This window comes from Hyphomicrobium sulfonivorans (assembly GCF_013306565.1).
Taxonomy (GTDB): Bacteria; Pseudomonadota; Alphaproteobacteria; order Rhizobiales; family Hyphomicrobiaceae; genus Hyphomicrobium_A; species Hyphomicrobium_A sulfonivorans.
The window spans coordinates 852,788-968,130 of sequence record NZ_PZPO01000001.1 but is presented as its reverse complement, the minus strand read 5'-3'; the positions used below and the strand labels follow the sequence as shown (position 1 = coordinate 968,130).

At 61.3% G+C, this 115,343-nt stretch carries 106 protein-coding genes, 1 tRNA gene and 1 pseudogene (1 of these 108 cut by a window edge); 43 read left to right on the top strand and 65 right to left on the bottom strand.

The annotated features are described in order from the left end of the window. The 7 genes from C6Y62_RS04500 to C6Y62_RS04470 form a co-directional block, all read left to right on the top strand. Window positions 1-1,083: the 3' portion of a glycoside hydrolase family 15 protein gene (locus C6Y62_RS04500; protein ID WP_173952916.1), read on the top strand. It extends 732 nt beyond the left edge of the window; the window shows 1,083 of its 1,815 coding nt (coding positions 733-1,815); its start codon lies off the left edge, out of view; it ends in the stop codon at window positions 1,081-1,083. A 96-nt stretch (window positions 1,084-1,179) separates the two neighbouring features. After that, window positions 1,180-2,658 carry an alpha,alpha-trehalose-phosphate synthase (UDP-forming) gene (locus tag C6Y62_RS04495; protein ID WP_173952915.1) on the top strand — a complete coding sequence of 493 codons (1,479 nt, stop codon included), beginning with the start codon at window positions 1,180-1,182 and terminating at the stop codon, window positions 2,656-2,658. Window positions 2,659-2,692: 34 nt separating this feature from the next. Beyond that, window positions 2,693-3,799, top strand: a complete 1,107-nt coding sequence (locus C6Y62_RS04490) for a carbohydrate kinase family protein (protein ID WP_246274279.1) — start codon at window positions 2,693-2,695, stop codon at window positions 3,797-3,799. After that, entirely contained in the window at window positions 3,774-4,634 is an 861-nt protein-coding gene (gene otsB, locus C6Y62_RS04485; RefSeq protein ID WP_173952913.1) for a trehalose-phosphatase, read from the top strand. Before C6Y62_RS04490 ends, otsB begins: the two co-directional genes overlap by 26 nt. A gap of 129 nt (window positions 4,635-4,763) precedes the next feature. Then, window positions 4,764-5,831: an ROK family protein gene (locus C6Y62_RS04480; protein WP_173952912.1), complete on the top strand. Its 1,068-nt coding sequence runs from the start codon at window positions 4,764-4,766 to the stop codon at window positions 5,829-5,831. A 345-nt stretch (window positions 5,832-6,176) separates the two neighbouring features. Continuing rightward, a complete protein-coding gene (locus C6Y62_RS04475) occupies window positions 6,177-7,325 on the top strand; it encodes an efflux RND transporter periplasmic adaptor subunit (RefSeq protein ID WP_173952911.1) in 1,149 nt (382 codons plus the stop codon). Window positions 7,326-7,334: 9 nt separating this feature from the next. Then, window positions 7,335-10,415, top strand: a complete 3,081-nt coding sequence (locus tag C6Y62_RS04470; RefSeq protein ID WP_173952910.1) for a MexW/MexI family multidrug efflux RND transporter permease subunit — start codon at window positions 7,335-7,337, stop codon at window positions 10,413-10,415. Between the two features lie 62 nt (window positions 10,416-10,477). On the opposite strand, the gene C6Y62_RS04465 is transcribed toward C6Y62_RS04470, so the two are convergent. The 5 genes from C6Y62_RS04465 to C6Y62_RS04445 form a co-directional block, all read right to left on the bottom strand. After that, entirely contained in the window at window positions 10,478-11,335 is an 858-nt protein-coding gene (locus C6Y62_RS04465) for a metal ABC transporter permease (protein WP_173952909.1), read from the bottom strand. Then, window positions 11,332-12,195 (bottom strand): metal ABC transporter permease, encoded by an 864-nt coding sequence (locus C6Y62_RS04460; protein ID WP_173952908.1) that lies wholly within the window; start codon window positions 12,193-12,195, stop codon window positions 11,332-11,334. Before C6Y62_RS04460 ends, C6Y62_RS04465 begins: the two co-directional genes overlap by 4 nt. Continuing rightward, window positions 12,195-13,112, bottom strand: coding sequence for a manganese/iron ABC transporter ATP-binding protein (locus C6Y62_RS04455; protein WP_173952907.1), 918 nt, complete (start codon window positions 13,110-13,112; stop codon window positions 12,195-12,197). Before C6Y62_RS04455 ends, C6Y62_RS04460 begins: the two co-directional genes overlap by 1 nt. Continuing rightward, window positions 13,109-14,005, bottom strand: a complete 897-nt coding sequence (locus C6Y62_RS04450) for a metal ABC transporter substrate-binding protein (protein WP_173952906.1) — start codon at window positions 14,003-14,005, stop codon at window positions 13,109-13,111. Before C6Y62_RS04450 ends, C6Y62_RS04455 begins: the two co-directional genes overlap by 4 nt. Window positions 14,006-14,292: 287 nt before the next feature. Beyond that, window positions 14,293-15,096 carry a GGDEF domain-containing protein gene (locus tag C6Y62_RS04445; RefSeq protein WP_173952905.1) on the bottom strand — a complete coding sequence of 268 codons (804 nt, stop codon included), beginning with the start codon at window positions 15,094-15,096 and terminating at the stop codon, window positions 14,293-14,295. A gap of 215 nt (window positions 15,097-15,311) precedes the next feature. On the opposite strand from C6Y62_RS04445, the gene C6Y62_RS04440 reads away from it, so the two are divergent. Then, entirely contained in the window at window positions 15,312-16,703 is a 1,392-nt protein-coding gene (locus C6Y62_RS04440; RefSeq protein WP_173952904.1) for a hypothetical protein, read from the top strand. 48 nt (window positions 16,704-16,751) lie between these two features. Here C6Y62_RS04440 and C6Y62_RS04435 read toward each other — a convergent pair whose 3' ends face one another. From C6Y62_RS04435 to C6Y62_RS04405, 7 genes are all read right to left on the bottom strand, one after another. Beyond that, a complete protein-coding gene (locus C6Y62_RS04435) occupies window positions 16,752-17,948 on the bottom strand; it encodes a DegT/DnrJ/EryC1/StrS family aminotransferase (protein WP_173952903.1) in 1,197 nt (398 codons plus the stop codon). A 12-nt stretch (window positions 17,949-17,960) separates the two neighbouring features. Then, window positions 17,961-18,596, bottom strand: a complete 636-nt coding sequence (locus C6Y62_RS04430; protein ID WP_173952902.1) for an acetyltransferase — start codon at window positions 18,594-18,596, stop codon at window positions 17,961-17,963. Further along, window positions 18,593-19,204, bottom strand: a complete 612-nt coding sequence (locus C6Y62_RS04425) for a sugar transferase (RefSeq protein ID WP_068459648.1) — start codon at window positions 19,202-19,204, stop codon at window positions 18,593-18,595. Before C6Y62_RS04425 ends, C6Y62_RS04430 begins: the two co-directional genes overlap by 4 nt. Window positions 19,205-19,818: 614 nt before the next feature. Continuing rightward, a complete protein-coding gene (locus C6Y62_RS04420; protein WP_173952901.1) occupies window positions 19,819-20,124 on the bottom strand; it encodes an EF-hand domain-containing protein in 306 nt (101 codons plus the stop codon). 327 nt (window positions 20,125-20,451) lie between these two features. Continuing rightward, a tRNA-Arg gene (locus C6Y62_RS04415) sits at window positions 20,452-20,528 on the bottom strand. Window positions 20,529-20,758: 230 nt separating this feature from the next. Further along, on the bottom strand, window positions 20,759-22,282 hold the full coding sequence (locus C6Y62_RS04410) for a sensor histidine kinase (RefSeq protein ID WP_338074300.1): 1,524 nt from the start codon (window positions 22,280-22,282) through the stop codon (window positions 20,759-20,761). Window positions 22,283-22,306: 24 nt separating this feature from the next. Further along, a complete protein-coding gene (locus C6Y62_RS04405) occupies window positions 22,307-23,779 on the bottom strand; it encodes a dihydrolipoyl dehydrogenase family protein (RefSeq protein ID WP_173952900.1) in 1,473 nt (490 codons plus the stop codon). A 290-nt stretch (window positions 23,780-24,069) separates the two neighbouring features. On the opposite strand from C6Y62_RS04405, the gene rpmH reads away from it, so the two are divergent. From rpmH to yihA, 4 genes are all read left to right on the top strand, one after another. Continuing rightward, window positions 24,070-24,204 (top strand): 50S ribosomal protein L34, encoded by a 135-nt coding sequence (rpmH, locus tag C6Y62_RS04400; protein WP_068459654.1) that lies wholly within the window; start codon window positions 24,070-24,072, stop codon window positions 24,202-24,204. A gap of 58 nt (window positions 24,205-24,262) precedes the next feature. Next, window positions 24,263-24,640 (top strand): ribonuclease P protein component, encoded by a 378-nt coding sequence (gene rnpA, locus C6Y62_RS04395; RefSeq protein WP_173952899.1) that lies wholly within the window; start codon window positions 24,263-24,265, stop codon window positions 24,638-24,640. A 133-nt stretch (window positions 24,641-24,773) separates the two neighbouring features. Beyond that, window positions 24,774-26,651, top strand: a complete 1,878-nt coding sequence (gene yidC / locus C6Y62_RS04390) for a membrane protein insertase YidC (protein ID WP_338074301.1) — start codon at window positions 24,774-24,776, stop codon at window positions 26,649-26,651. A gap of 163 nt (window positions 26,652-26,814) precedes the next feature. After that, on the top strand, window positions 26,815-27,462 hold the full coding sequence (yihA, locus tag C6Y62_RS04385; RefSeq protein WP_068459657.1) for a ribosome biogenesis GTP-binding protein YihA/YsxC: 648 nt from the start codon (window positions 26,815-26,817) through the stop codon (window positions 27,460-27,462). Between the two features lie 120 nt (window positions 27,463-27,582). Here yihA and C6Y62_RS16595 read toward each other — a convergent pair whose 3' ends face one another. Next, on the bottom strand, window positions 27,583-30,024 hold the full coding sequence (locus C6Y62_RS16595) for a Clp protease N-terminal domain-containing protein (RefSeq protein ID WP_173952897.1): 2,442 nt from the start codon (window positions 30,022-30,024) through the stop codon (window positions 27,583-27,585). Window positions 30,025-30,288: 264 nt separating this feature from the next. Here C6Y62_RS16595 and argB point away from each other — a divergent pair, with 264 nt between their 5' ends. Both argB and C6Y62_RS04370 read left to right on the top strand, forming a co-directional pair. Further along, the gene (argB, locus tag C6Y62_RS04375) at window positions 30,289-31,206 is read left to right on the top strand and encodes an acetylglutamate kinase (protein WP_068459661.1); all 918 of its coding nucleotides are present in this window, start codon (window positions 30,289-30,291) and stop codon (window positions 31,204-31,206) included. 17 nt (window positions 31,207-31,223) lie between these two features. Then, entirely contained in the window at window positions 31,224-31,997 is a 774-nt protein-coding gene (locus C6Y62_RS04370) for a pyrimidine 5'-nucleotidase (protein WP_246274277.1), read from the top strand. 64 nt (window positions 31,998-32,061) lie between these two features. Here C6Y62_RS04370 and C6Y62_RS04365 read toward each other — a convergent pair whose 3' ends face one another. From C6Y62_RS04365 to C6Y62_RS04340, 6 genes are all read right to left on the bottom strand, one after another. Beyond that, entirely contained in the window at window positions 32,062-32,943 is an 882-nt protein-coding gene (locus C6Y62_RS04365) for a 3-hydroxybutyryl-CoA dehydrogenase (protein ID WP_173953082.1), read from the bottom strand. Window positions 32,944-33,024: 81 nt separating this feature from the next. Then, a complete protein-coding gene (locus tag C6Y62_RS04360) occupies window positions 33,025-33,966 on the bottom strand; it encodes an electron transfer flavoprotein subunit alpha/FixB family protein (RefSeq protein WP_068459666.1) in 942 nt (313 codons plus the stop codon). Further along, on the bottom strand, window positions 33,966-34,718 hold the full coding sequence (locus C6Y62_RS04355; RefSeq protein WP_068459668.1) for an electron transfer flavoprotein subunit beta/FixA family protein: 753 nt from the start codon (window positions 34,716-34,718) through the stop codon (window positions 33,966-33,968). The genes C6Y62_RS04360 and C6Y62_RS04355 overlap by 1 nt, the downstream gene beginning before the upstream one ends. A gap of 281 nt (window positions 34,719-34,999) precedes the next feature. Continuing rightward, a complete protein-coding gene (locus tag C6Y62_RS04350; RefSeq protein WP_068459669.1) occupies window positions 35,000-35,719 on the bottom strand; it encodes a rhomboid family intramembrane serine protease in 720 nt (239 codons plus the stop codon). A 102-nt stretch (window positions 35,720-35,821) separates the two neighbouring features. After that, entirely contained in the window at window positions 35,822-36,403 is a 582-nt protein-coding gene (locus C6Y62_RS04345; protein WP_068459671.1) for a cob(I)yrinic acid a,c-diamide adenosyltransferase, read from the bottom strand. 73 nt (window positions 36,404-36,476) lie between these two features. Further along, window positions 36,477-36,668, bottom strand: coding sequence for a twin transmembrane helix small protein (locus C6Y62_RS04340; RefSeq protein ID WP_173952896.1), 192 nt, complete (start codon window positions 36,666-36,668; stop codon window positions 36,477-36,479). A gap of 183 nt (window positions 36,669-36,851) precedes the next feature. Between C6Y62_RS04340 and C6Y62_RS04335 the strand changes: the two genes are divergently transcribed. The 4 genes from C6Y62_RS04335 (at window position 36,852) to C6Y62_RS04320 (ending at window position 41,312) form a co-directional block, all read left to right on the top strand. Next, window positions 36,852-38,300, top strand: coding sequence for a murein hydrolase activator EnvC family protein (locus tag C6Y62_RS04335; RefSeq protein WP_173952895.1), 1,449 nt, complete (start codon window positions 36,852-36,854; stop codon window positions 38,298-38,300). Continuing rightward, the gene (locus tag C6Y62_RS04330) at window positions 38,300-39,688 is read left to right on the top strand and encodes a S41 family peptidase (protein WP_173952894.1); all 1,389 of its coding nucleotides are present in this window, start codon (window positions 38,300-38,302) and stop codon (window positions 39,686-39,688) included. The genes C6Y62_RS04335 and C6Y62_RS04330 overlap by 1 nt, the downstream gene beginning before the upstream one ends. A 421-nt stretch (window positions 39,689-40,109) precedes the next feature. Further along, entirely contained in the window at window positions 40,110-40,628 is a 519-nt protein-coding gene (locus C6Y62_RS04325; protein ID WP_173952893.1) for an RNA pyrophosphohydrolase, read from the top strand. Window positions 40,629-40,745: 117 nt separating this feature from the next. Further along, a complete protein-coding gene (locus C6Y62_RS04320; protein WP_173952892.1) occupies window positions 40,746-41,312 on the top strand; it encodes an RNA pyrophosphohydrolase in 567 nt (188 codons plus the stop codon). Between the two features lie 498 nt (window positions 41,313-41,810). Here the strand turns inward: C6Y62_RS04320 and C6Y62_RS04315 are convergent, their stop codons facing one another. The 7 genes from C6Y62_RS04315 to C6Y62_RS04285 all read right to left on the bottom strand — a co-directional run bounded on the left by C6Y62_RS04315 (window position 41,811) and on the right by C6Y62_RS04285 (window position 47,596). Next, window positions 41,811-42,206 (bottom strand): F0F1 ATP synthase subunit epsilon, encoded by a 396-nt coding sequence (locus tag C6Y62_RS04315; protein ID WP_173952891.1) that lies wholly within the window; start codon window positions 42,204-42,206, stop codon window positions 41,811-41,813. A gap of 14 nt (window positions 42,207-42,220) precedes the next feature. Further along, window positions 42,221-42,496, bottom strand: a complete 276-nt coding sequence (locus C6Y62_RS04310) for a hypothetical protein (RefSeq protein ID WP_245281800.1) — start codon at window positions 42,494-42,496, stop codon at window positions 42,221-42,223. A 54-nt stretch (window positions 42,497-42,550) separates the two neighbouring features. Continuing rightward, a complete protein-coding gene (atpD, locus tag C6Y62_RS04305; RefSeq protein ID WP_068459683.1) occupies window positions 42,551-43,984 on the bottom strand; it encodes a F0F1 ATP synthase subunit beta in 1,434 nt (477 codons plus the stop codon). Window positions 43,985-44,006: 22 nt separating this feature from the next. Next, window positions 44,007-44,411: an organic hydroperoxide resistance protein gene (locus C6Y62_RS04300; protein ID WP_173952890.1), complete on the bottom strand. Its 405-nt coding sequence runs from the start codon at window positions 44,409-44,411 to the stop codon at window positions 44,007-44,009. A gap of 32 nt (window positions 44,412-44,443) precedes the next feature. Beyond that, window positions 44,444-45,325 (bottom strand): F0F1 ATP synthase subunit gamma, encoded by an 882-nt coding sequence (locus tag C6Y62_RS04295; RefSeq protein ID WP_068459687.1) that lies wholly within the window; start codon window positions 45,323-45,325, stop codon window positions 44,444-44,446. 72 nt (window positions 45,326-45,397) lie between these two features. Beyond that, entirely contained in the window at window positions 45,398-46,933 is a 1,536-nt protein-coding gene (atpA, locus tag C6Y62_RS04290) for a F0F1 ATP synthase subunit alpha (RefSeq protein WP_068459689.1), read from the bottom strand. A gap of 105 nt (window positions 46,934-47,038) precedes the next feature. After that, a complete protein-coding gene (locus C6Y62_RS04285; RefSeq protein WP_245281801.1) occupies window positions 47,039-47,596 on the bottom strand; it encodes a F0F1 ATP synthase subunit delta in 558 nt (185 codons plus the stop codon). A gap of 352 nt (window positions 47,597-47,948) precedes the next feature. On the opposite strand from C6Y62_RS04285, the gene C6Y62_RS04280 reads away from it, so the two are divergent. After that, window positions 47,949-48,245, top strand: a complete 297-nt coding sequence (locus C6Y62_RS04280) for a hypothetical protein (RefSeq protein WP_173952888.1) — start codon at window positions 47,949-47,951, stop codon at window positions 48,243-48,245. A 309-nt stretch (window positions 48,246-48,554) separates the two neighbouring features. Here the strand turns inward: C6Y62_RS04280 and C6Y62_RS04275 are convergent, their stop codons facing one another. Both C6Y62_RS04275 and C6Y62_RS04270 read right to left on the bottom strand, forming a co-directional pair. Then, a complete protein-coding gene (locus C6Y62_RS04275) occupies window positions 48,555-49,544 on the bottom strand; it encodes a S41 family peptidase (protein WP_173952887.1) in 990 nt (329 codons plus the stop codon). Between the two features lie 76 nt (window positions 49,545-49,620). After that, entirely contained in the window at window positions 49,621-51,846 is a 2,226-nt protein-coding gene (locus C6Y62_RS04270) for a primosomal protein N' (protein ID WP_246274275.1), read from the bottom strand. Window positions 51,847-52,082: 236 nt separating this feature from the next. On the opposite strand from C6Y62_RS04270, the gene C6Y62_RS04265 reads away from it, so the two are divergent. The 4 genes from C6Y62_RS04265 (at window position 52,083) to C6Y62_RS04250 (ending at window position 55,687) form a co-directional block, all read left to right on the top strand. Next, window positions 52,083-53,072 (top strand): DnaJ C-terminal domain-containing protein, encoded by a 990-nt coding sequence (locus tag C6Y62_RS04265; protein WP_173952885.1) that lies wholly within the window; start codon window positions 52,083-52,085, stop codon window positions 53,070-53,072. 3 nt (window positions 53,073-53,075) lie between these two features. Further along, complete coding sequence (locus C6Y62_RS04260) at window positions 53,076-53,411, top strand: chaperone modulator CbpM (RefSeq protein WP_068459699.1); 336 nt, start codon at window positions 53,076-53,078, stop codon at window positions 53,409-53,411. 151 nt (window positions 53,412-53,562) lie between these two features. Next, the gene (locus C6Y62_RS04255) at window positions 53,563-54,528 is read left to right on the top strand and encodes a tyrosine recombinase XerC (protein ID WP_173952884.1); all 966 of its coding nucleotides are present in this window, start codon (window positions 53,563-53,565) and stop codon (window positions 54,526-54,528) included. Between the two features lie 130 nt (window positions 54,529-54,658). Then, entirely contained in the window at window positions 54,659-55,687 is a 1,029-nt protein-coding gene (locus C6Y62_RS04250; RefSeq protein WP_173952883.1) for a TraB/GumN family protein, read from the top strand. Between the two features lie 178 nt (window positions 55,688-55,865). On the opposite strand, the gene C6Y62_RS04245 is transcribed toward C6Y62_RS04250, so the two are convergent. The 8 genes and pseudogenes from C6Y62_RS04245 to mdh all read right to left on the bottom strand — a co-directional run bounded on the left by C6Y62_RS04245 (window position 55,866) and on the right by mdh (window position 66,001). Further along, on the bottom strand, window positions 55,866-56,231 hold the full coding sequence (locus C6Y62_RS04245; RefSeq protein ID WP_173952882.1) for a hypothetical protein: 366 nt from the start codon (window positions 56,229-56,231) through the stop codon (window positions 55,866-55,868). Between the two features lie 76 nt (window positions 56,232-56,307). Next, window positions 56,308-57,708, bottom strand: a complete 1,401-nt coding sequence (lpdA, locus tag C6Y62_RS04240) for a dihydrolipoyl dehydrogenase (RefSeq protein WP_173952881.1) — start codon at window positions 57,706-57,708, stop codon at window positions 56,308-56,310. Window positions 57,709-57,721: 13 nt separating this feature from the next. Then, window positions 57,722-58,150 (bottom strand): VOC family protein, encoded by a 429-nt coding sequence (locus C6Y62_RS04235; RefSeq protein ID WP_173952880.1) that lies wholly within the window; start codon window positions 58,148-58,150, stop codon window positions 57,722-57,724. A 48-nt stretch (window positions 58,151-58,198) separates the two neighbouring features. After that, window positions 58,199-59,533 (bottom strand): 2-oxoglutarate dehydrogenase complex dihydrolipoyllysine-residue succinyltransferase, encoded by a 1,335-nt coding sequence (gene odhB / locus C6Y62_RS04230; protein WP_173952879.1) that lies wholly within the window; start codon window positions 59,531-59,533, stop codon window positions 58,199-58,201. Window positions 59,534-59,637: 104 nt separating this feature from the next. Further along, complete coding sequence (locus C6Y62_RS04225; RefSeq protein ID WP_173952878.1) at window positions 59,638-62,607, bottom strand: 2-oxoglutarate dehydrogenase E1 component; 2,970 nt, start codon at window positions 62,605-62,607, stop codon at window positions 59,638-59,640. Between the two features lie 132 nt (window positions 62,608-62,739). Beyond that, on the bottom strand, window positions 62,740-63,639 hold the full coding sequence (gene sucD, locus C6Y62_RS04220) for a succinate--CoA ligase subunit alpha (protein ID WP_173952877.1): 900 nt from the start codon (window positions 63,637-63,639) through the stop codon (window positions 62,740-62,742). Between the two features lie 151 nt (window positions 63,640-63,790). After that, a pseudogene (sucC, locus tag C6Y62_RS04215) lies at window positions 63,791-64,996 on the bottom strand (ADP-forming succinate--CoA ligase subunit beta); the annotation flags it as partial. Between the two features lie 39 nt (window positions 64,997-65,035). Continuing rightward, the gene (mdh, locus tag C6Y62_RS04210) at window positions 65,036-66,001 is read right to left on the bottom strand and encodes a malate dehydrogenase (protein ID WP_068459717.1); all 966 of its coding nucleotides are present in this window, start codon (window positions 65,999-66,001) and stop codon (window positions 65,036-65,038) included. Window positions 66,002-66,239: 238 nt separating this feature from the next. On the opposite strand from mdh, the gene C6Y62_RS04205 reads away from it, so the two are divergent. After that, a complete protein-coding gene (locus C6Y62_RS04205; RefSeq protein WP_173952875.1) occupies window positions 66,240-67,166 on the top strand; it encodes a matrixin family metalloprotease in 927 nt (308 codons plus the stop codon). Window positions 67,167-67,277: 111 nt separating this feature from the next. Here the strand turns inward: C6Y62_RS04205 and zapE are convergent, their stop codons facing one another. Next, window positions 67,278-68,417 (bottom strand): cell division protein ZapE, encoded by a 1,140-nt coding sequence (zapE, locus tag C6Y62_RS04200; RefSeq protein ID WP_173952874.1) that lies wholly within the window; start codon window positions 68,415-68,417, stop codon window positions 67,278-67,280. 262 nt (window positions 68,418-68,679) lie between these two features. On the opposite strand from zapE, the gene C6Y62_RS04195 reads away from it, so the two are divergent. Together C6Y62_RS04195 and C6Y62_RS04190 are read left to right on the top strand one after the other, a co-directional pair. Then, entirely contained in the window at window positions 68,680-69,282 is a 603-nt protein-coding gene (locus C6Y62_RS04195) for a GNAT family N-acetyltransferase (protein ID WP_068459722.1), read from the top strand. A gap of 257 nt (window positions 69,283-69,539) precedes the next feature. Next, a complete protein-coding gene (locus C6Y62_RS04190; RefSeq protein WP_173952873.1) occupies window positions 69,540-69,953 on the top strand; it encodes a histone H1 protein in 414 nt (137 codons plus the stop codon). Between the two features lie 746 nt (window positions 69,954-70,699). Here C6Y62_RS04190 and C6Y62_RS04185 read toward each other — a convergent pair. Next, window positions 70,700-71,479: a succinate dehydrogenase iron-sulfur subunit gene (locus C6Y62_RS04185; RefSeq protein WP_173952872.1), complete on the bottom strand. Its 780-nt coding sequence runs from the start codon at window positions 71,477-71,479 to the stop codon at window positions 70,700-70,702. A gap of 127 nt (window positions 71,480-71,606) precedes the next feature. Continuing rightward, window positions 71,607-72,254 carry a hypothetical protein gene (locus C6Y62_RS04180; RefSeq protein ID WP_338074302.1) on the bottom strand — a complete coding sequence of 216 codons (648 nt, stop codon included), beginning with the start codon at window positions 72,252-72,254 and terminating at the stop codon, window positions 71,607-71,609. Window positions 72,255-72,496: 242 nt separating this feature from the next. On the opposite strand from C6Y62_RS04180, the gene C6Y62_RS04175 reads away from it, so the two are divergent. Next, window positions 72,497-72,943, top strand: a complete 447-nt coding sequence (locus C6Y62_RS04175; protein ID WP_173952871.1) for an NUDIX domain-containing protein — start codon at window positions 72,497-72,499, stop codon at window positions 72,941-72,943. A 68-nt stretch (window positions 72,944-73,011) separates the two neighbouring features. Here the strand turns inward: C6Y62_RS04175 and C6Y62_RS04170 are convergent, their stop codons facing one another. The 3 genes from C6Y62_RS04170 to C6Y62_RS04160 form a co-directional block, all read right to left on the bottom strand. Beyond that, a complete protein-coding gene (locus C6Y62_RS04170; RefSeq protein WP_068459732.1) occupies window positions 73,012-73,332 on the bottom strand; it encodes a hypothetical protein in 321 nt (106 codons plus the stop codon). Between the two features lie 280 nt (window positions 73,333-73,612). Next, window positions 73,613-74,734 (bottom strand): linear amide C-N hydrolase, encoded by a 1,122-nt coding sequence (locus tag C6Y62_RS04165; protein ID WP_173952870.1) that lies wholly within the window; start codon window positions 74,732-74,734, stop codon window positions 73,613-73,615. Between the two features lie 87 nt (window positions 74,735-74,821). Further along, window positions 74,822-75,229 carry a hypothetical protein gene (locus C6Y62_RS04160; RefSeq protein ID WP_173952869.1) on the bottom strand — a complete coding sequence of 136 codons (408 nt, stop codon included), beginning with the start codon at window positions 75,227-75,229 and terminating at the stop codon, window positions 74,822-74,824. 476 nt (window positions 75,230-75,705) lie between these two features. Between C6Y62_RS04160 and pqqA the strand changes: the two genes are divergently transcribed. Continuing rightward, the gene (pqqA, locus tag C6Y62_RS04155) at window positions 75,706-75,795 is read left to right on the top strand and encodes a pyrroloquinoline quinone precursor peptide PqqA (protein ID WP_068459738.1); all 90 of its coding nucleotides are present in this window, start codon (window positions 75,706-75,708) and stop codon (window positions 75,793-75,795) included. Between the two features lie 233 nt (window positions 75,796-76,028). Here pqqA and C6Y62_RS04150 read toward each other — a convergent pair whose 3' ends face one another. The 8 genes from C6Y62_RS04150 to C6Y62_RS04115 all read right to left on the bottom strand — a co-directional run bounded on the left by C6Y62_RS04150 (window position 76,029) and on the right by C6Y62_RS04115 (window position 83,173). Then, on the bottom strand, window positions 76,029-76,592 hold the full coding sequence (locus C6Y62_RS04150) for a hypothetical protein (protein ID WP_068459740.1): 564 nt from the start codon (window positions 76,590-76,592) through the stop codon (window positions 76,029-76,031). A 209-nt stretch (window positions 76,593-76,801) separates the two neighbouring features. After that, on the bottom strand, window positions 76,802-77,656 hold the full coding sequence (locus C6Y62_RS04145; protein ID WP_068459742.1) for an SDR family NAD(P)-dependent oxidoreductase: 855 nt from the start codon (window positions 77,654-77,656) through the stop codon (window positions 76,802-76,804). Window positions 77,657-77,693: 37 nt separating this feature from the next. After that, the gene (locus tag C6Y62_RS04140) at window positions 77,694-78,086 is read right to left on the bottom strand and encodes a VOC family protein (RefSeq protein ID WP_173952868.1); all 393 of its coding nucleotides are present in this window, start codon (window positions 78,084-78,086) and stop codon (window positions 77,694-77,696) included. A 53-nt stretch (window positions 78,087-78,139) separates the two neighbouring features. Then, the gene (sdhA, locus tag C6Y62_RS04135) at window positions 78,140-80,005 is read right to left on the bottom strand and encodes a succinate dehydrogenase flavoprotein subunit (protein WP_173952867.1); all 1,866 of its coding nucleotides are present in this window, start codon (window positions 80,003-80,005) and stop codon (window positions 78,140-78,142) included. A gap of 4 nt (window positions 80,006-80,009) precedes the next feature. After that, window positions 80,010-80,390, bottom strand: coding sequence for a succinate dehydrogenase, hydrophobic membrane anchor protein (gene sdhD, locus C6Y62_RS04130; protein ID WP_068459813.1), 381 nt, complete (start codon window positions 80,388-80,390; stop codon window positions 80,010-80,012). Further along, entirely contained in the window at window positions 80,381-80,809 is a 429-nt protein-coding gene (gene sdhC, locus C6Y62_RS04125) for a succinate dehydrogenase, cytochrome b556 subunit (protein ID WP_173952866.1), read from the bottom strand. Before sdhC ends, sdhD begins: the two co-directional genes overlap by 10 nt. 308 nt (window positions 80,810-81,117) lie before the next feature. Then, entirely contained in the window at window positions 81,118-82,176 is a 1,059-nt protein-coding gene (locus C6Y62_RS04120; protein ID WP_068459750.1) for a MaoC family dehydratase, read from the bottom strand. Window positions 82,177-82,273: 97 nt separating this feature from the next. Further along, complete coding sequence (locus C6Y62_RS04115) at window positions 82,274-83,173, bottom strand: HpcH/HpaI aldolase/citrate lyase family protein (RefSeq protein WP_173952865.1); 900 nt, start codon at window positions 83,171-83,173, stop codon at window positions 82,274-82,276. 336 nt (window positions 83,174-83,509) lie between these two features. Between C6Y62_RS04115 and pdxY the strand changes: the two genes are divergently transcribed. Next, entirely contained in the window at window positions 83,510-84,334 is an 825-nt protein-coding gene (gene pdxY / locus C6Y62_RS04110; protein ID WP_173952864.1) for a pyridoxal kinase, read from the top strand. 161 nt (window positions 84,335-84,495) lie between these two features. Here pdxY and C6Y62_RS04105 read toward each other — a convergent pair whose 3' ends face one another. Next, window positions 84,496-86,043, bottom strand: coding sequence for a SulP family inorganic anion transporter (locus C6Y62_RS04105; RefSeq protein ID WP_246274273.1), 1,548 nt, complete (start codon window positions 86,041-86,043; stop codon window positions 84,496-84,498). A 271-nt stretch (window positions 86,044-86,314) separates the two neighbouring features. Here C6Y62_RS04105 and C6Y62_RS04100 point away from each other — a divergent pair, with 271 nt between their 5' ends. Continuing rightward, entirely contained in the window at window positions 86,315-86,953 is a 639-nt protein-coding gene (locus C6Y62_RS04100; RefSeq protein WP_068459757.1) for a carbonic anhydrase, read from the top strand. A gap of 133 nt (window positions 86,954-87,086) precedes the next feature. Here C6Y62_RS04100 and C6Y62_RS04095 read toward each other — a convergent pair whose 3' ends face one another. From C6Y62_RS04095 to ccmA, 5 genes are all read right to left on the bottom strand, one after another. Continuing rightward, window positions 87,087-87,779 carry a DsbE family thiol:disulfide interchange protein gene (locus C6Y62_RS04095; protein WP_083509448.1) on the bottom strand — a complete coding sequence of 231 codons (693 nt, stop codon included), beginning with the start codon at window positions 87,777-87,779 and terminating at the stop codon, window positions 87,087-87,089. A gap of 34 nt (window positions 87,780-87,813) precedes the next feature. Continuing rightward, entirely contained in the window at window positions 87,814-87,999 is a 186-nt protein-coding gene (gene ccmD / locus C6Y62_RS04090; protein WP_173952862.1) for a heme exporter protein CcmD, read from the bottom strand. Window positions 88,000-88,003: 4 nt separating this feature from the next. After that, window positions 88,004-88,765: a heme ABC transporter permease gene (locus C6Y62_RS04085; protein WP_068459760.1), complete on the bottom strand. Its 762-nt coding sequence runs from the start codon at window positions 88,763-88,765 to the stop codon at window positions 88,004-88,006. Between the two features lie 130 nt (window positions 88,766-88,895). Then, window positions 88,896-89,561, bottom strand: a complete 666-nt coding sequence (ccmB, locus tag C6Y62_RS04080; protein ID WP_068459762.1) for a heme exporter protein CcmB — start codon at window positions 89,559-89,561, stop codon at window positions 88,896-88,898. Continuing rightward, window positions 89,558-90,214, bottom strand: coding sequence for a heme ABC exporter ATP-binding protein CcmA (ccmA, locus tag C6Y62_RS04075; RefSeq protein WP_173952861.1), 657 nt, complete (start codon window positions 90,212-90,214; stop codon window positions 89,558-89,560). The genes ccmB and ccmA overlap by 4 nt, the downstream gene beginning before the upstream one ends. 249 nt (window positions 90,215-90,463) lie before the next feature. Here ccmA and acnA point away from each other — a divergent pair, with 249 nt between their 5' ends. Both acnA and C6Y62_RS04065 read left to right on the top strand, forming a co-directional pair. Then, window positions 90,464-93,181, top strand: coding sequence for an aconitate hydratase AcnA (gene acnA / locus C6Y62_RS04070; protein ID WP_173952860.1), 2,718 nt, complete (start codon window positions 90,464-90,466; stop codon window positions 93,179-93,181). A gap of 307 nt (window positions 93,182-93,488) precedes the next feature. Continuing rightward, entirely contained in the window at window positions 93,489-94,262 is a 774-nt protein-coding gene (locus C6Y62_RS04065; RefSeq protein WP_173952859.1) for a DUF1223 domain-containing protein, read from the top strand. A gap of 60 nt (window positions 94,263-94,322) precedes the next feature. On the opposite strand, the gene C6Y62_RS04060 is transcribed toward C6Y62_RS04065, so the two are convergent. After that, on the bottom strand, window positions 94,323-96,395 hold the full coding sequence (locus C6Y62_RS04060; protein WP_173953080.1) for a M3 family metallopeptidase: 2,073 nt from the start codon (window positions 96,393-96,395) through the stop codon (window positions 94,323-94,325). An 865-nt stretch (window positions 96,396-97,260) separates the two neighbouring features. Between C6Y62_RS04060 and C6Y62_RS04055 the strand changes: the two genes are divergently transcribed. After that, window positions 97,261-97,650 (top strand): DUF2794 domain-containing protein, encoded by a 390-nt coding sequence (locus tag C6Y62_RS04055; RefSeq protein WP_068459768.1) that lies wholly within the window; start codon window positions 97,261-97,263, stop codon window positions 97,648-97,650. Between the two features lie 247 nt (window positions 97,651-97,897). On the opposite strand, the gene C6Y62_RS04050 is transcribed toward C6Y62_RS04055, so the two are convergent. The 3 genes from C6Y62_RS04050 to C6Y62_RS04040 form a co-directional block, all read right to left on the bottom strand. Beyond that, entirely contained in the window at window positions 97,898-98,641 is a 744-nt protein-coding gene (locus C6Y62_RS04050) for a Bax inhibitor-1/YccA family protein (protein ID WP_068459770.1), read from the bottom strand. Between the two features lie 159 nt (window positions 98,642-98,800). Next, window positions 98,801-101,374, bottom strand: coding sequence for an ABC transporter permease (locus tag C6Y62_RS04045; protein ID WP_338074303.1), 2,574 nt, complete (start codon window positions 101,372-101,374; stop codon window positions 98,801-98,803). Next, window positions 101,371-102,075, bottom strand: a complete 705-nt coding sequence (locus C6Y62_RS04040) for an ABC transporter ATP-binding protein (protein WP_338074304.1) — start codon at window positions 102,073-102,075, stop codon at window positions 101,371-101,373. The genes C6Y62_RS04045 and C6Y62_RS04040 overlap by 4 nt, the downstream gene beginning before the upstream one ends. A gap of 110 nt (window positions 102,076-102,185) precedes the next feature. Between C6Y62_RS04040 and C6Y62_RS04035 the strand changes: the two genes are divergently transcribed. Further along, window positions 102,186-102,905 (top strand): arylesterase, encoded by a 720-nt coding sequence (locus C6Y62_RS04035; RefSeq protein ID WP_246274271.1) that lies wholly within the window; start codon window positions 102,186-102,188, stop codon window positions 102,903-102,905. A gap of 12 nt (window positions 102,906-102,917) precedes the next feature. Further along, complete coding sequence (thpR, locus tag C6Y62_RS04030; RefSeq protein WP_173952858.1) at window positions 102,918-103,496, top strand: RNA 2',3'-cyclic phosphodiesterase; 579 nt, start codon at window positions 102,918-102,920, stop codon at window positions 103,494-103,496. 209 nt (window positions 103,497-103,705) lie between these two features. Here the strand turns inward: thpR and rho are convergent, their stop codons facing one another. From rho to hemE, 3 genes are all read right to left on the bottom strand, one after another. Then, entirely contained in the window at window positions 103,706-104,962 is a 1,257-nt protein-coding gene (rho, locus tag C6Y62_RS04025) for a transcription termination factor Rho (protein WP_173953076.1), read from the bottom strand. Between the two features lie 248 nt (window positions 104,963-105,210). After that, entirely contained in the window at window positions 105,211-105,630 is a 420-nt protein-coding gene (gene hemJ / locus C6Y62_RS04020) for a protoporphyrinogen oxidase HemJ (protein ID WP_173952857.1), read from the bottom strand. 2 nt (window positions 105,631-105,632) lie between these two features. Continuing rightward, on the bottom strand, window positions 105,633-106,700 hold the full coding sequence (gene hemE / locus C6Y62_RS04015; RefSeq protein WP_173952856.1) for a uroporphyrinogen decarboxylase: 1,068 nt from the start codon (window positions 106,698-106,700) through the stop codon (window positions 105,633-105,635). Between the two features lie 434 nt (window positions 106,701-107,134). Here hemE and C6Y62_RS04010 point away from each other — a divergent pair, with 434 nt between their 5' ends. Genes C6Y62_RS04010 through dnaQ form a run of 5 tightly spaced genes read left to right on the top strand, consistent with a single transcriptional unit; the run spans window position 107,135 to window position 110,800 of the window. Continuing rightward, window positions 107,135-107,995: a pyruvate, water dikinase regulatory protein gene (locus C6Y62_RS04010; RefSeq protein WP_157066781.1), complete on the top strand. Its 861-nt coding sequence runs from the start codon at window positions 107,135-107,137 to the stop codon at window positions 107,993-107,995. Next, the gene (locus C6Y62_RS04005; RefSeq protein WP_068463026.1) at window positions 107,979-108,599 is read left to right on the top strand and encodes a Maf family protein; all 621 of its coding nucleotides are present in this window, start codon (window positions 107,979-107,981) and stop codon (window positions 108,597-108,599) included. The genes C6Y62_RS04010 and C6Y62_RS04005 overlap by 17 nt, the downstream gene beginning before the upstream one ends. Then, window positions 108,596-109,423, top strand: a complete 828-nt coding sequence (locus tag C6Y62_RS04000; protein ID WP_173952855.1) for a shikimate dehydrogenase — start codon at window positions 108,596-108,598, stop codon at window positions 109,421-109,423. The genes C6Y62_RS04005 and C6Y62_RS04000 overlap by 4 nt, the downstream gene beginning before the upstream one ends. A gap of 2 nt (window positions 109,424-109,425) precedes the next feature. Beyond that, a complete protein-coding gene (gene coaE, locus C6Y62_RS03995) occupies window positions 109,426-110,043 on the top strand; it encodes a dephospho-CoA kinase (protein ID WP_173952854.1) in 618 nt (205 codons plus the stop codon). A gap of 34 nt (window positions 110,044-110,077) precedes the next feature. Beyond that, complete coding sequence (gene dnaQ / locus C6Y62_RS03990; protein ID WP_173952853.1) at window positions 110,078-110,800, top strand: DNA polymerase III subunit epsilon; 723 nt, start codon at window positions 110,078-110,080, stop codon at window positions 110,798-110,800. A 167-nt stretch (window positions 110,801-110,967) separates the two neighbouring features. Here the strand turns inward: dnaQ and secB are convergent, their stop codons facing one another. Next, window positions 110,968-111,483: a protein-export chaperone SecB gene (secB, locus tag C6Y62_RS03985; RefSeq protein ID WP_173952852.1), complete on the bottom strand. Its 516-nt coding sequence runs from the start codon at window positions 111,481-111,483 to the stop codon at window positions 110,968-110,970. Between the two features lie 104 nt (window positions 111,484-111,587). Then, window positions 111,588-112,169, bottom strand: coding sequence for an FxsA family protein (locus C6Y62_RS03980; RefSeq protein ID WP_173952851.1), 582 nt, complete (start codon window positions 112,167-112,169; stop codon window positions 111,588-111,590). Between the two features lie 216 nt (window positions 112,170-112,385). Between C6Y62_RS03980 and C6Y62_RS03975 the strand changes: the two genes are divergently transcribed. The 3 genes from C6Y62_RS03975 to C6Y62_RS03965 all read left to right on the top strand — a co-directional run bounded on the left by C6Y62_RS03975 (window position 112,386) and on the right by C6Y62_RS03965 (window position 115,291). Further along, window positions 112,386-113,114 (top strand): Tim44/TimA family putative adaptor protein, encoded by a 729-nt coding sequence (locus C6Y62_RS03975; RefSeq protein WP_173952850.1) that lies wholly within the window; start codon window positions 112,386-112,388, stop codon window positions 113,112-113,114. Between the two features lie 276 nt (window positions 113,115-113,390). After that, complete coding sequence (gene mltA / locus C6Y62_RS03970) at window positions 113,391-114,632, top strand: murein transglycosylase A (protein WP_173952849.1); 1,242 nt, start codon at window positions 113,391-113,393, stop codon at window positions 114,630-114,632. Continuing rightward, on the top strand, window positions 114,602-115,291 hold the full coding sequence (locus C6Y62_RS03965; protein ID WP_173952848.1) for a Smr/MutS family protein: 690 nt from the start codon (window positions 114,602-114,604) through the stop codon (window positions 115,289-115,291). Before mltA ends, C6Y62_RS03965 begins: the two co-directional genes overlap by 31 nt. Window positions 115,292-115,343 lie beyond the last annotated feature (52 nt).

Here is a 115,343-nt window from a genome sequence, read left to right as displayed (position 1 = left end):
ACCGGGGCGATTATCGCCGCGCACACAACATCCATTCCAGAGGCTCCGCATACGCCTCGCACGTGGGACTATCGCTTCTGCTGGCTGCGCGATGCCGCGTTTGTAATCAGCGCGCTGAATAGGCTCGGCGCCACCAAAACAATGGAAAGCTATCTCAATTACATCACCACCATCGCGATGGATGTTGAGCCACCCCTGCAGCCGGTCTACGGCATCATACCCAACCAATCCCTGACCGAGCGCACGGCCCCCGATCTGTCCGGGTATCGCGGCATGGGCCCGGTGCGCGTTGGCAATCAGGCGGTGGAACAGACGCAACACGATGCATACGGCAGCGTCATTCTTGGCGCGTCGCATATGTTCATCGATGAACGCCTGCCGGGCATGGGCGACGAAGCACTGTTTCGACGCCTGGAACCGCTGGGGCACCGCGCCCAGCGGCTATATATCGAACCTGATGCAGGCCCCTGGGAATATCGCGGACGCCAACGCATTCACACCTATTCCGCAACCATGTGCTGGGTTGCGTGCGATCGCCTCGCACGCCTCGCCGGATTGCTGTCGCTTGAAGACCGAGCCGGATACTGGCGAGCTACGGCCGATAAAATGCGCGACGATATCCTGCAGCGCGCCTGGAGCCCCAAGTGGGGTGCGATTGCCGGCGCACTAGATCATGACGACCTTGACGCCAGCGCGCTTCTGCTTGCCGATCTTGGTCTGTTGGGCGCCGACGACGAACGCTACCGCCGTACCGTTGAAGTGATCGGACGCGAGCTTAGCCGCAACGGTTTCATGATGCGCTACATCGCCGAAGACGACTTCGGCGCACCGGAAACGTCATTTCTCGTTTGTCAGTTCTGGTACGCAGACGCTCTCGCATCCATTGGCGAAGTAGCCAGGGCGCGCGACATATTCAGCGATGTACTTTCGCGCGCCAACAGCTTCGGCGTGCTCAGTGAGGATATTCATCCGACAACGGGCGAACTGTGGGGCAACGTTCCTCAAACCTACTGCATGGCCGGAATCATCAACACAGGCATGAGGCTTTCACGCCGATGGGAGGCTGCTTGGGCGGCTGGATGATTTATCGCCCAACAGCGTTTGTTTTGCTCAATTGAAACCAATGTTGAGCTCGGCCGTTAATCACACAGGTGCAACCCTCGTGTATGTCGGAAGGTCATGGGCCGCATAATACTTGTCTCTAATCGCGTCGCCGACATCTCTAAGGCTGCTCAGGCCGGCGGGATGGCTGTTGCGCTCGCTGATACGCTGCGCTCGCGCGAGGGGCTGTGGTTTGGCTGGAACGGCCGCATTTCCGATCGGCGCTCTGAACAAATCACAACACCTGATATTTCGCATATCAACAACACCACGATCGCCACGCTGCCGCTAAGCTCGCGCGAGCACGAAGGCTATTACACCGGCTACTCCAACAATGTTCTGTGGCCTGTGTTTCACGCGCGACTCGATATTGCACAATTTGAATCGGGACATTTTGAACGCTATCTGGCGGTCAATCGGCGGTTTGCGCAGGCCCTTCATCCGCTGCTGAAACCTGACGACACGATATGGGTGCATGACTATCATCTGATTCCGCTAGCCTTGGAGCTGCGCAAGCTCGGCGTGAAGAATCCGATCGGGTTCTTTCTCCACATTCCCGTTCCACCTGCTCAGATATTTCTGGCTATTCCTGAGCACCGCGAACTGGCGCGCGGCCTGGCCGCCTACGATCTCGTTGGGCTGCAAACCAAGATCGATGTCGGCAATCTGATCGACTATCTGCAGGATGGCGCGTTCGGTCAGATCCTGAAGGACGGTCGCATTCGTGCGTTCGATCGGGAAATGGCGATCGCAAGTTTTCCCGTTGGCATCGACGTTGAAGGCTTCGTTGGCCAGCGGGCAAGACAAACCCGTGATCGCAGCCCAGGCATCGCAAGAATTATTGGCGTTGACCGCCTCGACTACACGAAGGGTCTGCCGCAGAAGTTCCGCGCTTTCAGCCGCTTCCTTGCACAGAACGCCGACTATCGCGGCAAAGTGGTTCTCTCGCAGATCGCGCCGCCGACGCGGGAATCTGTTTCGGCCTATGCTGACATTCGCAACGAGCTGGAAACTTTGTCCGGCAGCATTAACGGCCGTTTCGGCGAGCTGGATTGGGTGCCGATCCATTACATCCACCGCAGCGCGCCACGTCGGACCCTGGTCGACATATACCGATCATCGCGCGTCGGCTTGGTAACGCCGCTGCGTGACGGGATGAATCTGGTCGCCAAGGAATACATCGCCGCGCAAAACCCGCATGATCCCGGCGTTCTGATCCTGTCTCGCTTTGCAGGCGCGGCCGAGCAGCTCAAGGATGCGCTGATCGTCAACCCATACGACATCGATGAGATGGCCACCGCCATAAAGACGGCGCTGGAGATGCCACTGGAAGAGCGGCAGGAGCACTACGACAGTTTAATCGACGGCATTAAGCGTCAGGACACCTTCATGTGGTGCCGTGGCTTCCTGCAGGCGCTGGAGCGCGTAGGACGTCGCGGAACACTGGCCGTTCCGCGCCAACCGTTGGAAGCCGCACGTAAAGCGTTGCAGGAAATCGAGCTGGCACGCGTGCATCCGCGCGTTGGCACAAACCGCATTGCACCGGATCCGATATGAGTGCAGCATGAAAGCATTGTCCGTAGGCGGGGCTATGGTTGACACGATCGCGATCATCGAAAGCGATCGCATCGAACGTATGTCCATGCTCAATGCCGACACCTCCTTCCTGTTGCTTGAAGAGGGACGCAAAACTGAAGCGCTGGACGTGTTCACTTATGCCGGCGGCGGCGCTGTGAATACCTCCGTAGCTTTATCTCGGCTTGGCTTTGACACCTCGATACTCGTCAAGCTTGGACGCGACACCCGGGCCGATTTTCTGCTAACTCGACTTACCGATGAGGGCGTCTCAACGCGGTGGGTGATACGCGACGCAGATGCGCCAACGGGTGCATCAGTTATCGTGTCATCCCATGATCGCAACGCCGCTGTATTTACGTTTCGCGGCGCCAACACGCTGCTGTCATCCGGAGACTTGACCGCGTCCGCATTCGCCGTCGATCTTGTCTACATCTCCAGCCTGTCCAATCGCTCCGCGGATTGCTTCCCCACCATTGTAGAAAAGGCAAAGGCCAACGGCGCACTGGTGGCCGTCAATGCCGGCGTGCGCCAGCTTTCGGTACGCAGCGGAACATTTCTGGAAAGCCTGAAAAAGATCGACATCCTGGCGATCAACCGCCGCGAAGCCGAAGCGCTCGTACCCGGTCTCGTTGCGCAGTTTGGAGAGGGCGGCCCTACGCCGCCGCTGGAAGCAGGCGAGCAACCACCGCCACTGCTCGCCCGTGGCCTGCTGGGCGGCGGCTACGAAATGAGCCTGCCTGCATTCTTCAAGGCGCTGCACAGTCTTGGCACCACCTATGTGATGCTGACAGATGGCCTAGGCGGCGCATTCGTCAGCGAAAACGACACGCTGATTTATTGTCCTGCGGCTGACACCACAGTGGCCAGCACCACCGGCGCCGGCGACGCCATGGCATCGACATTCGCGGCATTCATAGCGCTGCGGCAGCCCATTGATGTCGCACTGCGCGCCGCCACCATTAACGCGTCGTGTGTCGTTGCCTATATTGATACGCAAACGGGTCTCATGCGTCGCGAAGCGCTTGACGCGCGCGTGAACGCAAATTCGAGACTGCGCATTCGCAAGTGGCGCATGCAGCCGAGCCGGATTGCAAATGAGAACACAGCGGTTAAGGGGTAACAACGTGAAGGGCGATGCCGTGGCAACCGGCGAAAAAGCGATCCGTCGCGATACGAACTTGGATCAACCTTCCGGTCTGAACCAAACGCCCTACGCCCTGCTAAAGCAATCGACCAAGGATTTGGCGCTGTTTCTGGACTGTGACGGCACCCTGCTCGACATCGCGCCAACGCCCAATGCCGTGCGCGTACCGAACGGACTTGTCGAATTGCTGAAGCGCATTGACGATGGACTGGGCGGCGCGCTCGCGATCTTGACGGGACGACAACTGCTGGAGATCGATGCGCTCCTTGCGTCAACGGAATGGATCGGCGCTGGCGTACACGGCTCGGAAATGCGTCATAGGGTTGGCGGCGATATTCTGCAAATCGCCGATGGTCTTCCGCCCGCTCTCGTCGAAAGCGTTGTCCGCCGCATGCCTGCATTGCCCGGCGTTGTTGTGGAACCGAAGGGCTCTGGTTTGGCGCTGCACTATCGCCAGGCACCACATTTGAAATCCGCCCTTGAAGGCGAATTGCGCGCGCTCATCGCGCCATACGCCGATAGCCTGGTGCTTTGTCCGGGCCGCAAGTTGTTCGAGGTTGTCCCTGCCGGCCATTCGAAAGGCACGGCGTTGCTGGCGCTTGCGCAACAGCCGCCGTTTGCGGGGCGGCGCCCGATCATGATCGGTGATGACATCGGCGATTTACCCGCGTTCACCGCCGCACGCCATCTGGGCGGTTGCGGCTTCCGTGTGGCCGGCGAAGCCTTCGGCTATGACGAAGTGGATTTCAGCGGACCAACTGACGTTTACGCGTGGCTTGCAGCGCTCGCTGACGCAGTCAGCGAACAATAACACCCGCCTGCGCCGAAGCTTGGCCGCAGGAACCCTTACCGCTCGCAATGAGTTTATCGCTCGATCCCGGCGTGCACCACCAATCGGGAGCGGTTCAACAGAGGGCGCCGCCTGTTTGCGGTGGATGCGATGTCGGTAACGAGTGCAGATCGCCGGCCGGCGCTAAGCTCGCATGGCGCGCAGACGCTGCCGAGCGTCGAGGTCGACAGCTACAATCTTACGCTTAAGGACGACGAGGGCTTTATCGGCGACAAAGCAAGCCGAGGTGCCTTCCATGCCATGCTGGAAAAGTGGCGTGAGCCACTGCGAGAGCTGGGCGCTGATCCTCTAGGCGAACAGGATTCCGAACAGCTATCAAAAAAGCAGCTCGACAAGCTGCTGGCTGAAGGCGATCCCGCTGCTGGCGGCGTCATTCACAGCGCGGTCGAAGAATTCGCGCAGACACTCACCACCGTAATCCGACGTTTCCTGCGGGCCGCAAACTGGCGCAACACCGAAGCGATCGTTGTCGGCGGCGGCATGCGCGGCAGTCGTGTTGGCGAGCTGGCGGTGGGCCGCACGCAAGTGCTGCTGCAGGCGGCAGGCATCGACGTCAAGCTTGAGCTGATCCAGCACCATCCCGATGAAGCCGGATTGATCGGCTCGGCTCATCTCATGCCGTCGTGGATGCTGGAGGGGTATGACGGCATTCTCGCTGTTGACATCGGCGGCACAAACATTCGCGCCGGCATTGTCGAACTCCGTCTCAAAAAAGCGAAGGATCTTTCAAAGGCCAACGTCTTTGCATCGGACATCTGGCGCCATGGCGATGAGAACACCAAACGCGATGAAGCCGTGCAACGCATTGCCGACATGCTTGATGAGCATATCCGCATTGCCGAGAAAAAAGACCTCAAGCTGGCGCCGCTTGTCGGCATCGCGTGCCCTGGCCTTATCCGCGAGGACGGAACGATAGAAACCGGCGCGCAGAATTTGCCGGGCAACTGGGAAAGCAGCCAATTCAATCTGGCCGATCAGCTTTGCAGCCTGATTCCGAACATCGGCGACCACAGCACGCATATTGTGATTCATAACGATGCCGTGGTGCAGGGTCTCAGCGCCCTTCCCATCATGCAGAGCTATGAGCACTGGGGTGTGCTCACCATCGGCACCGGCCTTGGCAACGCACGCTTCAGCATGCGCAACGGCAAGCCCTGAAATGCGTGACTGACTTGCAACATCCGCACGGAATACAACCTGTGCGGCGTGCCTCATATCTTGCAGCACTCAACGCTCTACACCATCTCGCATCGCGATACGGGGCGACTGATCGCGTCTGCTGCGCCTATCTGAAGCACGGGCAGTGGAAACGGTGCCAGTCGACGGGGCACAGCTTTCTCCGATACAAGCTGGAAGTCATGCCTGATCGGGGACCGCATGCGCCAGCGGTTTCAACGAATGTACGTTGGGCCGATGACACTTACGGCTTCATGCCGGGCGCGGCCAAAAACTGATTGAGGCCGCCCTGCCCGTTCATGGGCAGAGGCGGCAGCGGGACTGCCGATGCTCAAACGCTTTCTAATCACCCTTCTTATTCTTGCCGCCTTCATTGGCGGCCTGGCGTATTTCCAGTTCGTCTTCAAACCGAAGATGATCCAGGAGTTCCTGAGTTCGCAGCGCCCGCCGCCTGCAACCATCACCGCCGAAGCCGCCAGCACCGCAGAGTGGGCCGAGCGCCTGCCCGCCATTGGCACGCTGATCGCATCGCAGGGCGTCGAGATAGCCGCGCAGGTTCCCGGCATCGTCACCGAGTTGCATTTCGAAAGCGGACAGGACGTTGCTGCGGGCACCAAGCTGGTGCAGCTCGATATCTCAGTGGAGCTGGCCGATCTTGCCAGCGCTGAAGCGGTTTTGCGCGAAGCCGAGTTGTCGTTCAAACGTCAGTCCGACCTTCTGACCAAGTCAGTTGCTTCCGCCGCCAATGTCGATACGGCCCGCGCCAAGCACGATAGCGCAGTGGCTTCGCTGAACCGCATCAAGGCTCTGATCGCGCAGAAGACCATCATCGCCCCGTTTTCCGGCAGGCTTGGCATCCGCCACGTAGAACTCGGTCAGTACATCTCGCCCGGTCTAGCGATGGTTTCGTTGCAGGCGCTCAATCCGATCTGGGTCGATTTCCCGATGCCGGAGCAGAACGTCGATAAGCTGAGTGTCGGTCAGACCATCGAACTGACGGTCGATGCTTATCCCGACAAGGTGTTCCAGGGCACCATCTCGTCGCTTGATGCGCGCGTGGCCAAGGATACGCGTACGCTGCTGGTGCGTGGCACAGTGCCCAATCTTGAAAGCGAGCTGCTGCCGGGCATGTTCGCCAACGTGACAGTGCTGGCCAGCGGGCCACAGAACTTTGTCACCGTGCCACGCACGGCCATCACCTACAGCCTCTACGGCGACAGCATTTACGTGCTGAAGCCCGCCGAGTCCCAACCCGGTCAACCGACCCCCGCGCCCGATGCGAAACCGGTCTTCACAGTTGAGCGCCGGTTCGTCACCACCGGGCAGGTGCGCCAGGATCGCGTTGCAGTTACTTCGGGTCTGACCGCCGGCGAGCAGGTCGCAACCAGCGGCCAGATCAAGCTCACCAACGGCGCGCTCGTGACAGTTGACAATTCGCAAGCGCCGGCACCACCGGCCGAGCGGCCCTATCAATAAGAGCGGCCCATGGCATTCACCGACATCTTCATCCGCCGTCCGGTTCTTGCGACGGTTGTCAGCCTGCTGATCCTGCTGATCGGCCTGAGCGCGGCGTTCAATTTGCAGGTGCGGCAGTATCCCGAGCTGTCGAACACGACGATCACCATCACGACGGCGTATCCCGGTGCGAACGCCGATGTGATCAAGGGGTTCATCACCATCCCGATCCAGCAGGCGGTGGCGAGCGCGGAAGGCATCGACACGCTCACCTCCACCTCGCGCCAGAATGTCAGCTCGGTGACGCTCAACCTGCGCCTCAACGCCGATCCTGATCGCGCCGTCACCGACGTTCTGTCGAAGGTCAATCAGGTGCGCAGTGTGCTGCCTCCCGAGGCGATGGACCCAGTTGTGGTGAAGCAGACCGGTGAATCGACCGCGCTGATGTATCTGTCGTTCAACAGCGACGTGCTGTCGTCATCGCAGATCACCGACTATCTCAGCCGCGTTGTGCAGCCGAAGCTGCAAACCGTCGATGGCGTTGCCAATGCGCAGATCCTTGGCGGCCAGACGTTCGCGATGCGCATCTGGCTCAACCCGCAGAAGATGGCCGCACTTGGCGTAACGCCATTGCAGGTCCGCGCGGCGCTGGCGGCCAATAACTTCACAACCGCAGCAGGCCAGATCAAGGGCGACTTCGTCCAGACGACCATCAACGCCGAGACCTCGCTCGCCAGCGCCGACGCATTCGGTCAGCTCGTTGTGGCGGCGCGTGGCGATGCATTGGTACGGCTCCATGACATCGCCGAGATTTCGCTTGGCGCAGAAGACGTGAACTCCACTTCTTCATTTGACGGCCTGAAGGCGGTGTTCATTGGCATCTTTTCGACGCCGACCGCCAATCCGCTGACCGTCATCGCCGACGTTCGCAAGGAATTTCCAGCCATCGAGGCTGAATTGCCGCCCGGCATGTCCGCCGCAATCGCCTACGATTCCACCAAGTTCATCGACGCCTCGATCTCCGAAGTCCGCAAGACGCTGGTCGAAGCAGCGGTCATCGTTATCGTCGTGATCTTCCTTTTCCTTGGCAGCCTGCGCTCGACACTGATCCCGATCATCACCATCCCGCTGTCACTCATCGGCGTCATGTTCGCGCTGCTGGCGCTCGGCTACTCGCTCAATCTGCTCACCCTGCTGGCCCTCGTGCTGGCGATCGGCCTGGTCGTCGACGACGCAATCGTGGTGGTCGAAAACATCCACCGCCACATCGAGGAAGGCCTGTCGCCTTACGATGCTTCCATCGTAGGCGCGCGCGAGATTGCCGTTCCCGTCATTTCGATGACCATCACACTCGCCGCTGTTTACGCACCTATCGGATTCGTCTCCGGCCTTACCGGATCGCTGTTCCGCGAGTTTGCGTTTACGCTGGCCGGCGCGGTGATCGTGTCGGGTGTCATCGCATTGACGCTTTCGCCAATGATGTGCTCGAAACTTCTCACCTCCGAGCTGTCGTCAGGCCGGTTCGTGAAATTCCTCGACCACACGTTTGACCGCCTGAAACAGCGCTACCAGCGCCGCCTTACACGCACGCTGGACTATCGCCCCGTGACCATCCTCGTAATCGTCGGCGTCATTGTCGCCACGGCGCTGATGTACGTCACGGCACAGCAGGAACTGGCGCCGGAAGAAGATCAGGGCATTCTATTCAGCCTCGTGAAGACACCACCGGCAACCAACATCGACTATCTGGAGCAGGTGACCGACCACCTCTACGAGGTGTTCCAGACCGTGCCCGAGAAAGAAAACGTCTTCTCGATCAACGGCATGGGCGGCGACGTAAATCAGGCCTTCTCCGGCATTCTGTTCAAGCCGTGGGAAGACCGCACGCGCACCCAGTCGCAAATTCTGCAAGACCTGCAGCCCAAGGTGAATGGCATCGCCGGCGGCCAGATCCTTACCTTTGGCGAGCCATCGCTGCCGGGCTCAACCGGTGGGCCGCCGATCCAGTTCGTCATCACGACAACATCGGATTACGAGCAACTTGCGCAGGTGTTGGAGAAGATGAAGGAAGAGGCACTGCAAAGCGGCCTGTTCATCTTCGTCGATACCGACCTGAAGTTCGATACGCCGCAGCTTGAGCTGAAGATCGACCACGCCAAGGCCAACAGCCTGGGCATCACCATGCAGGACATCGGCGCGTCACTGGCAACGCTGTTGGGCGGTAACTACGTCAACCGGTTCAATCTCTATGGCCGTAGCTATCAGGTGGTCCCTCAGGTTCCGCGCGACTTCCGCCTCGAACCGGACTGGATCAAGCGTTACGAGATCAAAACGTCGTCGGGCGCGATGGTGCCGCTATCGACCATCGTCGAGATCAGCGAAAGCGTGCAGCCAAATGCGTTGACCAGCTTCCAGCAGCTCAACTCGGCAATGCTGCAGGGCGTGCCCTTCCCCGGCCGCACCGTCGGCGAGGTCATCGACTTCCTGAAGACAAAGTCGAAAGAGGTGTTTCCGGAGTCATTCTCCTATGACTTCCAGGGCGAGAGCCGCCAGTACGAACAGGAAGGCAGCCAGCTCGTCATCACCTTCATTTTCGCGCTGATCGTCATCTATCTCGTGCTGGCCGCGCAGTACGAAAGCTTCCGCGATCCGCTGATCATTCTCATCGCGTTGCCCACCTCGATCTTCGGCGCACTGATACCGCTGACGTTCGGCCTCGCGACGATGAACATCTACACGCAGATCGGCCTCGTCACACTCATCGGCCTCATCTCCAAGCACGGCATCCTGATGGTGGACTATGCCAACCATCTGCAGGCTTCGCAGGGCATGGGGCGCCGTGAGGCAATTGAGGAAGCCGCGGCTATCCGTTTGCGACCCATTCTGATGACGACGGCGGCAATGGTGATCGCAATGGTGCCGCTGATTTTCGCTTCGGGCGCCGGCGCTGCGTCGCGCTTCGCCATCGGCATCGTCATTGCCTTCGGCATGACGATCGGCACGCTGTTCACGTTGTTTGTGACGCCTGCGGTATACACCTACATCGCGCGCGAGCATCGCCGCGACGCTTCAGATGCGTCGCCAGATACCAATCCGGCGACACCTCACTAAGCTGAGACGATGCCGATTAGTATGACAAAGACCGACGCGGACACACCCGCGTCGGTCTTTTTTTATGCCGTCGGGCGCTGCTCACGCCGCATTGCCAGCACGCCGTGGCGCGGCGCGAACAGAAACGCCAGCACAAACGCAAATGCCTGCACCAGCACGATGCATGGGCCCGTTGCACCGTCGATGTGGAAGCTGAGCAGCGTTCCAATAACGCATGAACCGATCGCAACCGCGGCCGCAATCATCAGCATGCGCGAAAAACGATTGGTCAGCAGATAGGCCGTTGCTCCGGGGGCAATGAGCATCGCAACAACAAGGATGATGCCGACCGCCTTGATCGAAGCAACGATCGTCAGCGCCAGCAGCACTAGAAGCCCGTAATGGATCACCGAGAGCGGCAATCCCACCGCCCGCGCCTGAGCCGGATCGAAACAATAGAGCAGCAGGTCGCGCCACTTCGCGATCACGATAAGCAGCGTTATTCCGGCGATGATGCCCACTTCGACAAGATCGCGCGGCGTGATGCCCAACATGTTGCCGAACAGAATGTGATTGAGGTGCTGGTCAGTTTCCACCTTTGAAAACAGCACCAGACCGAAGCCGAACATGCCGGAAAACACGATGCCCATCACCGTATCTTCCTTCACGCGGCTGTTCTCCTTCAGGTAGCCGGTTGCTACCGCGCAGAATAGCCCGGCCGCGAACGCGCCAATCGCCAACGGCAGCCCCAGCACAAACGAGAGCACGACACCCGGCAGCACCGCGTGCGAAATGGCATCGCCCATTAGCGACCAGCCCTTAAGCACCAGATAGCACGACAGCACCGAGCACACCGCGCCGATCAGAACGGCCCCCAACAGCGCCCGCTGCATGAACGCATAACCCAGCGGCTCGGCGAAAAAGCTCCACACCTCGCTCATGGGATTGCCCCCTCAGACGAAGCGGACGACTGGCGACGGCGCCCGGCCAACACGCCATGCTTGGGCGCCAGATAGAACGCCGCCAGAAACAACAGCGTCTGCAGCGTGACGATGACGCCGCCGGTTGCGCCGTCGAGAAAATAGCTGATGTAAGCGCCAAAGAAGCTCGTTCCCGCTCCGATAAGCACACTCAGAATAATGAGGCGCCCGAACCGATCCGTGAGCAGGTAGGCTGTAGCCCCCGGCGTCACCACCATGGCGATCACCAGACACGCGCCCACCGTTTGCAACGCCGCCACCGTGCATGCCGCCAGCAGCGTGAAAAACACGATCTTCAGCGCGAACGCGTTGATGCCAACTGTGCGGGCATGGGTTTCATCGAAGAACACAACCACCAGGTCGCGCCATTTCGCGATCAGGATCGTCAGCGAAACCGCAGCAATAATGATGACCTGGATGACGTCTTCATCCGAAATGCCGAGAATGTTGCCCAGCACGATCGTCTGGATACTGACCGAAGTGGGGTAGATTGAAGCCAGCAGCAAACCAGCTGCAAAGAAGGTTGTGAAAACCAACCCGATTACCGCGTCTTCGCGCAGGCGAGTGCGCTGCTTTACAAGCGCCATGCCCAGCGCCGCCAGCATACCGGAGATGAACGCGCCCGCCGCATAGGGCAGTTGCAGCAAATAGGCGCCGGCAACGCCGGGAACCACCGCATGCCCCAGCGCGTCGCCCATCAGCGACCAGCCTTTGAGCATGAGAAACGCTGACAGGAATGCGCACACCGCGCCGACAAGCGCGCTGACGAACATTGCTTTCAGCATGTAGTCATAGAGAAACGGGGCGATCAGTTCCTGCATCACGCGCCCTTGTCCGTACGTCGCAACGGTTCTTCCTCGGGGCCGCCCTCGCCGTAGTAAACCACCGGGCGTTCATCGTCCGTCAGCACCGTTACGCTACGCGCATCGTGGTCATCGTGGAGATCACCACCCTCAATGCGGAAGCTGCGCAGCACGCCGCCAAATGCCCGCTCCAGATTCTGCGGTGTGAAGGTGGTTGCAGTTGGCCCGGACGCAAGGACAGTCCGGTTCAGCAGCACGACCTGATCGCAGAAATCCGGCACGCTGCCCAGATTGTGCGTCGAAACCAGCATCAGATGACCGCTGGCGCGCAACTGCCGCAACAGCTCGATGATGGCCGTTTCGGTTTTCACGTCGACGCCGGTGAATGGCTCATCCAGCAGAATGACCGGCGCTTCCTGCGCCAGTGCCCGGGCCAGAAACACGCGCTTTTTCTGTCCGCCCGAGAGTTCACCGATCTGATGGTGGCGAAACCGGAGCATGTTCACGCGCTCCAGCGATTCCGTCACCTTCTCTTTGTCCTTGGCTGTGGGGATGCGCAGAAAATTCATATGGCCATAGCGGCCCATCATCACCACGTCTTCCACCAGCACGGGGAAGTTCCAATCGACTTCCTCGCTCTGCGGAACGTAGGCAACACAGCAACGCTTCAACGCCTGATTGACGGACAGGCCACAAATGCGAACCTGGCCGCGCGAAGGCGTCACGAAGCCCATGATGGCCTTGAAGAGCGTAGACTTGCCGCTACCGTTGACGCCGACGAGCCCGCAGATTGTGCCGGCGCCAAGTTCGAACGTTGCATCCAGCAGCGCTGTAACCCCGCTGGGATAGGCGACGGTGACGTCGCGCACCGATAACGATGCGACGACGCCTTCTGCTCCGCTCGCTCCCGCCAGAAACACCGGAGCAGAACTCATAAACCGAAGCCCTTGGCTACAGTTCCAACAGTCGTTTCAAGCAGGTCGAGGTATGTCGGCACCGGGCCACCCTCTTCGCTAAGGGAGTCGACGTAAAGCACGCCACCATAGCGCGCGCCGGTTTCCTTGGCGACCTGCCGCGCAGGCTTGTCGGACACGGTGCTTTCACTGAACACCACCGGAATGCCGTTCTTGCGCACCTCATCGATCACACGACGGACCTGTTGCGGGCTGCCCTGCTGATCGGCATTGATCGGCCACAGATAAAGTTCGCGCAGATCATAATCGCGGGCGAGATAGCTGAAGGCGCCCTCGCTCGTCACCAGCCAGCGCTGACCTTCCGGAATGCCGGCCAGACGCTCACGCAGCGGCTTGTCGATCGCTTTGATGCGCTCCGAATAGGCGGCAGCGTTGCGGTTGTAGACCTCAGCGTTATCCGGATCGCGCTCAACCAGCGCCTTGCGAATATTCTCAACGTAGATCAGCGCGCTGCTGGGCGACATCCAGGCGTGCGGGTTAGGCTTGCCCGAATAGGCGCCTTCGGTGATGCCCATCGGCTCAATGCCGTCGCTCACTACCACGCTCGGAACATCGCTGATGTTCTGGAAAAACTTCTCAAACCAACGCTCAAGATTGAGCCCGTTCCACAGCACCAGATCGGCGGACTGCGCCTTCACGATGTCACCGGGCGTCGGATCGTAATCGTGAATTTCAGCACCGGGCTTGGTGATCGATTCGACGACCGCAGCATCGCCGGCCACATTCTTGGCGATGTCAGCGATCACCGTGAATGTCGTCACCACTTTCAGCGGTTTGTCGCGCGCGGCCTGTGATTGCGTTGCGACGCCCAACGTAACCGCCGTCACAAGCAATGCCGCAGCTCCGGCGAACATTCTTCTATTCAACCGCAATGGCGATCTCCGATCCTCGAGGTTGCATCTAGCACCAGCCTGGCGCGACGGGACGCGCTCCGAAACCAGCAAAGCCATACCTCTTTATTGCAAATGATTGTCATTAGCAATTGATCAATGCAAAGACGCAGCCTGCAACGTGGCTGGCCGTCGTCGCCGCCGTTGAACACAGCGACGACCGCTCGCGCCAACTGGAGAGAGAGAGAGAGCGCGCACGGTGCCGCACACTCAACCCACCTGTGCGGATGCCATCTTGTACGCGGTTTGTGTCAGGAGACGTGCGTGGACGCTTCAGCGTCCTCGCCCAGGTCGCCGAAGAAGACCATGGCCGATTTGCCAACCTTCTTGGCGCGATACATGGCGATATCGGCGTTGCTCAGGATCTCCGGCGTCGCGACACCATCCGATGGAATGAAGACGACGCCTATCGAGACACCGACATCATGGCCGATGCCATCCACCCAAATCCTGTTGCTCAACGAAGCAAGCAAGCGTGCACCCAGCGCTTCAGCCCCTGCGCGGTCCACATCGTTGACCAGCATTGCAAACTCATCGCCACCCAGCCGCGCCAAAAGGTCGGAAGGGCGCGTGATGCGCTTGAAGCGCTCGGCGACGACCTGCAGGACACTGTCACCAATGGTATGGCCGAACGTGTCGTTGACGCTCTTGAAGTCGTTCAGATCGAGCAAAAAGAAAGCATGCTGACTATCTGGATCGTGCGTCTCGTTTAGCCGTTCCAGCACAGCGCGCCGGTTGGCCAGATCCGTAAGCGGATCGCGTAGCGCCTGCTTGCGCAACTCCTGCATCTGCTGGTCGATCACAACTGCGCGTTGGCTCTCAACCCGGGCTTCGCGCAGCCGCCGAATAACGAAGGCAACAACGCAGATCGCAAGCAGGCACGTCAGGCCAATGGCCTCAGCCACAGTTACGCGCTGCTCTTCAAGGCCCGAAACACCTGTGAAATAGAAGAGGTCGAACTCGATGCACAGCAGCAGGCCGACTGCGAATATGCTCGCAACCAGCAAAGCATCATGGAGGCTCGTCCACGGATTACTGGCAATGGCTCTCCACATGGAGTTCCTATTCGTCACGAGGTCCTCCATGACCGGATATGAAGCCAACGTACACGACGCAACTCAAGAAACTGTAAAGTGCAGTGGAGGGCCCAGGATATTCGCGACCTGCGGCACCTCCTGAGGCTTGAGCCACCGCCTGCACACGCTTGCGTCGAATCAGATAAGGCGCATTCCTTGACGTTGCAAAACGCAGAGAGCGGGACTTAGGGAGCGTGGCGAGAGCAGGACTAAACCGGCTGGCCGCATGCTGCACGGTGGCGCTGCTCGCGCTCGCCGGCGGCAGCCCTGCTGCAGGGTCGCCCTACAACGCACAGTGCTGCGCCGACCTCGAACGCCGCATCGCCGATCTTGAGGAGCAGGCGGCCAGACGCGGCAACAAAACCGTTTCAGTGACGGTGACCGGGCTCGTCAACAACGCAATTCTGGCCTGGGACGATGGCGCCGAAAGCAACGCCTACGTCGTCACCAACGACAACCAGCGCTCTCGATTCAGTTTCGTCGGCAGGGCTAGCATCACACAGCAGCTTGAGGCGGGGTACGCACTGGATATCGGCCTGCGGGCCGCGAATTCAAAACTGGTCACGCAGCTGAACGACGGCGATCTGATTGCGCCCGGGTTTAATCTGCGCAGTTCCGTCTGGTATCTCCGCCATAAGCAATACGGTGCCATTTTCGTCGGCAGCACGTTCGCCGCTTCCGACCGCATCGCAAATTCCAACGTCACGCAGACAAGTGCGTTCGACCAGTACTCCGCCCCGGAAAACGCCGGCCTCGGCATGTTCCTGCGGTCGAGCGACAACGGCCTCATGACCCACAGCCTGCTCAACTGGCGTCGCATCATCGGCGCGGGTGGCGACCAACCCGGCGAGAGCCAGCGCGGCTTCAATCAGATCAAGTACGTTTCGCCGACATGGAACGGACTGACATTCGCGTCCGACTGGGTGTTCACCGATTTCTGGGATGTCGCATTGCGCTATCGCGAGCAAATCGCGGGCTTCGATGTTGCAGCCGGCATCGGCTATCTGCAGCTCACACCGAACTCACACACGCGCAGTGTCTGCCCTTCCACCTTCATCACCAACATCGCCGATTCAACAGCCTGCCAACAGCTCCGCGGATCAATCAGCGTAAAGCACATGGATACCGGCCTGTTTGCAAACATCGGCGCCAATCACACTTTCGACGGCATCGCCGCCAAGACCAACCGTTATGAAAACAGCGGCATCAACAGCGGTCAGAGTTTTCTTGCCGCGCAGGCCGGCATTGAACGCCAGCTGACACCACTTGGAAACACGACGCTGTATGGCAGCTACTATACGTTTGATGGTGGCGCTGCATCGGTGCTTCCGGTTGGCCCCGGCGATCCGCTTAACCCGACTGGAACCGGCACGTGGGGCGTCTGGCATTCCAGCGTTGAAATGTGGGGCGGTGGGCTGGCTCAAGGCATCGACGATGCCGACATGATCCTTTACCTAACCTATCGACACGTCAGCGGTGACCTGACACTGCGGGAGCTGCAAGCGGGCGCAGCAACGGGCGCGATAGCACGCTCGCCCATCGACAGCCTGCAACTATTTCTGAGCGGCGCCGTCATAAAGTTTTGAGTTCGATTGTCGTACGGCCGAACTCTGATTTACGCGCCGATCGGAAGTCTACCCCTGCGCCTCGGCCAGAACCTGCGCAATCGTTTCGGCTGTCTTGCGCATCTCGTCGTCGGTCAAGGTCGGGTGCACGAGGAACATCAGACTGGTTTCACCCAGCTCGCGCGCAATCGGCAGTCCGTCGACTGGCCGCAAGCCGGTATCATCAAACGCGCGCTCCAGATAAACCTCGGAACACGATCCTTGATAGCAGGGGACACCTCGGGCAACGATCTCGCTCACAATGCGATCGCGCGACCACCCATCAGCCAGATGCTCCGGACGCACGTAGGCATAGCACTTGTATTGCGCATGGCGATTACCGGTGTTGCTGCCCGCCAGCGTCGGCACGCGCACGACACCGTTGGCGCCGGAGAATGCTTGCAGCGCGCCGTGAACGATAGCTGCGTTGCTCTCCCGGCTACGCGTCCACTCATCCATCAGGCGAAGCTGGTTGCGGCCAAGAACTGCCTGCATCTCGCACATGCGCCAGTTCGTGCCAAAGCTTTCATGCAGCCAGCGGAAGCCCGGCGGATGCGCGCGCTCATACACGGCTTCCCAGCTCTTGCCATGGTCCTTGAATGACCACATGCGGGACCACAATTCGCGATCGTTAGTGGTCACCATGCCGCCTTCGCCGCCGGTGGTCATGATCTTGTCTTGGCAGAACGACCAGGCACCCACATGGCCAATCGTGCCAACAGACCGGCCTTTGTAACGGGCGCCGTGCGCCTGCGCGCAATCCTCAATCACCTTCAGCCCGCGCCGTTCTGCCAGTTCCATCAGCGGATCCATATCGCAGGGCCAGCCGGCGAGATGCACGGGAATGACGGCCTTCGTTTTCGGCGTCAGCACCGCTTCAACGGTTTCGGCTGTGATATTGCCGCTGTCCCTGTCGACCTCGGCAAATACCGGCGTCGCCCCGGCGTTCACCACACAGCTGATGGAAGCGATAAACGTGCGCGGCGTGACAACAACCTCGTCACCCGATCCAATGCCCAGACCGTACAAAGCCAGATCCAGCGCCAGCGTTCCGTTGGCGAGCGCTATTGCATGCCCAGCGCCGCTCCATTCGGCGAACTCGCGTTCGAACTCGCGGCCTTCTTCACCGGTCCAGTAGTTGACCCGGTTTGAGCGCAGCACACGCGAGACGGCCTCAATGTCCTGTTGGGAAAATGACGGCCAAGGGGAAAAGGGCGTATTGAGCATGGTGCACTTCAATTATTGACGATGTTCAGGCGCTAGCCGTGCAGGGACGCCGATGTAGGTTCCGGCCGAGGTAAGATCACAGACAACCGCAGCGCCGACGCCGATCAATACATCGTCTGCGATGCGCACGCCTTGCCTGACTGCACACCCGGTGCCCAGCCATGCGCGTGCGCCGGTGATTACGCCCCCTGAAAGCGTGGCTCCAGGTGCAACATGGGATGCTTCACCAATTACGCAATCATGGTCGATGCGCGCCCCGGTATTGATGATGCAGGCGTTGCCTATACTGGCTCCAGCATTGATGACCGCGCCGGCGGTGACGACGACGCCATCTCCCAGCTTGGCAAAGCGGCTGACCACCGCAGACCTGTGCACCAGCGTCGGCATCGCGAACCCTGCACTCCGGAGCGACGTGAACAATCTTTGACGGCGTTGATTGTTGCCGATCGCAACGCAAGCCAGCGGCCATTCTTCCAGCAGGGTTTCGGCCAGCTGCAGCGGCCCCAGAACCGGAATCCCCATATCGACATCAGGCGTCTGCGGCGCGTCATCCAGGAAGGCAATGGTGCGGAAGCCCAGCTCCAACGCAACGTCAGCCACAACCCGGCCGTGCCCGCCTGCCCCGAGAATCAGCAGCCCGCGATTCATGTCGTCGGCTGTTCCTTCCGGGTGCCGGTGAATTTCGGCATCGTCGCTTCGCCTTCAGCCGATACGCCCGTGCGTTTCAGCACCATCAGCACTGTAAGTCCGATAATCCGCAGATCCAGCAACGCCGACCGGTTGTCCACATACCAGACATCAAGGTCAAACTTGCTCTCCCAGGACAGGGCGTTGCGGCCATTGACCTGCGCCCAGCCCGTAAGGCCGGGCCGCACTTCCTGACGACGGGCTTGATGGGCGCTGTAAAGAGGCACGTACTCCATCAGCAGCGGGCGCGGGCCGACGAGACTCATGTCGCCCTTCAGAACATTCCAAAGCTCAGGCAGTTCGTCGATGCTGGTTGCCCGCAGAAACCGCCCGGCAGCCGTAAGCCGCTGCGCATCCGGCAGCGGATTGCCATCAGCATCCAGCTTGTTCGACATGGTGCGGAATTTGACGATCTCAAACGGTTTGCCGTTCAAGCCCGGACGCCGCTGACGAAACAGTATGGGGCGCCCCATCGAGCAAGCGACCCAGATGGCGCCAATCAGCATCAACGGGGCGAACACGATCCCGCCTGCCAGCGCGCCAACGATGTCCATAAGCCGCTTCAGCATTAAGGGTCTTCCGGTTTCGATTTCGTTCGACCGTCGGACCTTCGCATCATCTTACATTTCAGATCAATGATGCTTCCGCTCTGGAGCGGATGAGCTACCGGAAATCACACTCCAGCGCCACGCTGGCTGGCCTCGCGCAGCATACCGACCACATCTTCGGGGACCGTGGCGGGGCAGGACGCCAACTTGCCCACTCTTCGCCTGAGCGAGCGGGTCCGGCACGTGCTCGTCGTACAGCGTTCCCGACGACGCCATCACTGCTTAGCGTCACGAGGGACGGGCGGAGTCGGACAGGCCGATCGAGGGAGCACTGTCAGCTGACGCCTTGCACAACAGCAGCCCAAGGCATAGCTGATGCAGCTTTGGCGGACGAAAAGCTTGCCGCTTCGAGGCCCGTGGCAGAATGCAGGGGCTTTGGCCGCCTCTCTGGGTGCCATCCAAGCCGGCGGATAGGACCGGGTCCAACCACCCGAAGCCTGGACCCTAGCTACCCAAGAGGGCCGGGCAGGCTCTGCGGCAAGCCAAAAATGGCATGCCGCCGAACCAACGCCCGTCTCGCCCGAAACCCGGCAGTAGCGCCACCGAGTTTCGGGCTAAGGTCTGGCGCGCAGGGATTAGTATCCCGGCGGGCACCAGGATTCAGTGGCGGACTTGCAGGACACGGGGAATGCCTTGACCATCTTCTCAGCAGCAGCCCATTCGGACTTCGAAATGCTGCTGTTGTTGTTCTTGTCCATAGCCTGGAACTGCGGAACCGGGTCGATGCCCAGCTTGCCAGCGTTGGCTTCCCACTCGGTCATGGCGATCGTGCCGCTGCCGTCGGTGTCGATTACCTTGAACTGCTCAGACCAGTCAGCGGCGATTGCAGCCGAACCAGAAAGCGCCAGAGCAGCAGCGATAGCGACCCATTTTTTGGCCATTGCGTTTTCTCCCTACATATTCGCCGGGCATTGCGCGCGACGTTCAGTCGCCGAATTTTAGCGACCTTATAACGGGCACCTTGTCGCGACATTTTATCAATGGCACACGTTCCAAATCCGGCCGGGACATACTGGTAGGAGGTGCCAAAAGCCCTGAATTCAGTAACATTTTGTTGCTGGCTTTTAGTGATGCGACTTTTTGCGCTGCACTAAAAAACGCAGCTTTTTTCACCTGATTAGCAGGCGCAAAAAAGTCCGACCGCAGACGGATCCGCGGCGATCAACGAGAAAAATGAAGAGGTTCTGAAAAGCTATCTGTGAAGATAGTGGCGCACCGGGGAAGATTCGAACTCCCGACCCCCAGATTCGTAGTCTGGTGCTCTATCCAGCTGAGCTACCGGTGCTTGTCTGCGATTTAAGGGGACGCAGCGGCCCAACAACACATGCTCGGCGAGCATTGCGCTGCCGAAGTGCGACACTACTAATCGCTACCGGCGCCAGACGCAAGGGGCTTAACAGCACGAATTGCGACAGCATGAAAATGCCGCAGAATTGCTGGCTCGCCATCGGGCTGACGCGCGCTCTTTGCTGCATCCGCACAATGCTGCTGACCCAGAGCGAACCTGAAGAGAGCCTAGACCACGCTGCGATCCGGGATCTCGAACTGGAACGCGGCCCCGGCCTCGGTTTCCAGCAATCGCACCTGGCCACCGTGCACCCCCACAAGCTCCGCCGTAATGGCAAGCCCCAGCCCCGTACCGCCCTTGCGCTGCGAGCCTGTGAAAGCCTCGAACAGATGTTGGCGCGCCTTCACCGGCACACCCGGCCCGTTGTCGCGCACCTCGACGATGACGCGGCGTCCTTCGCGCCGGGCACGGACACTGATTTCTCCCCGCTCTCCCCGCACCTGGTCGGAAGGCCCGGCCAGGGCCTCGACCGCATTTCGGGTCAGGTTCGACAGGATGCGGAACAGATGCTCTCGGTCGGCGTCGATCCGCAGATTGTCGTCGACGTCGAATCGCCAGCCGATGTCCTCACGCGGCAGCCCCAGCGCATCGCCAACCTCGGCAACCAGCGGCTTGAGGCGCAGAAGATCACGCCGGGGCGCTGCTTCCTCCGCACGCCCGAAGCGCAGCGTGTCGGTGCAGAAGCTGATCGCCCGGTCCAGTGAGGCAATCAGCTTGGGCGCAAACCGTTGCACGGTCGGATCAGGAATTGCCGTCAGGCGATCTGACAGAAGCTGCGTATTGGCCAGCATGCCCCGCAGGTCGTGATTGATCTTGCTCACCGCCAGGCCCAATTGCGCCAGACGCGTCTTTTGCAACAGCGCGCCCGAGAGTTGCTTTTGCATTTCAGCCAACTCACGCTCGGCAATCCCGATCTCATCATGCCGGCCCGATGGCACGATGATGCGGGCGGGGTCTTCCGGCGCCTGCCCGAAATGCACCATCGCTTCGGTGATGCGCATCATCGGCCGCACCAGCAAGCGGCTCAGCGCGAAATAGACCAGCGCTGCTGTCAGCAGCGAAATGACAGCCGAAACCGCGAGAATATTCATCGCGTAGGTTTTCAGCGCCGCCTTGAGCGGAGCCTCGGGCATAATCACCTCGACGAGGTCATCCCGGTTGTCACCGATGCTGCCCAGCACGCGGATGACGCGGCCCTCAGGCGCAACCAGCGCGCTCAGCGCATCGCCCACCTGCTCGAACTTCAGCTTAACGTTGTCCCACCAGCTTTCTGGCTGCTGGCGCAAATCGAAGTGCGAGTGGATCGCCACCTGGGGATCGACCGGCAACACCAGCCGGCGCACACCGTGCCGTCGTGAGGCTATCGCCTTCACTTGGGCGGTGCGCAACATCTCGGCGCGAAGCCCAGCCGGTACATCGCCGCCCGGATAGCCTTCGGCTGCAAGGGTCGCGAGTTGGGCTGCGGTTAAACGCTGGTTGAGCCAGTCGACGCGGAAGGTGGAAATGGAAGGCAGAAAGATCAGCACTTCGGCCAGCATGACGAACAGGCCGGTCAGGAGCAGAAGCTTGCCCGGCAAGCCGATATAGCGCCAGCGCTTCAGATAGCCCGGCTTGCGTCCCGTCAAACCATCGACACGACCTGGCCCAGCCTCCTGGGGGCTCCCCGCCTCATCTTTCAGCTCGCGGAGCACGCGCTTCCTTTCACTGCCCGTAACTCATCGGATCTTAGCAAGCAGACCTATAAACTTGCGTAAGGCCGGGCTCGCCAGATTAGCGGCATAGTAACTGCTGGCCACACGCTTGTTGATCTCGCCCAGCGTTGGCGATGGCAAGTTCCACCTGACCATAGCCTTCATGTCGAGCCCACGCGCGATTGCCAATGCCCATGGCTGGATGAGTTCGCCCGCGCTGGCGCCAGCAATTCCAGCGCCCAGAATGCGGCCCGTCGTCGTGGTGACGACCTTCACGTGCCCCGCCGCAATTCCCTCGGCCTGCGCGCGTTCATTCTCGCGATAGGGCCAGCGCAGAACATGGATTTTCCTGTTGCGCTTTTTAGCTTCGTCTTCCGTCAGGCCGACGTAGGCGAATTCCGGTTCGGTGAAGACAGCCCGCGCAAGCAGGCTGGTATCGACACTTGCGGGCACGGCCATTAGCGCACGCGAAATCACGACAGCGGCATGATGCTCCGCCGTGTGAGCATGCAACGGCGACCCGGTGACCGCTCCAACCGCAAAAACGCGCCGGTTGCTGGTTCTCAGGCCACTGTTGAGCTGCAGGCCGTTCGCGTCATGACGGATGCGCGCAACATCGAGCCCGAGATTATCGATCGCTGGCTTGCGTTCAGCAGCGATCAGCAGGTGGCTGCCTTCAACAACATGCTGCTCGCCGTTCACGCTGACCTTGACGCGAACGCGGCCGAGATCGCCTTCCACCGCGTCCACATTCGCGCTCTGGTGCACGCCGATGCCTTCTTCGCCCAGCCGCTCAAATACCGCCTGCGTAAGCTCGGCGTCTTCATCCGGAAGTATCGGCTTGCGATTTAATACGATGACATTCGCGCCCAGCCGACTGTAAGCCTGGGCAACCTCAAGCCCCGCAGCGCTGCCGCCGATGACAATCAGGCTGTGCACCGGCATGATGTTGTCGAGGATTGAATCCGTGGTGAAGTAAGGTGTGTTCTGCAGACCGGAAATTTCCGGCATCGACGGTGCGGTGCCCGTGGCGATGACAAAACGGCGAGCCTTGATGCGATGTTCGCCCGCCTGCAATGTGCGCCGGTCTATGAACCGCCCGGCCGCCTGAATGACCCGCACACCAAGGCCGGCAAATCGCTCCGGGGCGAAATTGGGCGCCACCTTTCCGACCGCTGACGAAATATAGGCGTGCACCGCCCGCATATCGACGACAGGCTCAGCGCCGGTAATTCCCTTCATCCCGGCAGTGCGGATAGCATGGGCTCGGCTGGCCGCCGCAGCCAGGGCGCGCAATGGAATGCACCCTGTGTTCAGGGCCTGGCCACCAAATCGCTGGCCTTCCACCAGCACCACCGTGCGGCCCAGCGCTGCAGCCGAGGTGGCCACCGCCAGACCGGCAGGGCCTGCACCGATCACGCAGATATCGGCGTTAACTACTTCGCCGTGCTCCTCCGGGGCATTCACCAGCGCGTCCCCGGACTGAGATGCCGCCATTTCCATGCCCCCCGAAGTTTCCTGCCCACGTTAAGGTCAGTCGCCATCCCACAGGAGACCGCCAACTTCCCCCATATGTTATCGGCATATCAGGTTTGCCATTTCCCAGGCTGAGGCGCATCCGCTTTGCTGACTGAAGCGTGGATTAATCTGCCATCAGGCTGTACGTTGACTTGCGCGCGGCCAGACCGTATAAGCCGCGCCTAATCCTTGAAGCTTTGCGCTCCCGGGCTTGACCGAAAGGTTGGCAGGGGTGCTTGTTTTTTTACTGCGGACTTTGGAGCTGTATCGTGAAGCGCACTTATCAACCAAGCCGGCTCGTCCGCAAGCGTCGCCACGGCTTCCGCAAGCGGATGCAAACCGTTGGTGGCGTTCGCGTGCTGGCACGTCGCCGCGCAAAGGGCCGCAAGCGCCTGTCGGCGTAATCTGGTGGGGCAAACGCTCCAGCAGTCTTTGTGCGTAGTCCTATCTGGGTTCTGCGCCGTGGCACCACCTACCTTAAAAAAACGCAGAGAATTCCTCTGGGTTAGAAACGGCCGCCGCCACAGTGCGGCCGCTTTCGTTCTTGAAGCACGCCCCCGGCAGAATGTCGCAGGGGCGAATGCTGAAGCACGTTTCGGCTACACCGTTTCCAAGAAAGTTGGCGGCGCCGTTGTACGCAATCGCGTGCGGCGGCGTTTGCGTGCGCTCACCGCCGCCCTGGCGCCCGAGCAGACCCTTCCCGGCTTCGATTATGTGCTGATCGCCCGCTCCGCCGCCGTGGAGCGAGATTTCACCGCCCTGAAAAACGATCTGGATGTCGCGCTGGCGCGCGTTCACCAACCCTCGGGGCAAAAACGCCGGGGTTCGAAGAACCCATGATTTCCGGCTTTGCGTTGAGGTGCTCTCGGGGTATTTGCACATGCTCTCCCCAGCAAGTGCGCCTCCAGGCGCGCTGGACGCGAGTGACCGCCGGCTCCATGGGCCGAAACAGACGGCGCTGAGGACCGATGCAGTGAAAGATCCCGATCACCAGAAGAATCTCATCCTGGCCGTCGTCCTGTCGATGATGGTGTTGCTCGGCTGGCAGCTTTTCTATGCTGGCCCACAAATGCGCGAAGAGCAGCATCGCCAGCAGTCCCAGCGCGAACTGAGCCAGCAGCCTGAACAGGCAGCTGGTGCTGCCAGCAGCAAGGACGGTTCCGTTCCAGCCGCTCCGGCTGCCGCCGGAGCAGTTCCAGGTGCGGGTGCACCCGTCGCCGCCAACCTGCCACGCGCAGACGCCATCGCGCTGTCACCGCGCGTTGAGATCGACACGCCTTCGCTCAAGGGCTCGGTTGCCCTGCGCGGCGGTCGCTTCGACGACGTCGTGCTGGTCAAGTATCACGAGACGGTGGACCCCACGAGCCCGAACGTCGTGCTGTTCTCGCCCAGCGAAAGCCAGCATCCGTACTTTGCGGAATATGGCTGGGTTCCCGCCGCGGGCACCGACACCAAGGTTCCTGATCGCGACACGCTCTGGCAGCTTGCCAGCGGCAGCACCCTGACACCGTCGTCACCGGTATCGCTCATCTGGGAGAATGGCCAGGGCCTCACCTTTACACGCACAATCTCGGTCGATGACCGCTACATGTTCAAGATCGTCGACGAGGTCGAGAACAAGTCCGGCGCAGAAGTGGCGCTGGCACCGTATGCGCGCGTCCATCGCTACGGCACGCCGAAGATCGAGAACAACTGGATCCTGCACGAAGGCCTCATCGGCGTCATCGGCAAGCAGGGCGAGCAGCGTGCCAGCTATGCCGACGCGCGCGACGAGCCGACCCGCGTTTTCGATCCTGCCATCGGCGGCTGGATCGGCTTCACTGACAAATACTGGGCCGCTACCGTCATTCCCGACCAGACGGCTCAGTATCGTGCGCAGTTCTCCGGCAACATGCCGAAGCTGCCCAGCGAACAGCCATCCTATCAAACCGACTATATGCGCGACGCCATCCGCGTTGCGCCCGGTGCGAAGGCCGAAGTTGAATCGCAGCTCTTCGCCGGCGCGAAGCAGATGCAGCTTCTGCAGCACTACCAGAACACCGGCATCCTTCAGTTCGACCTGCTGATCGACTGGGGCTGGTTCTTCTTCATCACCAAGCCGCTGTTCCAGTTGATGGAGTGGATCAACTCCCACGTCCATAACTTCGGCATCACCATTCTGATCCTGACCGTGCTGGTGCGCCTCGCCTTCTTCCCGCTGGCCAACAAGCAGTTCGCTTCGATGGCCAAGATGAAGAAGCTGCAGCCGCAGATGGAGCAGATCCGCGATCGCTTCAAGGACGACAAGGTCCGGCAGCAGCAGGCGCTGATGGATCTTTACCGCAAGGAAAAGGTGAACCCGGTCGCCGGCTGTTTGCCCATCCTGTTGCAGATCCCGGTGTTCTTCGCACTGTACAAGGTGCTGTACATCACCATCGACATGCGGCACGCGCCGTTCTTCGGCTGGATCAAGGATCTCTCTGCACCCGATCCGACGTCGATCTTCAATCTGTTCGGACTGCTGCCCTACTCGGTACCCGAGTTCATGCACATCGGCATCTGGCCGCTGATCATGGGCGCCACGATGTGGCTGCAAATGCAGCTCAACCCGCAGCAGCCTGATCCGATCCAGCAGAAGATCTTCAACTGGATGCCGGTGCTGTTCACCTTCCTGCTGGCCTCGTTCCCGGCCGGCCTGGTGATCTACTGGGCATGGAGCAATACGCTCTCGCTCGCCCAGCAGTACTACATCATGAAGAAGCAGGGCGTTGAGGTTCACCTGGCGGGCAACCTGTCCCGCCAGTTCAAATCCCTGGCCTCGACGGCTGAAAAGGGCGCTGGCCTCATCAAGAAGCGGCCCGACAAGAAATAAGAGCGAAGCGCGCAATCAAAGCGCTTCACACCACCTTAAAGGCGCTCCGCTTATCAATCGGCGGGGCGCCTTTTGATTATGGGCATCAGCGATCGCATCGCTAGAATGCGTCGCGGGCCGCGCAACGTGAGTTGCTCCAACGTCGCCGGGAAGGAAGCCGAACGTGAACGAAGAGTTCGATCCAGCACTGATCGCCGCCGGAGACCAGCTTTTTGAGCGGCGCTGGCAGCTTCTGAAGAGCCTTCCCGCGCTGGAGTTCCTGCCCTCCGCCGACCGACCGGAAATCGCCTTCGCCGGCCGCTCCAACGTCGGCAAGTCGAGCCTCATCAACGCGCTGGTACGCCAGAACGGCCTTGCCCGCACATCCAACACGCCGGGCCGCACCCAGGAACTGGTATTTTTCGAAAGCGACGGCGATCCGCTCTATGTCGTCGATATGCCGGGCTATGGCTATGCGCGCGCACCGGGCGACAAGGTCGCCACGTGGGGCCGGCTGGTGATGGACTATCTGCGCGGCCGGCCGACACTGGCGCGTGTGTTCCTGCTGATCGACTCTCGCCATGGGCTGAAGCCCACCGACCTGCAGATCGCTGACATGCTCGACACGTCAGCCGTCACCTATCAGCCGGTGCTTACCAAGGCCGACAAGATCAAGCCGCACGAGTTGCAGAAGGTGATCGCCGAAACTTCGAAGGCGCTGGCAAAGCATCCGGCCGCATTCCCGCGCATCATTGCCACGTCTTCGGAAAAGGGCCTCGGCATCCCGGAACTGCGCGCGACAATCGCCGAGATCATGCAGGACCGCGCCTAGCGCATTCCCCATTACGCGCTCGGCGGCCGGCGCTCCGAAGGAGTGTCGCCGAGCGCAACAAACAGCGCAGTCGCCAGCGCCACCGCTGCGCGGCGCCGGCCGCTGGCGCAAAATAAAACTTTACCCGATCAAGCTGCCGATCACACTCACGACGCCTTCACCGAACTTGGCCAGCAAGCCGCCCACGATGGCGGCCGCACCCCAGCCCGCCCAGCGCGTCGCCGTCTGCGCGTAATTGGTGCGCACCCGCACGGTGATGACCTGATCGGGCAGGGCCGTCTCGGCCGCCAACCCGTCGGCGCCAACAGTGCGAGCCGAGATGATCAGCTGCAACCGCTTGCGTCCGGTGTCACGCGGCGTCACATGCCAGCGCCAGCTCGCGAAATCATCCGCCGACATCAGCATCGATTTTTCGATCCACTGCGTCTCGGGTGATGCGGTCTCGATGAAGAAGCCGCCGTCGGGCGCACGCAGGCGCACCGACATCGCTTTAGTGACTGTGACGTCGTGCTGATAAACAGCGCCGCCGCCCTGCAGCCCATCCGCCAGACGCTGCACATCGGCGCGCGCAATGCGCACTTCAATCAGCGCCGGAATGCTGACCCGCATGACGCGCGGAATATTCTCAACGAGCTGACCAACTTCCGCGCGAGGAGCCCGCGCCATCGGCGCACCCGCACTGGGCCCAGCAACTGCACCACCGCGCGGAGGGCGCTTATCGAACGGCACGACCTCTCCGCGGCCAGGCGGCACGGGAGCAGGAGGCATTGGCGCTGGCTCGCGCGCTTCCGGTTCCGGCCAAGGCGCAAGCGGCGGCGGACCGGGACGAACCTGCTCGGGTTCAGGTGGTGCCGGTGAACGTCTCAGATATGCCTGCGGCCCGGCCGATGGATCGACCGGCAATGCAGCCGAAGGCACGGACGGCATAGGCGGCCGCGGTGCGGGCGGCCGGACACCGGCAGCGCCCATCGGCGGCGGTGAAGGTGGCGCGGGTGCGCGCGCAGGCGGCGCAGGCGGCGGCGCCCATCCGTCATGGGCAGAAGTATGATTGGCCGAAGTGTGCGTTTGCGGCGGCGGACGCACCGCTGGCGGAAACGGAGCAGATGCCGGCATCGGCGGCTCGTCGTAATCGTCGGCGTCTGCAAAATCGCCGTCGGCGCCATGCGGCTCTGGCTCAGCTTGGCCGTGCGATCCGAAATCGTCGTAGCGGTCGGCCCGCTGCCTATCGGCGGCGCGATCAAACGGAGGGTAGTCGTCGCCCGATGGCAGCTGATGCCGGAGCGAGTGCTCTGGCTCATCCGCATAGGCATCGTCGTCGCCACGTGCGGAAGCCGCGTTGCCGCCGGGGAACGTGGTCGTCTGCGGCGGCAGTGATGGCAGGTTCTGCGGCCGCGGCGCCGGAGGCGGCACACCATCCATCGGCTCTGGCCGACGTGGCGGCGGACGCGAATTGACCTCGTCGGGCGCAATCTCGGGCTCAAAAGCCGGCCACGAAGCCCAAACGGGCTCCTGCGCCTGCTCGCGGCGGGCAGGCGGCGGACCACCGGAGAACTCTGAGAAATCAGGCGGAGGCGGCGGCGCAACACCGCGCGGAGCCGATGGCTCCGGTTGCGTTACCTGCCGCGGCGCTGGCGCTGGCGGCGGCACCGGAAGCTGATGTGCCGCTGGTTGCTCATCGAAGCCGTGATCGAAGCTATCGTGATGCTCCGGCTCGGCGTTGAAGCCCGGTTCCGCTGCCGCATGTCCGTGTCGGTCGCGCGCGTCACGATATTCTGCGCCGAAGCCATCGCGAGCCGGATCGTCGGCGTAACGATCCTCCGCTGGATCTTCGTAGCCAGTCGCTTGGTCCTGATCCGCGTCCTCAGCCGCGTAGGCATCGTGGCCACGCTCAGCGGTGAACGCATCACGGTCCTGCTGGGCCTCGCCGTTGGCGAATTCCGAATGATCGTCGTCATCCTCAGGCGTCTGTTCCGGCGCGAAGTGGGCGGCAGGCTCAACCGGCCGCGCAACCACCGGCGGCACAACCGTGCGCGACTGCACCCGTTCGCGTGCGCTGGCGAGAATTGATTCAGCGTCCGGCGCTGGTGAAGCGCCCTGCGCAGGCGGCGGCGTTGAAACCCGCGCCTGCAGCGCTCTGATCGCGCCCTCGAAGGTCATGCCCTGGGCGCCCAGCACCTGCGCCGCCAGGCTCTTGCCATCGCCCACGATAGCCGCCAGCACGATTGCACCGTTGATCTCCCGGCGCCGTCCGCCCCGGGCAGCCGCTGCGGCCGCCTCAAGGATACGGCGCAGGTCATCCGATACGCCCAGCTCCGCATGCTGCGCGTCAGGATGGGGCGGAATCCCAGCGAGTTGCCCATCCACCTCGCCGATCAGCTCCGCCACGTTGACGTTACTGGCGGCCAGCACAAGCACCGCATCGGGATCATCGCACAGCGACAGCAGGATATGCTCAAGCGAAACTTCGATATGGCCACGCGCGCGCGCATGGTCGGTTGCCCGCGACAGAGAGGCCGCGAGCCCGGAAGACATGGCGATACGGCTCAAATCGTCGGCAATCATGAACGGACTTCCCAAGGCGTGGCTGCTGCGGTGCGGCGGGCGTTACAGTTGCATAGCATCAACCATGCCATCTAGCAGACGAATGTGGGGGAATTCCGTTGGATTTTGCCCCCTGCGTCATTGCGCTAATCGTGGTGAGCGAAAAGCCACGGGGCTTGGCGATGGGGGCCGGGCCAGTATATGAGCAGGCCCATGGATGCATAAGGATGCAACCTCAGCCCCGGCGGCGGGAAGCCGCCAGACAGCAGGCCCAGGCAAGACATCATGAACACGTCGCCGTTCGTCCCGTCCCCGCACCTTCAGGCCCGCATTCTGGCCGAGGCCCTGCCGCATCTCATCCAGTATGACGAGCAGACGGTCATCATCAAATTTGGCGGCCACGCGATGGGCGATGCGGCGCTGGCCGATGCCTTCGCCAAGGACGTCGTCTACCTCAAGCAGTCCGGCGTTAACCCGATCGTCGTTCACGGCGGCGGACCGCAGATCGCTGCGATGCTGAAGAAGCTGGAGATCAAATCCGACTTCGTGCACGGGCTGCGCGTCACCGACAAGCCCACCGTCGAGGTGGTCGAGATGGTCCTCTCCGGCCTCATCAACAAGGACATCGTCTCTGCCATCAATCGGCAAGGCGGCAAGGCTGTTGGCATCTCCGGCAAAGACGCCAACCTGATGATCGCCAGCCGCATCACCGAGATGCCGGACCCGCAGTCCAACCTGATGCAGGCGGTCGATATCGGTTATGTCGGCGATCCGGTTGAGGTGAACCCGCACATCGTCGATGTCATCTCGAAGTCGGACATCATTCCCGTTATCGCCCCGGTGGCCGCCAGCCGCGACGGCGAGACCCTGAACATCAATGCCGACTCTTTCGCCAGCGCATTGGCCGCGCGCATGAAGGCCAAGCGCCTGCTGCTGCTGACGGACGTCGCCGGCGTGCTCGACAAGAGCGGCGAACTCATCTCACAGCTCACCATCGAAGAGGCGCGCGGCCTCATCAAGGATGGCACGATTTCCGGCGGCATGATCCCCAAGATCGAAGGCTGCATCGAAGTGGTGGAAGCTGGCGTTGAGGCCGTCGTCATCATCGATGGACGCGTTCCCCATTGCGTGCTGCTGGAACTTTTCACCGCCCACGGCGTCGGCACCCTGCTGGGTCGCGCACGCTACAAATCGAAGACATAGAAAGGCTCAGAGCTTTCATGGCTACGTCACGGTCGGCTGGCCGGTCAGGCAATCTCCCGCCGGTTCTGCGGATGGAAGACACCCGCCCCCTAAGCATTCGGCGCGGCTTTGACGACACCAAGGTCTGGATCTTCGATCTCGACAACACGCTCTATCCCTCGGCATGCAATCTGTTTGCCGAGGTCGATCGCAAGATGGCGGAGTATATAGTCCGCCTGCTGGATGTGCCGATCGAGCACGCGCGCTACCTGCAGAAAAGCTATTATCACGACTACGGCACCACGCTGACCGGGCTAGTGAAGCTGCACAAGATCGACCCGCACGACTTCCTGGAGTTCGTGCACGACATCGATCTTTCGGCGCTGGAACCTGCGCCCGAACTGGAGCGCGTCATCGCCAGCCTACCGGGGCGGCGCATCATCTTCACCAACGGCTCGCGCGTTCACGCCGAGCGCGTGGCGGGCAAGCTCGGCGTGCTGCATCTGATGGAAGACATTTGCGACATCGCTGCGTGCGAGTTCGTCGCCAAGCCCTCACCCGATGCGTTCGATCGCATGGTGCGACGGCACGGCGTGGCCCCTGGCGAAGCCGCAATGTTCGAGGACATGCCGCAGAACCTGGAAGCCCCGCACACGCTCGGCATGACGACGGTGCTGGTGCATTCCGATTACGACGACCACCGCGCGCAGGCCCAGATCCGCAAATGGCGGACCTTGCCCGATCACATCCACCACGCGACGGATGATCTGACGGGCTTTCTGGAAAGCTACAGCGCAGTCCCCGACAAATAGGCGGGCTGCTACCGCAACAGAGCGCGCTTCACATATGTGGAATTGAGAAGTTGTTTCGACGCGATCAGCGCGTCGGAACCGGCGTCTCACCGCGATAGTCATAGAAGCCGCGGTTCGTCTTGCGGCCCAGCCATCCGGCTTCGACATACTTCACCAGCAGCGGACACGGCCGATACTTGGAATCGGACAGCCCCTCGTAAAGCACCTGCATCACCGAAAGACAGGTGTCGAGGCCGATGAAATCCGCCAGCTCCAACGGCCCCATCGGGTGGTGCGCGCCCAGCTTCATCGCCTTGTCGATTGCCTCAACCGTGCCAACGCCTTCATACAGCGTATAGACGGCCTCGTTGATCATCGGCAGCAGGATGCGGTTGACGATAAACGCCGGGAAGTCCTCGCTCACCGCGACGTTCTTGCCGAGGCTCTCGACGAACTCCCGCGTCGCCACAAACGTGTCGTCGTCAGTGGCGATGCCGCGGATCAGCTCCACCAGCTCCATAAGCGGCACCGGATTCATGTAGTGCATGCCGATGAAACGCTCGGGGCGATCGGTCGTGGACGCCAGCCGGGTAATTGAAATGGACGAGGTGTTCGTCGCCAGCATCGTGCTGGGATTGAGGTGCTTGCACAGCTCGGTGAAGATCTTGCGCTTTACCGCTTCGTCTTCCGTTGCCGCCTCGATCACGAGATCGCAGTCTGCAAAATCGCCAAAAGTCGGCGCAAACTTGATGCGCTCCAGTGCGGGAGCGACCTGCGCTTCGGAGATGATCCCCTTCTCCGCCTGACGCGTCATGTACTTCTCGATGGTGCGGATCGATTCCTCTACCGCCTCAGGCTTAAGATCGTTGATCACCACGTCATGGCCGCCAAGGGCCACGACGTGGGCTATGCCTGTTCCCATCTGGCCGGCACCGATAATGCCGACCTTCTTGATTGACTGAGGAATCGGATGCCCTGGCTTGCCCGCCGATTTCGCCGCTACGTTCATGCCCACAAGCCCTTCTGCCCCAGATCAGAGTTTTGCTTACTAGCCGGCCTTTTTCAGCTCTGCTTCAAGCTCTGGCAGAGCCTGGAACAGATCGGCCACCAGACCATAGTCGGCCACCTGGAAAATCGGCGCCTCGCCATCCTTGTTGATGGCCACGATGATCTTGGAGTCCTTCATGCCGGCGAGATGCTGGATCGCACCTGAAATGCCGACCGCGATATAGAGCTCCGGCGCCACGACCTTGCCGGTCTGGCCGACCTGCATGTCGTTTGGCACGAAGCCGGAGTCGACGGCAGCGCGCGAGGCGCCGACCGCAGCGCCGATGACGTCAGCCACCGGCTCCAGATACTTCGTGAAGTTCTCGCCCGACTGCAGACCGCGACCACCGGAAATGATGATGCGGGCAGCAGAGAGTTCTGGACGATCCGACTTCGTCAGCTCAGCCCGTTCGAACGTCGAGAGGCCCAGCGCTGCCGGAGCATCGATGCTCTCAACTGCAGCCGATCCGGTTTCATCAACCGAAGGGAATGCCGAGATGCGAACGGTGATGATCTTCTTGGCTTCCGGCGACTGCACCGTCTGGATCGCGTTACCGGCGTAAATCGGGCGCTCGAACGTATCGGCGGACAGCACCTTGGTGATGTCCGAGAGCTGCATCACATCAAGAGCGGCTGCGATGCGCGGAGCAACGTTCTTGCCCGACGTCGTCGCCGGAGCAACGAACACGTCATAGGAAGACATCATCGGCACTACGAGCGCCGCAACCTCTTCCGCCAGACCATGCTCAAGATGCGGGGCATCGGCATGCAGAACCTTGGCAACGCCGACCAGCTTGGCAGCAGCCTCAGCAGCCGGCTTCGCGTTGTGTCCGGCAACAAGCACGTGAATGTCGCCGCCGATATCCTTGGCAGCGGCCACAGCCTTGCCCGTCGCAGCATGCAGAGCGCCGTTGTTGTGCTCGGCGAGAAGTAGAATTGTCATCAGAGCACCCCGGCTTCCGTCTTGAGCTTCTGGACCAGTTCGGCAACGCTGCCGACACGCACGCCCGCCTTGCGGGATGCCGGTTCGGAAATCTTCTGAACGTTGAGACGCGGGGCAATATCGACGCCGAAGTCCTCAGGCTTCTTGGTGTCGAGCGGCTTCTTCTTTGCCTTCATGATGTTCGGCAGCGAAGGATAGCGCGGCTCGTTGAGGCGCAGGTCGGTGCTCACCACCGCCGGCATCTTCAGACGCACGGTTTCAAGACCGCCGTCGACCTCACGCGTGACCACGGCGGCACCATCGGTCAGTTCAAGCTTGGAAGCGAACGTGCCCTGGGGCCAGCCCAGCAGCCCGGACAGCATCTGGCCGGTCTGGTTGCAATCGTCGTCGATTGCCTGCTTGCCGAGAATGACGAGGTCGGGCTTCTCAGCCTCGACGATGGCCTTGAGGATCTTGGCGACCGCCAGTGGCTCAACAGGCGTATCAGCCGTTTCGACGAGGATCGCGCGATCGGCGCCGATAGCGAGTGCTGTGCGGAGCGTCTCCTGCGACTTCGCCGGCCCGATGGAAACGACAACGACCTCGCTCGCCCCACCTTTTTCTTTGATGCGGACCGCCTCTTCGACGGCAATTTCATCAAAGGGATTCATCGACATCTTAACGTTTGCCAAATCGATCCCCGAGCCATCCGGCTTGACGCGAATCTTGACGTTAAAATCGACAACTCGTTTGACCGGCACCAGGATCTTCATGCCGTCGGTCTCCAGCGCTATTGGCGAATTTTTGGAAAGGGGGAATAAGCCTTGGCAGCGCGACGGTGAAATTGCGCGCCGCGATAAAGTCCCCTGTCTCACGCCTTCTTCTATTTATTCGCAAGTGCGAAAAATGAAACTAGAAGCGCCGGGAATGCAAGTCAATTGGCGCGCGAATTAACCCAAACAGGGGTACGCAATCGCCGCACGGGACAGATCGGTAACGTGCCGTCCCGCTCCGAATTGGAGCAGATCGTCGGCCGCTGATGGCTCGAAAAGCTTCAGGCGAATTTCATGTCGCGATCGAAAAGCGGCACCCCCGGCCGGCGCATGAAGACGATCAGCACGGCACCGGTGATAAGGCCGCCGATGTGCGCCCACCAGGCTACCGGGCTGCCATCGGGCATCAGCAGCATCGCCACTTGCATCGCCACCCACACACCGAGCGCAAGGCCGGCGGTGATGCGCAGCGGGATGACCTTGAACGCCAGCACCCACACGTTCACCCGTGGATGCAGCATCAGGTAGGCCGCAATAACGCCTGCAACAGCGCCACTCGCGCCGATCAACGGCACATCGCTATCGGGCTGCATGATCGTGTGCAGCAATCCCGCCATGACACCGCACGCGATGTAGAACACCAGAAACTTCGCGTGCCCCATGGCGTCTTCGACGTTGTCGCCAAACACCCACAGGAACAGCATGTTGCCGACCAGATGGAAGATATCGGCATGGAAGAACATGTACGTCAGCAGCGTCGTTTGAACCGCCAGCGGATACGAATATCCGCCCTCCGGCACCAGCGTGCCCGATGCATCGCCGACGGGAAGGATCGAGGCGAGCAGATTGCGCGGCGTCACGGCGAAGCTCGCGATCGACGCATCGCCCAGACCGCTGACCTCGAGAATGAACACCAGAACATTCACGACGATGAGGGAGACGGTCACATACTGGAACGGAATACTCTTCAGGGAATTGTCGTCGCGCAGCGGAATGAACACTCTGGCAGCCCCAATTATTCAAGACCCGAAGGATTAGGAGTAAGTAGTCCGCCAGACGTTCACTCGCCCGAGCGCCGCGCTGTGCTTTAGCGATGCTTCACATTAGCGATTTTGTCCCGGCACCCAAAGCACATCGCTCTTGCCGCGATCATTCACATAGCGGCTGGCCACAAAGAGAAAATCCGACAGCCGGTTGATGTATTGCAGCGCTGCGGTGCCAACCGGCTCGTTGGGATCGCCGGCCAGTTCCACCATCAGTCGCTCTGCACGGCGCGAAATGGTCCGCGCAACATGCAGCGCCGCCGCGGCAGGCGAACCGCCCGGCAGCACGAACGAGCGCAGCGGCTTCAGCTCGCTGTTCATCTCATCGATTTCGGCTTCAAGCCGCTCGACCTGAGTCTGGCTGATCCGCAGCGGCTCATATTCCATCTTCTGGCCGCGATCAGGCACGCACAGATCGGCGCCAAGGTCGAACAGATCGTTCTGAACCCGCACCAGCTTGGCGTCGACGCCGGGATGGCCCGAACCCAGATGCACCCGCACCATGCCGATGCTGGCGTTGGTCTCGTCCACCGTACCGTAAGCCGCGATCCGCAGATCGTGCTTGAGCACCCGCTCGCCGCTTCCCAGCGCGGTGGTGCCTTTATCGCCGGTGCGCGTATAAATCTTGCTGAGTACAACCATTCGACTTGCCGATCCCGTAGTGCCGAGCCTGAGACTTCGCCGATCCGGATGGCGACCGCCGCAGCTGGCGCCTTTAAGCGTAGGTATGAACGACCGCGTAGAGCACAATGATGGCAATTGCCAGCGCCTGCAGGCCAACGCGCCAGCGCATCAGCTTCTGGCTGAGGTTGGGTCTGCCCTGCCCAATCGTCATAATGCCCAGAAAGAGCACGATAGCCACCGCCACTACCGCGATTGTGGTCATGTGGTAGAGCACTGTTTCCATCGTATTCGATCCCTGTTTGCTGGCCCATTCATTAGGCCTTTGAACTACGGCCCGCAAACCGTATCTGCTGGCGGCCAACGCTGAAGCCAACCGCCGCAACCCTATGGCAAGGCCTGCGCGCCATAATTGCCGTATTTCCAGCCTCAGTAGAGACTCAGCCATATTATTCGGAGCAACCGGCCTTTGACGCGGGCACGCCTGACCCTTTCCACCCACCACCGTTCTCGCCTGCTGGCCGCCGTTCTGGCCATCACCGGCGTCGCAGCGCCGGTGTGCCTATCGACCGCCGCCGCTCAGGAACGCTCAAAGCCTGCCTCAGCGGAAGAAGCAAAGAATCGGCTTGAGCATAAGCAGCAGGAACTACAGAACGTCCAGCAGCGCGCCAAGTCTCTTGAGGGCGACGTTGATGGCCTCGCAGCCGAGCGGGAACGCCTGAATACGCAGTTAATGGACACTGCCAAGATCATCAAGGACAGCGAAGGCAAGCTGACCGACATCGAATCCCGGCTTGAAGAACTGGAGAGCCAGGAACGCATACTGCGCGGCTCACTCAGCCAGCGTAACGACCAGATTGCCAAGTTGCTGGGTGCACTCCAGCGCATGGGCCGCAACCCGCCGCCGGCAATCATCACCGAGCGCGAAGATGCGCTGGAGATGGTGCGCAGCGCGATGCTGTTGTCGGCTGCGTTTCCTGAACTCGGCAATCAGGCGCAAGCGCTGCTGACCCGCCTGAATGAACTCGCCCGCGTGACTGGCGACATCCGCAGCCAGCGCGACAAGCTGCGCAGCGAGATGGCCCACTTCAGCGACGCCCGCGTGCGCCTGTCAGGTCTGATGCAGGAAAAAAGCGTCGCCCTCGACGAGCGCCAGTCCGAACTGAAGCAGATGCGCACGGCTGCTGCTGACATCTCGCGCAACGTCAACAACCTCAACGACCTCATCGTCCAGCTCGACAAGGCGGTGCAGACAAACACCGGACTGGGGGCGTATGAGGCCCAGCGAGCGCGAGAAAAGCCCAACATTACGCCGAATTCATCTTCCGCCAGTGACGCACCTACCCCTATCGATACCCCTCCCGCAGCGCCGGCAGCCGATGTAAAGGCAGCCTCCGCGAAGAGCGCCGAGAAGGAATTTAATGTCGTCGAACTGGCGCCGAGCACAGCCCTTGGACGACCCGGCCGAATTGAGCCTGAGGTCGAATTTATCAAGGCAAAAGGGCTTTTGCCGCTTCCTGCACAAGGCCGGAAGGTGCTCAACTTCGGCGACAAGACGCAATACGGCGGACAGTCCAAAGGCATCGTTTTTGAGACCCGTCAGGGCGCTCAGGTCACCTCACCGTGCGATGGCTGGATCGTTTACGCTGGTGAGTTTCGCAGCTACGGCCAACTCTTGATAATCAATGCCGGCGACGGCTATCATGTTCTGCTAGCCGGCCTCTCTCAGATCGACGTTCAGCCGGGACAGTTCGTGCTCGCGGCTGAGCCCATCGGAACTATGAGTGGCTGGTCGCAACAGACACGCCCCGTTGCCGCTAATAGTGCCCCCGTCCTGTACGTGGAGTTTCGTAAGGACGGAAGGCCTGTAAACCCCGACCCATGGTGGGCCGCGAGGGATCGAAAGGTGCAAGGATAATGCGCAAGACGGAATTCGCCTTCTGGACGTTCCTGCTGATGACGGGCCTCGCCGGAGCGACGACCCTCCTCAACGTTACGCGCACCTACTCGGCTTCGGCCTCGCAGAATTCAGAACTGTATCGTCAGCTCGATCTGTTCGGCGACGTGCTTGAGCGCGTTCGCGCCGACTATGTCGACAAGCCGGACGACACGATGCTGATCGAGTCGGCCATCAACGGCATGCTCACGGCTCTCGACCCGCACTCGTCCTATCTGAGCCCGAAGAACTATCGCGACATGCAGGTGCAGACGCGCGGTGAGTTCGGCGGCCTCGGCATCGAAGTGACGATGGAGAACGGCGTCGTGAAGGTCGTGTCGCCGATCGACGACACACCCGCATACAAGGCCGGACTGCAGGCGAACGACCTGATCACCCACCTTGACGGTGAGCAGATCGTCGGTCTGACGCTCGAGCAGGCGGTTGAGAAAATGCGCGGACCGGTCAACACGCCGATCAGCCTGACGATCGTGCGTAAGGGCACCGACGATCCCTTCGACGTGAAGGTGACGCGCGACATCATCCGCATCAATGCCGTCAAAGCCCGCAACGAGGGTGACGACATCGCCTACATCAAGGTCACCACCTTCAACGAGCAGACCCACGCCAACCTCGTGAAGGCGATCGAGACTGCCAAGAAGGAACTGGGCAAGAACCTCAAGGGCTACATCATCGATCTGCGCAACAACCCCGGTGGTTTGCTGGATCAGGCGATTGCTGTGTCCGATGACTTCCTCGATCGCGGTGCCGTGGTTCTCACCAAGGGTCGCAACAACGAGGAAACTCAGCGCGCACAGGCGAACCCTGGCGATCTGACCGACGGCAAGAAGGTTGTCGTGCTCATCAACGGTGGCTCGGCTTCGGCGTCTGAAATCGTTGCCGGCGCTCTGCAGGACCACAAGCGCGCCACCGTCATCGGCACGCGTTCGTTCGGTAAGGGCTCGGTGCAGACCATCATTCCGCTGGGTGCAAACGGCGCCATCCGCCTGACGACTGCCCGTTACTACACCCCTTCCAACCGCTCGATCCAGGCCAAGGGCATCGACCCTGACATCGTGATCGAACAGGAACTGCCGGATGAGCTGAAGAAGAAGACCGTCTCCGCCGCCGACAGCTCACGCGGCGAGGCTTCGCTGCGCGGCCATCTGCGCAATCCGGAAACCGGCAAGGAAGAAGAAGGCGCAGAACCTGCCAAGGAATCCTCCGGCTCGTCGGCCTATGTGCCCAAGGAAGCCGAGAAGGACACGCAGCTCCAGTATGCGCTTTCGTTCCTGCGCGGCACGGCCACGGATAGCCAGACCGCACAGAAGGCTCTGCCGGAAGGCGCCAAGGAAAAGGCCAAGAACTGAGGTTCCAAAGCTTCAGTTTCTGACGCTGACAACCAGCCGGATCGCAAACTGCGGTCCGGCTGTTTTCGTTCGCGGCGCCGAACTTGAATGAGCATCGGCGGAGCGTCGCAGACAGGAGCATGCCGGCGATCTGTTCGCGGAGCCGATCACATGGCGGGCGCGCTGGATGGCAGACCGGGTTAGGGCTTTCTGCGGTATGTGACCGCCGCCTCACCACCTGCCACACAAGTCCGCTAGTGCTAAGCTGGCTTTCTCAGAGTGCTTCCGAAAAAGTGGGAACCGATTTTCCGACGAGAAGCACGTAGAAACAAACGTCTAGTGTCTTTTCGCGATTCAACGAAACGCAGAAAGACTCTAGATCCGCGCAGGTCCGGCGGCGGGTCGCGCCGAACAGCCTCCTAACAACCGAGACGTCGATCCAATGAGCAAATCACACCACTCCATCCCGACCGACTATCGCCCCTGTGTAGGCATCGCGCTGTTCAATCGCGACGGGCTCGTCTGGATCGGGCGACGCGCCGACGCTCCGGGCGAGCCGGAGGGCCCGGGCGCATGGTGGCAGATGCCCCAGGGCGGCATCGACAAGGGCGAGGATCCTGCCGAGGCGGCGCTGCGTGAGCTGTACGAGGAAACCAGCATTCGCTCGGCCACCATCATCGGCGAGACCGATGACTGGCTTCGATACGATCTGCCGCCGGAGCTGATCGGCAAGGCCTGGCAGGGGAAGTATCGCGGGCAGGCACAAAAATGGTTCGCGATGCGCTTCGATGGCGATGACAGCGAGATCAACATCGCTGCTCCGGCAGGCCACAAGGCCGAGTTTTCCCACTGGCGCTGGAACCCGCTGGATCAGGTCGCGGATCTCATCGTTCCGTTCAAACGCTCGGTATATCAGCAGGTTGTATCGGCGTTTGCAGCGCACGCACGACCGCTGCGATGACGCCACACCGATGCATCGGTGCACATTTTTGTTAACGTCATAGAATAGCTTAATTTTCGCGGCAAAGTCGGATAGAATCAGTTTTCTCGCACTCGTACTGTTGATAGCTGGCCACACATGTCCACTTCGCGCTCATCCAATGCTTCGACCACCGCCCTGCCCATGCGGCCGTGCGTAGGTGTTGTGCTGTTCAATCGGGATGGACACGTATGGATGGGCAAACACCGCCCGAAGTGGGCCACGGGCAACGCCGCCATCGCGGCGGGCAGCGAAACCGTCTGGCAACTGCCGCAGGGCGGCATTGAGCCGATGGAGCCTTCGCGTGAAGCTGCTTTCCGCGAGCTGTGGGAAGAAACCGGCGTTACCAATGCGACGCTCATCGGCGAGATCCCCACCTGGCTGACGTATCACCTGCCGCCGGAGTTGATGGGCATCGCCCTCAAGGGCCGCTACGCCGGGCATCGCCTGCGTTGGTATGCAATGCGTTTCGACGGTCTGGACAGCGAGATCGACATCACGCCGAAGGGCGGCGCGAGCAAGCCCGAGTTCGAGGAATGGCGTTGGGTGCCCCTGCAGGAGGTGCCGTCGCTGGCCATCGGCTATCGCCGCCCAGTGTACGAGGAAGTTGCGCGTGAGTTCGCGCGTTTCGGATCGCCTGCCGCCATGGCTGTCGCAGCCGAGTAACGCGCGCCCGTCGGCACGTCGGCAGTCGCTACGGTATGCGCGCCGCTGCTATGGCTGCCGTTGCCCGCTTAAACTTCCAATGTCAACGATCTGTGATCGTCCCGTCACGCGTTCATGCGTGGCCTCGATCTACAACAACGCTCTGCGCCGGCGCTGTTGCATGGCTGCTAGCCAATGCCATGTCGGAGCGGGTTCCCGGTAAGCCAGCTTTGCCCCGATCTAGGCGGAACACTGGTACGCGGAGGCTATTGCCAACCATAGCCCTCATCGCCACCGCGGGCAGGTGCACGACTGCGCTTCCTTCTGCAGCCGCAGCGGCTGTCTTTGACGCGGCGTCTCAGGCCGCCCTTCGCGCCCAGGTTCTGATTCTGCTCTCCTCACTCACACACAACATTGCCCAGAAAAACTAAGGCCCGCTGTCTCACGACATGCGGGCCTTGTGATTTTTCAGCGGCAGAAAGCCTATTCAACGTCGACGGTTTCACCCGTTCTCGTGGCTCAAGCCTTAAGCTGAATGCGCTTCAACAGGTCAATCAGACCCTCAGCCGTCATGCGAGCATGATCGTCCTTTGCCTCAGCAAGCTGAGCCTCAGCGGCCTTGAGTTCGTTAGCGAGGCGATCGCCCCGCAAGTCCTCAACCGATACCGCCGACTGCGCCAGGATGGTCAGGCGATCGGGATCGGCTTCGGCAACGCCCTTCTTGACCAGAAGCTGCTGGCGCCCTTCCGGCGAGGTCACCTCAAGAAGGCCCGGACGAATGGTGGAGATGAACGGAGAGTGCCCAGCCAGTACAGCGAAGTCACCTTCGGCACCGGGGACCACAACCTGCTCAACCTGACCTGAAAACAGAAGGCGCTCAGGCGTCACCAGCTCAAAATTGAAAGTCGCTGCCATCGTTCAAACTGTCCTCAGTCCTCGTCGTCTTCGTCGACATCGCCGGTCTTGGCGCGCACGTCTTCGACGGTCTGCAGCTTCGTTCCACAGAACGGGCAGAAGAACATCGGATGATCCACCATGCCGGCGTCATCGTCCTCTTCGTCGAGGTCGATCAGGCCAACGGACATGTAGAGCACGCCGTCCTCGCCCACGGTGAGGAGTGGTTCGAACTCCTCGCCGCTCATAGCATCCTGCAGGTCAACGCAGCAGGTGCCGAACTCATGCACGCCTGAAGTTCCAACGGCCATAACGGTCGTCCTTGAATCGGGCCCCGATCGATTGCCGGGGCCCCGGTTAAATTATCAGGCAGCTTCAGCCATCTTTTCGGCCTTGGCGATCGCTTCCTCGATGCTGCCGACCATGTAGAAGGCCTGCTCGGGGAGGTGATCGTAGTCGCCGTTGACCAGACCCTGGAAGCCCTTGATCGTGTCAGCCAGCGAGACGAGCTTGCCGGGCGAACCCGTGAACACTTCGGCGACGTGGAACGGCTGCGACAGGAAGCGCTCGATCTTACGGGCGCGCGCCACGGCCACCTTGTCGTCCTCAGACAGCTCGTCCATGCCGAGAATTGCAATGATGTCCTGCAGTGCCTTGTAGCGCTGAAGGATTTCCTGCACCTGGCGAGCAACCTTATAGTGCTCCTCACCGATGATGCGCGGATCAAGCATGCGCGACGTGGAGTCGAGCGGGTCCACAGCCGGATAGATGCCCTTTTCGGCGATCGAACGCGAAAGCACGGTCGTCGCGTCAAGGTGGGCGAACGAGGTTGCCGGAGCAGGGTCGGTCAAGTCGTCGGCCGGAACGTAAATGGCCTGCACCGAGGTGATCGAGCCCTTCTGCGTGGTGGTGATGCGCTCCTGCAGAGCACCCATGTCGGTGGCCAGCGTCGGCTGATAACCCACGGCCGAAGGAATACGGCCGAGAAGCGCCGACACCTCAGAACCGGCCTGGGTGAAGCGGAAGATGTTGTCCACGAAGAACAGCACGTCCTGGCCCTGGTCGCGGAAGTGCTCAGCAACGGTCAGACCGGCAAGAGCAACGCGAGCGCGAGCGCCCGGCGGCTCGTTCATCTGGCCATACACCAGCGCGCACTTGGACCCTGCGGTCGAGCCGTTGTTTTCCTTCGGGTCGATGTTCACCTTCGACTCGATCATCTCGTGATAGAGGTCGTTGCCTTCACGCGTACGCTCACCCACGCCAGCGAACACGGAGTAACCGCCGTGTGCCTTCGCAACGTTGTTGATGAGCTCCATGATGAGAACGGTCTTGCCGACGCCGGCGCCGCCGAACAGGCCGATCTTGCCGCCCTTGGCGTACGGAGCGAGCAGGTCAACGACCTTGATGCCCGTGACAAGAATTTCAGCTTCGGTCGACTGATCCTGGAACGAAGGCGCAGGAGCGTGAATCGGAGCTTCGGTCGCGCCCTGGATCGGACCGGCTTCGTCAACCGGCTCACCGATCACGTTCATGATGCGGCCCAGCGTAGCGTCACCGACCGGAACCTTGATCGGCGATCCGGTGTCGCTGACTTCCTGACCGCGGACGAGACCTTCGGTGGAGTCCATGGCGATGGTGCGCACGGTGTTTTCGCCGAGATGCTGAGCGACTTCGAGCACAAGGCGGTTGCCCTGATTCTTCGTCTCAAGCGCGTTCAGAATTGCCGGCAGGTGACCGTCGAACTGCACGTCAACGACGGCGCCCGTAACCTGGCGAATGCGACCAACTTTGTTTGCCATTTGCGTCTCCAGCAGATGAATTTCAGGCGACCGTCAGCGTGACGGGAATATTCCCGCGCGTCGCCTTCGAGTACGGACAGATTTCGTGAGCTTCTTTCAGCAGCGCCTCGACCTTGTCGCGGTCGGCGCCGGGAATTGAGAGTGTAATTTCCGCCGCGAGACCGAAGCTCGTAGCGTCCTTATCGAGCGAAACCGCGCAGGATACCCGCGCGGCCTGACCATCAAGACCGTGCTTCTTTGCCAGCAGCAAAACCGCCTGACCGAAGCATGACGACCACCCCAGAGCGAAAAGCTGCTCCGGATTGTGACCTTCACCCGATCCACCGAGTTCCTTGGGCAATGCCATGGCAAGCGCCAGCTTGGACTCGTCGAGGATGGCGCGTCCATCGCGCCCCCCCTTGGTCGTTGCTGTCGTCCTGTACGCCATGACGTTTCCCCAGATCCCTTCCCGCCAGCCGCTTATACGGCCTCAGCGCCCGAGATAATCTCGATGAGTTCCTTGGTGATCATTGCCTGACGGGTACGGTTGTACGTAAGCGTCAGCTTGTTGATCATCTCGCCAGCGTTGCGCGTTGCGGAATCCATCGCGCTCATCTGCGCGCCATAGAACGAAGCAACGTTCTCCAGCAGGCCGCGGAAGATCTGAGTCGAGATATTCAAGGTGACCAGGTCACCAAGAACTTCTTCCTCGCTCGGCTCGTACTGGTGGATTGCCTCAGCGCCACCCGCTGCCTCAGCCTTGCCCTCGGGCAGCTTGGCGGGGATGAGCTGCAGTGCGGTCGGCACCTGCTTGATGACCGACTTGAACTCCGAGAAGTACAGTGTCGCGACATCAAACTCGCCCGCTTCGTAGAGGCGCAGCAGCTTCTGCGCGATCTCATCGGCGTTGGCGAATGCAATCTGGCGCACAGCGCGCAGATCGATGCGATCAATATAATGCTCGCCCAGCTCGCGCTTCAGTGCTTCAGCACCCTTACGGCCCACCATGATCATCTTCACGGTCTTGCCGGCAGCGAGGAGACGCTGTGCGTCCTGACGGGCAAGCTTGGAGATGTTGCCGTTGAAACCACCGGCGAGACCACGCTCGCCGGTCATCACAACCATCAGATGGACGTTATCGCGGCCGGTGCCGGCCAGGAGCGGCGCCGAACCCTTATCAGTGACGCGCGAACCGAGGTTGGCGATCATCTGGTCCATACGCTCGGCGTAGGGACGGGCGGCGGTTGCAACTTCCTGCGCACGGCGAAGCTTCGCCGCGGCAACCATCTGCATCGCTTTGGTGATTTTACGCGTCGCCTTCACTGAGGAGATGCGATTTCTGAGGTCTTTCAAGCTCGCCATCGGGCGGCGCCTTCCTTCTTATCCTGCTGGCCCCGGGGCGCCCTAATGGCGCGCCCGGATCACAATCGATAATTAGGCGGTGAAGCCCTTGGAGAACTTGTCGACGAATGCGACAAGCTTCTTCTCGGTGTCTTCAGAGAGCGCCTTCTTGGAGCGGATGTCCTCAAGGATATCCTTGCCGTCGGTGCGCAGCAGGCGGAGCAGATCCTCCTCGAACTTGCCAACCGAGCTAACCGGCAGGTTATCGAGGTAACCGCGCGTACCGGCGAAGATCACGCAAACCTGCTCTTCCATCTGCAGCGGCGAGAACTGCGGCTGCTTCAGGAGTTCGGTCAGACGTGCACCACGGGCAAGCATCTTCTGGGTTGCGGCGTCGAGATCCGAGCCGAACTGAGCGAAGGCCGCCATTTCGCGGTACTGCGCCAGCTCACCCTTGATCTTGCCAGCGACCTGCTTCATCGCCTTCGTCTGGGCTGCCGAGCCAACACGCGACACCGACAGACCGACGTTAACGGCCGGACGGATACCCTGATAGAAGAGGTCGGTTTCAAGGAAGATCTGACCGTCGGTGATCGAGATCACGTTGGTCGGAATGTAGGCCGACACGTCGTTTGCCTGGGTCTCGATGACCGGAAGTGCGGTCAGCGAACCGGCGCCGTGGTCGTCGTTCAGCTTCGCAGCGCGCTCAAGCAGGCGAGAGTGGAGATAGAACACGTCACCCGGATAAGCTTCGCGGCCCGGCGGACGACGCAGCAGCAGCGACATCTGACGGTAAGCAACGGCCTGCTTGGAGAGGTCGTCATAGGCGATCACAGCATGCATGCCGTTGTCGCGGAAGTATTCGCCCATCGTGCAGCCGGTGAACGGTGCGAGATACTGCAGCGGAGCGGGCTCCGAAGCGGTAGCGGCGACGACGATCGAGTATTCCAGCGCGCCCTGCTCTTCCAGAACCTTCACGAACTGGGCAACGGTCGAACGCTTCTGGCCGATAGCGACGTACACGCAATAAAGCTTGTCCTTGTCGCTCTTGGCTGCAGCGTTGATCGCCTTCTGGTTCAGGATGGTGTCGAGAATGATGGCGGTCTTGCCGGTCTGGCGATCGCCGATGATCAGCTCGCGCTGGCCACGGCCAACGGGGATCAGTGCGTCAACGGCCTTGAGGCCGGTTGCCATCGGCTCGTGCACCGACTTGCGGGGCAGAATGCCAGGCGCCTTAACGTCGACGCGCTTCTTCTCGGTGAACTCGATCGGGCCCTTGCCGTCGATCGGGTTACCGAGAGCGTCAACGACGCGGCCCAGCAGACCCTTGCCGACCGGCACTTCCACGATGGCGCCGGTACGCTTGACCGTATCGCCTTCCTTGATGCCACGGTCGTCGCCGAAAATAACGATACCGACGTTGTCAGCCTCAAGGTTCAGAGCCATGCCGCGAATGCCGCCGGGAAACTCGACCATTTCGCCCGCCTGGACGTTGTCGAGCCCGTAAACACGGGCAATACCGTCGCCAACCGACAGCACCTGGCCGATTTCTGAGACCTCGGCTTCCTTGCCGAAATTCTTGATCTGGTCCTTGAGGATCGAGGAGATCTCTGCGGCCCGGATGTCCATCACTTGCCTCTTCCCTTACAGCGCTTCGTTACGTGCTGGCGCCAGCGGCGCCGGAGCCCTTTTCCAGGAGCGGCCGCAGGGAAATCCCGCAGCCTGTCTCCCCGATCAGGCGCCCTTAAGCACGACCTTTAGATTTGAGAGCTTCGTCCGCAGCGAGGAATCAAACATACGGCTGCCAACTTTGACCACCAGGCCGCCAAGCAGCGAGGGGTCAATCTTGGTTTCCAGCCGCACATCCTTACCGTAGGACGCCTTCAGCGTATTCTTCAGCTCGGCGAGCTGCTCATCGCTGAGCTGAACCGCCGACTGTACTTCGGCCGTCATCTCACCCCGGTGAAGGGCAAGCTGCTGGCGGAAATTCTTGATGATGTCCTCAGCGGCTGACAGGCGCCGATTGCGCGCCACCACCTTGAGGAAATTGCCGGTTGTAGCACCGACAGAGGCCCAATCGAGCACCGCCTTCAAGGCGCGCTCCTGATCTTCGGCCGCAAAAGCGGGGCTGTTAACCAACCGCTTGAGGTCTTCGCTCCCGTTGAGCAGACCCTGAAACTTGGAGAGATCGGCATCGACACCGTCGAGTTCGCCCTGCTCCCGCGCTAATTCAAACAGCGCCGAGGCATAGCGCCCCGCAACACCTGACGTCATATGATTGTCCGTTGCCACGTGAAAACGCTCTCGCCGGCAGCCAAAAACGGGGGCAATCAGGCCAAATGGCCAGCCACACCCTCCCCCGTTTTGAGGAAATTCAGTTCGCACCGTAGGCGGCCGCAAGCACGTCGTGCCCCAGCACACCTGTAAAGTGCGCGGGTTCTCTAACATGCACCGGGCCACCCTTCAACGGGGGATAGGCGCCCGAATGCCGCATTTGGCGATCAATTGGCCCCCTGAACAAGATGAACAGAACCTGCATGCCACCTTCAGAGAGGGTTCAGCCCGGAAAGTGTTGAATGCTTTCCATGGTCGGCGGGACAGCCGGCACCGAGATCAAAGGCCAGAAGGCCAAAGGGGAAAGACAATGACCATCGCTCGCAAGTTCACCGCCGTCGCCACTGCAGCCGCTATCGCCATCGGCAGCCTGGGCACCCTGACGACCGCCGCTGAAGCCGGCCCCCGCCACGGCGGATACGGCGGTGGCAAGCACTACAGCCACGGCGGTCCGGGCTACGGCCACGGTCACTACAATCGCGGTCGCGGCTATGGCCACAACCATCACCGCCACTACCGCAAGAAGGACAACACCGGAAAGTACATCGCAATCGGTGCCGCCGCTCTGATGCTCGGTGTCATCGCTTCGGAGGCTTCGCGTCGCTAGCCATCCGCGACGTCTCCTCCGAGCCGGGGGTTTCGGCCCCCGGCAACTTCGCTCCCGTACTTACGTACTTAGCTAACACCCCTCAAACACGACCCGACGCCCCCACGGAGAAATGCGTTTCAGCGTTCGTACGAGTTTCAAGACCCAGACCATGATCGCTTCGGATCCTAACTGTCCGCAGCGTGAATCATCGGTCCAAGCATGACGATGAAACGATAATTGCGACTGGGCGCTGCCACCCTCGCGCTCAGTCCCGGCCGGACCTTTCCCCCCAAGGTCCGGCCATTTCTTTTTTTTGGCTCCCGCCGATCACGGCTGATGCCGTTCATCTTTCGATGTCATTGCCAGAGCAAGCGCAGTGGCTTCCGCGACCTCAGCCGCCGCCGCAACATCCGGACGCACTCCCACATTGCCCCAGTTGCTACGCGTGATCGGGTTTTCGGCTCTGCCAACCGGCACAACAACAAACAGATCGGCGTCTAGTTCGGTCAGGCCGCCCGCATTCGCTCCGCCTCGCGTCTTTTCACCGACAATGACCGCACGCCGCAATGTCTGCATGTCGTACGCAAAAGCTTCCGCTGCGGAATAGGTTTTTGCATCGACGAGTATGTAGACAGGCTTGCCGACATATCGAACAGGTGTCGGTGAGGTATGAAATTCCTCCGTCCGGAATGTTGCCTTGCCTCGATCGCGCCAGATGAGGCTGCTCATCGGCACCGCTGTTTCAGGCTCAAAGAAAAAACTAGCTAGATAGGCCACCGATGCCGGATGACCGCCGCCGTTGCCACGCATATCGACAAGCAGAGCTCGCGTTTCGGCCAAGCCACGCATTGATTTGTCCGCCATCGGCTTGAATTCATCGGGCGGAACAAATTTTGCCAGGCGAAGATAGCCGATATTGCCATCGAGCAGTTTCGTTTCGAACGCCGCTCCATCCAACGGTTGCTGGTTGCCGAACGGTGATCCGAACACCATGCGCATATGGCTGTCTTCAGTAACGGCCCTAAGTTGCTCTGTAACTTGCGCTGCGAACTTGGCAGGGTCTGTCACTCCCGCATATGCGCCAGCAGCCAGAGATTTTTCCAATGCGTTGGCGGCCTGCGTACCCTTGTCAGGAAATACATACGCCTCGCGCAACTCAGTCGCGATTGCATTGACGACCTTGCTGATTGTCTCTGACGTCAATGCTGCATTTGGCGCGGAACTGCGGTGCTCAAGAGCGGCCGCCTGCGCGTCGACAAATAGAACCGCAAGCGTCCCAATGAACGCAAACCGGCGCAGCACCTGAAGGCTTCCCATGCTGTAGTTCCTGATAAGAGTTTCAAATATCGGAGTGCGACTATGCCGACTTTTTTTGACGGCCAATCCAGTCAGGTCAAAGAAAGCTGTAGGGATCGATGTCAATCGAGACGCGAACGTCACCCTTCAGCGGCGGCACCTCCGCCATCCACGCGCGCAAATAGCCCTGCACATCCAGCTCGCGCGGCGCCTTCACCAGAATGCGCCAGCGATGCCTGCCGCGAATGATCGACAACGGAGCTTCAGCCGGACCCAGAACCTCGATTTTTTCTGAACGCGGCGCGCGGCGCGTAATTTCCCGCGCCACCTGTTGCGCCACGTCCTTCTCGCGCGCTGCAACGACGAGCGCTACCAGGCGCCCAAACGGCGGCAACAGACCTTTGCGGCGCGTTGCAATCTCGTGATTCAAAAATGCTTCGCGGTCGCCCGAAATAATTGCCGCCATCACAGGATGCTCCGGCATATGCGTTTGCACCAGACCGCGCCCCTCGGTGAGCGCACGGCCGGCGCGGCCCGTCACCTGATGCAAAAGCTGGAATGTGCGTTCGCCCGCGCGCGGATCAGCACCTTGCGCCAAACCAAGATCGCCATCGACGATGCCAACCGTTGCGAGGTTCGGGAAGTGATGGCCTTTGGCAACCATCTGCGTGCCGATAACAATATCGATGCCGCCTGCTTCAATGCTGCGAATAATCTCGCGCATTTCCGTCAGACCTGGAACGAGATCCGATGAAAGCAGCGCCACGCGCGCATCCGGGAAACGCTCCGCCACCTCTTCCGCAACGCGCTCGACACCGGGCCCGCACGCAACCAGCGATCCGGGTTCGGAACACTTCGGACATTTCTCAGGTAGCGGAATTGAAAAGCCGCAGTGGTGGCAATGCAGCCGCCCACGAAAGCGGTGCTCCACCAGCCACGCCGTGCACTGCGGACATTCGATGCGATGCCCGCACGTCCGGCACAGCGTAAGTGGCGCATAACCACGCCGGTTGAGGAACAGCAGTGTTTGCTGACCGTCGGCAAGCGTATTCGCCACCGCTTCCACCAGCGGCGGCGCAAGCCAGCGGCCTTTGTCCGGCGGCGTTGTCTTCAGATCGATTGCCGTTATATCGGGAAGCGATGCACCGGAATATCTCCCCGGCAGCACCACATGCCGATAGCGACCCGTACGCGCGTTGACGTGCGTTTCGATCGAGGGCGTGGCGGATGCAAGCAGCACCGGAAAGCCGCCGAGGTTGCCGCGCACCACCGCCATGTCGCGCGCCTGATAGTGCACGCGGTCGTCCTGCTTGTAGCCCGCGTCGTGCTCTTCATCGACGATGATAAGGCCCAGATCGCTGAACGGCAGAAACAGCGCCGAACGCGCACCGACAATAACGCGCGCTTCACCCGTCGCCGCCTGTCGCCAAACGCGCCCACGCTCCGGCCCCGACAATGCCGAATGCCACTCCACCGGCGCGCAGCCGAAGCGCGAATGGAACCGGCGCATGAACTGATCCGTCAGCGCGATTTCCGGCAGCATGATAACCGCCTGACGGCCATGCTCCAGCGCACGCGCAACGGCCTCGAAATAAACCTCCGTCTTACCCGACCCGGTGACGCCATCCAGCAGCGTAACGGAAAAGTTCTGCGCATCGACAGAAGCGCGCAGCGCATGCACTGCCTGATGCTGCTCCGGCGTGAATTCCATCTCGCGATGATGCGGATCGGGCAGCGGCGGGCGCTTTTCCGGAATTGCCACTTCCACCAGATTGCCGGAAGCTACCAGCCCGTCGACAACACCAGTCGAACAGCCCGCTTCCTGCGCCAGCGCCGACTTGGCGCGAATGGCGCCATCGCCCGCGATATCCAGCGCCTTACGGCGGGCGGGCGTCATGCGCCCCGGATCGGCAGCGCCTTCAACAACCGTAACGCCAAAGCGCGGCTTCACCGGCTCGAACGCAGCGCGCGCGCTCATCATCATGCGCACCGTCATGCCAAGCGGGGCCAGCGTATATTTCGCGATCCACTCCGCGAAGCGCAGCGTGATTTCCGGCAGCGGCGGCACATCGAGCCGCGCAACGACAGCTTTCAGCTTTTTCGGATCGACGGGCTTGCCTGGTTCGCCCACCGGACGATCCCACACCACACCGGTGCGGGTTTGCGGCCCGAACGGCACCAGCACGAAGCAACCGGGCTCAACCTCGACGCCTTCGGGCACGATGTAGTCGTAAGTCTGATCCAGCGCGACAGCCATCACCACGGGCACCGTCACCGGCGCGCCGCGCGGCTCGTCATCAAGAGGCGCAAACAGACTGTCCATAGGCGCGACAAGAACCCCCATCGAAAGGCGCGCGGTGCAAAGCTTTCGATTACCTAAACAACAACGGCGGCACACCCAAGGCGTCGCGAGAGAAAGGCCGCGCATTTCTCTGTCGCCGGGTTTCAGAGCCGCAGCGACGGAAATAATGCTTGTCGATACCACAGATTAACCGCTGAGCGAGAGGCGGCAGCTATGCTGCGGCCCTGCGTCGAGGTCGCGGAGGAAGCACCGGCTCCATGGAATACAAAGACTACTACAAAATCCTCGGTGTCGAGCGCACCGCCACCCAGGATGAAATCAAGCGCGCGTATCGCAAGCTGGCGCGCACCTATCATCCCGATGTGAACAAGGAGCCCGATGCCGAGACCAAGTTCAAGGATGCCGGCGAAGCCTACGAGGTCCTGAAAGACCCCGAGAAGCGCGCAGCATATAACGAACTGGGCGCCAACTGGCAGCAGGGGCAGCAGTTCCGCCCGCCGCCAAACTGGGATGCAGGATTCGAATTTTCCGGCGGCGGCTACACCGATGCCGACCCGTCGCAGTTCTCCGATTTCTTTGAAGGACTGTTCGGCGAACGCATGCGCGGCACAGGTCGCGGCGGTGCAGGCGGCGCCGGAGCAGGTGCGGGCCGCGGCGGCTATCAGCGCCGCGAGTTTCATATGCCCGGCGAGGATCACCACGCCAAGGTGGTCATCAATTTGCGCGACGCCTACACCGGCGCCAAGCGCGAGATAACCCTGCGCGTGCCGGAACTGGATGATACCGGCCACGTTACCGTGAAAGATCGCACGCTCAGCATCACCATCCCGAAGGGCATTCGTGAGGGCCAGAGCATTCGCCTTGCGGGACAGGGATCTCCCGGCATGGGTAAGGGCCAGCCCGGCGATCTTTATCTGGAGATTGCCTTTGCACCGGATCCGCACTTCCGCGTCGAGGGCAAGGATGTCTACCTCGATCTGCCGATCACGCCGTGGGAAGCGGCATTGGGCGCAAGCATCAAGGTGCCGACCCCGGAAGGCGCGGTGATGCTGAAGATTCCGCCCGGCTCCACCAAGGGACGCACGATGCGGCTGAAGGGCAAAGGCATCCCGTCCAACCCGCCGGGTGACATGCACGCGGTGCTGAAGATTGAAACGCCCGCCGCCGACAGCGACAAGGCGAAGGAGCTGTATAAAGAGATGGAACGCGAGCTTCCGTTCAATCCCCGCGCAAGTCTGGGAGTCTGATCGATGGCAGAACAGCAAAAACAGTCCGTGATTGTTCTCGACGAGGAAGAGATCACGCTCGCCGATCTTACTCGCACCTGCCGCGTTCGCACCGAATGGGTGATGGAGCTGGTCGACGAAGGCGTCATCGAACCGCGCAGCCATGCCGGCCCGCAATGGCGGTTTTCCGCCACCAGCATCGTGCGCATTCAAAAGGCACAACGCCTGCAGAGCGACCTGGGCGTCAACGTGCCCGGCATCGCGCTGGCGTTGCAGCTGCTTGATCGTATCGACAATCTGGAATCGCGTCTGCGCGCCGCTTCCGTACGGCCGGAACTGCATGACCACGACGATGATTGAGAAGCGGCGCGGCGTTTCGCTCGACTGAGACGCCGCCGCATTGACCCTCCGGCGACGGACCGCAGGCATCCGTTTGCGGTCCGAATCGGCTAGTTTTCACCGCGTGGAAAATCACGCGGCTCGGTCGGCCGCAGCGAGCGATCACACCCTGATGACGTCACCACCCGATATCAGCGCCGAAACTATCGCGCCGGAACTCCCGCTCGGTGCCGACCTTGAACGCGCCGTTGCCGACTGGCTGACGCATCTGCGTCATGGTCGCGATGCATCCGACAAAACAATCGAGGCCTACGCACGCGATGTGCGCCAGTTTTTGAACTTTCTGGCGCATCGGCTTGGGCATCCGCCCTGCATTGCTGATCTGCAGCATCTGGATCTGAAGGTGTTTCGCGGCTTCCTGGCTGCGCGCCGCCGCAATGGCACGGTCAGTCGCTCGCTCGCACGTTCGCTGTCGGCGCTCCGGCAGCTTTTCCGCTGGATGGAAGCACGCAAGCTGCTGCAAAATCGCGCCATCCTTCAGCTCGCAATGCCGAAGGTTCCACACTCAGTACCCAAGCCGCTCACTGTGGCGAAGGCTGCCGAAGTGGTGCAGCCCGGTGCTTCGGCCGAACTCGATTGGGTGCTCGCGCGCGATGCTGCGGTGCTGCTCATGTTGTATGGGTGCGGATTGCGCATTTCGGAAGCGCTGAGCTTGACGCCGCGCGATGCGCCAACGCCCGAGCGCGAAGTCATCCGCATCGTCGGCAAGGGCAGCAAGGAACGGCTGGTGCCGGTTTTGCCAGCGATCCGCGAGGCGATTGCGCGTTACGTTGCGCTTTGCCCCTATCCTCTGGCCGCTGACGAACCGATGTTCCGTGGCGCGAAAGGCGGCCCGCTTTCACCGCGCATCATTCAGCTCGCCATGCAGAGGATGCGCGAGACAATGGATCTTCCTGCCACGGCGACACCGCACGCGCTGCGCCATTCGTTTGCCACGCATCTGCTCTCAGCGGGCGGCGATCTGCGGCAGATCCAGGAGTTGCTGGGGCACGCATCGCTATCGACGACGCAGGCATATACGGAAGTCGACCGCGACCGCCTTCTTGCGGTCTACGATGTCGCACATCCGCGCGCCTAAAGCCCGATTTTTGGGGCCGGAGCGCTAACCAACAGACCCAACGACCTAATGTTGCCTCTTTTATTCTGCGGCTCGCCATGCGAGGGCGGGGTCTAGACCCGCCAATCGTTTGCAGTATCTGGGAAACCCCATGCGCGCCCGTCTATTAACTTCTATCGCCATGCTGGCCACCTCGGCCATGCTGACCTTTGCCAGCGCCGCTGAGAAACCAGCCGCCACTGTTGCACCAGGTCAGTGTGCCGGCACCGATATGCTTGCCGAAGCAGCGACGCAAAATCCTACGCTTCATCAGCGGGTGATGTCGCAAGCCGCCAATATCAAGAACGCCGATGGTCTGCTTTGGAAGGTCGAGAAGGAGGGGCGCCCGGCCTCGTACCTTTTCGGGACTGTGCATCTGACCGACAAGCGCGTGAACGATCTGTCGCCCAAAGTGATGAAGGCAATCAAATCCTCCAAGCAAGTTGCGCTTGAAGTATCTGATCTTTCCGAGACCGCAATTGCATCGGTGATCGCGCAGTCCGCGCCGCTGGTGATGTACACCGACGGCCGCCGCCTCGACGGCCTCATCTCACCGGACGAATACGAGACAGTGAAGTCCGTCATGGGACGCACCGGCCTTCCCGGCGATCTCGCCGCGATGTTCAAGCCGTGGATCGTGACCATGATCCTTTCCGTTTCGGACTGCGAGCGCGAGAAGGTGCAGAAGGGCGAGCGTGTGCTCGACATGAAGATCGCAGAGATCGGCAAGAAGGCCGGTCTTGACGTGGTAGGTCTGGAGACCATCCCGGCACAAATTGAATCGCTGGCATCGGTGCCCGAGCAGCAGCAAATCGACATGCTGCGCGCCAGCCTGAAATTCGCCGACCGCACCGACGACATGATGGAAACGCTGGTGCAGCTCTATCTCAAGCGCAAGATTGCAGCCGCCCTGCCGTTCCAGATCGCGATGGCGCGCGAAGCAGGCATTGGCGATGAAGCCTTCGCCGGCTTCCAGCAGAAGCTCATCGTCGAGCGGAACCAGAAGATGCACGCCGTTGCCGAACCGCTGCTGGAAAAGGGCGGGCTGTTCGTTGCTATTGGCGCGCTGCACCTTCCCGGCGATGACGGCTTCGTCGAGATCCTGCGCCGCAATGGCTACACCGTCACCAAGGTCGAGTAGCCCAAAGCAGCCCTGTACCCATTCGCGGGCGCTGCTTCGCGCTCGACGTCCTGCGGCTCATCGCGGGTTCTCCTCACCGCACCTGGCCGCAAGTGCCGGTTAGGGGACGCGCAATCGCGCGCGAGCCCCCGCTCCGGCGTCAATGCGTCTGACATGCTGCGCAGCGCAGCATATCCGATCAGCCTCGGTTCAAGGGTGGTCTGTGCGTCTGCAGCAGATCGCTCTCGATCAATCGTCGGCCCCAGAAACTGTCGGCCGACAGATTGACGTGCACCTCATTCATGCCCATGCAGATCGCGTTTCGCCACTGCTCGTGATTCTGCATCCGCTCGATGAAATTTGCCGTTTCACCGATGAAAAGCGGCGCGCGCTCTCCATCCGGCATACTGCGGACGAACACGTAGTTGAAATGCCCAGCCGCGAAAGGCGGCAGCTCCAGACACGAAAACGCCCAGTGCAAATGAAGCGCCCCGCTCACGCCCGGCCAATACACAGCCGGGATGCGCTCAACATTCTTTTGCGGAGCAAAGCCTTGCAGTCCCATAAAACCCCCGTAACACTCAGATTACGGATAACAGCCTAGCACATACAAGGAACATATCTAGAACAAAAATGGGCGATCACATGTGGATCGCGCGCTTTTCCACCGCCAGCGCTGCTTCCTTCACAGCTTCCGTTAGCGTCGGATGCGCATGACAGGTGCGCGCCAGATCCTCAGCCGAGCCGCCGAACTCCATTAGCACCGCAGCTTCAGCAATGATCTCCGACGCGTTGGCGCCCACCATGTGCACACCCAGCACCCGGTCCGTTGCCGCGTCCGCCAACACCTTCACGAAACCGTCCGTCTGCTTGTTGGCCTTCGCGCGACCGTTGGCGGTGAACGGGAACTTGCCAACGTTGTAGGCAACGCCCTCGGCTTTCAGCTCCTCCTCGGACTTGCCGACGCTCGCCACCTCCGGTGAGGTGTACACCACGGCCGGGATGATGCCGTAGTTCACATGGCCTGCCTCACCGGCGAGTAGTTCCGCCAGCGCGACGCCTTCATCCTCGGCCTTGTGCGCCAGCATCGGCCCCTTGATGACGTCGCCAATCGCGTAGATGCCGAGCACATTCGATTGATAATGCGCATCCACCTCGACACGGCCGCGCTTATCCAGCTGCACGCCCGCTTCACTCAGGCCCAGCCCGCGCGTGTATGGCACGCGCCCGATCGCCACCAGCACGACATCAGCCGCCAGCGTGTCGACGTCGCCGCCATCAGCCGGCTCAATGCTCACGAGCTGCGCCGCGCCGTTCTTCTTCACGCCGGTCACCTTGTGGCCCAGCCTGAACGCCATGCCCTGCTTTTCCAGAAGACGCTGCAGCTGCTTTGCCACCTCCAGATCGTTCCCCGGCAGAATGCGATCGAGATATTCAACCACCGTCACTTCCGAACCGAGTCGCCGCCACACCGAACCAAGCTCCAGCCCGATCACGCCCGCTCCGATAACCACCAGACGCTTCGGCACCTTTTCCAGCGACAGCGCGCCGGTGGATGACACGATTGCCTTCTCGTCGATCTCGATGCCGGGCAGCTGCGCGACATCCGAACCGGTCGCGATGACGATCGACGTCGCGTCGACCTCCTGCTGCTCGCCGTTGATGAATGTCACCTCGACACGGCCGGCGCCGAGGATGCGTCCCGTGCCGTGGAAATGATCGATCTTGTTCTTGCGCATCAGATAGGCGACGCCTTCGGTGTTGCCCTTCACCGCGTCGTCCTTGAAGGCCAGCATCTGAGCCAGATTCAGCTTCGGCTTCACCTCAATGCCCATGTCCGCAAAGGCGTGTCCGGCCTCGTCGTAAAGCTCCGACGCATGCAGCAGCGCCTTCGATGGAATGCAGCCGACATTGAGACACGTGCCGCCGAAGCGCGGACGCTTTTCAACGATGGCCACTTTCATTCCAAGCTGGCTGGCGCGAATGGCGCACACGTAGCCGCCCGGCCCTGCTCCGATCACGATCAGATCATAGGTTGCCACGGCACTTCTCCGTTCAAGAACCAAGCGATAGCGGCGCGCTGAAAGCCCATACGTATCCGAATGGATCGCGCACCCGCGCATAGCGCATCACCCAGAATGTGTCGGCGGGCGGTGCGGTAACGACAGCACCGGCGGCAACCGCGCGCGCAACCGCGCCGTCCACTTCCAGCGGCGATGAAAGATTGACTTGCACCGTCACGCAGCCCATCGCTTCGGCAGCGCCGGGCGCGACATCCGAGATGAACTCGGGGAAATGATCGGACAGCATGAAGTGGCCGCCGAATACCGACAGCGCAGCGTGCTGCACACGCGCGCCATCTTCGGCCATTTCCCTGTAGGTGACTTTGGCACTGAAGGCCTTCTCGTAAAACGCCAGCGCCGCGCTGGCATCTGCCACCGTGAGATAAACTTCAATCGAAGAAATCGTGCCTTCCTCCGCCATGCCGGGAGCTCCCACGACTCCAGAGCCGTTCCGTTGCCGAAATAGCTTCTAAAGCTCCAACAGAAAACGCTGCGGATCTTCGAGGCACTCTTTGACACGAACAAGGAAAGCCACGGCCTCTTTGCCGTCAACAATGCGGTGATCGTAGCTTAGCGCCAGATACATCATCGGCCGCGCCACAATCTGGCCATCGCGCACCACCGCGCGCTCCTCGATGCGGTGCATACCGAGAATGCCCGACTGCGGCGCATTGAGGATCGGCGTCGACATCATCGAGCCATAAACCCCGCCGTTGGTGATGGTGAAGGTGCCGCCCTGCATTTCATCGATGGAGAGCTTGCCGTCGCGCGCGCGCTTACCGAAATCGGAAATCTGCGCCTCGATCTCAGCGAAGCTCATGCGATCTGCTTCACGCACCACCGGCACCACAAGGCCGCGGTCGGTGCCGACCGCAACGCCGATATGGTAGTAATTTTTGTAGATGATCTCATCGCCGTCGATCTCGGCGTTGACGGCAGGAATTTCCTTCAGCGCCTGCAAACACGCCTTCACGAAGAAGCCCATGAAGCCCAACTTCACGCCGTGCCGCTTCTCGAACAGATCCTTGTAGCGCGCGCGCAGCTCCATAACCGCGCCCATGTCGACATCATTGAATGTCGTGAGCATTGCAGCGGTGTTCTGCGCATCCTTCAGCCGCTGCGCGATGGTCTGGCGCAAACGCGTCATCCGCACGCGTTCTTCGCGCGCCGCATCGTTGGCTGTGGATGGGATGCGCAGGTTCTGAGCCGGCACCGGCATCGGCGCAAATGCACGCGATGGAGCCAGTCCGGGGCTGGATTGGAACGCCGGCGCAGCAGAAGCTTTAATATCGCCTTGCGATGAAGTGCCGGGGGCCGCCGCGGCCGTCGACGCAGCCTTCACAGCGTCTTCCTTCAGAACCTGGCCGCGCTTGCCGCTGCCTGCTACGTCAGCAGCGTCGATACCGGCTTCAGCAAGATGCTTGCGCGCGGCCGGGCTAGGCGGCGCAGCGCCTTCAGATGACCTGCTCGGCTCGGCGCCACCATTTGACGCCGCTGCAGCCGGAGCAGGCTTGTCCTTTTTCTCTTTCTTGGGCTCGCTCTTCGTCTCGGCGGCCGACGCCCCGGCGCCTTCACCGATCAGACCGAGCAACGCGCCAACCGCAACCGTCTCGCCTTCCTTCGCGGCGTGATCGCCCAGCACTCCGGCCGTCGGCGCGGGAACCTCAACCGTTACCTTGTCGGTCTCAAGCTCAACCAGCGGCTCGTCAACTTTCACCGCGTCGCCCGGCTTCTTGAACCACTTGCCGACGATAGCCTCGGTTACGCTCTCGCCCAGAGCCGGAACACGAATTTCCGTTGCCATCGTCCCTCTCGCTTAATTCCGGGCGCCGCGCCCGATGTGATTTCTTTGCTCAGAATAAACGCATCGGCAGGCTAGGCGCGATCCATCATTAGCATAACGGCCGCTCAGCTTGAGCCGCCCGTCAATGCCGCCTGCACCAGTGTCTTCTGTTCGTTGAGGTGCTTGGAAAGCTGCCCTGTCGCCGTCGATGCTGACGCTGGTCGCCCTGCGTATGTCGGGCGACGATGCTGCGCCTCGATCCGCTCCAGCACCCACTCGATATTCGGTTCGATGAAGCTCCACGCGCCCATGTTGCGCGGCTCTTCCTGACACCACACAAACTCCGCGTTCGGGAAGCGGCCAAGCTCATTCATCAGCGCGCGCGCCGGGAACGGATAGAGCTGCTCCACCCGCAGCAGATAGACATCATCGATGCCTTGCGCCTCACGCGCATCGTAAAGGTCGTAATAGACTTTGCCCGTGCTCATCACCACGCGCCGGATCTTGTTGTCCGGCACCAGCTTGATCTTTCCATCATGCGCGCGCTGCGCATCGTCCCACAGCAGGCGATGGAAGCTGGTGCCCGGCCCCATCTCATCAAGGTTCGACACCACGCGCTTGTGGCGCAGCAATGACTTCGGCGTCATCAGAATCAGCGGCTTGCGGAACTTGCGCTTCATCTGCCGGCGCAGAATATGGAAGTAGTTTGCAGGCGTCGTGACGTTAGCCACCTGCCAGTTGTCTTCGGCGCAAAGTTGCAGATAGCGCTCCAGCCGCGCGGAAGAATGCTCTGGCCCCTGACCTTCATAGCCATGCGGCAGCAGACACACGAGGCCGGACATACGCAGCCACTTGCGCTCGGCCGACGAAATGAACTGATCGAACACCACCTGCGCGCCGTTGGCGAAATCGCCGAACTGCGCTTCCCACATCACCAGCGCATTCGGCTCAGCCAGCGAATAGCCGTACTCGAAGCCTAGCACCGCTTCTTCGGACAGCATCGAGTTGATGACTTCAAACCTGGCCTGATCGTTCGCCACATGCTTCAGCGGCGTCCAGCGGCGCTCGGTGTCCTGATCGATCAGCACCGAATGGCGTTGCGAGAACGTGCCGCGCTCTGAATCCTGCCCCGAAAGACGTACGGGGACACCCTCATTCAGCAGCGAGCCGAACGCCAGATGCTCCGCCATTGCCCAATCGATGCCGGTGCCGCTGTCGACCATCTCCCGACGGCGATCCAGCAGACGGCGCACCACCTTGTGGGCGTTGAAGTCGGGCGGAATAGATGTGATGCGCCGGCCGATGATGCGCAGACGCTCAAGATCAACGCCGGTTTCGCCGCGACGTTCGTCATCGCCCGCAACGCCCATGCCCGACCAGCGGCCATCCAGCCAATCCGCCTTGTTAGGCAGAAAGCCGTCAGCGGTTGCGAATTCCTGCTCCAGATGGGTGCGGAAGGCAGCCTGCATCTGCTGACTTTCCTCGCGCGGAACAACGCCTTCCTCGTCCAGCTTGTTGGCGTAGATTTCCGTGACGGTCGGATGTCCCTTGATCGCCTTGTACATCAACGGCTGTGTGAACATCGGCTCGTCGGCCTCGTTGTGGCCGTAGCGCCGATAGCAGAACATGTCGATGACAACCGGCTTCTGGAACTTCTGCCGGAACTCGGTCGCGATCTTGGCGACATGCACCACCGCTTCAGGGTCATCGCCGTTCACGTGAAAGATCGGCGCTTCGATGATCTTCGCCACATCCGAGCAATAGGGCGATGAGCGCGAGTGGCGTGGATTGGTAGTGAAGCCGATCTGATTGTTGATGATGAAATGGATCGAGCCGCCGGTGCGGTGCCCCTTCAGTCCGGATAGCCCGAAGCATTCGGCCACCACGCCCTGCCCCGCGAACGCTGCGTCGCCATGGATGAGCAACGGCATCACAGGCGTACGTTCGCCGGTCTTGCAGCCGCGCTGATCCTGCTTGGCGCGCACCTTGCCCAGCACCACAGGATCGACGATCTCAAGATGCGAGGGGTTGGCGGTCAGCGAAAGATGCACGTCGTTGCCGTCGAACGAACGATCCGACGACGCGCCGAGGTGGTATTTGACGTCGCCCGAGCCTTCCACGTCGTCAGGCTTGAACGAACCGCCCTTGAACTCATGGAAAATGGCGCGATGCGGCTTGGCCATCACGTTGCCGAGCACGTTGAGCCGGCCGCGATGGGCCATGCCGATGATGATTTCCTTCACCCCGAGCTGGCCGCCGCGCTTGATGATCTGCTCCAGCGCCGGCGCGATCGCCTCGCCGCCGTCGATGCCGAAGCGCTTGGTGCCGGTGTATTTCACCTCGCAGAACTTCTCGAAGGTCTCGGCCTCGATCAGCTTGTTGAGAATGGCGCGCTTGCCCTCGGGCGTGAAGCGGATGTCCTTCTCGTCGCCCTCAATGCGGTTCTGGATCCATGCCCGCTGCGTCGGGCTGGTGATGTGCATGTACTGCACGCCGATGTGCCGGCAGTAGGTGCGGCGCAGGATGCGCAGGATCTGGCGCATCGTTGCTGTCTCAAGGCCCAGCACGCGATCGATGAAGATCGGCCGGTCGAGATCGGCGTCAGTGAAACCGTATGTTTCCGGCTTGAGGTCGCGGTGCACCTTGCGGTCGGCCAGCCCCAGCGGATCGAGGTCGGCGGCCAGATGGCCCATCACGCGGTAAGCGCGGATCAGCTGCAGGGCGCGGATGGAATCCTGCGTCGCCCGCAACGAAGCGGCCGGAGACATCTCAAAGCCCATCTGATGGGCCTTGGCCTGGATACCGTTGCGGATGGAGCGCTCGGTCGCCTCGTACTCGCCGGCTAGCGCACTGACGAGTTCATCGCTGCCGTTTTCCAGCAGCTCCGGTGCTGGCAGCCCCCACGAAGGACCACGCTCGGCCTCGCGGGCGCCGGCGTGCTCTTCCTTGAGGCTATCGAAAAAGTGCCGCCACTCATCACTTACCGAGCCGGGGTTACGCTCGTACTCGGCCTGCATCTCCTCCACATAGGCCGCGTTTGCGCCGCCGAGGAAGGATGTCCGCAGAAAAGCTTCATTGAGTGGATTGCGCGCCATTTGCTGCTCTCAACAACTGTCGATGCAGCATAGGTTGGCGCGCAATGCCAAATTCAAGGTTATTGGCGCCGGCTGCACTGACAAATTATATGCAGTGCAGCATACGCCAATTCTAGAGGCTTTCCAGCTCGATCAGCCTTTGATCGCGCCCAGAAGCGTCGTACCAAGGGCGGATGGACTCGGCGCAATCGCTATGCCTGCCGAGCGCATTGCTTCGAACTTGTCTTCAGCCTTGCCCTTGCCGCCCGAGATGATGGCGCCTGCGTGGCCCATGCGGCGTCCCGGAGGTGCGGTCGAACCGGCGATAAAGCCAGCCATCGGCTTGGAACGGCCCTTCTTGGCTTCCGACTTGATGAACTCAGCGGCTTCTTCTTCAGCCGAGCCACCGATTTCACCGATCAAGATGATCGAGTCCGTATCGGGATCGCCGAGGAACAGCTCCAGCACCTCGATAAACTCAAGGCCCTTCACCGGATCGCCGCCGATGCCAACGGCCGTGGACTGGCCGAGATCGACGTCGGACGTCTGCTTCACCGCCTCATAGGTCAGCGTGCCGGAGCGCGACACGATGCCGACGCGGCCTGGCTTGAAGATGTTGCCTGGCATGATGCCGATCTTGCACTGGTTCGGCGTCAGGATGCCGGGGCAGTTCGGACCGAGCAGGCGCGAGCCCGAACCCGTCAGCGCACGCTTCACCTTGACCATGTCCAGCACCGGGATGCCCTCGGTGATGGCGACGATGAACGGGAAGCCCGCATCGATGGCTTCAAGGATGGCGTCAGCCGCGAACGGCGGCGGCACATATATAGATGTCGCGTCAGCGCCGGTGACCGCGCGAGCCTCGGCGGCCGAGTTGAACATCGGCACATCGGCCAGCTCGGCGTCGGGATGCTTCGAGCCGCCCTTGCCGGGCGTTACGCCGCCAACGATCTGCGTGCCGTAGGCTTTCGCCTGCTTGGTGTGGAACGTGCCCTGGGCACCGGTAATGCCCTGACAGATGACTTTGGTGTTTTTGTCTACAAGAATTGCCATGTCGTCGTCGCCTGTTGCGACCGAGCTCTACTGCGCTCTGCCGCCCTGTTTAAGGCCCATATTCTCTCTGCATTGAGACAGACTTATCTGGGCGATTAGCTCAATCGAACTGAGGCGCAGATGACCCGCGCCCCGGCTCAACCGTTCGATTTCAAGCGGCTTCCTTGACTGCAGCGGTGATCTTCTCCGCCGCGTCGCCCAGGTTGTCGGCAGGGGTGATCTTGAGGCCGCTCTCGGCCAGGATCTTCTTGCCCAGCTCAACGTTGGTGCCCTCAAGGCGCACAACGAGCGGCACCGTGATTTCCATCTCGCGGGCAGCTGCCACAACGCCTTCCGCGATGATATCGCAGCGCATGATGCCGCCGAAGATGTTGACCAGGATGCCCTTCACGGACGGGTCCGAAAGGATGATCTTGAATGCGGCCTGCACCTTTTCCTTGGAGGCGCCGCCACCGACGTCGAGGAAGTTCGCGGGCTCCTCGCCGCACAGCTTGATGATGTCCATCGTCGCCATGGCGAGACCGGCACCGTTGACCATGCAGCCGATCGAACCGTCGAGCTTCACATAGGAGAGGTCATACTTCGAAGCCTCGACCTCGGCCGGATCTTCTTCCGTCAGGTCGCGCATTTCCATCACGTCGGGGTGACGGTAGAGCGCATTGGAATCGAAGCTGAACTTGGCGTCGAGACATGAAAGCTCGCCACCCTTGGTAACGATCAGCGGGTTGATCTCCAGCATGCTCATGTCCTTGTCGAGCACCAGCTTGTAGAGATCACCGATCAGCTTCACGCACTGGCCGACCTGCTTGCCTTCAAGGCCAAGCGCGAAGGCGATGCGGCGGCCGTGGAATGCCTGATAGCCGCTGGCCGGGTCGATCGACACCGAGATGATCTTCTCGGGCGTATCGTGCGCGACCTGCTCGATGTCCATACCGCCGGCAGAGCTGGCGATGAACGCGATGCGCGAGGTGGCGCGATCGACCAGCGCCGAGAGATAAAGCTCGCGGTCGATGTCGACGCCTTCCGTCACGTAGACGCGGTTGACGACGCGGCCGTCAGCGCCGGTCTGCTCGGTCACCAGCGTGGCGCCCAGCATCTGCTCGGCGGCCTGCTCGATTTCCTCGCGCGACTTGGCGATGCGCACACCGCCCTTTTCGCCAGCCGAAGCTTCCTTGAAACGGCCTTTGCCGCGTCCACCGGCGTGGATCTGTGCCTTGATGACGTAAACCGGACCGGGAAGGCGCTGCACAGCCTCGCCTGCCTCTTTCACGTTGAAGGCAACGAAGCCTTTGGGTGCCGGAATGCCAAACTGCTCCAGCAGTTCTTTGGCCTGATGCTCATGGATGTTCATTCGATAGTCCTGCGTCGCGTTATAATATTAAAGCCTGCTTGGAGCTTAGGCTCCGAGTTGCGGAGCAATCTGGGTGCAGGCGTCGACGAGGCCCTTCACCGATTCCACCGATTTGATGAACATGGCGCGCTCAGCGGCGTTGAGATCGATCTCAACAATACGCTCTGCGCCGCCTGCTCCAAGGATCACCGGCACGCCGACATAGAGCCCCTTAACACCGTATTCGCCATTAAGGTATGCGGCACAGGGCAGGATGCGCTTTTTGTCCTTGAGATAGCTGTCGACCATTTCCAGCGCCGAGGCAGCCGGAGCATAGTAGGCCGAGCCGGTCTTCAGCAGGGCGACGATCTCGCCACCGCCCTTGCGGGTCCGATCGACGATCTCATCCAGGCGCTCCTGACGCATCCAGCCCATGCGGACGACGTCCGGCAGCGGAATGCCGGCAACCGTCGAATAACGCACCAGCGGCACCATCTCGTCACCATGGCCGCCCAGCACGAACGCCGAGACGTCTTCAACCGAAACGCCAAGCTCCGTCGCCAGGAAATGACGGAAACGCGACGAATCCAGCACGCCAGCCATGCCGACAACCATGTTGCGTGGCAGGCCCGAAGCCTTTTGCAGCGCCCACACCATGGCATCGAGCGGATTGGTGATAACGACGACGAATGCGTTGGGGGCGTACTTCTTGATGCCGGCGCCAACCTGCTCCATCACCTTGATATTGATGCCGATCAAGTCGTCGCGGCTCATGCCGGGCTTGCGCGGCACACCGGCGGTCACGATGCAGACATCGGCACCTTCGATGTCGGCATAGGCATTGGTGCCCTTGAGCTGGGAGTCGGAGCCTTCAACCGCGCCGGACTGGCACAGATCGAGGGCCTTGCCCTGCGGCATACCCTCCGCAATGTCGAAGATCACGACATCACCCATCTCTTTCAAGGAGATCAGGTGGGCGAGCGTCCCTCCGATCATGCCGCCGCCAATCAAGGCGATCTTAGTCCGCGCCATGCGATGCAAGCTCCCTCTTTATCTTAGGAAATTGATTTGTGTGGCGAACACCCGCAGTGCCAACGGGACGCCACAACTCCGTCACGAGTACGTTTAGACTAGGCCTCAGAGCAGGGAAAGCCCGACATTAGCTAAGCTTCCCAGTACTTTTTGGGTGCGCCGCAAAAAAGCTGGCGGAAGCTTTTCCTGGTCTTTGGAGGAACCTGAGCCAGTGCGCTGCACTGGATTGGGAGGGGAATTGCGACCGTCATTTATTGGCGCGTTGTCCGGCGGCACGGCGCTGCTCGTCGCAGCGTCCGCTTTTGCCGGAGACGGCTCGACATATCTTGGCTTCCGCCTGCTCGACATGGAGCAGAAGTCGGTGCGATGGCACACGCCGGTGCTCGGCAGTGGTGCAACGATCACCTACGCCTTCGTCACCGAGCCGATCACCTCCGAGGGCGCACGAAACTGCGCGCGCATGCAGCCGGCTGCCGTCGCCTATGCACACTCGGGCATCGCCGAGCGCGACTTCCGCAACGAAACCGCTGAAGCCTTCCGCATGTGGGAGAAGGTTGCCAACCTCACGTTCCGCGAAACCAGCGATCCTGCCGAAGCCAACATTCTCATCGGCGCACAGGCCGACCCCGTCGGCCGCGCTTTCACCAACGTGGCGCTGAAAGCCAGCGCGACGGACAATGGCGGCCTGACAACGGCATCCGCAGCGGCAAGCGGCAGCTCAGGCGACGCAGATCAACCGGCCACCAACAAAACCATCGGCCGTTCGCTCATTTGCCTCAACCCGGAGCAGCCGTGGAAGATCGGCTTCGATGGCCGTCTTCAGGTTTATGACCTGCGCTACACCATGGCCCACGAAATCGGCCATGCGATCGGGCTCGACCATCCGAGCGCTTCCGGCCAGCTCATGTCCTATCGCTATGATGAGCGTCACCAGGGCCTGCAACCGGGCGACATTGAAGGCGCGGTCACACTATATGGCGCGCGGCCGGCAACCGAAGTTTATGCCAACACGGACAGTTCAACCCAAGCTGAAGTGGCGCCCGATGCGGAAAACGGGCGGACGTTCGGCATTGGCGACACTGTAGCGGCGGCACCGCCGGAGACGGGCTCCATTACGCCGATCGCACCGGCAGCGGAGCCTGAGCCAGACAACAAGGCACGCTGATCATCCTGCGGGCATGCATCCGACGGCCTGCGTTGCCTGATGGTCCCGTCGTCCGCTGACAGCTCCCTCACCCCAACCGCCTGCACGAGAGCGAAGGGGCCATTCGCCGTCTCAGCCCTCGGCCTGGCCCGCTGCAATGCCATCGCCATCCCGCGTCGCGCCCCGCGAAGCGACATAGTCGGCGCTTCGCATCTCCATCAGGCGGGAAACCGTCCGCTCAAAAACCTTGGCGGTGACCGGGTCTTCACACAGGGCCTCGGGCTCTGCCGCAGCCGACGCGATCAGGCACACCTTATTGTCGTACAGCGTGTCGATCAGATTGATGAAGCGTCGGGAAACCTCGCGCCGGTCCCGATCCAGCCTCGGAATGCCGTCCACCACCACCGTGTGATACGTGTGCGCCAGCCGAAGATAGTCCACCGTACCCAACGGCGCTTCGCACAGGTCGTGGAACGAAAACCGGGCGATGCCCATGGCCGCCTGCGGCACCCGGAGCTGCCGTCCCTTCACGTCCAGCGTTTCAGCACACCCGCACTGATGCCCCGTCAGCCGATCCCAATGGGCATCGAGCTCCGCCGATGCGCGATCGTCGGCAGGACAGAAGTACAGCGGCAGTCCCGCAAGTCGCTCCAGCCGGTAATCGCGGGCCGATTGTAGCTCCGCAACATCCATATGCGCTTCAACCGAGGCGATGAACGGCAGGAACAGCTGGCGGTTCAGGCCCCTCTCATAGAGGGTTGCGGGCGTTGAGTTCGATGTGGCGACGACGACGATACCGCTGGCGAACAGATGTTCGAACAGACGGCCCAGGATCATGGCATCTGCAATGTCAGTTACCTGCAGCTCGTCGAAACACAGCAGCCGCGCCTCGCTGACGATGCTTTCGGCCACCACAGGCATCGGGTCGCCCGGATGCGTACGCCGCGCCACCGCAATGCGCTCATGTACGTCCGCCATGAACTCATGGAAGTGGCTGCGCCGCTTGGGTGCGAAGCTGACGGAATTATAGAACAGGTCCATCAGCATCGTCTTGCCGCGCCCGACCTCGCCGTGGACATAGAGCCCGCGCGGCGGCGACGCCTGCTTCCCGCGCCGGAGAAACGCCAACGGCCCGCGGCGCTCCGGCTTCCAGTCCCGCAATTGGCGCGCAAGCCGGTCCAGTAGTTCGGCAACGGCAAGTTGCGCCGGATCGGCCTCCAACAAGCCCGCACGAACCTTCGCCTGCAGTTGCTCCAACGGAAAAGCGGTCATTCGCCTCAAATTCTCCGCATCCACGAGCGGCGCGAAATTGCGCGCCGCGTCGGAATGTCACCAAGCCGATTTGATCGATAACACGGGGCCCCACCAGATCTGGCTAACGGGCAGGAATGGAAAAACACCATCATCGATCGCATATTTGTGCGGCGCAGTAGAAGCGTCGACGGCGCGTAAATCAAGTCATCCGGCAGCATACCGGATTTGCGAAACCGCTATGACCTTCAGAACCTGCACGCATTGGAGCAGAGGTAGTGTGATGGAAACCGGCCGAGTAAACCCAGGCACCATCCGTAAACTGTGGCCCAGCGAGGCGCGTAAGTTCCGCGATCATCTGCTGCGGCTCGACGCTGCCAGCCGCCATATGCGCTTTGCCCATGCGGTATCGGACTCATTCATCGAGAAGTACGCACACGACATCGGCGATGTTGGGAACGTCGTTTATGGCCTGTTCGACGGCGACGAGGTGAGGGCGGCCGCCGAACTGAAGACGATAGGCTCTGTCTGGGGTCTCGATGCCGAAGCGGCATTCTCCGTCGAACAACCTCTACAGGAACACGGCATCGGCACCGAACTGATGGGACGCGTGATCCGCGCCGCCCGCAACCGCGGCGTTAGAAACCTGCGTCTGGTCTGCCTCGCCGACAACGCCAAGATGCGATCCATCGCCAAACACTACGACGCTGACCTTCGGTTCGAGTACGGCGAGATCGTTGGCGAGATTGTTCCTCGCAGCCCGAACTATTTTTCACTGCTTGCGGAGGCGGTCGACGATCGCTTCGGCTTCATGATGGCGGTGCTCGACCTGCAATCACGCATCGTCAAAACAAACACCGATCTGCGTCGGCGCGACGTCATTTGATGCGCATTGTGTTGTCGAAGCGCGAAGCGTTTGCACGACGAAAACTGCAACAAGAGTCTTCACTCAATGGCGCATGGCATTCGAAATACGAGAAAAATGATGATTTCACGCAACACATGCGATTGAATGCGCATGCGTTAGCTTTCAATTTGCAATTTCGTGTCAACAAAATGTTCGAACTTGCACATGATTTTTTTAGTTCGAGTGATTCGGACTGAGAGAGATAGAAACAACGACGCCAGATAGAGAGAACTCCAATGGTCAAGAAAGCAGTTACTCGCAAAGTGAAGAAGGCTCCTGCCGCTCGCACCGCTGCAGCGAAGAAGCCAGCCGCAGCCCGCAAGACGACGGCTCGCAAGGCATCCGCCACTGCCCGCAAGACGGCTGCCGCCCGTAAGCCCGCCGCTGCTCGCAAGACGGCTGCCGCCCGTAAGCCCGCCGCCGCCCGCAAGACGGCTGCTGCCCGTAAGCCCGCCGCTGCTCGCAAGACGGCTGCTGCCCGTAAGCCGGCTGCTGCTAAGGCAACCACCGCTCGCAAGCCGGCTGTCCGCAAGGCCGCTGCAGCTCGTAAGCCTGCTGCTGCTGCTCGCAAGACCACTGCCCGTAAGACGACCGCTGCCCGCAAGCCGGCTGCTGCCAAGAAGACCCGTCGGGCCGCTGCTGCTGCCTAATTCAGGCATCAGACAAGGAATACGCGCCAGTTCCCCTCGTACCGCGCGAAGGTGAAGGCTTGGCCAACAAGCCGACCTCAGCCTTCAACACCTGTCAAAGACCGGTGGCAGCACCCGCTGCTCCGGTCTTATTTTTTTGCCGATCGGGATATCGCCGGGCCAGCTCCATGGACGGCCGCGCCGTCAGCTGCGGAAAAGCCGCTCAAAACACAATTAAGTTGCATTAACCATCATTGAAACATCGGCCCATTGCGCCATTAACCGGCAATAGCCGTTTCAGCCATTCTTACGGCCGGCGAAAAGCCCCCTTTTGCCATTCTCGTATGGACTTGAATTGGCCTGAAATAGGCGGGCGATTGAAGGGGCGCTGAGGCCGAAATGGCCCGCAGAAATGCCCCTATGCTGCGCTGCAATATCGACCAAGATAGCGAGCAAAAACGCCGAAAACTAAGGCTTTGCGGCCAGGTTCAGCCATTCCGGCAGCGAAGGAGCGCCAACACACAGGCCGCGCCCGCGGGTGCGCTGACTGACCATCCGACCACCGCGCTTTCCCTGCGGCTGTTGCTGTCCGCGTCGGCGGCCAGTCGGCATGCAGGCGCTGCGCGCGTGATGATGCGCGCCATCACGGATCGCGGCCCGACTGCGCACATGCATGCCGCCAACAAAAAAGGCAGCAGCCTTGCGGCTACTGCCTGCTCGCGATGGTGGGCGCGAGGAATAAAGAAAAGGCGCGTACCGCCTGACTATCAGACGCGACGCTCGACCATCAGCTTCTTCAGCTCCGCAATCGCCTTGGCGGGGTTGAGACCCTTCGGGCAAGCCTTGGTGCAGTTCAAAATCGTGTGGCAGCGATAGAGCCGGAATGGATCTTCCAGATTGTCCAGCCGCTCGCCGGTCGCCTCATCGCGCGAGTCCTGAACCCAGCGGAATGCCTGCAAAAGCGCGGCCGGACCGAGATAGCGATCCTGGTTCCACCAATAGCTTGGGCACGACGTTGAGCAGCACGCGCACAGGATGCACTCGTACAGACCGTCAAGCTTCTGCCGATCGGCATGCGACTGACGCCACTCCTTGGGCGGCGCCGGAGTATCGGTCTGCAGCCACGGTTCGATCAGCCGGTGCTGCGCGTAGAAGTTGGTCAGATCCGGGATGAGATCCTTCACCACTTCCATATGCGGCAGCGGGTAGACGCGCACCGGACCTTTGACGTCGTCATACCCCTTGAGGCACGCAAGCGTGTTGGTGCCGTCGATATTCATCGAGCACGAACCGCAAATGCCCTCACGGCACGAGCGCCGGAAGGTCAGCGTGGAATCGATCTCGTTCTTGATCTTGATAAGTGCGTCGAGCACCATCGGACCGCAGCGGTCGGTGTCCACCCAATAGGTGTCGACCCGCGGGTTCTCGTCGTCATCCGGGTTCCAGCGATAGATTTGGAACTCCTTCCACGACCCCTCGCCTTCCGGCTGGTTCCAGGTCTTTCCGCGCTGGACCTTGGAGTTTCTGGGGAGTGTGAAGTGGACCATATTATTGGGGCTTTCCTGCTGTCGGCAAATGCCACACCCGTCAGCCCCACATGACGCACCGCAAACGCTGATGTCAACGCTCGCTGGCGTCGCGTTTTAGTAGCAAAAACCTGACCCGCAGAGTTGGCTATTCCGGCCGGCAGCGCTTCAGTTCACGCACCAGAAGCGTCAGCCGCGCAGCCACGTCGGCACCGGTGTCCACCGACGTCTTCAGCGTCGCGCGCGATTGGATCAGCTGATTAAGCCGATCCTGCTGTTCACCGAAGCCATAGAACAGCTCTTCCGGTGCCTCGATCTCTCCATCCTCAACCGCCGACATCACGTCAAAGGCGTTCTGGGAAGCCAGCACCAGCATCGATGCCACATCATTGATGAGCTGCTGAAAAAGCCGTGCCGCATCGGGGCCAACGCGCGGTCCATGCACACCGAACTTCAACGGTGAAGATGCCGGGGCGCCTTCGCCCGCGAAAAGGCGCGGATTGCGTTGGAAGCGCCGAAAGATCTCCAGCAGCCCAAGACAGCAGGTTTCAAGATCCCGCAACGCGGTGGCCGCCTTGCGCTTGGAACGGCTGCGATCCGGTGTGCGCTCCTGCGCCGCCCAGTTGATCGTGGCAATGGAAGCAATTGCGCCCAGTGCAGCCAGCGCCGGTAGCACCGCTGTGAACGGATCAGGTGCCAGCCGCGTTTCGCTAGCGGCCTCAGCAGGGCGTGGCTGAGCCTGCGGTTCGACGGCGACTTCGGCTGCGACAGCCTTCGGTTCATCAGGCGTCTTCACGGCCGGGGCCCGGATCGGTAGGTCTTGTTCTGTCTCACGCGCTGCAGCTTCCTCTTGAACGCTGCCCTTTTTTAAATGCCGCAGCGCCTTAGGCAAAGTGGGAACAGCCCGACGCAGCAGGGACAAGCTTCCGTCACGCCCGCCAATCTGCGGCAAGGTAGAATTGGGATCGGGCTGCTGCCTGTCACCGCGAAACAGCCAGAAACCGCCTTTTGACCCGCTTCTTGAAAGAGTATCGACCAATGGCTTTCCCCGCGACACCCGCTCTGACGACCGATTGTGTCGTTTTTGACGACCAGCGACGCGTTCTTCTAATTCAACGCGCCAACGAACCGTTCCGTGGTGGATATGCGCTTCCCGGCGGCTTCGTCGACATCGGCGAGCGTGTCGATGATGCGTGCCGCCGCGAACTACACGAAGAAACGGGCCTTGAGATCCCTGTCGACCAGCTACGTCTGGTCGGTGTCTATTCCGATCCGAAGCGCGACCCGCGCGGGCATACCTGCTCGGTCGCCTACCTCACCCAGACAAGAAACACACCCGTGAAGGGCGGCGATGATGCCGCCAGTGCCGAGTGGGTTGCGAATTGGCGCGAACTGCAGCTCGCCTTCGATCACGCTCAGATCATTTCAGATGCCGAACGCCTGCTGCTTCAGGGGCCATCAACTAACTCGGAACCGGAGCGATAACCGCGGCACGTCGATGCGCCATGCAGCAATGATCAATGGGCGAATTGGTTCAACGCATTCGTCCGGATTCAGCGTCCGCCGCCAATGAAGCCCGGCACACCTGCGTCCAGGCACGTCATCTCGACGCGAATATCGGTGAACAGAAAGCGGCAAAGCTCTTTCTTGTGGTTGGGATTGTTGCGGATCGCCGCGAACGAGGTTTTGAAGCCGCGCGAGTTGGCCACTTCAAACAGCAGCTTGTCCTGACAATAGGGCGTCGGCGTCCAGTTGCCGGAGATGTTCTGGTTGCCGTCACGGCATTTGATAGCTGCGTTTGCCGGCATCGCCATCGGCGTCACGATGAAAAATGCCGCTGCAGCAACGGCCAGTCTGAGCCGCAGAGCCTTCATACAGACACCTCCGGAAAGCGCTTGTCTCCGGCAGGAAAACCGCTGCCAGTGATTCGCAATCGAATTTAGAGGCGTTTGGACGGCAAGGGAACGGGTGCAACAGCACACCTGGAGGGCAACAGCGCTACTGTTGCCCTCCGGCGTCTACTGCGAAGCAAGTCCCGAGCGCGATCGCTTTTCTCCGAATCACCTTCGGCCGATCGGCTCTACCCTTTATTCTTAGACCGATGATTCACGCTTCCGACTGATAGGGTCCGAAGCGATCATGGTCTGTCGCCAATCATTGCAGCTTGGCCGGCTTGAGATCCTTGGAGTCGATCATCTCAGCCGCAGGCTGCGAAGTTGTAATAGCCCACTGACGAATTGACTGCCCTTTGCTGAAATCGATCTTCGTCAGATCGATAGCGCGCAGGTTGGGGTGGTCATACGTCTTCCAGTAGTAGACCAGATTGGCGTGGTCGCGGAAAACCGTCCAGAGCGTGTAGTCGCCGGCAACCGGTCCCTTGGTCGTCTTCGAGTAGTCGCGCACCATGCCTCTCGGAATGTCCACGCGGTTCATGATGTGCTGCGCCTGCGTCAGCGCCTCAGCTGAATTGGCCGGCTGAATGGCGAGGTGCGACGAGGCCACGGCCATGATGAAGCGCGACGGCGGGGTCGGATCACCTGGCAGGCCGTAAAGCCCCGAGCCCTGGCCCGTTCCCGTATAGGTCACGTTGCCAATCTTCTCAGGCCCGGCGTTCAGCGGCGACAGATAAACGTAGTTGCGCAGGTTCTGAATGTGCCAGTCATAGGTGGGCGAGTTGGTCAGCACGCCGACGGTGTTGTCGTAGACCTTCGCAGCGCCGCCCACATACTCGATCACGATGCTCTTGCCGGTTGCGTCGTGAATCGTGAAGTGCAGCGGAATGAACGAACCGAACTGCGGCATGCTCTCGCCCCAGACGGTCACACCATTGAGCGCTGCTTTCACTTCCTCAACCGTTTCGAAGTTGCTCAGCACCCAGTCGCCAAACAGCGCGTTCGAAAGCGCCTTCGCGCTGCCATCGGCCGGCACGTCCTGATACTTCGTCTCGCCCGGCAGATAGAGCGCGCCGAAGCCAAGGCCCTTTTCGTTCATGCCATCGGCCATCATCGATAGGTTGAACGCATTCATGCCGACGTAGCCGTACTTGCCCTTCCACGTCAGACCGTTGCCCTTCGGAGCAGGCGAAACCACCTCATTGCCGCGCGGCACGATCAGCAGCGCGCTTTCGAGGTCCATGCCGAAGTCCATCGTCCGCGAACTGAACGCGGAGCCATCCTTCGCCATCAGGCGCACGTCGGTGCAGGCGAGAGCGGGTGTCGATGCCATCAGGCCAGCGCAAAGCGTGGCCACGGCGCGCCGCAGCAGGGTGTGTTTCATCTTTTACCTCGTAATGTGAAAGCGAAGTGCGCCTTGCCCTCGCGAGCAGACGCCCCCTCCCCCGCGGACCCTATCCCCGAGCCGCTGTTACTTGCCTTCCGGGAAATACTTGAGCGTCGAGCGGCAGCTTTGCGCCCACTCTTCTTTGCTCATCTGCGTTGAAGGGCCCCAATCCTTCATGCAGTCTTCGAAACTCTGATGCGTGACTTTGAAGCTATCCTTCGATTCCTTCAGGATCGCTTCAGCCTCATCGCCCTTCTGACCCGGATGATGAACATCCGCATCCAGATTTTCCTGCTGCGTTTCGATTTCAGCCACCCGCATCGGCTGCGATGTGACGGTGGTCTGAACGTTGCTGGCGCCGATCTCAGCGATGCGCATCTGCTGCGCGATCCGGGAAAGCCCCTCGACACACGAAGCGGGCGCCGTATCGGCCGTAGACACAGACACAAGGGCGGCGATTGATGAGGCCACGATGACAAGAATGGACGGCATGCAAAAAGCCCCTGTTGTATCTGCGGGCCGGATACTCCGGCTACAGCAGGGAGGCTAACGCAATTGCCTGAGAAGCCCGCAAAATCGGGCGTGCAGGTTTTGCGCAAATTCTTCCGATTGGAAAAACGGCTTGTAAGGATCTGCGGCAGGGAGAAGCCAGAGGGGATCGCGAAGCGGCCTCCCCACAGTGATGGGTGGGGGCCCCCTCAGGACCGCGCGATTCGCACGCCTCCCGTGATACCAGCCGTGCTGCGCACCACGGAACAAGCGCACCACAACAACCGACCATCGGGTCGATATTTATCAAGCCATTGAAAAACAACTATATTAAATGACGCGCCGATCTTATCGAGCCGATCAGATTCCCTTATCGCGTCATCACGCAATTGCGATTTCTGTTTATCGCGTGAAGTTGCTACATATTGTCCATCAGGCAGGCGGTACCCGCCGCCAAGGCTTTAGCAGGAGGAAAGACAATGAAGGTTTGGAGCAAGCCAGCCGTTCGCGAGCAGGAAGTTGGCCTTGAGGTCACCTCCTACATGCCGGCAGAGATCGACATCATCTAATTCGATCCGAATTAGCTGACAGATTTTGAGCGGCGGCCGGACACTCGGCCGCCGCTTTCTTTTTGGGGCCACCTCTCCACCGCGTGACCCGCTGAGCGCAACAAAAGCCGGATACGAAAAAGGGCCGCCCCAACCGGAACGGCCCGAGATGTTTGTTTGTCGTGCTTCTTGTCGGAAAACCGGTTCCCACTTTTCCGGAAGCACTCCAATTCAATCAATCAACGTGCCGCCGATCAGGGCAGGCAGGCCGTCGCCAGCGCGATGCACTGCGTATTGCCGCCCTTCAGCCCGCGGCAATCGATATCGGCATCCACGGCATTGGCCCAGACAGCCCATTCCTTGCCGTGCTTTTGGCGCACGTCGATTTCCCAACCATAGATCGCCTGCTTTTCGGCCTCCATGCGGTACTTCTTGCGCGCACCGTAGGAGCTCAGCGACTCAGTCTTGCATTCTTTTTTCTTGATCGCTTCCTTGGCCGCGCCGGTCAGCTGGTGCAGCTTGTCGATGCACGGAACGGCGGTGCGGGTGCAGGTCCACTTGCCGCCGGACTCCTTGCAATCCACGTTGCGCTCCTTGGAGTAGCGCCAGGAGTTGAATTCGTGGCCATACTTCTCCTTCACGGCGGCGCGCCAGGCGAACAGCGAATTGGGATAGGCGCCAAGGTCACGCAGCGTTGCCGGCGCACCGGCAGCCGTCACCGGGTCTTTGCATTCTTCTGCTGCCGCAGCGGGCGCTACGGTCAGAACTGAAAAAGCGGCGGCTACAAAAGCCAGCCGGACGCAAAATTTGCTAATCATCTGCTCGTTTCCTGATAGCTGAGCGTATGCACGCCTCTACCGGAATGCGGCTGGAGGCTGCGCACACTTACACGTAATTGAGCGGCTTTTGCGGCTTCAGCGCACCACTGGCATCAAGTGACAGCACAGGCGTGGCGGGCCAGATACAGACTCGCATAACGAGCATCGTTCAATTCCACCCGCGCAGCATCGACATCACCGCAACGCGATCAGAGCCGCACTTTGCGCAGGCCGAGATACGCCTCAACACCGCGCTTGATCCAGCGGCTGGGAAGCTTTCCACGCACGATGTGCATGTAATGGGCCGTGCGGTGCACCGGATTTCTGAAGCGCGGATGCTTTACTTCCAGCACCTTGGCAATCTTTACCGCCACATCCTGCGGATCGCCACCATCGGCCGCGACATGCGCATCGCCGGCACGGAAGGCGTTCTCTGTCCAGCGCCGATAAGGGCTGTCGGCTGGTGCAACGCGCGATGATGACTGCCAAATGTCGGTCACGTAAGGGCCTGGCTCCACCAGCACCAGCTCGATGCCGAACTGCTCCAGCTCGTAAGCGACGGATTCAACCCAACCTTCCAGCGCCCACTTCGAAGCCACATAGATCGAGTTTGCCGGCTGGCCGTTGAAACCTGCCTCACTGGATATGAAAACGATGCGGCCCGCACGTTGCTTGCGGAATGTCGGCAGCAGCGCACGCGTCAGACCCAGCACGCCGAAGAAGTTGGTTTCGATCACGCGGCGCAGATCTGCGTCCGGAATATCCTCAAATGCGCCGCCCGCAGCCACGCCAGCGTTGTTCACCACCGCATCCAGCTTGCCGCCTGTCAGCGCCAGCGTGTCGGCAACACCGCGAGCAATGGAAGCCGGGTCGGTCACGTCGAGCTGCACCAGATCCACGCTTGAGGCGACGCCCGCTTCCGCGATGGCGGCATCGAGACGGCCGCGCCGCTCCAGATTGCGCATGGTCGCGATCACGTGCCAGCCACGCTTCGCCAGTTCGACGGCCGCCAGCATCCCAAACCCGGCCGACGTCCCGGTGATCAGCACAGTACGCTTGCTCATTCTCACATCCCTGCGGCGGCGCTTGTTATAGGCCGGATTAAGCCTCTGGGCTGGCCGGTTGGCCGTGCGCCTTTTGAAAGAAGCCGAGTGTATAGCCGTTGGGATCGCAAATTGCGAACTCGCGCCAGCCATAGGGCATGTCTTGAGGGCCCCAGAGGAGAGGGGTTAAACCGGCCCACTCGCTGGCCAGCCTGTCGACATCATCAACCGGGATGTAAAGCGTGCCCGACAGCGCCGGTTCCCGCGACTGCCCGTCGAGATCCATCACATGGAAATGCAGCACCGCCTCATCGCGGCCAACGGCGCACCATTGCGGCGGGCCCCCGCAAGGCTCGATGCCCTTCAGGGCAAAGCCAAGCCGCTGATAGAAGTCGATCGTTGCGCCGAGGTCGCGGGCCCTGAGGCTGGGGATCATTCCGGATTTGAGCATCCCGTCCATCCCCTTTCGGCCCGCTTATCAGCCCGCCATTCTCGTAGCGCGCATCAGTAAACGCGCGCCTTGGGCTCAATGTAGCTGATCTCGTTCGTCATCGTGTATGTGTGCACCGGACGATAATCCAGCTTCACCGACTTCGACGCATAATCCGCCCAGGCCAGCGTGTGCTTCATCCAGTTGGTATCATCGCGGTTGGGGAAGTCCTCGCGTGCGTGGGCGCCGCGGCTTTCCTCGCGGTTCAACGCACCGACAACCGTCACCGCAGCCTGCGCGATCAGGTTGTCGTATTCCAGCGCCTCGACCAGATCGGAGTTCCAGATCAGCGAGCGGTCGTTGATGCCGATATCGCCGGAGGCATTCCAGATCTCATGGATCTGCTTCACGCCTTCCGCCATCACCGGGCCATCGCGGAACACGGCGCAGTGCGACTGCATCGAGCGCTGCATCTGCAAACGCAGATCCGCCGTCGGCGTTGAGCCCTTGGCGTAACGGAACTTGTCCAGACGGGCCAGCGCACGGTCGGTTGCCTCGGCCGGAAGATCCGGCTGCGCCGTTCCCGACTCCAGCGCTTCAGCGCACCGCAGACCGGCAGCACGACCAAACACCACAAGGTCGATCAGCGAGTTTGAACCCAGACGATTGGCGCCGTGTACGGAAACGCACGCAGCTTCACCGATGGCCATCAGCCCCGGGACGATCGCGTTCGGATCGCCGTCCTTCAGCGTCAGCACCTCGCCGTGATAGTTCGTCGGGATGCCGCCCATGTTGTAGTGCACAGTCGGAATGACGGGGATCGGCTCGCGCCGCAGATCAACGCCCGCAAACACCTTCGCGCTTTCGGTGATGCCCGGCAGACGCTCCGCCAGAATGGCCGGATCGAGGTGATCCAGATGCAGGAAGATGTGATCGCCATCCGGGCCAACGCCGCGTCCTTCGCGGATCTCAACCGTCATCGAACGCGAAACGACATCGCGTGATGCCAGATCCTTCGCGCTCGGCGCATAGCGCTCCATGAAGCGCTCGCCGTTGGCGTTGGTCAGATAGCCGCCTTCGCCGCGCGCACCTTCCGTGATCAGAACACCCGCGCCGTAAATGCCGGTGGGGTGGAACTGCACGAACTCCATGTCCTGCAGCGGCAGACCTGCGCGCAGCAGCATCGCGTTGCCGTCGCCCGTGCAGGTGTGCGCCGAGGTGCACGAGAAGTAAGCGCGGCCATAACCGCCGGTGGCGAGAATGGTGCGCTTGGCCCGGAAGCGATGGATCGTGCCATCATCGAGGCACAGCGCCAGCAGACCGCGACAGACGCCATCTTCGTCCATCAGCAGATCAAGCGCGAAATACTCGATGAAGAACTCAGCCGAATAGCGCAGCGCCTGACCGTACAGCGTGTGCAGCATGGCGTGGCCGGTGCGATCGGCAGCGGCGCACGTGCGCTGCGCGGGCGGGCCTTCGCCGAACTCGGTCGTCATGCCGCCGAACGGACGCTGATAGATGCGGCCATCCTCGGTGCGGCTGAACGGAACGCCGTAGTGCTCCATTTCATAAACGGCGGCCGGAGCATTGCGGCACAGATATTCAATCGCGTCCTGATCGCCCAGCCAGTCCGACCCTTTGACGGTGTCGTACATGTGCCAGCGCCAGTTATCTGGGCCCATGTTGCCCAGCGACGCCGCAACGCCACCCTGCGCAGCCACGGTGTGCGAGCGCGTCGGGAACACCTTCGTTACGCACGCCGTCTTGAGGCCGGCCTCAGCGCAGCCGAGCGTTGCACGCAAACCTGCTCCGCCCGCGCCGACAACAACCACATCATAGGTGTGGTCGTGGATCGGATAGGCGTGGCCAGCGATCAGCGGCGCCGGTGCCGGCTTCTTCGCAGCGGCATTGGCCGCACCATTCTTTTTGTTCTGCGCCATCGAGCTAGCCCCCGAAGCTCAATTTCAGGACGGCGAAAACCGAGACCAACGCAATGGCTCCCGAAAACACCGTGTTAGCCAGCAACAGCAGCATCTTTGAAAATTCGCCGTGGACGTAATCTTCGATGATGACCTGCATGCCCAGCCGCATATGCACCGCCGTCGCCAGGATCAGCGCGATCAGCGCCGCGGCAACCAGCGGATTGGCGAACGTCGCTTTCACCCTAGCAAGATCAGCGCCCGCCAGGTGCACGATCATGCCGATCGCGAACGCCGACAACACAACGATGATCGCGCCGGTAACGCGCTGCTTGATGAAATGGTCAGCGCCCTCATGCGCGGAGCCAAGCCCGCGTGCGCGCTTCAATGGCGTTGTCATGCCCATGCCGCGAACCATCCCTGCTGGCTGGCGATGTAGATCCACAGCGCCGCCGTCAGCAGCACCGAGAGAATTGCGGTGGCCCAGCCCAGCAGATCGACCGTGCCGATATCAAAGCCCCGGCCGGTGTCCCAGATGAAATGGCGCAGGCCACCCAGCATGTGCAGGATCAGCGCCCAGGAATATCCAACCAGCACGACGATGCCGGGCCAGGTCGAGAACAGCCAGTTGACGAACTGGAACTGATCCGGCCCCGTCGCCGCCGCGAGCAGCCACACCGCCAGCAGCAGCGAGCCGAAATACAGCGCTGCTCCGGAAATGCGATGCAGGATCGACATCACCATGTTGATCATGGGACGGTAGATCTGCAGATGCGGCGATAGCGGCCGCGCGCGCGACCGCTTTTCGGTTGTCACCCCGGCCATGGAGATTGCCTCACTGTTGGGTCTTAGATTCGTTTTAACGCGCAGAACGGTCCGCGGCAAACCGCCAAACGCCACATCTGCACATTTGCAAGCAGCGCTAACCCCTGTGAATTCCGTAAAAGTTTGCGATTCCGGCCTGCAAATCTTGCGAAGCTGCGCGGGCCTTACAGTCTTGGCCTGCTAAAGTATAACTGGCGGCCCGGACCGACTTTCCTCCCCTGATCGCCAGCATAGAGAAACGCCCGCCAGCCACCCCGCAATTGGCGAGAGGATTGACGGGCGCCTGTTTGGTCTGGCAGCTGCGCCGATCAGCGCGGCAGCAGCACCCAGGTATCCAGGTCGAGCATCACGCCATCGGCGTACTTGCCGTCTGCATCCTTGAGCGGAAAATCCGAACAGTCATTGTTCTTCACTGCCACGAGGCGGGTGCGCAGGGCGCCAAGGTCAGTGCGGCCCGGCACTTCCACCTTCTCCAGCACTTCCGACCACGCATAAACGGTGTCGCCCGCGAAGCACGGCGACACATGCCGCCCACCGTTGATCGCAGCCAGATGGAACGCGTTGTTCAGGCCGTTGAAAGACAGCGCGCGCGCCAGCGAGATCACCACACCGCCATAGACGATGCGCTTGCCGAAGCGGCCCTTGGCCTCGGTGTGCTGGTTGAAATGCACCTTGGCCGTGTTCTGATAAAGCCGCGTCGCGATCTGGTGCTCGGCCTCTTCCAGCGTCATGCCGTCGACGTGCGCGATCTTCTCGCCCACCTCATAATCGCCCCAGCGATAGGGCGAACCGGCCAGCGCATAGTCATACTGGCTGGTGTTGAGCGGCGGCACAGCGGCGCCCAGCTCGGACGGATCGACCCGCGGCGGCAGGTTCGGTACGATGGCTTCCGGCGCCGGCGCAGCCTTGTCCCGCTTGCGCACCATCACCCAGCGCACATAGTCGAGCACGATTTCGCCGTTCTGGTTGCGCCCGGTCGAGCGCACATAAACGGTGCCGGTCTCGCCGTTGGAGTTTTCCTTCAGGCCGATAACCTCGGAGGTCGAGGACAGCGTGTCGCCCGGATAAACCGGCTTCAGGAAGCGGCAGTTGGCATAGCCGAGATTGGCAATCGCATTCAGCGAGATCTCAGGCGTCGTCTTGCCGAACACGACGTGGAACGTCAGCAGATCATCAAGCGGCGACTGCGGATAGCCGATGGCCTTGGCGAACGCATCCGACGACTGTACCGCGAAGCGGGTGCCGTAAAGACTTGTATAGAGCGCCACATCGCCCACCGACACCGTGCGCGGCGTCGGGTGCACGATCACCTGCCCGAACTTGAAATCCTCGAAATAATTGCCGGGATTGGTCTTGGTCGAAGTCATCGCTGAGCTGGTCCTTTCCTTGGGCGCAAGGGCCGAATAGTCCACAAAGACAGGCTCTGTCGACTGCCTTTTCGCCGCTTTGACCCGGAAACGCCCCTCAGAACCACTCTTCTTCGGTTCGCCGCATGGCCTCAATGGCATCGGCGATGGCCACAGTCCGCCGCGCCATCACCAGATGCAGGCGCTCGACCATCCGGCCTTCCAGCGTGATGACGCCCTTCTGGCGATTGGCGGGTTCCTCAAAGGCGGCAATGACTTTTCTGGCCCACGAAACCTCTTCAACGGTCGGCGAGAAGATTTCGTTGCATGGTCCCACCTGCGAGGGGTGGATCAGCGTCTTACCGTCCATGCCCAGCGTGCGGCCATGCTCGCATTCGGCCCGGAAGCCGACCTCGTCGCGGAAATCGTTGTAGACGCCATCCAGAATATCGAGCCCGTAGGCGCGGGCGGCCACGATCGCCATCGCCAGCCACGGCACCACGGCCACGCGATCGTGCAGGGCGCGGGCGCGGCTTTCCTTCAGCAGATCGTTAGTGCCCATCACCAGACACGACAGCCGCGTCTCCGGATCGGCCCCCAGCGCTGCGATCTCGCGCGCATTGAGAATGGAGCTCGGCGTTTCCATCATCGCCCACACCCGCACTCTGGATGGCGCGTTGATGGCGTCCAGCACCTTGGCCACGGTGACGATATCGCCCGGGCTCGAAACCTTGGGCACGAGGATCGCATCGGGCTCGACGCTGGCGGCGGCACGCAGATCGTCCATGCCCCACGCGGTTTCGATGGCGTTGACGCGAATGACAAGCTCGCGCCGACCATAACCACCGCCGTGCACCGCTTCGCACACGTTCTCGCGCGCCTCGGCCTTCGCTTCCGGCGCGACCGAATCTTCAAGGTCGAGGATCAGCGCGTCCGCCGGCAGAACCTTCGCCTTCTCCAGCGCGCGCGTATTGGCGCCCGGCATATAAAGCACGCTGCGTCGCGGACGGACGGTCATGGCAAGGCCCTCTCATGTGCGCTGCACAATTCTAGCGGGATTAGATGGCTTGGCGATTAACGATCACGCCGCTGCAAGCGCCTGTAGAAAAAGCATTTGCTGGTTCAGCGAGCGAATCCGGAAGGGCTGCATGTTGCCTTTCGCAAGTGCGATCTGTCCCATCTACCAATGTCCTACACGGCGCAGCGAGCCAGCCCTTGCCCAAGCCTTTAAGCTCCACTCAGACTTTCTTCTGTCCGCCCGCAGTCATTTGGGCTTTCATCCTGCGCGCTTAGCTGCACACTCCGCCCTCACGTCCACATCCCGCACCACAACAGCCCAATCCCGGAACAAGCCATGGCCCGCGTGCTCGCCATCTCCTCCCACGTCGCTTACGGCTCGGTGGGTCTCGCCTCCATCGTGCCGGCGCTGCATTGGCTCGGCCATGAGGTGATGCCTCTGCCGACCGTGGTGCTGTCGTGCAATCCGGCCTATCCGCACTTTGCTGGCGACGCCGTACCCGCCGATCGCATCGTCGCGATTGCCGAAGCACTGGCCGCAAACGGCTGGCTGGCCGGAACCGACGCCGTGGTCACCGGCTATCTGCCGACCCGCGATCATGTTTCCGCTGCTCGGGCCGCCGTGGCGATGGTGCGCGCCGCCAATCCTGCCGCGCGCTATCTGTGCGATCCGGTGTTCGGCGACGAACCCGGCGGGCTTTATCTGCCCGAAGCCGTCGCAACTGCCATCGCCACCGAACTCATGCCGCTGGCGGATCTCGCCACGCCCAACAGTTTCGAGCTTTCGTGGCTGGCGAAGGCGTCGGTCGGTAATCCCGTCGAAGCGCGCGACGCGGCCCGCAAGCTCGCCGTTCCGATGCTGCTCGCCACCTCCGTGCCCGATGGCGATAACCGGCTGGCAAATGTGCTGGTCACGCGCGAAGAGGCGCTCGCCTGCAGCGTGAAGCTACGTGAGGACGCGCCGCACGGCACCGGCGACATGCTGTGCGCCATGTTCCTCGGCCAGCTTCTGAACGGCAACGCCCCGGCCGATTGCCTCAGTGCCGCTGCCTCGGCCGTGGATGCCAGCGTGACCGCCGCGCACGGGCTGGAGGAACTGCCGCTGGCAGGTGCGGCGGCGCTATGGGCGTCAGCCAAGGCGCTGCCGGTCAGCGCCGTCTGATCGCGCAACGGCACACATCCGCTGCTGCCGATCCGACCGGTCAAAACTTCATCGGTCCGCAACTCCTTCCAGTCACGAAAAAGGGCGGCCCGTTTTCCACGAACCGCCCTTCGATTTTTCATCCGCGCCGTTTGCGCAGAGCCGGATCAGTCAGCAACCCCTCAAGAACGGGATGCGTTTTCCGGCGTCGGCGTCGGGCCCGACCACGCACCAGCTTTGGCTGCCTCCCGCGCTGCCTTGCGGCTTGAGATACGGCGCTGGTGATACTTCTGCGAAAGCTGATCCCACTCGATCGTCAGCGATCCGCCCGTCGCCGCGTGCTGGCGATCCCAGTTCGTCAGCAGGTCAAGGCACGCGTGATCGATGTATTCCAGGTTGGCGATGTGCACGTGAACCTGTGATCCGCGCGGCAGCGTCTCAAGCTCCGAAGCCAGCTTCGGCAGACGGATGAGAGTTGCAGAGCCACTGAGGTGCAGGTCGACGCGCTTGCCGTCCGCCGCTTCTTCCTTGCGCACATCGAGGTGCGAGAATGCGTACAGCAGCTTGATGAGCGACAGCGCCAGACCCACCAGCACGCCTTCCAGCAGGTTGGTGGCCACGATCATGATGACGGTGACGAAGAAGATCACCACTTCGCCACGGCCATACTTGCGCAGCGTCGGCACGATCTTCGGATAGGCCAGCTTATAGCCGGTGTAGACCAGGATCGCGGCCAGCGCCGAAATCGGAATATAGGCCAGCGTGAACGGCAGCAGCGCCACGAACACCAGCAGCCAGACGCCGTGCAGGATGGCGGAGTTGCGCGTCTCGGCACCCGCCTCAACGTTGGCGCTGGAGCGAACGATCACACCCGTCATCGGCAGCACACCCAGCGCGCCGCAGATCGCGTTGCCTATGCCCTGGGCCGACAGCTCGCGGTCATACTTGGTGCGCGGGCCGCGGTGCATCTGATCCACCGCCGTGGCGCACAGCAGCGTTTCGGCGCTGGCGATGAAGGCAATCGAGATGGCACCGATCAGAATGGGCGTCTCCAGGATGCGCATAATGTTGTCGGTCGTCGGAAACACCGTAACCGCCCAGATGTTCTCCGGCACGCTGACATAATCGACCTTCAGATTGAGTGCAGCCGCCACCGCAATGGCCACCAGAACCGCAACCAGCGGTGCCGGCACAAGGCGCAGGCGCTTCGGCGCAATCGCGCTCCAGCCGAAAATCACGGCGATGGTCAGCAGGCCAATCAGCAGCGCGGTGAAATGGGAATCGCCCGTGCGAAACGCGTTCATCAGAGCGCTCGGGATACCCACCAGATTCTCGATGCCGCCGCCCAGCGGCTTGGCATCCATCATGACGTGGAACTGCGAGGCCAGAATCAGCACACCGATACCGGCCAGCATGCCGTGAATGACCGCCGGCGAAACTGCGCGGAACCATTGACCCAGCTTGAGCATTCCAGAGACCAGCTGGATCAGACCGGCGAAAAGCACCATGACGCCAAGCATCTCGACGCCGAAATCCTGCACATACTGCCACACCAGCACTGTCAACCCGGCAGCCGGACCGCTCACCTGCAGCGGCGAACCGGCAAGGAACCCGACAACGATGCCGCCAATGATACCCGTGATGATGCCAGCCATCGGGGGCATGCCCGAAGCCAGCGCAACGCCCATGCAAAGTGGCAGTGCGACTAGAAAAACAACTATAGACGCCATGAAATCACGGCCAAAAGCCGCGGATGAATAGGGCGCATTCATAAGGTTATAGTCCTGCTGTGCCAGCTCGCCGCCAGGCGCGCGATGGCATTGAATTGACGACCATTTGCCGCTTCCCCCGGCGCTGCGGACGATAAACCGCGCGTTGCCACGCGGCAAGTTTCCCCTACCCGACGCCCTCGGCAACGGTTAAACGGCGCTCTGCCGATCACTCGTTACCCGGACGATTTGCCGCCTACGCACTGAACCAAGAAACAGGCATGGAAATTCCATGAGCAGCTTTCCAGAAACACTGGCCGACCGCTATCGCCGCTTCCACAAGCGTCACTTCCTGCCACGCGCGGAGGACTATGAGGAATTGGCAACCTACGGGCAGAAGCCCGAGGCGATGATCATTTCCTGCTCCGACAGCCGCGTCGATCCGGAAACGATCTTCAGCGCCATGCCGGGCGAATTGTTCGTCGTGCGCAACGTGGCCAACCTTGTGCCGCCCTACGAAACCGGCGGCCGGTTCCACGGTGTCAGCTCGGCGATCGAGTTCGCCATCCTCAATTTGCGCATCAAGCACCTCATCATCATGGGGCATTCCGGTTGCGGTGGCGTCAAAGCCGCCCTGAACCAGAGCGCCGCCATTCAGACCGAGGCGCAGTTCATCTCGCGCTGGATGTCGATGCTCGATGATGCTCGCACCAAGGTGCTGGAAACCCACCACGACTGCCCGCAGGCCGAAAAGCAGGCGGCGCTGGAGAAGGAAGGCATCAAGAACTCGATCACCAACCTGCGCACCTTCCCATTCGTTTCCGATGCGGAAAATCGCGGGCGTCTGGCGCTGCACGGTTGCTATTTCGACATCTCAACCGGCACGCTGACGGTGCTCAATCATTCGCGCGGCGAGTTCTTCCCGCTGTAACCAGAGTTCGGTCAGCGATCAAAATCAGGGCGGAGGCCGCATTCAGCGCCTTCGCCCTTTTTGTTTGTGTTCCGTAGTGTTGCGGGACGGATAGGAAGCCCGGCGGACCGAGCAGTGCCGCAACGAGCAGCGCTCAGTTCGGCTGCGTCGCACCCGAGGCCGGAGCAGCGGACGAAGCCGGGGCAGTCGATGCCGCATTGCCTACGGCAGCCGCCTTCTGCGCCTCGACGATCATCGGTTCCACCTTTTCAGCCAGGCTCTGCGCCGATACCGGACCAACGTGCTTGTAAATGATCTCACCCTTGCCGTTCAGCACGAACGTTTCCGGCATCCCGTAAACGCCCCACTCGATGGCGCCGCGACCGTTCGGATCGACGCCGACGGCCGCGAACGGATTGCCGAACCGGCCCAGAAAGCGTCGCGCCGAAACCGGATCGTCCTTGTAGTTGACGCCATACAGCGCCACGCCGGTGCGCTGCTGCAGCTTCACCAGCAGCGGCTGTTCCTCGGCGCACGGCACGCACCACGAAGCCCAGAAATTCACGACAACCGGCTTGCCGTTGGCCAGCTCGGCGCTGGAAAAACCGGGCACCGCCTGCCCATCGGTTGCCAGCCCGGGCAACGGCGCAAACTCAGTCTGCGGCGCGGGTTTGCCGATCAGCGCTGAGGGAAGCTTGGAAGGATCGCCAGTTTTCAGCGCAAAGCCGAACACCGCCACGAGAACCGCAAAAACGATCAGCGGCGCAAGCACGGCGCCGGTCTTGCGGCGGCGCGGAGCAGGCTGCTGGGAAGATGTATTGGCGTTGGTCGCGGGGTCCGGTTGCATAGTCTTCCGGTGTGCTGAGAGGATCTATCGGTTATCAGGCGCGGCGTGCCGAGCGGCGGCGCACGCCCCGTTCAGCCAGAACAGCCAGCTTCCGCTGCTGGATGCGTCCGTCAATGTAAAGCCAGGCGATGAGGCCACCGATCACCGCAACGACCGCCCCATAAGCCGCCCAGATAAAGCTGGCGTGCGGACCAAGATCGATGCCGAGCAGCAGTTCCATAAGCCTACTCCGCCGCCGCTAGTTGCGATGCCTGAGCCTTCTCGACCTGAGCCAACTGCAGTGCACGCACGCGGCGGCGCAGGATCTCGTTGCGCATCGCCTTGAAGTGCATCGCCACAAACATCAGCGTAAAGCCCAGCGCCATCACCAGCAGCGGCGTCAGCATGGCGGTGTCGATGGTCGGGCCGCCGACGCGCAGCACACTTGCAGGCTGGTGCAGCGTATTACCGAAATCGACCGAGAACTTGATGATGGGCAGCATCACGATGCCGACCAGCGCCAGAATGGCGGTCAGCTTCGAGGCCAGCGAGTCATCCTCAATGGAAGATCGCAGCGCCATCAGGCCCAGATACAGGAAAAACAGGATCAGCACCGAGGTGAGCCGCGCGTCCCACACCCAGTATGTGCCCCACGTCGGTCGGCCCCACAGCGAGCCCGTCACCAACGCCAGAAACGTGAAGGCTGCGCCCAGCGGCACCGCGGTTTTGGCCGAGACATCGGCCAGCGGATGCCGGAACACCAGGAACCCGAAGGCCGACATTGCGACCATGGCGTAAACCGCCATCGCCAGCCATGCGCACGGCACGTGGATGTACATGATGCGTGCCGTTTCGCCCTGCTGGTAGTCCGGCGGGGCGACGTAGAATGCGAGGTACAGCCCGTATGCGATCACCACGGCGGCAGCACCGGCAATCCACGGCAGCACGGAACCGGAAAGCTCCATGAAGCGGGTCGGGTTGGCCAAGCGTTGTGTCAGCGTCTGCATCAGAATTGATCTAATCTAGGGGAGCCTGAAGCGCAAATGAACAAGCTGTCCCAACGGCATGTTCTTTCACGACCCGTCATATTTGCGCCTTTCCGCCCCGGTCCGTCCACTGCATTCGCTACTGTATTCGCTACTGCATTTGCACGCGCAGGGCCGCTGCGGCCGCAAACGGACACAGCACCACCGAAGTCAGCGAAAGCGCCGCAAGAATGAGCATCGCGGCCGAAGTGCCCGACACCCCAAGCAGCCCGTTTACCGCCGCCATGCCGAAGATCAGCGTTGGCACGTAAAGCGGCAGCACCAGCAGAGCGATCAGCAGCCCGCCGCGATAGGACCGCAGCGTCAGCGCCGCGCCGACCGCGCCGATAAAGCTCACCGCAGGCGTGCCCACAAGCATCGTCGCCATCAGCAGCGGATAGACCGCGATATCAAGGTTAAGCATCAGGCCCAGCACCGGTGCCGTCAGCGCCAATGGAATGCCGGTCGAGATCCAGTGCGCCAGTGCTTTTGCGCCGACCACCATCTCCAGCGGCATCCGCCCGGTGGCCAGCACATCCAGCGTGCCGTCCTCGTGATCCGATGAAAACACCCGGCCCAGCGAGAGCAGCGCCGCCAGCAGCAGTGCGATCCACAGGATTCCCGGCGCAATACGCGACAGCAGGTTGAGATCCTGTCCGAGCCCCAGCGGCAGCAGCGTCACCACCAGCATATAGAAGCCCAGCGCCGTGCCCAGCGCGCCGCCCTGGCGGACGCTCAGCATCAGATCACGTTTCAGCAGTGCCAGGAACGCGCTCACGCCTGCGCCTCCTTTCGCACCAGCGAAATACCGCGCGCCGGTTCGATAGCGAGCGGCAAATGGGTGGCAACGATGGCCATGCCGCCGTCGCGAAGATGCCGATTGATGGCTTTGACCAGAATGTCGGCCGAGCCGGTGTCGAGCGACACGGTCGGCTCATCGAGCAGCCACAGCGGGCGATGCGCCACCAGCAGACGCGCCAGCCCTAGGCGGCGTTTCTGGCCTGCAGACATATAGCCGGCGGGGATGTCGGCGAGTGCATCGAGCGCGAAAACTTCCAGCGCGTCATACACGCGATGTGCGACCGAATGGCCCGAATCAGCCTTGTCGGAAAGGTAGGTTGCCCAAAAGGTCAGGTTCTCAGCGGCCGTCAGATGGCTCTTTATTCCGTCCAGGTGTCCGACAAAGTGGCACACCTCCCCCACTTCGCAGGATTCACCAGTGCCACCATTCGAGCCCGAAACGTCCAGAATCCGAACTGAGCCCGAAGCTGGGCGAAGATATCCGGCCAGTGCACGCAGAAGTGTCGATTTTCCCGACCCATTCGGGCCTGTCAGGACTAAGCCCGACCCACCCTCAAGCGTGAAGGAAACGTCATTCGCAACCTTGCGATTGCCGCGCTCCAAGACCAAGTTTTCAGCAACAAGCTGCACTGGGCTTCATCATCCGTGTGGCAGAATGCGCTAGCGAAACGATACTGAAATCCCGCAGAATAGCGGTGCAAGCGCGCTGGGCTGGGGCCGGACGCTCCTGCGAGCCAATGGCATTCGCTTCCGACGCCGCCAGCATATCAGCATAAAACTGCGCCGTCCTCTGCCACGCCTGCGGCAGGGTTGACGACTGGGGGGTGCGGCCGCTTCTTGCTTTGCAGCGGTCGACTGCAAGAGAACTGGAGAAGTATTTTGAGCGACGTGCAGCCGATCTCGCTGGATAGTTTCAAGTGCCGCCGGACAATTTCGGCGGGCGGCAAGACCTACACCTATTATTCCCTGCCCGAGGCCGAGAAGAATGGCCTGGCGGGCATCTCCCGGCTGCCCTTCTCCATGCGGGTGCTGCTTGAGAACCTCCTCCGCCACGAGGACGGCCGCACCGTAACCAAAGCCGACATCGAAGCCGTCGCCGCCTGGCTGAACGACAAGGGCAAGGCTGGCAAGGAAATCGGCTTCCGCCCCGCCCGCGTGCTGATGCAGGACTTCACCGGCGTGCCAGCCGTGGTCGACCTCGCCGCGATGCGCGACGGCATGAAGAGCCTCGGCGGCGACGCCCAGAAGATCAATCCGCTGGTGCCGGTCGATCTCGTCATCGACCACTCGGTGATCGTCGATGAGTTCGGCTCGCCGCAGGCGTTCGCCCAGAACGTCGAGCTGGAATACCGGCGCAACGTCGAGCGCTATAACTTCCTCAAGTGGGGCCAGGGCGCGTTCGACAACTTCCGCGTCGTCCCGCCCGGTACCGGCATCTGCCATCAGGTCAACCTTGAGTTCCTGGCGCAGACCGTCTGGACGCGCGAACTGCCCGACGGCACCATCCTCGCCTATCCCGACACGCTGGTCGGCACCGACAGCCACACCACCATGGTCAACGGTCTGGCCGTGCTCGGCTGGGGCGTGGGCGGCATCGAAGCCGAAGCCGCGATGCTCGGTCAGGCGCAGTCGATGCTGCTGCCGGAAGTCATCGGCTTCAAGCTCACCGGCAAGGTCAACGAGGGCGTCACCGCAACCGACCTGGTGCTCACCGTCACGCAGATGCTGCGCAAGAAGGGCGTCGTCGGCAAGTTCGTCGAATTCTACGGCCCCGGCCTCGACACCATGCCGCTCGCCGACCGCGCAACCATCGCCAACATGGCGCCCGAATACGGCGCCACCTGCGGCTTCTTCCCGATCGACGGCGAAACGCTCAACTATCTGCGCATCTCCGGTCGCGAGTCCGGTCGCATCGAACTCGTCGAGGAGTATGCGAAGGCCCAGAACATGTATCGCATCGCCGGTTCGGAAGATCCGGTGTTCACCGATACGCTGGAACTGGATCTCAGCACCGTTGTGCCGTCGATGGCTGGCCCGAAGCGTCCTGAGGGCCGCATCGCGCTGCCGGATGTTGCACCCGGCTTCGCCACCGCACTTGCGGGCGAATACAAAAAAACGGGCGACACCTCGGCGCGCTTCCCCGTAAAGGGCCGCGACTTTGACATCGGCCACGGCGACGTCGTCATCACCGCCATCACCAGTTGCACGAACACGTCCAACCCCAGCGTTCTCATCGCCGCCGGCCTGCTGGCCAAGAAGGCGGTCGAGAAGGGCCTCACCGCCAAGCCGTGGGTGAAGACTTCGCTGGCGCCGGGATCGCAGGTCGTTTCCGCCTATCTCGAAAAGGCTGGCCTGCAGCCGTATCTCGACAAGGTCGGTTTCAACCTCGTCGGCTTCGGCTGCACCACCTGCATCGGTAACTCCGGTCCGCTGGCGCCGGAAATTTCGGCCACCATCAACGAGAACGGCATCGTCGCGGCCGCCGTACTTTCCGGCAACCGCAACTTCGAAGGCCGCGTCAGCCCGGATGTGCAGGCGAACTATCTTGCCTCGCCGCCGCTCGTTGTCGCCTATGCGCTGGCCGGAACTGTCGCCAAGGATCTTACCGTTGAGCCGATCGGTATTGGCAGTGACGGCGAGCCCGTCTACCTGCGCGATATCTGGCCGTCCTCGCAGGAGATCCACCGCTTCATCGCCGAGAACATCACGCGCGAGCTGTTCCTGGAACGCTACGCCGACGTGTTCAACGGCGATGCTTCCTGGCGGGCGATCGATACCGCGGGCGGCGAAACCTATACGTGGGACGACGACTCCACCTACGTGCGCAACCCGCCTTACTTCGAGGGCATCAGCAAAGATCCGCGTCCGATCAGCGATATCAAGGGCGCACGCATCCTCGGCCTGTTCGGCGACAAGATCACCACCGACCACATCTCTCCGGCCGGTTCGATCAAGCCATCGTCACCCGCCGGTGAATACCTCTCCTCGCACGATGTCGCCGTCGCCGACTTCAACCAGTACGGCACGCGGCGCGGCAACCACGAAGTGATGATGCGCGGCACCTTCGCCAACATCCGCATCAAGAACTTCATGCTGCGCGACGCCGATGGCAACGTGAAGGAGGGCGGCAACACGGTGCACTATCCGTCCGGTCAGCAGATGTCGATCTACGATGCGGCCATGCGTTACCGCGATGAGAACGTGCCGCTGGTTGTGTTTGCGGGCGTTGAATACGGCAACGGCTCATCGCGTGACTGGGCCGCCAAGGGCACCAACCTGCTCGGCGTACGCGCCGTGATTTCTCAGTCGTTCGAGCGCATCCACCGTTCGAACCTGGTCGGCATGGGCATCGTGCCGTTTGTGTTCGAGGAAGGCACGAGCTGGGAAACCCTTGGTCTCAAGGGCGACGAAATCGTCAGCATCCCGGGGCTCACGACCATCAAGCCGCGCCAGAAGATGGAGGCCGAAATCACCTCCGCCGATGGCACCGTGCGTAAGGTGCCGATCATCTGCCGGATCGATACGCAGGACGAGATCGAATACTTCCGTAACGGCGGCATTCTGCACTACGTGCTGCGCAATCTCGCTGCGGCCTGATCCGTCCCCAGGTTGCACTGACCAACATTCAAACGCCCGGCAAGCCACGCGCCTGCCGGGCGTTCTCCTTTTGTATTTGGCCACGTCAAACCCCGGCGCACCGGGCTTCCCTGCCGTCATCTCGGTGCAGGTCGGGACCACGCAAGTTGCAGCCGCACACCCGCTATGTAGCTCTGACTGCCGGCTTTTTTCGCCCGCACGTTGAACGCTCCCGGCCTTACACTCTTTCGTGAGCTCGGTTGTCGCGCGCCGCAGCCCCGCCTAAACTTACGGCTCCGGGCGAACTTTCAGGCGGTATATTGCGCGCATGCGGCTGGCTTCCATCATCTCGCTTTCCACGGCGCTGCTGCTGACGACCGGGCCGGTGATGCCTGAAGAGGCTTCCGCCCCCGCCGACACACCCTCGGCCCAGTCGCGCCCCGCCATTGATGTGCTGGAGCTGTTCACCAGTCAGGGCTGCGATAGCTGTCCCCCCGCCGACGATGTGCTGAGCAAATTTGCCGAACGGCCAAACGTCATCGCGCTCACCATGCCGGTCGACATCTGGGACTACCTCGGCTGGAAAGACACCCTCGCATCGGAGAAAAATTCCGAGCGTCAGCGCGTCTATGCGAAGACGCGCGGCGACGGCGCCATCTACACACCGCAGATTATCGTCAACGGCATGATCGGCGTGATGGGTTCCGATGCCCGCGCTGTCGAACAGGCCGTCAGCATCACCAATCAGGCGCTCTATGGCGCGCGCATTCCCGTCCGCTTCTGGCACGACCGCAACACGCTGAAGGTCGAAGCCGCCGCCGCGCCCGCAGGTCATCGCTATAAGGAAGCGACCGTCTGGTTCGCCGTCATTCAGAAGCGCGCTGAGGTGCCGATTGAGCAGGGCGAAAACAAAGGCAAAACGATTGTCTACACCAACATCGTGCGTGAGATGCTGCCGGTGGGATCGTGGAACGGCGAAGCGCTCAGCCTGCAGCTAACACGCACAGCCGTGATGCGTCCGGAAACCGACGCCGCCGTTGTGCTGCTGCAGGAGGGCAAGGCTGGCCCCATCATCGGCGCCGCCTGGATGGGGCTTTGGTAGCGTCTTTATTGGTCGGCGTCCGGCGACTCGCGCATGGCAAGCAGCCGGACACCCCGATTTTTATCCCGCCAGTCCGCGCTTTTTCAGCAGCCCTGTGATCTCCGGCGGGCGACCACGGAACGCTACGTAAGCCTCAAGCGGATCGCGACGGTTGCCGCCGGAATAGATGAACTTGTGCAGCTTGTTCGCCGTCTTGCGGTCGAACGCGTTGCCAGTTTCTTCGAACGCCGCAAACGCGTCCGCATCCATAACTTCCGACCACAGATAGCTGTAATAGCCCGCCGCGTAGCCGCCCATGATGTGCAGGAAGTGCGGAATGCGATGGCGTGCCACGATCTCGTTCGGCATGCCAAGACGCTGCAATGTGCTTTCCTCAAACGCAGCCACATCCAGCATTTCATTGCTCTCGGCATCGACGGCGTGCAGATCCATATCAACGAACGCCGACGCCAGATATTCCACCGTCGAGAAGCCCTGGTTGAAGTTGCGCGCGCTCTTGATGCGCTTCAGCAGCGCCTTCGGCATCGGCTTGCCGGTAGCGTGATGCGTCGCATACTTCTCCAGCGTTTCGGGCACCATCAGCCAGTGCTCATAAAGCTGCGATGGCAGCTCGACGAAATCGCGCGTCACCGCCGTGCCGGAAATCGACGGATACGTCACATCCGACAACAGGCCATGCAGCCCGTGGCCAAACTCGTGGAACAGAGTGCGCGCATCGTCCAGCGACAGCAGGCTCGGCTGGCCTTCCTCGCCCTTGGCGAAGTTCATCACGTTGACGATGATCGGGCGCACATCGCCCGCCACGCGTGACTGCGAACGGAACGCCGACATCCACGCGCCCGAACGCTTGGACGGCCGCGCGAAGTAATCGCCCAGGAACATGCCGACATGCTCGCCACGCCGGTTGGTCACTTCCCACACGCGCACGTCGGCATGATAACGCGGCGCGTCCTTCAGCTCCTTGAACTTCAGACCGAACAGCTTGCCCGCCGTATCGAACGCCGCCGCAATCACGTTATCGAGCGCGAAGTAGGGCCGCGTCGCCGATTCATCCACGTCGAAGCGCGCCTTGCGCTCCTTCTCCGAGTAATAGCGCCAATCCCACGGCGCAATTTCGATGTTGCTGCCTTCGGCGCGCGCGCGCTCTTGCAATGCATCGCGTTCATCGCCCGCACGCTTCACCGCCGGTTCCCACACCGCCGTCAGCAGATTGCGCACGCTGTCCGGCGTCTTCGCCATCGTCGATTCAAGGCTATAGTCAGCGTACGTTTGATATCCGAGCAGCTTCGCAAATTCCGTCCGCAGCGCGATGATCTCAGCGGTGATGGCGCGATTGTCGGTTTTCTCGCCCATCTCACCACGACGGATCCATGCGTTGAACGCCTGCTCGCGCAGATCGCGGCGCGCTGAAAATTGCAGGAACGGCTCAACGGATGAACGCGACAGCGTGATCACGTACTTGCCGGGCAACCCCGCATCCACCGCCGCGCGCGCCGCTGCATCGCGCAGTTCATTCGAAAGACCATCCAGATCCTTCTCGTCCAGCACCATGCGCCAGGACTGCTCGTCCTTCAGCACGTTCTGCGAGAACTGCGTCGCCAGCGTCGCCAGACGGCCATTTATTTCCGCCACGCGCTTCTTCTGCTTGCCGTTCAGCTTCGCGCCCGAACGCACCAGCCACTTGTAATGCAGCTCCAGAATGCGGCGCTGCTCATCATCGAGTTTCAATGCATCGCGCCGCTCGTGCAGCTCTTCAATCCGCTTGAACAGCTTGCCGTTGAGCATGATCGCGGATTCATGCGCCGCCAGCTTCGGCGCCATCTCGCGTTCTATTTCCTGCAGCGCGTCGTTCGTATCGGCGCCGGCGAGATTGTAGAAAACCGATGCGACGCGCGAGAGTGTGCGCCCCGCCTTCTCCAGCGCCAGCACCGTATTTGCGAATGTCGGCTTCGCCGTCTGATCCGCGATGCGCGCGATCTCAGCCTTGTGTTCCTTCAGCGCGACGGCGAATGCAGGCCGGAAATCCTCCGGCGTAATCTTGCCGAACGGCGGCAACTCATAAGCACCGCCCCAGCGCGACAACAGCGGATTTGCCCGCGGCTTTGAACCAACCTTGTCACCCTTGCCCGCCAGAACATGGCGCTTTGAAACCGGCTTGACCTTCACGCGTGCGGTTGCGCTCTCACCCGTTGCAGACTTGCCCGCCACCTTTGCGATCCGCTTGGCGGTCGCTTTCACCTTCAGCGCCGCGCCCTTTTTCTTCGTCGTCGCCTTGCCAGCCGTTTTCGCCACTTTGTCCGCTCCGGTTCACGCGCCCACTGCATACGCTGAAGCTAACGTAAGCATGCGCGCGCTAACGTCCAGTCACCGGCTCAATCAGCGGCCCGAACGGCTTCACCGTGCCGCGCCGCCATCCGGATAGCGCGCACAAAAAAATAGGGCCGGTTGGGGGAACCGGCCCTGAATTGGGGAGAGACAAAGTGCTACGGAAGCGTGCGCCTTGAACCCGATCCTTAGAACTTCCCGGGGAGATGGGGGGCTGTTCCGTTCAGCTCCACTGGGATCGGGCCCGTCGGCTACGGTTTTCAATATCGCTTCGGTTTGGGGCGGATCGTTGACCATCGCGCGGAGCGAATTTGACCATGTCGTGGAATTTCGATGCCAACGCGTGGCTGCACCGATGCCGACGAACGCCGCCCGCAAGCGGTGCACTGCTCGAGACCATGCTGGCGACGGCGCAGAAGCAACGCGCTCGGCGGCCAGCTCTCCGCAGAAAAGTCGCCGAGCGCAACAAACAACCACGGCCGGTTCCCCCGCAGGTCTTGCCCTATAGAGCTCTGCCCCTCCGTTGCCCACGCGTCGCGCGGAGCATGCATGAGTACCGGTGCAGCCTTCCTGCGGCACCAATGCTGCCCATCGCAGACAATTTGAACCTTGTGACGCTTGAAATCGTCTGCAGTCGGGGCAATCATGAAACTATCGTGACAGGGAGGCTCCATTGAGCGATTCTGAACCGATAGTTTTCAGCCCGCCGCGCGCGGGCTCTGCGCGTGGGCCTCAGGGTGCGAGCCAAAGCACCGATGCCCAGCGCCACACCGTTTTCACCCGCCAGGAACTTACCGCCATTCTCGACGTCTACGGCCGCAAGGTCGCCTCAGGCGAATGGCGCGACTACGCGATCGATCTGGGGCGCGACATGGCGGTGTTTAGCGTCTTCCGCCGTTCCAGCGAAGTGCCGATCTATCGCATCGAGAAAAATCCGAAGCTGGCGCGCAAGCAGGGCGCTTACAGCGTCATCGCAGCCACCGGCCTCATCCTGAAGCGCGGCCACGAACTGAAGCGCGTGCTGGCGGTGCTGGAGAGCAAACCACGGTTGGTGATCGCCTAATCGGTCGCGCAGATTCTGAAGTAATCATCCAACGTCATCCCGACGAAGGTCGGGAACCACGCAACGTTGCGCGGAACAAACATCAGCTCATTGCGCGGCGGCTGGCGGGATGTCGGCCTGCGCCGGCACGACGACCGACACCGTGCCGACCCTTCCCCCAAAACAAAAAGGGCCCCGGATCGCTCCGAGGCCCTCATTTTATTTGTTAGCCGCGACTCCCCAGCGGGGAGCCGGCCGCGGCCAACTATTACTCGCGGTTACCGAACAGGTTCAGAAGCATCATGAACATGTTGATGAAGTCGAGGTAGAGGCTCAGCGCGCCCATGATGGCGCTCTTGGCCGCAAGCTCGGCATTGCCGGCAACCTGGAAGTAGGTGTCCTTGATGCGCTGAGTGTCATAGGCGGTGAGGCCGGCGAACACGAGAACACCGATCGCAGACACAGCGAACTGAAGCGCGCTGGACTGCAGGAAGATGTTCACGATCGACGCGAGAATGATACCGATGAGGCCCATGAACAGGAAGGAGCCCCAGCCGGAGATGTCACGCTTCGTCGTGTAGCCCCACAGGCTGAGCGCGCCGAACGTCGCTGCGGTGATGAAGAAGATCTGCGTGATCGACTGGCCGGTGAAGACCAGAAAGATCGACGACAGAGAAACACCCATCACAGCTGCGAACAGCCAGAACGTGGCCTGAGCTGCACCAACGCTCATCTTCTCAACCCGGAAGGAGAGGAAGAAGACGAACGCGAGCGGAGCAAGCATCACAACCCACTTCAGCGGCGAAGCATAAAGCGCCTGACCGAGCGGGGTGAGCTGGCCGCCGGAAACGGCGAGCGAGTAAGTGAGGTAGGCCGCGATGCCCGTCAGCGCCACGCCCGCCGCCATATAGTTGTAGACGCCGAGCATGTAGGAGCGCAGGCCTTCGTCTATGCCGGCCCGGTTCTGGGCGGAATAGCCGGATGTCGCGTACCTGTTGTCGAGCTGAGCCATATGTATATCCCTGAAGATTCGTCTGATCTGGCGATTTTAGCCAAATCCTGTTTCGAAATATGCTCTGTCAACGCGTCTCTTTCAAGACATGCAATGGGTTCAGCAGCCCGCTGACGAAGAATTTATCAGCACCGATATTACTTGATATTCATCAAGTCTTTACTCGGACCTGAGGTAAGGCACAGGCGGTGCTCTCAGTACCGCCCAAGTGCCTGCGCTGCCGAAGATAAACACCAGCGCCATCGACAATCCCAGCGCCAGCCCGACAGCACCCAGCGAGAAGCTGAAACTCACTTTCATGATCTGAGTCACAACCAGTGCGGCGGCAATACTGCCAACAACAGCCGCCACCAGCGCCGTCACCGTGGCCAGCACCAGATATTCGGCGAAGTGAGCGGTCAGAATGCGCCGGCGAGTAGCACCCAGCGTTTTCAGGATCACCGCTTCAAGGATGCGCCGCCGCTGAGCCGTCGCCAAAGCGCCCGCCAGCACCAGCGCACCGGCCAGCAGCGTCAGACTGCCCGCGCCGCGCACCGCTGTCATCACCTGGGTGAAGATCGACCCCACCTTGGACAGCATGTCCTTCACGCGGATGGCCGTCACTGACGGGTAGTCATGCCCCATCGCCCGCATCGCCGCGTTTTCAGCCGCCGGCGAGGTATTTTCCGGCAGCGTCACCGTCGCCAGCAGGTTATGCGGCGCACCCGCCAGTGTATTGGGCGAGAACACCATCACGAAGTTGATCGACAGATTTTCCCATTTCACCGCACGGGTGCTGGCGATCTTGGCGGTCACGTTGCGGCCCAGCACGTTGACCGTAACTTCATCGCCGATCTTCAGCCCCAGCTTCTCAGCCAGCCGCGCTTCGAATGAAACCAGCGGTTCGCCCGCGTAATCCTTTGGCCACCACTCGCCATCCACCAGCCGCGAGCCCTTCGGCACTTCCTCCGAATAGGAAAGCCCGCGATCGCCGTTCAGCACCCATTCGTCTTCGGGCGCAAGCTTGAACTCCTCGACCGGCTTGTCCTTCAGCCGCACCAGCCGCCCGCGCAACATCGGTTCTGCATCCACCACCGTTCCCGGCAGATTTTCCTTCAGCAGCGCATCCACCGCCGCCATGTCGTCCTTCGGCACGTCGATCATGAAATAATCCGGCGCCCGCGTCGGCAAACCATCCTGCAGCTCGCGCACCAGCGATGCATCCGCCAGCGCCACCGCCACCAGCAGCGACAGACCCGCACCCAGTGACAGCACCACCGAACGCGTCAGACCACCCGGCGCACCGATGTTCGCAATCGCCAGCGCCAGCTCCGGCTGCCGTGGACGACGTACACGCCGCGCGGCCCACGTAATCGCAACGCCCTGTGCATGGAACACCGCGAACACCACGATCAGCCCGCCGATAAACGAAAACGCGATGCGCGTTGAATCCGATGTCAGCAGCGCAAACCCGGCCAGCGCCAGTGCAATGGCGAATGTCGCCGCCATCATCGTCGCCGATGGCCAGCGCTTGTCCGGCGCCACCTCATCGCGAAACAGCATCGACGCGCTCACGCGTTCCACCCGGCCCAGCGGCCACAGCGTGAACAGCAGTGCCACACCGAATCCGTACACCAGCGCCGTCACGATGCTCAGCGTCGAAACACTCATCTTCGCTTCGATAGGCAGCAGCCCGCCGAACAGAGCGTTGAGCCCATAGGGCAGCAGCAATCCCAGCACCAGGCCGATCACAACGCCAACAGCCGCAACCGCCAGAACCTCGACCAGAAAGATGCCCAGCACCATGCGACTGGTCGCGCCGATGCTCTTCATCGTTGCGATCACCTTGCGGCGCTTGTCGATGAACGTCGCCACCGCGTTGGCGATGCCGACACCGCCGACCAGCAACGCCGTCAGTCCGATGAAGGTGAGGAACTCGCGTAGCCGATCCAGCGTACGGCTGATGCGAGGCGACGGCTCGCGGCGGTCCATCACCGTGAACCCAGCTTCCGGCAACATCGCCTCGATCTTCGGTTTCATACCCGCCAGCGCGGCGTCCGAAACGTTGCCGTCTTCCAGCTTCACCGCGTAGCGCCAACGCACCAGCGTGCCCGGCTTCAGCAGCTCAGATTGTTCCAGCGTTGCATCTGAAATGAAAACACGCGGCCCGAACGTCAGCCTGTCCGTCAGCCCGTCAGGCTCCGCCTTCAGTGCGCTCGCAATCTTCAGCTTAATCGCGCCGATTTCGATCTCGTCGCCAACCTTCAGCTTCAGCCGTTCCAGCAGCGTCGGATCAACCACCGCGCCTTCGCTGAGGGCCTCGTATAGTTCGCGCCCGTCTTCCAGCTCCACTTCGCCCACCAGCGGATAGGCTTCATCGACGGATTTCAGCTCCGCCAACGCCTGGTCACCGCCATCGGGCCGCCGCGCCATCGTGCGCATGGTGGCGGTTTCGCTCACCCAGCCAAGGCTGTCTATCTTCTCACGCTCTTCGCCTTGCGAGCGTTCATGCGTGCGCGTCAGCGTCAGGTCGCCACCGAGCAACGCTTCACCCTGACTTTCAAAGCCGGTGCGCAGTGCATCCGAAACCGCGCCAACGCCGGTGATCACCATCACGCCCAGCGCCACGCAGGCGATGAAAATGCGAAAGCCCGAGATGCCCGAGCGCAACTCACGTGCGGCGATGCCGAACAAAAGCGGCAGTGTGCGCCGCCGCGCGCCGATGGGCGCAACCAAAGTTTCAGTGGCCGTCACGCGAGCGCCGCCTCCCGTTCACGTTCGATGCGGCCGTCGGCCATGTAGATGATGCGGTCGCACGCTTCCGCCAGCTTCTCGTCGTGCGTCACTAAGATCAGCGTTGATTTGCGGCGCTGCTGCAGACCGAACAGAAGATCGACCACGGTGCTGCCGGTGCTGCGATCCAGATTTCCTGTCGGCTCATCCGCCAACACAAGCTTCGGCTTGCGCGATAGCGCACGCGCAATGGCCACGCGCTGCTGCTCACCACCAGAAAGCTGCGCCGGATAATGATCCATGCGATGGCCCAGCCCCACCTCTTCCAGCAGCGCTCGCGCGGTATTCTGTGCGTCGCGATCACCAGCGAATTCCAGCGGCAGCGCGGCATTTTCCAGCGCCGTCATCGTCGGCACGAGGTGAAATGACTGGAACACAATGCCGATTTCCGCGCCGCGGATCAGCGCCAGCTCATCTTCGCTCAAGCCCGAAAGATCATGCCCCGCCACGCTCACCTTGCCCGAGGTTGCGCGCTCAAGCCCGGCCATCACCATCAGCAGCGACGTCTTGCCCGAGCCCGATGGCCCGACAATCGCCAGCGACTGCCCGCTTCGCGCCTTGAGATCGACATCACGCAGGATTGATACAGGCCCGGCGCGCGTTGGCAGCGTAAGGCACACCTTTTCAAGAGCCACGATGGGGGTAACGATGGGTTGGGTCACAGTTTGGTCCGTTGGCGGTTGATGGGCGTGCCACACTTGTCTCAGCTTGAGGGCGCCTTTACGTCATAGGGTCGCTAAGGCCCGTACGTTGTCGAGGAGCAGCAAGACCGATGCAGAAAAGACATAACGTAACGGCGGAGAGAATTCCGGCTGTCGGTCAGGTGGTGTCGACGGCGATCATCGTCAACATGCTGATGGCCATCATGCTTTTCGCATCGAGCTTACAGGCCAACGCAGCCGACGATAACAAGCCAATACACATCGCTGCATTCGGCGACAGCCTCACCTCCGGCTATGGCGTCCGGCCGACCGACGCGTTTCCCGTGCAGCTCCAGAAGCACCTCAAGGCGCGCGGCCATAACGTCACCATCAGCAACGGCGGCGTTGCCGGCGACACCACTGCGGCGGGTCTTGCGCGCATCGACTGGACCATCGGCGATGATGTTGATGCCGTCATCGTCGAACTCGGCGCCAACGACGCGCTGCGTGGCATCGATCCCAAGGTGACGCGCGAGAACCTGCAGAAAATTCTGAGCGCTCTTGCCGGGCGCAATCTACCCGTGCTGCTCACCGGCATGCGCTCGCCCGCGAACTGGGGCGAAACCTACTCCGATGACTTCGACGCCATCTTCCCGGAACTGGCGAAGGAGCACAGTCTTCTGTTCTATCCATTCTTCCTCGACGGCGTCATTCTCGACGTGAAGCTGAATCAGAAGGATGGCATGCATCCCAACGGTAAGGGCGTCGCCGAAATTGTCCGCCGCATCACACCTTCCGTTGAGGAATTGATCGGCAAGGTCAAAGCGCAACGCGCCGCCGAGAAAAGTTGAAAGGTCAGTGCCATGCCACGCCTGTTCACGGGCATCGAAATTCCCCCCGAGATCCGGGAGGAAATTGCCCGGCTGAAACATCCGCTTCCTGGCGGCTGCCGCTGGACCGAACCCGATAACCTGCACCTGACGCTGCGTTTTGTCGGCGATATCGAACCGCCGCAGGCGATGGAATTTTCCGATAATCTTGAATCCATCGACCTCGACGCATTCGAATTGCGGCTGTCAGGTCTTGGCGTTTTTGGCGGCAACGAACCGCGCTCGATCTGGGCCGGAGTTGAGGATTCAGCTCCGCTCGAAGCTTTGGCCCGTGCCAATGACCGCGCGGCCCGTTCCGCCGGCCTGCCGCCCGATGGCCGCCCGTTCAAGGCGCACGTCACCCTGGCGCGATTGAAATACGCCAGCTCCGATGACATCGCCCGCGTGTTGCAACGGCTTGGCGCCTTCCGCACGCGCCCCTTTATTGTCTCGCGCTTCGTGCTCTATTCCGCCAAGCCAAACACTGGCGGCGGTCCCTACGCCGTCGAGGAAGCATTCAACCTGCGCGGCGGCGAATACGCTACCGACCTCGACCTCGATTACAGCTGGTAAGCCCGGTAGCGCTGCTCCGGCCGGCAGAAAAACGCACAACATTCCAAAAGCAAAAGGGCCGCTTCATGAGCGGCCCTTTGCATATCCGGTAATCGGCCAGCTCGCCGATCAGGACCATGATCGCTTCGGACCCTATCAGTCCGAAGCGTGAATCATCGGTCTAAACAAAAACCTGGAGCAGCATCGCGATTGTTCCAATCGCGATCGCTCTAGGTATTCATCGACGAGAAGAATTCGCCGTTGGTCTTGGTCGACTTCAGCTTGTCGATAAGGAATTCGATGCCATCCATCGTACCCATCGGGTTGAGGATACGGCGCAGCACGTAAACCTTCTTGAGCTGATCCTTCGGCACCAGCAGGTCTTCCTTGCGCGTGCCGGAACGGGCAACGTCGATGGCCGGGAACACGCGCTTGTCGGAAACCTTGCGGTCCAGGATGATTTCCGAGTTACCGGTGCCCTTGAACTCTTCGAAGATCACTTCGTCCATGCGCGAGCCGGTATCGACCAGAGCCGTGGCGATGATCGTCAGCGAGCCACCTTCTTCGATGTTACGGGCCGCACCGAAGAAGCGCTTCGGGCGCTGCAGCGCGTTGGAGTCAACACCGCCGGTCAGCACCTTGCCGGAGGACGGCACGACCGTGTTGTAGGCGCGGCCGAGACGGGTGATGGAGTCCAGCAGGATCACCACGTCGCGCTTGTGCTCGACGAGGCGCTTGGCCTTCTCGATCACCATTTCCGAAACCTGCACGTGGCGGGACGGCGGCTCGTCGAAGGTCGACGAAATCACTTCGCCCTTCACCGAGCGCTGCATGTCCGTCACTTCCTCCGGGCGCTCGTCGATGAGCAGCACGATGAGGTAGCACTCGGGATGGTTCTTGGTGATGGAGTGGGCGATGTTCTGCAGCAGCACCGTTTTACCGGTGCGCGGCGGGGCGACGATCAGAGCGCGCTGGCCCTTGCCGAGCGGTGCAACGATATCGATCACCCGCGGCGACAGATCCTTTACGGTCGGATCTTCCGTCTCCAGCTTCAGCCACTGGGTTGGATAGAGCGGCGTGAGGTTGTCGAAGTGGATCTTGTGCTTGGTTGCTTCCGGTTCTTCGAAGTTGATCTTGTTGACCTTGAGCAGCGCGAAGTAGCGCTCGCCATCCTTCGGAGACCGGATCTGGCCCTCGACCGTATCGCCGGTACGCAGCGCAAAGCGGCGGATCTGTGAGGGCGACACATATATATCGTCAGGACCCGGCAGATAGTTCGCTTCAGGCGAACGCAGGAAGCCGAACCCGTCCTGAAGAACTTCAACAACGCCGGTGCCGGTGATTTCGATGTCTTTGGCCGCGAGCTGCTTCAGGGTCGCAAACATCAGCTCCTGCTTGCGCAGGGTCGACGCATTTTCAACGCCATTTTCTTCAGCAAAGCTCAGCAGCTCGGTCGGAGACTTGAGCTTCAGGTCTTCGAGCTTCATTTCCATTTGGTGTATGGCTCCGGGGGCCACGGCTGTTGAGGCGGGAATTGGTCAATGAGAAGGTAAGCCGGGCCGGAAAAACTGGGGAATTTATTAGATTGTGGCCAGCGCCACTGGCGGTCGGCCATGCCCTTGGATGAGCATTGGCGACCAACTCACAGGCCTGAGCGGCCCCGAGTCGATGCGGATTTCATGCAAGTTATATCAGAGAGAAAAGCAAGAGAAAAGCGTCTGTGACAAGATTTCGGTCAGAATGGCTTCAGAACCACCAGCAGAACGATCGCTATAAGGAAGAGCGTCGGGACCTCGTTGGCGATCCGGTAGAAGCGCGCCGGATGGGTATTGTTGTCCGCCGCGAACTCCCGCTGCCACCGGCTCAGGGCCCCCTGAAAGCCTGACAGCAGAAATACCAGCAGCAGCTTGATGTGCAGCCAGGGCTCGCTGAAAGCCCCCATCAGGTAGGCCAACCAGGGCCCCGTGATCCACACCACCAGCATCGCCGGGGTCATGATGGCGGTCAGCAGCCGATATTCCATCACCTTGAAGGTCTCAGAAAGCTGCGAGCCGGCCGGCGCATCGGCATGATAAACGAACAGCCTCGGCAGATAGAAAAGCCCCGCGAACCAGGCGATCACAGCCATGATGTGCAGGGCCTTCAGCCAAAGCATCGTCAGGTGCCTCCGCGAACCAGCTCAACCAGCCGCGCCACATGCTCGGGCGGCGTCTGCGGAACAATCCCGTGGCCGAGATTGAAAATCGCCGGCACGTCGCGCAACGCCTCAAGGGTTTCCGCGATCCGGTCCTCCAGCGCCTGGCCACCGCTGACCAGCAGCAACGGGTCGAGATTGCCCTGCACCGTCACGCCGGCGAACTCCGCCAGCGCCCGCATCTGGCCCAGCGGCATCGCCGTATCGCATCCCAAACCGTCGACTTTTGTAGCCAAAACATAATCTTCCGCGTTCAGGCCCGCCCCGCGCGGAAACCCGATGATCGGCACATCCGGGTGCCGACGCTTCAGCTCTGAAACGATTCTCACCGTCGGCGCTACCACCCACGCCTGGAATTCCCCATCCGGGAGATTTCCTGCCCAACTATCGAATATCTGCAGGGCATCAGCGCCAGCCTTCACCTGGCCGTCGAGATATTCGATCGAGGTCTCGACCACGATGTCGATCAGCCGGGTAAACGCTTCCCGGTCTCGATAGGCAAACATCCGCGCCGCCGCCTGATCCGACGATCCGCGCCCGCCGACCATGTACGTCGCCACCGTCCATGGCGCGCCACAGAAGCCGATCAGCGCCACCTCGGCAGGCAGATCCTGCCGCAACCGCGCAACCGTTTCGTACACGCGGCCGAACTTTTCGCCCGTTGCCGCCGGATTGAGCTGTCCAAGGCCGGCATCATCCGTAATCGGATCAAGACACGGACCCTCGCCTTCGAGAAATCGCACTTGCTGGCCCAGCGCATCGGGCACCACCAGAATATCCGAAAACAGGATCGCAGCATCGAAGCCGTAACGGCGGATCGGCTGCAACGTCACCTCGGTTGCCAGCGCCGGGTTGTAGCAGAGATTCAGGAATCCACCTGCGGTGGCGCGAACCTCCCGATACTCCGGCAGGTAGCGTCCTGCCTGACGCATCAGCCAGATGGGCGGTGGCCAGACGGCCTCGCCTGCGAGAGCCTTCAGCAGCTTGCGGTTGGGCTTGATGGAGGTGTCGGGGTGTGCGGGTGCACTCATCTCTACTTAAACCAATCTAGAATCTGAGACTCTTATTTTTATTCTTCTTACCTCAGGGGGTTTCGAGGATTAGCCTGTTGTCCTAGCCTAATCCTCGGCTCGCGCACAGGGGCGCAGCTTCACCGCTCTATCTGGTGTCTCGTCGGATAGCAAAGCCACTAGGGCCGCTGAATGCTTCTCAAAACAATGGCATGGCCGCCGACAGGGATCTGCAAGTGGCGCGTCCTACCTGTTGAGAGATGCTGGACGAGACGCCAAGAAAGTTTCAATCCTCAGGGAGAGACAGCTATCACGTCCAGCAATCCCGGTTCCGGCTGTTGTGAGCCATATCGTGGATGAGTGGGTTAGGCCGGGGTAGGATCGCCATCGGTTGTATCGGCTCACTGGATAACACGGCACCTTATCAACAATCCGTCCCGCGGAACGCCAAGGTCATGACGGCCAGTTTGCCGAGCTTCTTTCATCTGCATCTCGTTTCGGATTCCACCGGCGAGACGCTGACGACGATCGCCAAGGCGGTCTCGGTGCAGTACGCGCTGGTGCGCCCGATCGAGCACGTGCATCCGCTTGTGCGCACCCCGCGTCAGTTGAAACGGGTGCTGCAGGAAATCGAGCAGACGCCGGGCATCGTGCTCTACACGATCACCAACCGCGAGCTGTCCGAGGAACTGGAACGCCGCTGCGTCGAGCTGAAAATTCCCTGCCTTGCCGTGCTGCATCCCATCATGCAGGTGCTGGAAAGTTATCTCGGTGCGCCGCGCACGCCGACAGTTGCCGGCCAGCACGTTCTCGACGCCGATTACTTCCGACGCATCGATGCGCTCAACTTCACCACGGCGCATGACGATGGGCATCTGCCCGAAAACATGAATGATGCCGACATCGTTGTGCTCGGCATCTCGCGCACATCCAAAACGCCCACCAGCATTTATCTTGCCCAGCGCGGCTACAAGACCACCAACCTGCCGCTGGTGCCTTCGATCCCGCTGCCGGAACGGCTGATGAAACCGCACTCCGCGTTCGTCGTGTGTCTGGTTGCCAGCCCCGATCGCATTGCCGAAGTGCGCCGTCAGCGCGCAATCATGATGGGCGACCGCAACCTTGGCGAATACGTCGATCGCGACCGCATCACCGCCGAGATTGCCTATTCACGCCGGATCTGCGCGCAACAGGGTTGGCCCATCATTGATGTGACGCGCCGCTCGGTTGAAGAATCGGCGGCGCAGATCCTGCGGCTGCTGCACGATCGTCAAACCCCTAAGAAAGCAGAGACAAAAGATGCCAGCGACGGCTAACGCCCATCAGATCGTACTTGCATCCGGCAGCCGCGCCCGGCGTGAAATGCTGGCGGCCGCCGGTGTCCCGTTCACGGTGCTGCCGGCCGACGTCGATGAGCCCGCAATCCGCGATCGGCTTTTCCGCGAAAACCCTTCCATCACGCCGCAGCACATCGCCGAAGTGCTGGCGACTGCGAAGGCCGAGGAAGTCAGCGCCCGCTGCCCCGGCGCTTTTGTCATCGGTGCTGATCAGGTGCTGGCGCTGGGCGTTGAGCTGCTGAGCAAGGCGCCGAACATGGAGCTAGCGCGCGAAACACTGAAGCGTCTGCGCGGACGATCGCACGTTTTGCATTCGGCCGTCGTGTTTGCCGAAAACGGCAAGGTCACCTGGCGCCATGTTGGCGCGGCCCGGCTCACGATGCGCAATTTCTCCGACCCGTTCCTTGAGGACTACCTGCTGCGCGCCGGCGAGAAGGTTACGCAGTCGGTCGGCGGTTATGAGCTCGAAGGCCAGGGCGTTCAGCTCTTTGAGCGCATCGACGGCGATTACTTCACAATTCTTGGTCTGCCGTTGCTTGAAGTTCTGGCCGAATTGCGCGGCCGCGGGAAACTTGAGGCATGAAGCGCGCCTGCGTCATCGGCTGGCCGATTGAACATTCGCGATCGCCGCTGATCCACGGCTACTGGCTTGCCCAGCACGGCATCGACGGCAGCTATACCAAGGTTGCCGTTGCGCCCGACGACGTCGCGCAGTTTCTGCGCACCTTGCCGGAGCAGGGTTTCGTCGGCTGCAACGTTACGGTGCCGCATAAGGAAATCGCGTTTTCCATCGCTGAAGAGGTTGAGGAAGCCGCGCGCGTTGTCGGTGCGGCCAACACGTTGTGGCTGGAGGGCGATCGGCTGTTCGCCACCAACACCGACACCTACGGCTACATGACCTACCTATCCCATGTGGTGCCGGACTGGCTCGCCCATGATGGTCCGGTTTGCATTCTGGGTGCGGGCGGTGCCGCGCGCGCCATCGTTTATGGCTTCCTTGAAACCGGCGTTGAGGAAGTTCGCGTCTTCAACCGCACGCGTGAACGCGCTGAAGCCATTGCGGATCAATTCGGCCCGCGGGTCAAAGTGTTCGATTGGGATAATCGCAGCGATGCATCGCGCGATGCCTGCGTGCTGGTCAACACCACCGCCGTTGGTCTCAAGGGCAACGGCTCGCTTGGCATCGACTTTGCCGGCTTCAATCCCGATTGCGTGGTCAGCGACATTGTCTATGTGCCGTTGGAAACGCAGCTCATTGCCGATGCAAAAAGCGCTGGCTTGCGCACCGTGGATGGCCTGGGGATGTTGTTGCATCAGGCTGTGCCGGGGTTTGAGCGTTGGTTCGGTGTGCGCCCACAGGTAACCCCCGAACTGCGCCAGCGCATCATTGCCGACATCGAGGGCTGAAAATGCTGATCGTTGGGCTCACTGGCTCAATCGGTATGGGAAAATCCACCGCTGCTGCACACCTGCGGGCGCGTGGTCTGCCGGTGTTCGATGCCGACGCGGAAGTGCATGGCCTCTATGCCGGTGGAAAGGCTGTTGAACAGATTGAGCGCGCGTTTCCGGGCACGACCACACAGCAAGGTGTCGATCGCCAGCGTTTGAGTGCTGCCCTGCTCGCACATCCCCAGCGCATCCGCGAACTGGAGGCCATCGTTCATCCGCTCGTCCGCGAGGCCGAGCGCTCATTCCTGATCGCAGAAGCGCGTCGCGGCACGCCGATCGCGGTGCTGGAAATCCCGCTGCTGTTTGAATCCGGTGCTGACCGCATGGTGGATGCCGTTGTCGTGTTGTCGGCTCCGGCCGACGTGCAGCGCGAGCGTGTGCTGAAGCGCGGCGTGTCGCCGGAAAAGCTGGACGCGCTGCTTGCCCGCCAGATGCCCGATGCCGAAAAGCGTCAGCGCGCGGATTTTGTCGTGGACACCGGCGTCAGCGTTGAAGAAAGCCGGGCGACTTTGGATACAATCCTCGAAGCATTGCGCGCTCGGCACGGCGCTGCATTCAAACGCTTCTGGTCCGCCTGACCTTTTTTGATCTCAGCACCGAATTGGATCGTCCATGCGCGAAATCATCATGGATACGGAAACGACCGGATTCGATCCGCGCAAGGGCGACAAGCTGATCGAAATCGGCTGCATCGAGCTGGTCAATCGCATCCCGTCGGGGCGCGAATATCACTGCTTCATCAATCCGGAGCGCGATGTTCCGGCCGACGCGCAGGCGGTGCATGGCATCTCCACCGAGTTTCTGCTCGACAAGCCAGTCTTTCCGCTGGTGGCGCAGAGCTTTCTGGATTTCATCGCTGGCGATCCGCTCATCATTCACAACGCGCAGTTCGATATCGGCTTTCTGAACTTCGAACTGGGGCTGCACGGCTTTCCGCTGATCGCGCAGGATCGGGTGACGTGTACGTTGCAGCTTGCGCGTCGCCGTCATCCGGCAGGGCCGAATACGCTCGACGCCCTCTGTAAGCGCTACGGCATCGACAATTCGAAGCGCACCAAGCACGGCGCTCTGGTCGACTCGTTGCTGCTGGCGGAAGTTTACATCGAGCTGCTGGGCGTGCGGCAGGCGACGTTCGTCGATTTCGCTGCCGATGGCTCAGGTGCCGCTGGCGGTGAGGCGGCGACTTTCAGCGGTCAACGCAAAGCTGCGCAACGGCCGGCTCCGCTGGCTCCCCGGCTTGATGCGGCGATGGTCGAAGCCCATCTCGAATTTGTGAAGTCTATGGGCGAGAAGGCACTTTGGCGCCGCTATCTTGCTGTGTCGGAAGACGCTTAGTCGGGATCGGGCAGCCAACGCATTGCCCTCAACTGCCCACCAAATTCGCCGACAACCTCCGGCCATTCAGAACCTGCCCAATAAAAAAGCTCCGGCGTTGCGGCCGGAGCTTTTGCATATCTCAAATAGCTGTCCGCCGAATATTTCGGCCTCAGCTTAGCGCCGTCTCAGTTCTTGACCTGAGACTCGCCCTCGCCAGACTTGGCGTGCTTTTCCTTCTGGCGGGCCATGTACAGCTGCGTGAAGTCGAACGGATCCAGCAGCAGCGGCGGGAAGCCGCCTTCGCGAGTCAGGTCGGCGGCCAGGCGGCGCACGAACGGGAAAAGGATCGACGGGCAGTTCACCAGCAGGAATGGCTCAAGCGCCGATTCCGGAATGTTCTCGATGCGGAACAGGCCGGCATAAACGAGCTGCAGCTGATAGATCTTGCCGTGCTTGTTGGTCGCCTGCGCATCGAAATCGATCGCGCTCTCATACAAGTTCGGGCCGACGTTCTTGGCGCCGACATTGATCATGAGCTGCAGATTGGGCTGATCGCCCGGATCCTGCATCAGCTTTTCAATGTTCGGATTCTCGAACGAGAGATCCTTGATGTACTGGGCAGCAACGCTAACCTTCACGGGTTGGGGCTGCAGATTGATGCCCTCGTCGGGCTTGCCGTTGCCGTTTGTCGAGTTCGCCATTGCTTTCAATTCCGTGCCGGGGTTGCGCCTAATTGGCCGCGTGTGAGTGGCGGCTAGCTAACACGCTGGCCCCGTCGCGACAACGCTGTAAGCTCATCATCGGGTTAACGCGACCGATCTTCGTCATCGTCCAGGCGGGTGAAAGTACCCTCGATGATGACCGGTTCACCGGGCTTCTGGGCCTCTGGCTGGGGCTCGGCCTGACTGCGTCGCGGTGAGCGCCATCGGCGGCGCCGGTCTTTGTTGCCATCCCGGGTGTTGTCGTTGCGATTCGGCGCTGGGGTGGCCATGCCGGGCAAGACCGACCCCAACAGCAAGCGCCGCAGCGGTGGCACCAGCAGCGCCAGACCCAGCGCGTCGGTCAGAAAGCCGGGCACGATCAGCAGGCTGCCGGCAAAGATGATGGCGTAGCTTTCGGCCATCGAGGAAACGCCGAGGCGGCCGTTGTTCACCGAATCGAACATGCGCAGCAGCATCGAGCTGCCTTGCCAGCGAATAATGAGAATTCCGGCAAAAGCCGCCAGTATCAGCAGGCCGACAGTCGCCAGAAAGCCGATTTGCTGGCCCACCAGGATCATCAGCGTGATTTCGATGACCGGCAGCGCCAGCAGGCCGAGGATCGCCATACGTTGCAGCGGCGACATCATTGCCGGCTTTTCCTTTCCCGCTAGCAGGTTGTTGAGCATGCCAGCACCATCCCGCGCGCAAATGTGGTGCATCGGCGCAATCGGGTTGGCATTGCCATTTTTGTGCCTTACCTTGAAGAAAGGACTACCTTAACCCCTGATGGCGGATCGGATCAGAGGCCCATCTTTCCCCGGATTTGGGCTTCCATTAAGACGCGATCATATATTGCTGTCGTATCCAGTCACGCTGTTGATTGCCAGGAAGGCAGCCGTTCTATGACCGATCTGTTCACCCTCATCTCGCTCATCGTCGCGGTTGTCGTGGTGTTGAAGCTGAGAAGCGTTCTCGGACGCCGCACGGGTGACGAAGAAGCCCGCATCGAGCGCCGCACAGCCCGTCAGGGCGCCGCCGGTGCACCGGGTGACAACGTCGTCGCTCTGCCACGTCGCGATGCCGATACTTCGGGTGCCACCATCGCGCCGGAAGTCAGCCAGGCCGACGTTGAAGAGCGCATCAAGTCTATGCCAGGCGTTGAAGCCGCTGCCCGCTCGGGTCTGGTGGAAATTTCGCGCCTTGATCCGCAGTTCGAACCGGAAACGTTCCTGCGTGGTGCAAAGCAGGCCTACGAGATGATCGTCACGGCATTCGCTGAGGGCAATCGCAAGCTGCTCAACGATCTGCTGAGCCGCGAAGTCTATGACGGCTTCGAGGGCGCCATTGCCGAGCGTGAAGCGCGCGGCGAGCAGGTCGATCAGAGCTTCGTCGGCATCAACTCGGCCGATATCTCCGAAGCTGAATTGAAGGGCGGCATTGCTTCCGTCACCGTTCGCTTTGTCAGCGAATTGATTTCGGCCACCCGTGACAAGGCCGGTGCAATCATCAACGGTGATCCGCAGCGCATCAAGGAAGTCACGGACATCTGGACTTTCAGCCGTGATATCTCGACCGCGAAGGCGCGCGCCAATCCAAACTGGCGCCTGATCGCAACGCAGTCGCCGGCCTGATAGAAAGTATGGGCCGCCACCGAGTTTATCGGTGGCGGCCCACCTGATTTTTGCGTTGCGCATCTGTCGTAACGTGGGGGAGAGGCAGAGGGTGGCGTCGGCAATTTGCGCGGCGCTGCTGTCTTTTGGGGGCCATACGCGACCATGTCCGGGGATCGCGCATCCGGCTTTTTCCGTGTCGTTCGCGCGCCATGGCCTATGCTGGCTGCCACCTGCGCGGTCGTGCTAATTGGCGGCCTCCTCGCATCAACGACCGCAGCGACAGCGCAGACCGCCATGGCCAAAGACGCCAGCCCAGCCAAATCAGCCGCCAAGAAAAGCGCCAGCAGCAAGGGCAAGGCCGCGCGCAACTCCGTACCCGAGGCCAAGCTGGAAGCCGCTTCCTTTGCTGACCTTATCGGCTGGGAAACGGATGACCACCTCAAGGCCTTCAAGACGTTTGTGAAATCCTGCAACGACGCCATCCGCATGGCCGAAAGGCCGACAACCCGCGCGATTGCTCAATGCCGCGTTCCGGGCAGCGTGCTGGCCTCCGCCTGCCGCTTGGCGCAATCGGCCGACGTTTCAACCAAGGCAGCGGCCAAGGCCTTCTTTGAAGCCAACTTCGCGCCGCACCGTGTCGTCCACACCAAGAACGAAGGCCTCCTCACCGGCTATTATGAGCCGGTCATGCAGGGCTCGCGTACCCGTCAGGGCAAGTTTCAGACGCCGGTTTATAAGCGCCCGACCGACCTGATGAACGTAGTCGATGAGGCCGACCGCGCTTCGCAGCCGGATGGCCTCACCCACGTGCGCCGCACTTCATCGGGCACCTCCGCCTATCCCACCCGGGCCCAGATCGAGCAGGGCGCGCTGGATGGCAAGGGGCTGGAGCTGCTGTATCTGGAAGACGCCGTTGAGGCCTTCTTCATGCACATTCAGGGCTCCGGCCGCGTCGAGCTCACCGATGGCACGACGGTGCGGATCAACTACGACGGCAAGAACGGCCACCCCTATTCGTCCATCGGCCGCTACCTGATCGAAAACGAGATTCTGCCCGCTAACAAAATGTCGATGCAGGCGCTGGGCAAATGGCTGCGTGAGGACAAGGAGCGCGGCCAAAAGGTCATGTGGCAAAACCAGTCGTATGTCTTCTTCCGCGAGCTGGGTGACGGCGAAGGACCGATGGGCGCCATGCAGGTGGAGCTTACTCCTGGCCGCAGTCTGGCGGTGGACCCGGCCTACCATGCGCTGGGTACGCCGATTTATCTTTCAGTTCCGGGCCTTAAGGGTGCAAAAAAGGATGATGGCTTCCATCGATTGATGGTTGCGCAGGATGTCGGTTCTGCCATTAAGGGTGCGGAGCGAGGCGACATCTACTTCGGTTCGGGCAAAGCCGCCGGCAAACTGGCCGGCACCACCCGGCACGCCGGCAATTTCTACGTGTTACTTCCAGTGGCTGCCGAGGCGGCGGCCGGACAAGGTTTGAGGTTCGGCGAGCACCTGCAATGGCAGACGACAGTGAAAAGCGCCCGCTGAAAAAATCCCCGTGGGGCAAAAAAGCTCCCGCCCGGCTGACTACGGAAGAGCGCGCGCTATGGGATTACATGGCGCAGAGCATCAGCCCTATTAAGGGAAAGAAGCAGCGCTTTCACCCCGCCGTCCCTGAGGACGAACCGCCGGAAAAAGATGCTTTCCCGGCACCAGCCAAAAAAGCACCGCCCGGCAAGATGGTTCGCGTCACTAAGCCGACCATACCTTCACCACCCCACACCTTGATCACACGACCGCCGGCATTGCCTACGCCGGGGCCATCACCGCTGGAACTGGAGCGTCGCAAGGCGCGCAAGCTGTCATCGGGCCGTATCGAAATTGAAGGCCGCATCGATCTGCACGGCATGCGTCAGGCTGAGGCGCACAGCGCGCTGTTGCGCTTCCTGCATCGCGCCTATGGCGACGGCAAGCGATGGGTGCTCGTTATCACGGGCAAGGGCGCGCCGGTGAAAACTGCCTATGACGAACGCTTTGATGGCGATGGCGATTTGCGCGGTGTGCTGCGTCGGAACGTGCCGCGCTGGCTAGCAGAACCCGATGTCTCGCCGATCATAATCGGCTTCACCACCGCTGCTATCCGGCACGGCGGCGAGGGCGCACTTTATGTCCATCTGCGCCGCCGCCCCGGCATGCCGGACATCTAACACGACAAAAAACAACGGGTAGCCTCACAGTGTGGAGCTACCCGTCGCAAAA

Coding starts and splice junctions, on each gene's coding strand:
- C6Y62_RS04495 (WP_173952915.1), top strand. CDS start 1,180: ATGGGCCGCATAATACTTGTCTCTAATCGCGTCGCCGACATCTCTAAG.
- C6Y62_RS04490 (WP_246274279.1), top strand. CDS start 2,693: ATGGTTGACACGATCGCGATCATCGAAAGCGATCGCATCGAACGTATG.
- otsB (WP_173952913.1), top strand. CDS start 3,774: ATGAGAACACAGCGGTTAAGGGGTAACAACGTGAAGGGCGATGCCGTG.
- C6Y62_RS04480 (WP_173952912.1), top strand. CDS start 4,764: ATGTCGGTAACGAGTGCAGATCGCCGGCCGGCGCTAAGCTCGCATGGC.
- C6Y62_RS04475 (WP_173952911.1), top strand. CDS start 6,177: ATGCTCAAACGCTTTCTAATCACCCTTCTTATTCTTGCCGCCTTCATT.
- C6Y62_RS04470 (WP_173952910.1), top strand. CDS start 7,335: ATGGCATTCACCGACATCTTCATCCGCCGTCCGGTTCTTGCGACGGTT.
- C6Y62_RS04465 (WP_173952909.1), bottom strand. CDS start 11,335: ATGAGCGAGGTGTGGAGCTTTTTCGCCGAGCCGCTGGGTTATGCGTTC.
- C6Y62_RS04460 (WP_173952908.1), bottom strand. CDS start 12,195: ATGCAGGAACTGATCGCCCCGTTTCTCTATGACTACATGCTGAAAGCA.
- C6Y62_RS04455 (WP_173952907.1), bottom strand. CDS start 13,112: ATGAGTTCTGCTCCGGTGTTTCTGGCGGGAGCGAGCGGAGCAGAAGGC.
- C6Y62_RS04450 (WP_173952906.1), bottom strand. CDS start 14,005: ATGTTCGCCGGAGCTGCGGCATTGCTTGTGACGGCGGTTACGTTGGGC.
- C6Y62_RS04445 (WP_173952905.1), bottom strand. CDS start 15,096: ATGTGGAGAGCCATTGCCAGTAATCCGTGGACGAGCCTCCATGATGCT.
- C6Y62_RS04435 (WP_173952903.1), bottom strand. CDS start 17,948: ATGCTCAATACGCCCTTTTCCCCTTGGCCGTCATTTTCCCAACAGGAC.
- C6Y62_RS04430 (WP_173952902.1), bottom strand. CDS start 18,596: ATGAATCGCGGGCTGCTGATTCTCGGGGCAGGCGGGCACGGCCGGGTT.
- C6Y62_RS04425 (WP_068459648.1), bottom strand. CDS start 19,204: ATGCTGAAGCGGCTTATGGACATCGTTGGCGCGCTGGCAGGCGGGATC.
- C6Y62_RS04420 (WP_173952901.1), bottom strand. CDS start 20,124: ATGGCCAAAAAATGGGTCGCTATCGCTGCTGCTCTGGCGCTTTCTGGT.
- C6Y62_RS04405 (WP_173952900.1), bottom strand. CDS start 23,779: ATGGCGGCATCTCAGTCCGGGGACGCGCTGGTGAATGCCCCGGAGGAG.
- C6Y62_RS16595 (WP_173952897.1), bottom strand. CDS start 30,024: ATGATTGCCGACGATTTGAGCCGTATCGCCATGTCTTCCGGGCTCGCG.
- argB (WP_068459661.1), top strand. CDS start 30,289: ATGAACACGTCGCCGTTCGTCCCGTCCCCGCACCTTCAGGCCCGCATT.
- C6Y62_RS04370 (WP_246274277.1), top strand. CDS start 31,224: ATGGCTACGTCACGGTCGGCTGGCCGGTCAGGCAATCTCCCGCCGGTT.
- C6Y62_RS04360 (WP_068459666.1), bottom strand. CDS start 33,966: ATGACAATTCTACTTCTCGCCGAGCACAACAACGGCGCTCTGCATGCT.
- C6Y62_RS04355 (WP_068459668.1), bottom strand. CDS start 34,718: ATGAAGATCCTGGTGCCGGTCAAACGAGTTGTCGATTTTAACGTCAAG.
- C6Y62_RS04345 (WP_068459671.1), bottom strand. CDS start 36,403: ATGGTTGTACTCAGCAAGATTTATACGCGCACCGGCGATAAAGGCACC.
- C6Y62_RS04340 (WP_173952896.1), bottom strand. CDS start 36,668: ATGGAAACAGTGCTCTACCACATGACCACAATCGCGGTAGTGGCGGTG.
- C6Y62_RS04330 (WP_173952894.1), top strand. CDS start 38,300: ATGCGCAAGACGGAATTCGCCTTCTGGACGTTCCTGCTGATGACGGGC.
- C6Y62_RS04325 (WP_173952893.1), top strand. CDS start 40,110: ATGAGCAAATCACACCACTCCATCCCGACCGACTATCGCCCCTGTGTA.
- C6Y62_RS04320 (WP_173952892.1), top strand. CDS start 40,746: ATGTCCACTTCGCGCTCATCCAATGCTTCGACCACCGCCCTGCCCATG.
- C6Y62_RS04315 (WP_173952891.1), bottom strand. CDS start 42,206: ATGGCAGCGACTTTCAATTTTGAGCTGGTGACGCCTGAGCGCCTTCTG.
- C6Y62_RS04310 (WP_245281800.1), bottom strand. CDS start 42,496: ATGGCCGTTGGAACTTCAGGCGTGCATGAGTTCGGCACCTGCTGCGTT.
- atpD (WP_068459683.1), bottom strand. CDS start 43,984: ATGGCAAACAAAGTTGGTCGCATTCGCCAGGTTACGGGCGCCGTCGTT.
- C6Y62_RS04300 (WP_173952890.1), bottom strand. CDS start 44,411: ATGGCGTACAGGACGACAGCAACGACCAAGGGGGGGCGCGATGGACGC.
- C6Y62_RS04295 (WP_068459687.1), bottom strand. CDS start 45,325: ATGGCGAGCTTGAAAGACCTCAGAAATCGCATCTCCTCAGTGAAGGCG.
- atpA (WP_068459689.1), bottom strand. CDS start 46,933: ATGGACATCCGGGCCGCAGAGATCTCCTCGATCCTCAAGGACCAGATC.
- C6Y62_RS04280 (WP_173952888.1), top strand. CDS start 47,949: ATGACCATCGCTCGCAAGTTCACCGCCGTCGCCACTGCAGCCGCTATC.
- C6Y62_RS04275 (WP_173952887.1), bottom strand. CDS start 49,544: ATGGGAAGCCTTCAGGTGCTGCGCCGGTTTGCGTTCATTGGGACGCTT.
- C6Y62_RS04270 (WP_246274275.1), bottom strand. CDS start 51,846: ATGGACAGTCTGTTTGCGCCTCTTGATGACGAGCCGCGCGGCGCGCCG.
- C6Y62_RS04265 (WP_173952885.1), top strand. CDS start 52,083: ATGGAATACAAAGACTACTACAAAATCCTCGGTGTCGAGCGCACCGCC.
- C6Y62_RS04260 (WP_068459699.1), top strand. CDS start 53,076: ATGGCAGAACAGCAAAAACAGTCCGTGATTGTTCTCGACGAGGAAGAG.
- C6Y62_RS04255 (WP_173952884.1), top strand. CDS start 53,563: ATGACGTCACCACCCGATATCAGCGCCGAAACTATCGCGCCGGAACTC.
- C6Y62_RS04250 (WP_173952883.1), top strand. CDS start 54,659: ATGCGCGCCCGTCTATTAACTTCTATCGCCATGCTGGCCACCTCGGCC.
- C6Y62_RS04245 (WP_173952882.1), bottom strand. CDS start 56,231: ATGGGACTGCAAGGCTTTGCTCCGCAAAAGAATGTTGAGCGCATCCCG.
- C6Y62_RS04235 (WP_173952880.1), bottom strand. CDS start 58,150: ATGGCGGAGGAAGGCACGATTTCTTCGATTGAAGTTTATCTCACGGTG.
- odhB (WP_173952879.1), bottom strand. CDS start 59,533: ATGGCAACGGAAATTCGTGTTCCGGCTCTGGGCGAGAGCGTAACCGAG.
- C6Y62_RS04225 (WP_173952878.1), bottom strand. CDS start 62,607: ATGGCGCGCAATCCACTCAATGAAGCTTTTCTGCGGACATCCTTCCTC.
- sucD (WP_173952877.1), bottom strand. CDS start 63,639: ATGGCAATTCTTGTAGACAAAAACACCAAAGTCATCTGTCAGGGCATT.
- mdh (WP_068459717.1), bottom strand. CDS start 66,001: ATGGCGCGGACTAAGATCGCCTTGATTGGCGGCGGCATGATCGGAGGG.
- zapE (WP_173952874.1), bottom strand. CDS start 68,417: ATGACCGCTTTTCCGTTGGAGCAACTGCAGGCGAAGGTTCGTGCGGGC.
- C6Y62_RS04195 (WP_068459722.1), top strand. CDS start 68,680: ATGGAAACCGGCCGAGTAAACCCAGGCACCATCCGTAAACTGTGGCCC.
- C6Y62_RS04190 (WP_173952873.1), top strand. CDS start 69,540: ATGGTCAAGAAAGCAGTTACTCGCAAAGTGAAGAAGGCTCCTGCCGCT.
- C6Y62_RS04185 (WP_173952872.1), bottom strand. CDS start 71,479: ATGGTCCACTTCACACTCCCCAGAAACTCCAAGGTCCAGCGCGGAAAG.
- C6Y62_RS04175 (WP_173952871.1), top strand. CDS start 72,497: ATGGCTTTCCCCGCGACACCCGCTCTGACGACCGATTGTGTCGTTTTT.
- C6Y62_RS04170 (WP_068459732.1), bottom strand. CDS start 73,332: ATGAAGGCTCTGCGGCTCAGACTGGCCGTTGCTGCAGCGGCATTTTTC.
- C6Y62_RS04165 (WP_173952870.1), bottom strand. CDS start 74,734: ATGAAACACACCCTGCTGCGGCGCGCCGTGGCCACGCTTTGCGCTGGC.
- C6Y62_RS04160 (WP_173952869.1), bottom strand. CDS start 75,229: ATGCCGTCCATTCTTGTCATCGTGGCCTCATCAATCGCCGCCCTTGTG.
- pqqA (WP_068459738.1), top strand. CDS start 75,706: ATGAAGGTTTGGAGCAAGCCAGCCGTTCGCGAGCAGGAAGTTGGCCTT.
- C6Y62_RS04150 (WP_068459740.1), bottom strand. CDS start 76,592: ATGATTAGCAAATTTTGCGTCCGGCTGGCTTTTGTAGCCGCCGCTTTT.
- C6Y62_RS04145 (WP_068459742.1), bottom strand. CDS start 77,656: ATGAGCAAGCGTACTGTGCTGATCACCGGGACGTCGGCCGGGTTTGGG.
- C6Y62_RS04140 (WP_173952868.1), bottom strand. CDS start 78,086: ATGCTCAAATCCGGAATGATCCCCAGCCTCAGGGCCCGCGACCTCGGC.
- sdhA (WP_173952867.1), bottom strand. CDS start 80,005: ATGGCGCAGAACAAAAAGAATGGTGCGGCCAATGCCGCTGCGAAGAAG.
- sdhD (WP_068459813.1), bottom strand. CDS start 80,390: ATGGGCATGACAACGCCATTGAAGCGCGCACGCGGGCTTGGCTCCGCG.
- sdhC (WP_173952866.1), bottom strand. CDS start 80,809: ATGGCCGGGGTGACAACCGAAAAGCGGTCGCGCGCGCGGCCGCTATCG.
- C6Y62_RS04120 (WP_068459750.1), bottom strand. CDS start 82,176: ATGACTTCGACCAAGACCAATCCCGGCAATTATTTCGAGGATTTCAAG.
- C6Y62_RS04115 (WP_173952865.1), bottom strand. CDS start 83,173: ATGACCGTCCGTCCGCGACGCAGCGTGCTTTATATGCCGGGCGCCAAT.
- pdxY (WP_173952864.1), top strand. CDS start 83,510: ATGGCCCGCGTGCTCGCCATCTCCTCCCACGTCGCTTACGGCTCGGTG.
- C6Y62_RS04105 (WP_246274273.1), bottom strand. CDS start 86,043: ATGGCGTCTATAGTTGTTTTTCTAGTCGCACTGCCACTTTGCATGGGC.
- C6Y62_RS04100 (WP_068459757.1), top strand. CDS start 86,315: ATGAGCAGCTTTCCAGAAACACTGGCCGACCGCTATCGCCGCTTCCAC.
- C6Y62_RS04095 (WP_083509448.1), bottom strand. CDS start 87,779: ATGCAACCGGACCCCGCGACCAACGCCAATACATCTTCCCAGCAGCCT.
- ccmD (WP_173952862.1), bottom strand. CDS start 87,999: ATGGAACTGCTGCTCGGCATCGATCTTGGTCCGCACGCCAGCTTTATC.
- C6Y62_RS04085 (WP_068459760.1), bottom strand. CDS start 88,765: ATGCAGACGCTGACACAACGCTTGGCCAACCCGACCCGCTTCATGGAG.
- C6Y62_RS04065 (WP_173952859.1), top strand. CDS start 93,489: ATGCGGCTGGCTTCCATCATCTCGCTTTCCACGGCGCTGCTGCTGACG.
- C6Y62_RS04050 (WP_068459770.1), bottom strand. CDS start 98,641: ATGGCTCAGCTCGACAACAGGTACGCGACATCCGGCTATTCCGCCCAG.
- C6Y62_RS04035 (WP_246274271.1), top strand. CDS start 102,186: ATGCAGAAAAGACATAACGTAACGGCGGAGAGAATTCCGGCTGTCGGT.
- thpR (WP_173952858.1), top strand. CDS start 102,918: ATGCCACGCCTGTTCACGGGCATCGAAATTCCCCCCGAGATCCGGGAG.
- rho (WP_173953076.1), bottom strand. CDS start 104,962: ATGAAGCTCGAAGACCTGAAGCTCAAGTCTCCGACCGAGCTGCTGAGC.
- hemJ (WP_173952857.1), bottom strand. CDS start 105,630: ATGCTTTGGCTGAAGGCCCTGCACATCATGGCTGTGATCGCCTGGTTC.
- hemE (WP_173952856.1), bottom strand. CDS start 106,700: ATGAGTGCACCCGCACACCCCGACACCTCCATCAAGCCCAACCGCAAG.
- C6Y62_RS04010 (WP_157066781.1), top strand. CDS start 107,135: ATGACGGCCAGTTTGCCGAGCTTCTTTCATCTGCATCTCGTTTCGGAT.
- C6Y62_RS04005 (WP_068463026.1), top strand. CDS start 107,979: ATGCCAGCGACGGCTAACGCCCATCAGATCGTACTTGCATCCGGCAGC.
- C6Y62_RS04000 (WP_173952855.1), top strand. CDS start 108,596: ATGAAGCGCGCCTGCGTCATCGGCTGGCCGATTGAACATTCGCGATCG.
- coaE (WP_173952854.1), top strand. CDS start 109,426: ATGCTGATCGTTGGGCTCACTGGCTCAATCGGTATGGGAAAATCCACC.
- dnaQ (WP_173952853.1), top strand. CDS start 110,078: ATGCGCGAAATCATCATGGATACGGAAACGACCGGATTCGATCCGCGC.
- secB (WP_173952852.1), bottom strand. CDS start 111,483: ATGGCGAACTCGACAAACGGCAACGGCAAGCCCGACGAGGGCATCAAT.
- C6Y62_RS03980 (WP_173952851.1), bottom strand. CDS start 112,169: ATGCTCAACAACCTGCTAGCGGGAAAGGAAAAGCCGGCAATGATGTCG.
- C6Y62_RS03975 (WP_173952850.1), top strand. CDS start 112,386: ATGACCGATCTGTTCACCCTCATCTCGCTCATCGTCGCGGTTGTCGTG.
- mltA (WP_173952849.1), top strand. CDS start 113,391: ATGGCCAAAGACGCCAGCCCAGCCAAATCAGCCGCCAAGAAAAGCGCC.
- C6Y62_RS03965 (WP_173952848.1), top strand. CDS start 114,602: ATGGCAGACGACAGTGAAAAGCGCCCGCTGAAAAAATCCCCGTGGGGC.